The sequence below is a fragment of the Actinomycetota bacterium genome (genome assembly GCA_030650795.1).
Classification (GTDB): domain Bacteria; phylum Actinomycetota; class Actinomycetes; order S36-B12; family S36-B12; genus UBA11398.
Genome location: JAUSDJ010000002.1, coordinates 1 through 114,678 on the forward strand (window position 1 = coordinate 1; position 114,678 = coordinate 114,678).

At 58.9% G+C, this 114,678-nt stretch carries 110 protein-coding genes and 1 riboswitch (1 of these 111 only partly in view); of the genes, 53 read left to right on the forward strand and 57 right to left on the reverse strand.

All coding sequences use genetic code 11. The annotated features are described in order from the left end of the window. Positions 1-225: amidohydrolase (locus Q7L55_00015; protein ID MDO8730952.1), on the forward strand; the 225-nt coding region annotated here is incomplete at its 5' end. Between the two features lie 108 nt (positions 226-333). Here the strand turns inward: Q7L55_00015 and Q7L55_00020 are convergent. After that, positions 334-969 carry a peroxiredoxin gene (locus Q7L55_00020; protein MDO8730953.1) on the reverse strand — a complete coding sequence of 212 codons (636 nt, stop codon included), beginning with the start codon at positions 967-969 and terminating at the stop codon, positions 334-336. 98 nt (positions 970-1,067) lie between these two features. Beyond that, positions 1,068-1,169: riboswitch (SAM riboswitch) on the reverse strand. Positions 1,170-1,320: 151 nt separating this feature from the next. Between Q7L55_00020 and Q7L55_00025 the strand changes: the two genes are divergently transcribed. After that, entirely contained in the window at positions 1,321-2,892 is a 1,572-nt protein-coding gene (locus tag Q7L55_00025) for an MFS transporter (protein ID MDO8730954.1), read from the forward strand. Here the strand turns inward: Q7L55_00025 and Q7L55_00030 are convergent. Genes Q7L55_00030 through Q7L55_00040 form a run of 3 tightly spaced genes read right to left on the reverse strand, consistent with a single transcriptional unit; the run spans position 2,889 to position 6,900 of the window. Beyond that, complete coding sequence (locus tag Q7L55_00030) at positions 2,889-3,986, reverse strand: DUF3048 domain-containing protein (protein ID MDO8730955.1); 1,098 nt, start codon at positions 3,984-3,986, stop codon at positions 2,889-2,891. The genes Q7L55_00025 and Q7L55_00030 overlap by 4 nt on opposite strands. A gap of 59 nt (positions 3,987-4,045) precedes the next feature. Then, a complete protein-coding gene (locus tag Q7L55_00035; GenBank protein MDO8730956.1) occupies positions 4,046-4,396 on the reverse strand; it encodes a hypothetical protein in 351 nt (116 codons plus the stop codon). Between the two features lie 56 nt (positions 4,397-4,452). After that, the gene (locus Q7L55_00040; protein MDO8730957.1) at positions 4,453-6,900 is read right to left on the reverse strand and encodes an MMPL family transporter; all 2,448 of its coding nucleotides are present in this window, start codon (positions 6,898-6,900) and stop codon (positions 4,453-4,455) included. A gap of 152 nt (positions 6,901-7,052) precedes the next feature. Here Q7L55_00040 and Q7L55_00045 point away from each other — a divergent pair, with 152 nt between their 5' ends. Beyond that, positions 7,053-8,063, forward strand: a complete 1,011-nt coding sequence (locus Q7L55_00045) for a TIGR03619 family F420-dependent LLM class oxidoreductase (GenBank protein MDO8730958.1) — start codon at positions 7,053-7,055, stop codon at positions 8,061-8,063. After that, positions 8,041-8,832, forward strand: a complete 792-nt coding sequence (locus Q7L55_00050; protein ID MDO8730959.1) for an SDR family oxidoreductase — start codon at positions 8,041-8,043, stop codon at positions 8,830-8,832. The genes Q7L55_00045 and Q7L55_00050 overlap by 23 nt, the downstream gene beginning before the upstream one ends. 19 nt (positions 8,833-8,851) lie before the next feature. Here Q7L55_00050 and Q7L55_00055 read toward each other — a convergent pair whose 3' ends face one another. From Q7L55_00055 to Q7L55_00065, 3 genes are read right to left on the reverse strand one after another with little or no spacing between them, the layout of a single operon-like run. After that, positions 8,852-9,427, reverse strand: coding sequence for a PaaI family thioesterase (locus Q7L55_00055; GenBank protein MDO8730960.1), 576 nt, complete (start codon positions 9,425-9,427; stop codon positions 8,852-8,854). After that, positions 9,427-10,239, reverse strand: coding sequence for a TIM barrel protein (locus Q7L55_00060; protein ID MDO8730961.1), 813 nt, complete (start codon positions 10,237-10,239; stop codon positions 9,427-9,429). The genes Q7L55_00055 and Q7L55_00060 overlap by 1 nt, the downstream gene beginning before the upstream one ends. 10 nt (positions 10,240-10,249) lie before the next feature. Beyond that, the gene (locus tag Q7L55_00065) at positions 10,250-10,783 is read right to left on the reverse strand and encodes a hypothetical protein (GenBank protein ID MDO8730962.1); all 534 of its coding nucleotides are present in this window, start codon (positions 10,781-10,783) and stop codon (positions 10,250-10,252) included. A gap of 113 nt (positions 10,784-10,896) precedes the next feature. Here Q7L55_00065 and miaB point away from each other — a divergent pair, with 113 nt between their 5' ends. Genes miaB through miaA form a run of 3 tightly spaced genes read left to right on the forward strand, consistent with a single transcriptional unit; the run spans position 10,897 to position 13,974 of the window. Continuing rightward, entirely contained in the window at positions 10,897-12,351 is a 1,455-nt protein-coding gene (gene miaB, locus Q7L55_00070) for a tRNA (N6-isopentenyl adenosine(37)-C2)-methylthiotransferase MiaB (GenBank protein ID MDO8730963.1), read from the forward strand. Continuing rightward, entirely contained in the window at positions 12,348-13,043 is a 696-nt protein-coding gene (locus tag Q7L55_00075; GenBank protein ID MDO8730964.1) for a hypothetical protein, read from the forward strand. The genes miaB and Q7L55_00075 overlap by 4 nt, the downstream gene beginning before the upstream one ends. 13 nt (positions 13,044-13,056) lie before the next feature. Continuing rightward, positions 13,057-13,974 (forward strand): tRNA (adenosine(37)-N6)-dimethylallyltransferase MiaA, encoded by a 918-nt coding sequence (gene miaA / locus Q7L55_00080; GenBank protein ID MDO8730965.1) that lies wholly within the window; start codon positions 13,057-13,059, stop codon positions 13,972-13,974. On the opposite strand, the gene Q7L55_00085 is transcribed toward miaA, so the two are convergent. Continuing rightward, positions 13,911-14,720, reverse strand: a complete 810-nt coding sequence (locus Q7L55_00085) for a PIG-L family deacetylase (GenBank protein MDO8730966.1) — start codon at positions 14,718-14,720, stop codon at positions 13,911-13,913. The two genes, miaA and Q7L55_00085, sit on opposite strands and share 64 nt — an antisense overlap. A gap of 30 nt (positions 14,721-14,750) precedes the next feature. On the opposite strand from Q7L55_00085, the gene Q7L55_00090 reads away from it, so the two are divergent. Genes Q7L55_00090 through Q7L55_00110 form a run of 5 tightly spaced genes read left to right on the forward strand, consistent with a single transcriptional unit; the run spans position 14,751 to position 21,915 of the window. Next, the gene (locus tag Q7L55_00090; GenBank protein MDO8730967.1) at positions 14,751-15,872 is read left to right on the forward strand and encodes a glycosyltransferase family 4 protein; all 1,122 of its coding nucleotides are present in this window, start codon (positions 14,751-14,753) and stop codon (positions 15,870-15,872) included. A gap of 4 nt (positions 15,873-15,876) precedes the next feature. After that, a complete protein-coding gene (dapF, locus tag Q7L55_00095) occupies positions 15,877-16,734 on the forward strand; it encodes a diaminopimelate epimerase (GenBank protein ID MDO8730968.1) in 858 nt (285 codons plus the stop codon). Between the two features lie 6 nt (positions 16,735-16,740). Continuing rightward, complete coding sequence (hflX, locus tag Q7L55_00100; protein ID MDO8730969.1) at positions 16,741-18,162, forward strand: GTPase HflX; 1,422 nt, start codon at positions 16,741-16,743, stop codon at positions 18,160-18,162. Beyond that, positions 18,155-20,125 carry an ATP-dependent DNA helicase gene (locus Q7L55_00105; protein ID MDO8730970.1) on the forward strand — a complete coding sequence of 657 codons (1,971 nt, stop codon included), beginning with the start codon at positions 18,155-18,157 and terminating at the stop codon, positions 20,123-20,125. Before hflX ends, Q7L55_00105 begins: the two co-directional genes overlap by 8 nt. Positions 20,126-20,151: 26 nt before the next feature. Then, complete coding sequence (locus Q7L55_00110; protein ID MDO8730971.1) at positions 20,152-21,915, forward strand: MFS transporter; 1,764 nt, start codon at positions 20,152-20,154, stop codon at positions 21,913-21,915. 160 nt (positions 21,916-22,075) lie between these two features. Here Q7L55_00110 and Q7L55_00115 read toward each other — a convergent pair whose 3' ends face one another. Next, complete coding sequence (locus Q7L55_00115; protein MDO8730972.1) at positions 22,076-23,047, reverse strand: HD domain-containing phosphohydrolase; 972 nt, start codon at positions 23,045-23,047, stop codon at positions 22,076-22,078. 171 nt (positions 23,048-23,218) lie between these two features. Between Q7L55_00115 and Q7L55_00120 the strand changes: the two genes are divergently transcribed. From Q7L55_00120 to Q7L55_00135, 4 genes are read left to right on the forward strand one after another with little or no spacing between them, the layout of a single operon-like run. After that, positions 23,219-24,319 carry an acyl-CoA dehydrogenase family protein gene (locus tag Q7L55_00120; GenBank protein ID MDO8730973.1) on the forward strand — a complete coding sequence of 367 codons (1,101 nt, stop codon included), beginning with the start codon at positions 23,219-23,221 and terminating at the stop codon, positions 24,317-24,319. An 11-nt stretch (positions 24,320-24,330) separates the two neighbouring features. Then, entirely contained in the window at positions 24,331-25,569 is a 1,239-nt protein-coding gene (locus Q7L55_00125; GenBank protein ID MDO8730974.1) for an acyl-CoA dehydrogenase family protein, read from the forward strand. A gap of 39 nt (positions 25,570-25,608) precedes the next feature. Next, a complete protein-coding gene (locus Q7L55_00130; GenBank protein MDO8730975.1) occupies positions 25,609-26,523 on the forward strand; it encodes an SDR family oxidoreductase in 915 nt (304 codons plus the stop codon). A gap of 5 nt (positions 26,524-26,528) precedes the next feature. Beyond that, complete coding sequence (locus Q7L55_00135) at positions 26,529-27,311, forward strand: thioesterase family protein (protein ID MDO8730976.1); 783 nt, start codon at positions 26,529-26,531, stop codon at positions 27,309-27,311. Here Q7L55_00135 and Q7L55_00140 read toward each other — a convergent pair. Continuing rightward, on the reverse strand, positions 27,298-27,696 hold the full coding sequence (locus tag Q7L55_00140; protein MDO8730977.1) for a type II toxin-antitoxin system VapC family toxin: 399 nt from the start codon (positions 27,694-27,696) through the stop codon (positions 27,298-27,300). The two genes, Q7L55_00135 and Q7L55_00140, sit on opposite strands and share 14 nt — an antisense overlap. Continuing rightward, positions 27,693-27,977 carry a type II toxin-antitoxin system prevent-host-death family antitoxin gene (locus Q7L55_00145; protein ID MDO8730978.1) on the reverse strand — a complete coding sequence of 95 codons (285 nt, stop codon included), beginning with the start codon at positions 27,975-27,977 and terminating at the stop codon, positions 27,693-27,695. The genes Q7L55_00140 and Q7L55_00145 overlap by 4 nt, the downstream gene beginning before the upstream one ends. 106 nt (positions 27,978-28,083) lie before the next feature. Here Q7L55_00145 and Q7L55_00150 point away from each other — a divergent pair, with 106 nt between their 5' ends. Together Q7L55_00150 and Q7L55_00155 are read left to right on the forward strand one after the other, a co-directional pair. Continuing rightward, positions 28,084-28,350, forward strand: a complete 267-nt coding sequence (locus tag Q7L55_00150) for a type II toxin-antitoxin system Phd/YefM family antitoxin (GenBank protein MDO8730979.1) — start codon at positions 28,084-28,086, stop codon at positions 28,348-28,350. Beyond that, complete coding sequence (locus tag Q7L55_00155; protein MDO8730980.1) at positions 28,347-28,613, forward strand: type II toxin-antitoxin system RelE/ParE family toxin; 267 nt, start codon at positions 28,347-28,349, stop codon at positions 28,611-28,613. The genes Q7L55_00150 and Q7L55_00155 overlap by 4 nt, the downstream gene beginning before the upstream one ends. A gap of 43 nt (positions 28,614-28,656) precedes the next feature. On the opposite strand, the gene lexA is transcribed toward Q7L55_00155, so the two are convergent. Beyond that, positions 28,657-29,385: a transcriptional repressor LexA gene (gene lexA / locus Q7L55_00160; GenBank protein MDO8730981.1), complete on the reverse strand. Its 729-nt coding sequence runs from the start codon at positions 29,383-29,385 to the stop codon at positions 28,657-28,659. A 226-nt stretch (positions 29,386-29,611) separates the two neighbouring features. Between lexA and Q7L55_00165 the strand changes: the two genes are divergently transcribed. Beyond that, positions 29,612-30,061, forward strand: coding sequence for a LysM peptidoglycan-binding domain-containing protein (locus Q7L55_00165; GenBank protein MDO8730982.1), 450 nt, complete (start codon positions 29,612-29,614; stop codon positions 30,059-30,061). A gap of 63 nt (positions 30,062-30,124) precedes the next feature. Here Q7L55_00165 and Q7L55_00170 read toward each other — a convergent pair whose 3' ends face one another. Continuing rightward, complete coding sequence (locus Q7L55_00170) at positions 30,125-30,511, reverse strand: hypothetical protein (protein MDO8730983.1); 387 nt, start codon at positions 30,509-30,511, stop codon at positions 30,125-30,127. Positions 30,512-30,617: 106 nt separating this feature from the next. Then, a complete protein-coding gene (locus Q7L55_00175) occupies positions 30,618-30,941 on the reverse strand; it encodes a hypothetical protein (protein MDO8730984.1) in 324 nt (107 codons plus the stop codon). Between the two features lie 355 nt (positions 30,942-31,296). Between Q7L55_00175 and nrdR the strand changes: the two genes are divergently transcribed. The 5 genes from nrdR to Q7L55_00200 all read left to right on the forward strand — a co-directional run bounded on the left by nrdR (position 31,297) and on the right by Q7L55_00200 (position 40,924). After that, on the forward strand, positions 31,297-31,785 hold the full coding sequence (gene nrdR, locus Q7L55_00180) for a transcriptional regulator NrdR (GenBank protein MDO8730985.1): 489 nt from the start codon (positions 31,297-31,299) through the stop codon (positions 31,783-31,785). 52 nt (positions 31,786-31,837) lie between these two features. Beyond that, positions 31,838-34,705, forward strand: a complete 2,868-nt coding sequence (locus Q7L55_00185) for a vitamin B12-dependent ribonucleotide reductase (protein ID MDO8730986.1) — start codon at positions 31,838-31,840, stop codon at positions 34,703-34,705. Positions 34,706-34,953: 248 nt separating this feature from the next. Beyond that, positions 34,954-36,414, forward strand: a complete 1,461-nt coding sequence (locus tag Q7L55_00190) for a class I SAM-dependent DNA methyltransferase (GenBank protein MDO8730987.1) — start codon at positions 34,954-34,956, stop codon at positions 36,412-36,414. Next, on the forward strand, positions 36,411-37,556 hold the full coding sequence (locus tag Q7L55_00195; GenBank protein MDO8730988.1) for a restriction endonuclease subunit S: 1,146 nt from the start codon (positions 36,411-36,413) through the stop codon (positions 37,554-37,556). The genes Q7L55_00190 and Q7L55_00195 overlap by 4 nt, the downstream gene beginning before the upstream one ends. Further along, positions 37,553-40,924: a DEAD/DEAH box helicase family protein gene (locus Q7L55_00200; GenBank protein ID MDO8730989.1), complete on the forward strand. Its 3,372-nt coding sequence runs from the start codon at positions 37,553-37,555 to the stop codon at positions 40,922-40,924. The genes Q7L55_00195 and Q7L55_00200 overlap by 4 nt, the downstream gene beginning before the upstream one ends. A 278-nt stretch (positions 40,925-41,202) precedes the next feature. Here the strand turns inward: Q7L55_00200 and Q7L55_00205 are convergent, their stop codons facing one another. Further along, complete coding sequence (locus tag Q7L55_00205) at positions 41,203-42,048, reverse strand: hypothetical protein (protein MDO8730990.1); 846 nt, start codon at positions 42,046-42,048, stop codon at positions 41,203-41,205. 118 nt (positions 42,049-42,166) lie between these two features. On the opposite strand from Q7L55_00205, the gene Q7L55_00210 reads away from it, so the two are divergent. After that, positions 42,167-42,442 (forward strand): hypothetical protein, encoded by a 276-nt coding sequence (locus Q7L55_00210; protein MDO8730991.1) that lies wholly within the window; start codon positions 42,167-42,169, stop codon positions 42,440-42,442. 135 nt (positions 42,443-42,577) lie between these two features. Here Q7L55_00210 and Q7L55_00215 read toward each other — a convergent pair whose 3' ends face one another. Then, positions 42,578-45,694, reverse strand: coding sequence for a hypothetical protein (locus Q7L55_00215; GenBank protein ID MDO8730992.1), 3,117 nt, complete (start codon positions 45,692-45,694; stop codon positions 42,578-42,580). An 855-nt stretch (positions 45,695-46,549) separates the two neighbouring features. Between Q7L55_00215 and Q7L55_00220 the strand changes: the two genes are divergently transcribed. Further along, complete coding sequence (locus Q7L55_00220) at positions 46,550-47,038, forward strand: hypothetical protein (protein ID MDO8730993.1); 489 nt, start codon at positions 46,550-46,552, stop codon at positions 47,036-47,038. A gap of 118 nt (positions 47,039-47,156) precedes the next feature. Beyond that, on the forward strand, positions 47,157-49,058 hold the full coding sequence (locus Q7L55_00225) for a hypothetical protein (GenBank protein ID MDO8730994.1): 1,902 nt from the start codon (positions 47,157-47,159) through the stop codon (positions 49,056-49,058). A gap of 23 nt (positions 49,059-49,081) precedes the next feature. On the opposite strand, the gene Q7L55_00230 is transcribed toward Q7L55_00225, so the two are convergent. Further along, positions 49,082-49,615 carry an N-acetyltransferase family protein gene (locus Q7L55_00230; GenBank protein ID MDO8730995.1) on the reverse strand — a complete coding sequence of 178 codons (534 nt, stop codon included), beginning with the start codon at positions 49,613-49,615 and terminating at the stop codon, positions 49,082-49,084. A gap of 170 nt (positions 49,616-49,785) precedes the next feature. Here Q7L55_00230 and Q7L55_00235 point away from each other — a divergent pair, with 170 nt between their 5' ends. After that, positions 49,786-50,634, forward strand: a complete 849-nt coding sequence (locus Q7L55_00235; protein ID MDO8730996.1) for a bifunctional 5,10-methylenetetrahydrofolate dehydrogenase/5,10-methenyltetrahydrofolate cyclohydrolase — start codon at positions 49,786-49,788, stop codon at positions 50,632-50,634. 39 nt (positions 50,635-50,673) lie between these two features. On the opposite strand, the gene Q7L55_00240 is transcribed toward Q7L55_00235, so the two are convergent. Continuing rightward, a complete protein-coding gene (locus Q7L55_00240) occupies positions 50,674-51,417 on the reverse strand; it encodes an RsiV family protein (protein ID MDO8730997.1) in 744 nt (247 codons plus the stop codon). Positions 51,418-51,486: 69 nt separating this feature from the next. Next, on the reverse strand, positions 51,487-53,547 hold the full coding sequence (locus Q7L55_00245; protein MDO8730998.1) for a hypothetical protein: 2,061 nt from the start codon (positions 53,545-53,547) through the stop codon (positions 51,487-51,489). Between the two features lie 6 nt (positions 53,548-53,553). Between Q7L55_00245 and Q7L55_00250 the strand changes: the two genes are divergently transcribed. Beyond that, on the forward strand, positions 53,554-55,764 hold the full coding sequence (locus Q7L55_00250; protein ID MDO8730999.1) for a pentapeptide repeat-containing protein: 2,211 nt from the start codon (positions 53,554-53,556) through the stop codon (positions 55,762-55,764). A 21-nt stretch (positions 55,765-55,785) separates the two neighbouring features. Continuing rightward, positions 55,786-57,228 carry a guanine deaminase gene (locus Q7L55_00255; GenBank protein ID MDO8731000.1) on the forward strand — a complete coding sequence of 481 codons (1,443 nt, stop codon included), beginning with the start codon at positions 55,786-55,788 and terminating at the stop codon, positions 57,226-57,228. Between the two features lie 11 nt (positions 57,229-57,239). On the opposite strand, the gene Q7L55_00260 is transcribed toward Q7L55_00255, so the two are convergent. Beyond that, the gene (locus tag Q7L55_00260; GenBank protein MDO8731001.1) at positions 57,240-57,863 is read right to left on the reverse strand and encodes a hypothetical protein; all 624 of its coding nucleotides are present in this window, start codon (positions 57,861-57,863) and stop codon (positions 57,240-57,242) included. Between the two features lie 44 nt (positions 57,864-57,907). After that, the gene (locus Q7L55_00265) at positions 57,908-58,237 is read right to left on the reverse strand and encodes a hypothetical protein (protein MDO8731002.1); all 330 of its coding nucleotides are present in this window, start codon (positions 58,235-58,237) and stop codon (positions 57,908-57,910) included. Positions 58,238-58,357: 120 nt separating this feature from the next. Here Q7L55_00265 and Q7L55_00270 point away from each other — a divergent pair, with 120 nt between their 5' ends. The 3 genes from Q7L55_00270 to Q7L55_00280 all read left to right on the forward strand — a co-directional run bounded on the left by Q7L55_00270 (position 58,358) and on the right by Q7L55_00280 (position 61,335). Then, positions 58,358-59,002 carry a DUF4190 domain-containing protein gene (locus Q7L55_00270; GenBank protein MDO8731003.1) on the forward strand — a complete coding sequence of 215 codons (645 nt, stop codon included), beginning with the start codon at positions 58,358-58,360 and terminating at the stop codon, positions 59,000-59,002. 216 nt (positions 59,003-59,218) lie between these two features. After that, positions 59,219-59,983 (forward strand): SDR family NAD(P)-dependent oxidoreductase, encoded by a 765-nt coding sequence (locus Q7L55_00275; GenBank protein ID MDO8731004.1) that lies wholly within the window; start codon positions 59,219-59,221, stop codon positions 59,981-59,983. Between the two features lie 50 nt (positions 59,984-60,033). Next, on the forward strand, positions 60,034-61,335 hold the full coding sequence (locus tag Q7L55_00280; GenBank protein MDO8731005.1) for an acyl-CoA dehydrogenase family protein: 1,302 nt from the start codon (positions 60,034-60,036) through the stop codon (positions 61,333-61,335). Positions 61,336-61,365: 30 nt separating this feature from the next. Here the strand turns inward: Q7L55_00280 and Q7L55_00285 are convergent, their stop codons facing one another. Further along, a complete protein-coding gene (locus Q7L55_00285) occupies positions 61,366-62,187 on the reverse strand; it encodes a slipin family protein (protein MDO8731006.1) in 822 nt (273 codons plus the stop codon). 315 nt (positions 62,188-62,502) lie between these two features. Here Q7L55_00285 and Q7L55_00290 point away from each other — a divergent pair, with 315 nt between their 5' ends. Continuing rightward, on the forward strand, positions 62,503-63,453 hold the full coding sequence (locus Q7L55_00290) for a fatty acid desaturase (GenBank protein MDO8731007.1): 951 nt from the start codon (positions 62,503-62,505) through the stop codon (positions 63,451-63,453). A 58-nt stretch (positions 63,454-63,511) separates the two neighbouring features. On the opposite strand, the gene Q7L55_00295 is transcribed toward Q7L55_00290, so the two are convergent. The 5 genes from Q7L55_00295 to Q7L55_00315 form a co-directional block, all read right to left on the reverse strand. After that, complete coding sequence (locus Q7L55_00295; GenBank protein MDO8731008.1) at positions 63,512-63,931, reverse strand: hypothetical protein; 420 nt, start codon at positions 63,929-63,931, stop codon at positions 63,512-63,514. Positions 63,932-64,148: 217 nt separating this feature from the next. Beyond that, the gene (locus Q7L55_00300) at positions 64,149-64,571 is read right to left on the reverse strand and encodes a hypothetical protein (GenBank protein MDO8731009.1); all 423 of its coding nucleotides are present in this window, start codon (positions 64,569-64,571) and stop codon (positions 64,149-64,151) included. Further along, the gene (locus Q7L55_00305) at positions 64,564-64,929 is read right to left on the reverse strand and encodes a hypothetical protein (protein MDO8731010.1); all 366 of its coding nucleotides are present in this window, start codon (positions 64,927-64,929) and stop codon (positions 64,564-64,566) included. Before Q7L55_00305 ends, Q7L55_00300 begins: the two co-directional genes overlap by 8 nt. Positions 64,930-65,077: 148 nt before the next feature. Continuing rightward, on the reverse strand, positions 65,078-65,284 hold the full coding sequence (locus Q7L55_00310; protein MDO8731011.1) for a DUF2277 domain-containing protein: 207 nt from the start codon (positions 65,282-65,284) through the stop codon (positions 65,078-65,080). 72 nt (positions 65,285-65,356) lie between these two features. Beyond that, positions 65,357-66,571 (reverse strand): CoA transferase, encoded by a 1,215-nt coding sequence (locus Q7L55_00315; GenBank protein MDO8731012.1) that lies wholly within the window; start codon positions 66,569-66,571, stop codon positions 65,357-65,359. 208 nt (positions 66,572-66,779) lie between these two features. Between Q7L55_00315 and Q7L55_00320 the strand changes: the two genes are divergently transcribed. Further along, positions 66,780-68,042 carry an MFS transporter gene (locus Q7L55_00320; GenBank protein MDO8731013.1) on the forward strand — a complete coding sequence of 421 codons (1,263 nt, stop codon included), beginning with the start codon at positions 66,780-66,782 and terminating at the stop codon, positions 68,040-68,042. Between the two features lie 53 nt (positions 68,043-68,095). Here Q7L55_00320 and Q7L55_00325 read toward each other — a convergent pair whose 3' ends face one another. The 4 genes from Q7L55_00325 to Q7L55_00340 form a co-directional block, all read right to left on the reverse strand. Then, positions 68,096-69,079, reverse strand: a complete 984-nt coding sequence (locus Q7L55_00325) for an aldo/keto reductase (GenBank protein MDO8731014.1) — start codon at positions 69,077-69,079, stop codon at positions 68,096-68,098. 26 nt (positions 69,080-69,105) lie between these two features. Next, complete coding sequence (locus Q7L55_00330; GenBank protein ID MDO8731015.1) at positions 69,106-70,140, reverse strand: aldo/keto reductase; 1,035 nt, start codon at positions 70,138-70,140, stop codon at positions 69,106-69,108. An 81-nt stretch (positions 70,141-70,221) separates the two neighbouring features. Next, positions 70,222-71,145: a zinc-binding alcohol dehydrogenase family protein gene (locus tag Q7L55_00335; GenBank protein MDO8731016.1), complete on the reverse strand. Its 924-nt coding sequence runs from the start codon at positions 71,143-71,145 to the stop codon at positions 70,222-70,224. 13 nt (positions 71,146-71,158) lie between these two features. After that, entirely contained in the window at positions 71,159-72,130 is a 972-nt protein-coding gene (locus Q7L55_00340; protein MDO8731017.1) for an aldo/keto reductase, read from the reverse strand. Between the two features lie 91 nt (positions 72,131-72,221). Here Q7L55_00340 and Q7L55_00345 point away from each other — a divergent pair, with 91 nt between their 5' ends. Beyond that, complete coding sequence (locus Q7L55_00345) at positions 72,222-72,818, forward strand: TetR/AcrR family transcriptional regulator (protein MDO8731018.1); 597 nt, start codon at positions 72,222-72,224, stop codon at positions 72,816-72,818. Here Q7L55_00345 and Q7L55_00350 read toward each other — a convergent pair. The 3 genes from Q7L55_00350 to Q7L55_00360 form a co-directional block, all read right to left on the reverse strand. Beyond that, on the reverse strand, positions 72,815-73,276 hold the full coding sequence (locus Q7L55_00350) for an SRPBCC family protein (GenBank protein MDO8731019.1): 462 nt from the start codon (positions 73,274-73,276) through the stop codon (positions 72,815-72,817). The two genes, Q7L55_00345 and Q7L55_00350, sit on opposite strands and share 4 nt — an antisense overlap. A 303-nt stretch (positions 73,277-73,579) precedes the next feature. Next, entirely contained in the window at positions 73,580-74,560 is a 981-nt protein-coding gene (locus Q7L55_00355; GenBank protein MDO8731020.1) for an aldo/keto reductase, read from the reverse strand. 158 nt (positions 74,561-74,718) lie between these two features. After that, positions 74,719-75,462 (reverse strand): lysophospholipid acyltransferase family protein, encoded by a 744-nt coding sequence (locus Q7L55_00360; protein MDO8731021.1) that lies wholly within the window; start codon positions 75,460-75,462, stop codon positions 74,719-74,721. Positions 75,463-75,670: 208 nt separating this feature from the next. On the opposite strand from Q7L55_00360, the gene Q7L55_00365 reads away from it, so the two are divergent. After that, positions 75,671-76,597, forward strand: coding sequence for an alpha/beta hydrolase (locus Q7L55_00365; GenBank protein ID MDO8731022.1), 927 nt, complete (start codon positions 75,671-75,673; stop codon positions 76,595-76,597). Here the strand turns inward: Q7L55_00365 and Q7L55_00370 are convergent. Together Q7L55_00370 and Q7L55_00375 are read right to left on the reverse strand one after the other, a co-directional pair. Further along, a complete protein-coding gene (locus Q7L55_00370; protein ID MDO8731023.1) occupies positions 76,594-77,256 on the reverse strand; it encodes a maleylpyruvate isomerase N-terminal domain-containing protein in 663 nt (220 codons plus the stop codon). The two genes, Q7L55_00365 and Q7L55_00370, sit on opposite strands and share 4 nt — an antisense overlap. Positions 77,257-77,270: 14 nt before the next feature. Beyond that, positions 77,271-79,445, reverse strand: coding sequence for a glutamine synthetase III (locus tag Q7L55_00375; protein ID MDO8731024.1), 2,175 nt, complete (start codon positions 79,443-79,445; stop codon positions 77,271-77,273). Between the two features lie 330 nt (positions 79,446-79,775). Here Q7L55_00375 and Q7L55_00380 point away from each other — a divergent pair, with 330 nt between their 5' ends. Beyond that, positions 79,776-80,537, forward strand: a complete 762-nt coding sequence (locus Q7L55_00380) for a crotonase/enoyl-CoA hydratase family protein (GenBank protein ID MDO8731025.1) — start codon at positions 79,776-79,778, stop codon at positions 80,535-80,537. A gap of 68 nt (positions 80,538-80,605) precedes the next feature. Here Q7L55_00380 and Q7L55_00385 read toward each other — a convergent pair whose 3' ends face one another. The 5 genes from Q7L55_00385 to Q7L55_00405 all read right to left on the reverse strand — a co-directional run bounded on the left by Q7L55_00385 (position 80,606) and on the right by Q7L55_00405 (position 85,346). Then, complete coding sequence (locus Q7L55_00385; GenBank protein MDO8731026.1) at positions 80,606-82,681, reverse strand: hypothetical protein; 2,076 nt, start codon at positions 82,679-82,681, stop codon at positions 80,606-80,608. A 71-nt stretch (positions 82,682-82,752) separates the two neighbouring features. Beyond that, positions 82,753-83,553, reverse strand: a complete 801-nt coding sequence (locus Q7L55_00390) for a hypothetical protein (GenBank protein MDO8731027.1) — start codon at positions 83,551-83,553, stop codon at positions 82,753-82,755. Continuing rightward, positions 83,553-83,825, reverse strand: a complete 273-nt coding sequence (locus tag Q7L55_00395) for a DUF4031 domain-containing protein (protein ID MDO8731028.1) — start codon at positions 83,823-83,825, stop codon at positions 83,553-83,555. Before Q7L55_00395 ends, Q7L55_00390 begins: the two co-directional genes overlap by 1 nt. A 36-nt stretch (positions 83,826-83,861) precedes the next feature. Then, on the reverse strand, positions 83,862-84,599 hold the full coding sequence (locus tag Q7L55_00400) for a hypothetical protein (GenBank protein ID MDO8731029.1): 738 nt from the start codon (positions 84,597-84,599) through the stop codon (positions 83,862-83,864). Between the two features lie 39 nt (positions 84,600-84,638). After that, complete coding sequence (locus Q7L55_00405) at positions 84,639-85,346, reverse strand: PadR family transcriptional regulator (protein ID MDO8731030.1); 708 nt, start codon at positions 85,344-85,346, stop codon at positions 84,639-84,641. Positions 85,347-85,501: 155 nt separating this feature from the next. Here Q7L55_00405 and Q7L55_00410 point away from each other — a divergent pair, with 155 nt between their 5' ends. Next, the gene (locus Q7L55_00410; protein MDO8731031.1) at positions 85,502-85,918 is read left to right on the forward strand and encodes a VOC family protein; all 417 of its coding nucleotides are present in this window, start codon (positions 85,502-85,504) and stop codon (positions 85,916-85,918) included. A 31-nt stretch (positions 85,919-85,949) separates the two neighbouring features. Here the strand turns inward: Q7L55_00410 and Q7L55_00415 are convergent, their stop codons facing one another. Together Q7L55_00415 and Q7L55_00420 are read right to left on the reverse strand one after the other, a co-directional pair. Beyond that, positions 85,950-86,669 (reverse strand): gamma-glutamyl-gamma-aminobutyrate hydrolase family protein, encoded by a 720-nt coding sequence (locus tag Q7L55_00415; GenBank protein MDO8731032.1) that lies wholly within the window; start codon positions 86,667-86,669, stop codon positions 85,950-85,952. Between the two features lie 53 nt (positions 86,670-86,722). Then, on the reverse strand, positions 86,723-87,382 hold the full coding sequence (locus Q7L55_00420) for an SDR family NAD(P)-dependent oxidoreductase (protein ID MDO8731033.1): 660 nt from the start codon (positions 87,380-87,382) through the stop codon (positions 86,723-86,725). A 133-nt stretch (positions 87,383-87,515) separates the two neighbouring features. Between Q7L55_00420 and Q7L55_00425 the strand changes: the two genes are divergently transcribed. Both Q7L55_00425 and Q7L55_00430 read left to right on the forward strand, forming a co-directional pair. Further along, on the forward strand, positions 87,516-87,743 hold the full coding sequence (locus Q7L55_00425) for a PLD nuclease N-terminal domain-containing protein (GenBank protein MDO8731034.1): 228 nt from the start codon (positions 87,516-87,518) through the stop codon (positions 87,741-87,743). 225 nt (positions 87,744-87,968) lie between these two features. Next, positions 87,969-89,342 carry a DEAD/DEAH box helicase gene (locus tag Q7L55_00430; GenBank protein ID MDO8731035.1) on the forward strand — a complete coding sequence of 458 codons (1,374 nt, stop codon included), beginning with the start codon at positions 87,969-87,971 and terminating at the stop codon, positions 89,340-89,342. A 56-nt stretch (positions 89,343-89,398) separates the two neighbouring features. On the opposite strand, the gene Q7L55_00435 is transcribed toward Q7L55_00430, so the two are convergent. Then, positions 89,399-90,481, reverse strand: a complete 1,083-nt coding sequence (locus tag Q7L55_00435; GenBank protein MDO8731036.1) for an ABC transporter substrate-binding protein — start codon at positions 90,479-90,481, stop codon at positions 89,399-89,401. Between the two features lie 68 nt (positions 90,482-90,549). Here Q7L55_00435 and Q7L55_00440 point away from each other — a divergent pair, with 68 nt between their 5' ends. The 3 genes from Q7L55_00440 to Q7L55_00450 are packed head-to-tail and all read left to right on the forward strand — an operon-like array spanning position 90,550 to position 92,625. Continuing rightward, on the forward strand, positions 90,550-91,263 hold the full coding sequence (locus tag Q7L55_00440) for an SDR family oxidoreductase (GenBank protein ID MDO8731037.1): 714 nt from the start codon (positions 90,550-90,552) through the stop codon (positions 91,261-91,263). Positions 91,264-91,312: 49 nt separating this feature from the next. Beyond that, on the forward strand, positions 91,313-91,648 hold the full coding sequence (locus Q7L55_00445; GenBank protein MDO8731038.1) for a heavy metal-binding domain-containing protein: 336 nt from the start codon (positions 91,313-91,315) through the stop codon (positions 91,646-91,648). Between the two features lie 11 nt (positions 91,649-91,659). Beyond that, on the forward strand, positions 91,660-92,625 hold the full coding sequence (locus tag Q7L55_00450) for a CoA ester lyase (protein MDO8731039.1): 966 nt from the start codon (positions 91,660-91,662) through the stop codon (positions 92,623-92,625). Here Q7L55_00450 and Q7L55_00455 read toward each other — a convergent pair. The 4 genes from Q7L55_00455 to Q7L55_00470 all read right to left on the reverse strand — a co-directional run bounded on the left by Q7L55_00455 (position 92,622) and on the right by Q7L55_00470 (position 96,315). Further along, positions 92,622-93,641, reverse strand: coding sequence for a M15 family metallopeptidase (locus Q7L55_00455; protein MDO8731040.1), 1,020 nt, complete (start codon positions 93,639-93,641; stop codon positions 92,622-92,624). The genes Q7L55_00450 and Q7L55_00455 overlap by 4 nt on opposite strands. A gap of 199 nt (positions 93,642-93,840) precedes the next feature. After that, positions 93,841-94,494 (reverse strand): NAD(P)H-binding protein, encoded by a 654-nt coding sequence (locus tag Q7L55_00460; protein ID MDO8731041.1) that lies wholly within the window; start codon positions 94,492-94,494, stop codon positions 93,841-93,843. A gap of 76 nt (positions 94,495-94,570) precedes the next feature. Further along, on the reverse strand, positions 94,571-95,398 hold the full coding sequence (locus tag Q7L55_00465; GenBank protein MDO8731042.1) for an enoyl-CoA hydratase/isomerase family protein: 828 nt from the start codon (positions 95,396-95,398) through the stop codon (positions 94,571-94,573). Positions 95,399-95,532: 134 nt separating this feature from the next. Continuing rightward, positions 95,533-96,315 carry a thioesterase family protein gene (locus Q7L55_00470; GenBank protein ID MDO8731043.1) on the reverse strand — a complete coding sequence of 261 codons (783 nt, stop codon included), beginning with the start codon at positions 96,313-96,315 and terminating at the stop codon, positions 95,533-95,535. A 147-nt stretch (positions 96,316-96,462) separates the two neighbouring features. On the opposite strand from Q7L55_00470, the gene Q7L55_00475 reads away from it, so the two are divergent. The 4 genes from Q7L55_00475 to Q7L55_00490 all read left to right on the forward strand — a co-directional run bounded on the left by Q7L55_00475 (position 96,463) and on the right by Q7L55_00490 (position 100,740). Next, positions 96,463-97,062 (forward strand): HD domain-containing protein, encoded by a 600-nt coding sequence (locus Q7L55_00475; GenBank protein MDO8731044.1) that lies wholly within the window; start codon positions 96,463-96,465, stop codon positions 97,060-97,062. A 99-nt stretch (positions 97,063-97,161) separates the two neighbouring features. Next, positions 97,162-98,406: an acyl-CoA dehydrogenase family protein gene (locus Q7L55_00480; protein MDO8731045.1), complete on the forward strand. Its 1,245-nt coding sequence runs from the start codon at positions 97,162-97,164 to the stop codon at positions 98,404-98,406. Positions 98,407-98,478: 72 nt separating this feature from the next. Beyond that, positions 98,479-99,108, forward strand: a complete 630-nt coding sequence (locus Q7L55_00485; protein ID MDO8731046.1) for a DUF1345 domain-containing protein — start codon at positions 98,479-98,481, stop codon at positions 99,106-99,108. A 165-nt stretch (positions 99,109-99,273) separates the two neighbouring features. After that, positions 99,274-100,740 (forward strand): Ig-like domain-containing protein, encoded by a 1,467-nt coding sequence (locus tag Q7L55_00490; GenBank protein MDO8731047.1) that lies wholly within the window; start codon positions 99,274-99,276, stop codon positions 100,738-100,740. A 65-nt stretch (positions 100,741-100,805) separates the two neighbouring features. Here Q7L55_00490 and Q7L55_00495 read toward each other — a convergent pair whose 3' ends face one another. From Q7L55_00495 to Q7L55_00525, 7 genes are all read right to left on the reverse strand, one after another. After that, positions 100,806-101,240, reverse strand: a complete 435-nt coding sequence (locus tag Q7L55_00495; protein ID MDO8731048.1) for a hypothetical protein — start codon at positions 101,238-101,240, stop codon at positions 100,806-100,808. 152 nt (positions 101,241-101,392) lie between these two features. Next, positions 101,393-102,541, reverse strand: coding sequence for a hypothetical protein (locus Q7L55_00500; protein MDO8731049.1), 1,149 nt, complete (start codon positions 102,539-102,541; stop codon positions 101,393-101,395). Between the two features lie 217 nt (positions 102,542-102,758). Then, positions 102,759-103,355: a hypothetical protein gene (locus tag Q7L55_00505; protein ID MDO8731050.1), complete on the reverse strand. Its 597-nt coding sequence runs from the start codon at positions 103,353-103,355 to the stop codon at positions 102,759-102,761. After that, positions 103,352-103,915 (reverse strand): hypothetical protein, encoded by a 564-nt coding sequence (locus tag Q7L55_00510; protein MDO8731051.1) that lies wholly within the window; start codon positions 103,913-103,915, stop codon positions 103,352-103,354. The genes Q7L55_00505 and Q7L55_00510 overlap by 4 nt, the downstream gene beginning before the upstream one ends. Next, a complete protein-coding gene (locus Q7L55_00515) occupies positions 103,908-105,119 on the reverse strand; it encodes an ABC transporter permease (protein ID MDO8731052.1) in 1,212 nt (403 codons plus the stop codon). The genes Q7L55_00510 and Q7L55_00515 overlap by 8 nt, the downstream gene beginning before the upstream one ends. After that, positions 105,116-105,826 carry an ABC transporter ATP-binding protein gene (locus tag Q7L55_00520; protein MDO8731053.1) on the reverse strand — a complete coding sequence of 237 codons (711 nt, stop codon included), beginning with the start codon at positions 105,824-105,826 and terminating at the stop codon, positions 105,116-105,118. The genes Q7L55_00515 and Q7L55_00520 overlap by 4 nt, the downstream gene beginning before the upstream one ends. Then, entirely contained in the window at positions 105,823-107,523 is a 1,701-nt protein-coding gene (locus tag Q7L55_00525; protein ID MDO8731054.1) for an HlyD family efflux transporter periplasmic adaptor subunit, read from the reverse strand. The genes Q7L55_00520 and Q7L55_00525 overlap by 4 nt, the downstream gene beginning before the upstream one ends. 146 nt (positions 107,524-107,669) lie before the next feature. Between Q7L55_00525 and Q7L55_00530 the strand changes: the two genes are divergently transcribed. The 4 genes from Q7L55_00530 to Q7L55_00545 are packed head-to-tail and all read left to right on the forward strand — an operon-like array spanning position 107,670 to position 111,480. Continuing rightward, positions 107,670-108,584: an ABC transporter ATP-binding protein gene (locus tag Q7L55_00530; protein ID MDO8731055.1), complete on the forward strand. Its 915-nt coding sequence runs from the start codon at positions 107,670-107,672 to the stop codon at positions 108,582-108,584. Further along, positions 108,581-109,414, forward strand: a complete 834-nt coding sequence (locus Q7L55_00535) for an ABC transporter permease (GenBank protein MDO8731056.1) — start codon at positions 108,581-108,583, stop codon at positions 109,412-109,414. The genes Q7L55_00530 and Q7L55_00535 overlap by 4 nt, the downstream gene beginning before the upstream one ends. A gap of 32 nt (positions 109,415-109,446) precedes the next feature. Beyond that, positions 109,447-110,481, forward strand: coding sequence for an aldo/keto reductase (locus tag Q7L55_00540; GenBank protein MDO8731057.1), 1,035 nt, complete (start codon positions 109,447-109,449; stop codon positions 110,479-110,481). Positions 110,482-110,529: 48 nt separating this feature from the next. Continuing rightward, entirely contained in the window at positions 110,530-111,480 is a 951-nt protein-coding gene (locus Q7L55_00545; protein MDO8731058.1) for an alpha/beta hydrolase, read from the forward strand. Here the strand turns inward: Q7L55_00545 and Q7L55_00550 are convergent. After that, positions 111,477-113,621, reverse strand: coding sequence for an ATP-binding domain-containing protein (locus tag Q7L55_00550; GenBank protein ID MDO8731059.1), 2,145 nt, complete (start codon positions 113,619-113,621; stop codon positions 111,477-111,479). The two genes, Q7L55_00545 and Q7L55_00550, sit on opposite strands and share 4 nt — an antisense overlap. Before the next feature lie 152 nt (positions 113,622-113,773). Here Q7L55_00550 and Q7L55_00555 point away from each other — a divergent pair, with 152 nt between their 5' ends. After that, positions 113,774-114,184, forward strand: coding sequence for a DUF3293 domain-containing protein (locus Q7L55_00555; protein ID MDO8731060.1), 411 nt, complete (start codon positions 113,774-113,776; stop codon positions 114,182-114,184). On the opposite strand, the gene Q7L55_00560 is transcribed toward Q7L55_00555, so the two are convergent. Further along, positions 114,181-114,678: the end of an AI-2E family transporter gene (locus tag Q7L55_00560; GenBank protein MDO8731061.1), read on the reverse strand. The gene runs 591 nt beyond the window's last position; only the last 498 of its 1,089 coding nucleotides appear in the window; its start codon lies beyond the right edge, outside the window; it ends in the stop codon at positions 114,181-114,183. The genes Q7L55_00555 and Q7L55_00560 overlap by 4 nt on opposite strands.

Below are 114,678 nucleotides of genomic sequence, written 5' to 3' on the forward strand. Positions count from 1 at the left end.
CAGCACGACTACCGCTCATCGACAACTGCACTGACGGCTCAGGGCTACCAGAACGGCCTGTTCGGCAGCGATTACCCGCACTGGGAGGGCACCTTCGGCCACACCCAGAAGACCCTGCACGAACTGTGCGACGACATCGACCCAGTGGCCAGCCACCGGATCCGCATCGGTGCCTTCGCCGAGCTCTTCCCTCACGTTCCTGCGCCACCAGCTGACGAAGCATAGGCAGGTCGCCAGGATGCATCCGTAGTGATTGAACGTGGCAGATCGATTGCTGCGGATAAAAAGAGGGCGCTGGCCGGCAGAAATGCCGACCAGCGCCTTCTGATTGGTTCAGACCGTTGGCTGTGGAATCCAGCGCAGGTACGGCTTGACGACCTCAACCGAATCGCCGTACTTGGCGATGGCGTCCTCGGTGGAAACAGTCGGAGGCACGATGACCCTGCCGCCTGGAACCCAGTTCACCGGAGTGGCAACTGCGGCCTTGTCGGTGAGCTGCAGGGCGTCAATGACGCGCACGATCTCATCGAAGTTGCGGCCAACTGACTTCGGGTAGGTCAGGGTCAGGCGCACCTTGTCGTTGGTGTCGATGATGAAGACCGAACGCACCGTTGAGGTGTCGCCCTCACCTGGGTGAATCATGTCGTAGGCGATCGAGACGGTCTTGTCCGGATCAGCAATGATCGGGAAGTTCAACGCAGTTCCGCCAACCTCGCCGATGTCGCCAGCCCAGCCATTATGTGACTCGATCGGGTCAACGGAGATGGCGATTGCCTTCACGTTGCGCTTGTCGAACTCGCCCTTGAGCGCCGCAGTGACGCCAAGCTCGGTGGTGCAGACCGGGGTGAAGTCTGCCGGGTGGCTGAACAGCACTGCCCAACTGCCGGACTTCCAGTCGTGGAAGGTCAGGGTGCCGTCAGTTGTCTCAGCAGTGAAGTCTGGTGCGACATCGCCTAGTCGAAGTGTCATGTCTTAGTGCTCCTTGTTTGATGAGAAATATTGGTCAGAACAGCTACGGATTGAGAGTGGAAATTCCCTATCCCCATTCAGCTACGACAGGTGTCTCCTCCACATCGTTTCTGGCTTTAGCACCGGCGATACGGATGCAAATGCACCGACGGTTGCTGCGACTTCATTGAGCCAGATCTCTCAGTCGCTCTGGATGTTGGCAGGACACTAGTCGGTAGGGAAAGTGGAGATCAAATCGGGAGTCTGTAATTGCAAAGGATCCGCATCTACCCCCCTATTGATATGAAGCGGTCACCAAATGCCCTTGTCCCGTTCTTGAGGTGGTCAAGGCGGCTAATAGGCTCGCGGTTCATGAGTTCCACTGCGAACCGCCCGGACAGCCCACCGCGAGGGACATTCATTCTGCTCGCACTTGTCACCGGTGCGATCGTTGCGAACATCAACTTGGCGGTTGCCAACGTCGCTTTGCCGACGATTGGTGCTGATCTGGGCGCGAGCCAGAACCAGCTCGATGCGATAGCCGAGGCTTTTGCACTCGGCCTGGCCTCAACGGTGCTGTATCTCGGCGCAATCGGTGACCGCTACGGACGCAAGATGCTCTTCGTCCTTGGTGCGGTTCTCACGGTGCCCACCGCCTGCATGGCGGCCTGGGCGCCAAGCGCAGACTTCCTGGTGTTCGCACGCCTGTGCTCGGGCTTCGCGGCAGCACTGCTATTCCCAACTACTCTCTCGCTGATCTCCTCGCTGTTCAAGAACAAGGCTCGCGTGCGCGCGATCGCCATGTGGTCAGGCATCGGCGCTGGCATGGCGGCACTTGGTCCGCTGCTGGGCGGCTGGTTGATGGAGTACTTCTGGTGGGGATCGGTCTTCCTTATCTCGGTTCCGTTGGCAGTGATCGCACTCATCCTCGGCGTGATCGTCATTCCCAACCACATCGAGCGCGACACTGGTCCAGTTGACCATCTCGGTGGCGTCTTGTCGGTGGTGAGCGTCGGCGGTCTGGTGGTGATCATCCAGACCTTCCACCAGGGGGTGGACAGCCGATGGCTGAGCATCCTGGCTGTCACTGTGGTGGCATTCGTCGGCTTCCTGCTTCGTCAAAGCAGAGCGCCGCGGCCGCTGGTTTCTCTTCCGCTGGCCAAGCAACGCACCTTCTGGGTGGCCTTCGTCGGTGGCTCGATTGCCTTTGGTTCGCTCATCGGGGCGATGTTCATCGGCCAGCAGTTCACGCAGAACGTGCTGGGCTACGACACTCTCTCGGCCGCTGCTGTCGTCTTGCCTTCAGCAATCTGCTCGGCACTGTTTGGTCAATTGGCGGGGCAGCTCATCATCAAGCGAGGTTCCCGCTCGAGTCTGAGTCTTGGACTGCTGGCCGTCGCCATCGCTTTCGTCCTCATGCTGGTCACTTGGAAGCCTGGCACCTCAATTGGCTGGGTGCTTGCGGCATATGCCTTTGTCGGAACCGGTGTTGGACTCGCTGCAACCCCGGCCTCACGTGCACTGATGTCGTCGGTGCCAGCAAGTCATGCCGGCATGGGCTCGGCATTTCTTGATCTCACTCGTGATCTGGGTGGAGCAATCCTGCAGGCAATGCTGGGCGGGATTCTGGCAGCCGCCTATGCAAAGCAGATGACGGCTGACATCGCAGGACTGCCCGCCGAACAGGCCTCGCAGGTGACCAATGAGATCGCCGATCAACTGACGTCATCCTTCGCTGGCGCGGCCCAGGTTGCCAGTCAGTACTCACCGCCGGTGAGTCAGCAGATCATCGATGCCGCAGCAACCGCATTCACGGACGGCAAGTCGGCATCCATCCTGCTGGCCCTGGCACTGACTCTCCTGGGCCTTGCCCTCGTGCTCTTGCGATTCCCGTCCAAGAGCGTTGAAGAGGCGTACTACGCAAAGGTGGCTGTCGAGGTTTAGGTCACGAGGATGGAATCGCCTGAACTTGCCCGGGCGCTGGGTTGCGCGCTTGGCCCGTTCTTCGTGGCCGTCGGCGCTGGGCTCGGCAGCGGAAACACAGTTGCCGGATGAGTCTTGTCGAGCAACACGATCCACTGCTGTCCTGGCTTGAATGGCATGGGAGAACCGTCGGCCATGGTGAAGGTCGTGCCAACCTCAGCCGAAGGCCGAGACCAGGTCACGTCGTAGGACATGCCGTCGCGCAAGACCACCGCCGTGCCGGCCCCGATGGTGGCAGCGTGTGGAGTGTTGCCACCACCCTTGTCGAAGTACTTCGACGGCGTCTGCTTGACATTCTGAATCACCACAGTTGCGGCGTTCTGCCCCGCGTTATTCTCCTCGGCTTCAGCGGGGTAGCCGTTGAGCTTCACCTTGTAGAGCGCAGTGAGCGGATCGTAGGTGAATTCAGCTGACGCCTCGCTCCATTTCATCTTGGCGCGAGTGTTGACGGAGCCACCTGCGGGGACGTCGTTGGAGAACACAAAGCCCATATCGCGATCAGAGCTTGCTTCAGTCGCCAACTTCAGCGTGTCAACACCATTGAGGAAATAGTTGTACGGAGCGCGACGGTCGTGGTCGCGCGAATAGTTGACGGCATCCTTGTTCGGGGAGACGTCGATCAGGGGCGCCCCTTGAATCGCCGGCCACATCTTGCGTTGCACTCCCGAGAATGCGAAAGCAGGGCTGCCGTATTGCGCAGTCAGGTCGATGTCGGTGATTCGAGCTGATCGAACTGGCCCGATGCGCTTTGGCACGATGCTTGAGAACACTGCAGCAATTCGCGTGATCCCGTATTCGACCTCTTCGATGTAGACGACGTCGGCATCCTTCAGGCCGGCATGCGGCTGAGCGTTATGAGTGTTGTCGAGCTTGACGATCAGCACTGGTTTCGGCTCTGGCTGTGGAAGTCCGGTGAGCGGCGAAGTGCGCGTCAAGGCGGGGGCTTCAATCAACGGAGCAGAGTTGGGAGCTGAGCCTGAGGAGCCTGTAGTGGCACTACACGCGGCCAAAGCGCAGATAGCAGCAGCCGAACCCAGTATTCGCAAAGCTCGCATTCCTGCACGGTAGTTCACGCACTTTGCGAATCGCGGTAGCGACGGCAGTGACGCATCTCTTAACCCGCACCTAACCCATGGATGATTTCGCGCAGACCTTCGTGGCGGAATCTTGGACACATGAACTCACGAGGAGCAAGCAACAGCGCCCGCCGACCCACATCGGTGAAGCAACGATTCATTTCTGGAGGCCTGGCTGCCGGAATGTTCTTCGGGGTCGGGGGCCTCATTGCCACCAAAACTCTTGATGCGGCAACGAACGCATCGCTGGCAGCCGCTGCGGCAACGTCTGCTACATCGTCTGCGGCGAAGGCATCGACTGCTATTTCGTCTACAGCCAAGGTCAGTGCGGTCTCGTACACGACCAAGAAGAAGACGACTGCCGCAAAGGCCACGACTAGGACGGCCACGGTCGTTCATGCAACGACATCAGCCAGCAAGGGCTGAGTCGAAGCATGAGAGATGCCTAGGCGCGAACGGCAGACTCCTCGATGTCGGCGATCTCGTCGGCACCGGAATCGGCCTCGGAGTCCACGCTGAAGTGCGGCAGGATCTTGTCCAACCACCTTGGCAGCCACCAGGTCCGTGGGCCGATGACCGACATGAGTGCCGGCACCAGAACAAGGCGCACGACGAAGGCGTCGAGCAGCACCGCTGATGACAGGGCTACCGCAAACAACTTCGTCGTCGGGTCGTTGCCAAGCGCGAAGGCAGCGAACACGCTGGTCATGATCAGCGCCGCGATGGCCACCACACGACCCGAGCCAGCAAGGCCGCGCCTGATCGCGCGATGGTGATCCTTGCCATGGACCCATTCCTCGTGCATGCGACTGACGAGGAAGACCTGATAGTCACACGACAGGCCGAACAGGATCGCGAAGACCATGATCGGCAGGAACGGGAAGATCGGTCCGGTGTTCTGCAAGCCCAGCGGGCCAGCAAGCCATCCCCATTGGAAGACCGCAACAGTGACGCCGAGGGCAGCCCCAAGAGACAGCAGGCTGAACAGCACGCCCATGAGCGGCACCAGGATCGAGCGGAACAAGAAGAGCAGCGCGATGAATCCCAGACTGACCACGATGAGCAGGAAGAGCGGCAAGGCATCGGTCAACACCTTGGTGAAGTCCGCCGTCACGGCCTGGAAGCCTCCGACATAGGCCGTGGCGCCAGTTCCATCCAGCGACTGCGGGATCACCGAATCCCTGAGGTGGAAGAGCAGGTGTGTCGTTGCAGCATCTTGGGGAGCAGTTTTCGGGAATACCTGGACGACGCCGACTTCTGCGTCGGGAGCCGCCGGTGCGGCGACTGCGAGAGCCACGCCCGGGTCGGCGTTCAGGGCCGTCGCGAGCGAGCCCATAGCTGCCTGGCCGCCCTCGGAAGGCAACTTGACTGCGATAAACATCGGACCATTGACGCCCGGGCCGAATCCTTCTGCGGTGAGGTCGTAGGCGATGCGCGCGACGCTTCCCTGCGGCGCTCCGGAGTCGTCAGGGAAGCCCTGGCGAAGTTGAGTCACGGGAACTGCGATGAGAATCATGATCACGAGTGCACCCAAGGCCATCGGCCATGGGTGGTTCTGCAGCCACTCCCCGTATCGAGCGAATGCGCTCGGGTTGTGCGCATCGGGGGCATGTCCGCGACGAACAAGGCGGCGCCACAGCCATCCGATGATCGTGACAGGCAGGACGAAGACCCATCCGATCCAGCGCAGGACGAGGCTGATGCCATGCAGGATGCCCTGTGCCTTCTGCCGCGGAATCGCCTCAGCGTTGGTAACCCAGGCCATGCGCCCGACAAACGACCAGGTGCCGAGCAGTGCCAGCAATGAGGGCAGCAGCAGCAGGGCACCGAGCGCCACCATCACAACTGTGCCGGCGGCCGCGAGCGCCACGCCATTGAAGAAGGAGATGCCCATGATGAACAGACCGAGCAGGGCGATGATGACCGTAAGGGCGGCAAAAATTACTGCCCTGCCTGATGTGCGAACCGATTCGAGCGCGGCTTCGCGCGGTTCGCGTCCGTGGATCAACGCTTCTCGGTACCTGTTGATGATGAAAAGCGAGTAGTCGATGCCGACGCCCAGGCCGATCATCGACGACAGGAACGGTGCGAAAGCTGCGACCGAGAAGAAGTTCGCGATGATCGGCACGACGATCGCGGTGCTAACGCCAACAGAAATGGCCGCTGTCCACACGGGCAGGAAGGCACCCAGGATCGAGGCGAAGGCGAACAGCAGGATGGTCAAGGCCACGAGGATGCCGATGCCCTCAGATGATGGCGGATCACCCTGGACAAAGGTGAACACCCCATTGGCGCCGACAGTCAAGCCATCCTCGCCGTTGACGGCCTTCACCACTTTGAGCGTGTTGGCGATCTGCTCTGTCGGCAGGTCGCTTATGCCGGCGCCCGTGAACCGAACTGTCGCGTAGGCGATGGTGCCGTCGGGACTGACGCCAGCCTGGCCGAAGTGTGCCATCGGCCCGAGTGCCTGGGCCGGCATGTTTGCGAGCGCTGCGGCCTGCTCTTGTGACGCAGCCGCCGGCGCTTGCTGCGGGAGGCAGTCAGGTCCCAAGGGCGCGGCGATCGGTGAGATCACGCACGCAACTCCTGGCATCGTGGAGATCTCCTTCAGCGCGGTTCCCACCTGCTGGGCAGCGGCTCCCTGTGTCGCCTTGCCAGAGTCTGTGCCCCACACCACCTGTCCATCCAGACCAGAGCCGGTTCCAGCGCCGCCGCCTGAGATGTCCTTGAGCAGATCCTGCGCCGTGGTCGACTCGGAGGCGGGAAGGCCGAAGTCGTCGTTGAAGTCACCTTTGAACTGTGAGAGGAGGACAAGCAGGATGCCGATGATCGCGAACCAGGAGACCAAGCCCATGATCGGATGGCGCACGGCCCACTGAGAGATACGGGTCATCGGTAGGACTCCTCAAGAGGTGACGTCAGTTTCGATGCGGGACGATACCAGCGCAACATTGCCGCAAAATAAACGTTCTGCGACCAATGCAAGCCTTGGCCGGATGACGATTCACCCTCCAGCAGAATGCCCGCCCATAGACTCTGCTTCCTATGAAATTCGTGACTGATTACCCCGTCCGCTCTGACTTCGACGGCGAATGGATCAAGCCTTCGACCATCACTTCGGTCTGCAAGCACATCGAAGCCGCTGGCTTCAATGGTCTGGGCATTACTGATCACCCTGCGCCTTCATTGAAATGGCTGCAGCGCGGAGGTCACGAAGCCTTCGATCCCTTCGCGATGCTCTCCTTCCTTGCAGCTGTCACGACCGAAGTGAAACTTCTGACGCATCTGCTCGTGCTGCCATACCGCAACCCCTTGCTACAGCTCTCCGGGATGACATCCGTCGATGTGCTCTCCGGCGGGCGCGCAATCTTTGTGCTTGGCACCGGCTACCTGCGTTCGGAGTTCTCTGCTGTCGGCGTCGAGTTTGACGAGCGCAATGACCTGTTCGACGAGTCGATCGCCGTGATCAAGCAGGCCAGCACTGGTGAAGAGATCAGCTTCGAAGGCAAGCACTTCACCGCGCTGAGCCAGACCGTGCAGCCAGCATTCATTCAGAAGCCGCACCCACCGTTGTGGCTTGGCGGCAACAGCGGCCGTGTGCTTGATCGCATCGCCGAATGGGGCGAGGGCTGGTCGGTGATGATGGGGCCAGCTGAACTCTCTAATACAGCTCGCACGAAACCAATCAGCACCATCGAAGATCTCGCGGCGGTTCTCAAGGATCTGCAAGGCAGAGTCGAAGCCCGCGGACGTTCGATGGCAGACATCTCAATCCAGGCATCGACGCCGACCATTCGATTCAGTTCCGGCTCAAGTGCTGAGGAGCAGATCGACGAGATTGGCCGACTCACCGAGCTTGGCGTTTCGTGGGTGCAGGTTGATCCATGGACGGATTCAATTCCTGAGTCCCTTGATCGTTTGCAGCAATTCAGCGAGGCAGTGATTGCTCGCACGACCTTGGCTGGCAAGTTGACGAACGGGCCGGTCCTTTGTGAGACCACGCACGGTGAACACCACACAGAGAGTTGGAACCATGGATCTTCTGGTACGGGATAAGGGATATCTGCTGGTCGGCGGCACTGCCGGCATGGGCCTTGCTGGCGCCCGCGCACTTGCTGCTGATGGTGCGTCCATCGTTGTGGTTGGGCGCGATCGAGAGCGAGCCGATCGCGCAGCTGCCGAGCTCATCGAGGCCGGAGCAAGCAAAGCCCAAGGTCTGGCCTTCGACGTGTCCAAGGAAGGCGACGCGGCGCGCGCGGTTGCAAGCGCCGTGGAGTTCCTTGGGCGACTCGACGGCATCGGCGTCACCACTGGGACCAAGGGCTTCATGCCGCTGGAGTCAGCGGATGAGGAATGGACGGCCGCATTCCGCGACGTGCTGCTCGGTGTCGCGCGCAGTGTCGAAGCTGCATTGCCGCACCTGATCGAAACGCGCGGGACAGTGGTCACGACTGCGGCATATTCGGTGCGATCGCCTGAACTTGCGCGGCTGCCGTACGCCTCCCTCAAGGGCTCCGTGGCTCTGTTTACCAAGGGCATTGCCAAGGCCTATGGAGCGAAGGGCGTCCGGGCCAACTGCATCTGCCCCGGAGCGATCGAGACTGACGGCCTTCATGCCATGCGGCAGCGCATTTCCGACGAGCGCGGTTGGCCATACGAGTCCACTATTGAGCGGATCATGGTCGAGGAATGGGGCATGCATGTCGCCCTCGGTCGCCCCGGCAAGCCGGAGGAGGTTGGGGAGTTGATTGCCTTCCTGCTGTCTCCGCGGGCCGGGTACCTCACTGGCGCGCTGGTGAACATCGACGGCGGCACCGACTTCTGAGCCTGCTGGTCGTCCATTCCTAGGCCTTGGCCTCTACTAGCAGTGATTCCGCCTCAGCGAGCAGCTGATCTCCGTCGTACAGCTGGGCGGTGAGCAGGTGCTTGCGACCGTCGGCAGCCTTTCGCTGTACTTGAACGATGAGGTCGGTGTCGATTGGTGTTCCGCTTCGGAAGTCGAGCTTGAGATTTGCGGTGTAAGCGCGGACGCCGTTGGACGAACCAAGATTTGCGATGGCAGTGTCGAATAACAGTGCGACGGCTCCGCCGTTGGCGATGCCAAAGGCGTTTCGATAGAAGAGTCCAAAGCGGACTCGGCCTCGCAGGAAGTCCGGGCCTCGTTCGATGATGTGGAATTCAGGCGTGAGTGTGTGTGCGGGATTGAATTCGGCGAAGTCCTGATAGTCGCTCTCACCTGAGAGATTGCAGCGGTATGGAGCCAGTGCGCTGGTGAGCACTTCCAGTGCCACTGCGGTGCTCTCGACGACTTCCGCGGGTGCACTGGTGGCGGTGTAGACATCCTGCAATCCACGCATGGACTGGCCCAAGTGCAGTAGCGAAGCCTCTCGCTCAGTGACGCTGCCGTCTGGTTCACTCATCAAGCACCTACGTCAATCAAGAGTTCTGAGAGTGCGTGAGCGCCGCGAAGGGCAGCCTCGTAGTAGCCCTCTTCGGCGATACGCGGCCCATTCAGTTCAAGATCGAAGGCACCTTGGTAGCCAGCTTCGACCATCCAACTGAGAATCTGCTTGAGGTGCAGGTCACCGTCGCCAGGCACTGCTCGATCCGGAGTGTGGTGACTGCCGTAGACGTAGTCGCACACCTGCACGAGTGCCGTCGAATCCACGCTGGATTGGATGGTCTCCTTCAAATGGGCTTCGCCCATGCATCCGTACAGGTCATTGCACACCGAGATCCCGGCCAGCTGCGCCAGCTCGACGGTGTCGCGAAGGTTCAGGCACATATTGATGTTGATGCGCAGCGGGATTGTCGGCTCGATGGCCAGGGCGATGCCAAGCTCCTTGGCGCGGGCGGCCGCGGGCGCAATGGCCTCAGTGAAGGCTCGTGCCGCTTCGCTCCATTCCAGCGAGCCGGCAGGTCCGGTGATGCCGTAGAGGGTCTTGGCTCCGATAGCTGCAGCTCGCTCGAGGGTGATTGCCTGCTTCTCCTGAGTTTGGGCCCAGGTCGATCGGTCATCAAGGGTGAACCATCCGGAGTTGACCACTGTGGCGACTTCAAGGCCGGAGTCCAGGATGACTGTGGTGCCACGATCCCAGCCGATGGCTTCCATCTTGGAAGGATCGATCGAGATTCGCGAATAGCCACTTGCCAATGCGAATTCGACGTCCTGCTCCAAAGCAGACCCGGGCAGGCACATGGTGTTGAGCGCGATCCGCGGGTGAATGGCCATAGGGCTATCTCTACATCACAACGATGGTCTTTGAGTCTCCCTTGTCGAATGGGACGCCATCAAGGTTCACATCTCCACTGACCTTGTATTCGATCCGCTGATTGCGCATGGACGAGCTGAAGATCGAATTGCCGTTGAAGAGTGCGGAGTCCAGCACGTCCCACATCACGTTGTTGTTCCCGGTGGACTCTGCGCCTGAAATCGGCTGAAACTGGATGACGAAGTGGATGGTCTTTGATTCGTCGGTGGCAATTGCGAATTCTGTTTCATCCTTGAATTTGCCAAGTTCGACCTTGTTCGAACGCTGGTTCCAGCGCTGCTCGTTCTGCTTGGTGGTCGAGTTGTAGTAATTCTCGCGCTCATCCCAGGTGTAGATGCGTTCGAACACCACCTCGACGTCCTTGACCTGCTGATCGCTCTTGGCCTTCAGGATGATGTCGCCTTCGAGAGTGCCTGAACTGCCCACAATCTGTCCTAGAACATCCAGATCGAAAGAAATCGTTCCGACGCCCATGCTCTTCTTGATCTTGTCAAACAAGCCCACGATTGCTCCCAGATTCTCCAGTCCGCTGCCGACGAATGGACCCTACTGTGCGCTGGCCGATGTGGGCGAGGAGTGGATTCGCTCACGCTCCTCATTCCTTAGGATGGTGCCTCGTGACCACCACTGATCTGGAAGCCGCGCGCACCTATGAGGTGCGCACCTATGGCTGCCAGATGAACGTGCATGACTCTGAGCGGCTCTCGGGTCTGCTCGAGAATGCCGGTTACGTGAAGGCCGATGAGGGCTCGACTCCTGATGTCTTGGTCTTCAACACCTGCGCGGTGCGTGAGAACGCCGACAACAAGCTCTACGGGAATCTCTCGCATTTGGTACCCGTCAAGGAGAAGAACCCGGGCATGCAGATTGCTGTCGGCGGATGTCTGGCCCAGAAGGATCAGGGCGAGATTGTCCGCAAGGCACCTTGGGTTGACGTGGTCTTCGGCACCCACAACCTTGGCTCGCTGCCGGTGCTGCTTGAGCGCGCTCGCATCGAGCAGGAGTCGCAGGTCGAACTCGCTGAGGCCTTGGTCGAATTTCCTTCGAATCTGCCAACTCGTCGCGAGTCGGCCTATGCAGCTTGGGTCTCGGTCAGCGTTGGATGCAACAACACCTGCACCTTCTGCATCGTGCCTTCACTTCGTGGCACTGAGAAGGATCGCCGCCCCGGCGAGATCCTTGCCGAGGTGCAGGCTCTGGTTGATCAAGGAGTCATTGAGATCACCCTGCTCGGTCAGAACGTCAATGCCTACGGCGTTGAGTTCGGTGATCAGCTGGCCTTTGGAAAACTGCTGCGTTCATGCGGTTCGATCGAAGGCCTTGAGCGGGTGCGCTTCACATCCCCGCACCCACGCGATTTCACTGACGATGTGATTGAGGCGATGGCCACCACTGCAAATGTTATGCCGCAACTGCACATGCCACTGCAGTCTGGTTCGAACCAAATCCTGAAGTCGATGCGTCGTTCGTACCGCCAAGAGAAGTACCTCGGGATCATCCAGAAGGTCCGTGCAGCGATGCCTGAAGCTGCAATCAGCACCGACATCATCATCGGCTTCCCAGGCGAGACCGAAGAGGATTTCGAGCAGACCCTATACGTGGTTGAGCAGGCGCGCTTCGCAAACGCCTTCACTTTTCTGTATTCACAACGCGCAGGCACGCCAGCCGCCACGATGCCGAACCAGGTCTCACGTGAAGTTATGCAAGAGCGCTACCAGCGATTGGTTGCCCTCCAGAACGAGATCTCATGGCAGGAGAACAAGAGGCAGCTTGGTCGTGAGGTTGAAGTACTTATTGCCCTGGGGGAGGGCCGTAAGGACGCCGCCACCGAACGCATCTCCGGCCGCGCTGCTGACAACCGTCTTGTCCACGTCGCCTTGGATCCAAGTCTTCACTTCCCGCGACCCGGAGACGTCGTGACCGCAGTCGTCACTCACGCTGCCACGCATCACTTGATTGCTGATCGGATGCTCGCCGTTCGTCGCACAGTTGCGGGCGATGCCGGTGAGTTGCCGATTGCTTCTCCCGGTGTTGCGCTTGGCATGCCGTCGATACGAGTGGGTAGCGCGTGATCATTGGGGCTGTCTTCATCCCTTCGGCGCCCTTGCTTCTTGCGGATGTCGATGTCGAAGGGCTGCTTGACGACGTGCGCGCGGCGTCCATCGAATTGCTTTCTGAGTTCTTGCCAGATGCCCAGCAGATCATTGCGATCGGTTCTGCGGATCAGACAATGTGGTTTGACGATGGTGGCGTGGGCACCAGCAAGGGCCTTGGTGGCGTTGCCGATTATGCGATTGGCACCGGTTCTGCGCAGTTGCCGCTGCCATTGACAATTGCGGCCTTCGCTCTCAGCGCTGCGGGCGCAGATCAACCAACTTTGGCCTTGAGCGTGGGCAAACAGACGACGAGTGCAGACCGGGCTCTGATTGCCAAAGAAGTCACTGATCGGGCGGCCGAAGTACCGACATTGCTACTCGTGGTTGGCGATGGCTCGGCCACGCGCACAGAGAAGGCGCCCGGATACATCCAGCCCGATGCGCTGAACTTCGATGCGGTTACTTCCGCAGCAATTGCCGCTGCTGATTTCCAGACCTTGGTTGAGATTGCGCAGGAACAGGCCGACCGACTCTGGTGTCAGGGCCTGCCCGCTTGGCAGGTGGCCGCTTTTGCCGGACAACACATGAAGCAAGGCGAGCTGGTGCTTGAAACGGCCCCGTTTGGGGTGAACTACCTCGTTGCCTCCTGGCGACCGTGGCAACGATGAAGACTCTGCGTTCATGACGGTTCTGGTCATTGTCGGACCCACTGCCGTTGGCAAGAGTTCGCTCGCCGTGGCAGTAGCACAGCGGATGATCGGCGCGGGCACGCCAACGGAGATCATCAGTGCCGATTCGATGCAGGCCTATATCGGGATGGATATCGGTACCGCTACGCCTGACCAAACCGATCGCGGCGGCATTGAGCATCACTTGCTCGATGTGTGGCCTATTGAGCATCCGCTCACAGTCGTCGACTTTCAGCAGGCGGCGAGGACGGCTATCGAAGAGGTGAGTGCTCGAGGCTCGCTGCCAATTGTCGTGGGCGGTTCAGGGCTGTATATCTCGGCGATTCTCGATGACCTGCAGTTTCCAGCAACCGATGCTGATGTGCGAGCAAAGTTCGAGGAACAGTTGCAGTTGCTCGGACCACAGGCCATGCATGACCTCCTTGCCGAGCGCGATCCGGAAGCCGCTTCCGTAATTCTGCCGACCAATGGGCGGAGAATTGTGCGGGCACTTGAAGTCATCGAGCTCACTGGTGAGCCCTTCATCGCACAACTGCCAGACCCCGTCGAGCTGTATCCGTGTGTTCGCATTGGCCTGCGCATTGATCGCGCCGAGCTCGATGAGCGCATTGCTCTACGCGTGCACCAGATGTTCGATGCCGGTTTCGTCGAAGAAGTGCGGGCTCTGCCTGGGCTTGCCAACACGTTGACTGCCTCCCGAGCTCTTGGCTATACGCAGGCGCTGGAGTACATAGCGGGGGAGTGCTCTCTCGAAGAGGCGATCGAGACGACCATCGCGATCACGCGCAAGTTCGCTCGTCGCCAGCAGCGTTGGTTTGCGCGCGATACGCGGATCACCTGGCTTGATTACAAGGATCCCTTGCTTGCCGATCGTGTCGTCGAACTCTTGGGTGCTGAAACCAAGCAGTAGTACTCCGTACCGAGCAAGTGCGTGCCAATTGCTCCTGGGAGCCGAGTGAGCACTGCAAGGGTGCGGATCTGAGCGTCGGCCTGGTGCTGCGAGGCATGGGCACGCAATGCGGTGCGCTTCGCAGGCCAGTACTTGCGGGCATCGATGCGATGAGTGATTTCGCTGCTTGGCGTCCAAGCTGAATCGAAGGAGTTCACATCGAAGCCCTTCGGGGTCAGCCGCATTCGTCCGGCTAGTCGAACTGCCTTGGCAATCGGCTCGCGCGGAAGCGTCGCCTCGAACAGCGTTGGCGCCTTCTTGGCGAGCACGCTTGCTGCCCGTACCGAGCGATGTACTTGCACATGATCGGGGTGGCCGTATCCGCCTGCGGGGTCGTATCCGACCAGCACATCTGCCTGCTCCTCGTCGAGCACCGCGGCAATGCGCTTGGCCACAGTGAAGCGATCCACATGAGCAAAGCCGCTATCGATCTCGCCATTGAGCCCGGAGTCTGCGTAGTTCAAGGAGACCAGGCGATGAATGCCGATGGCTTGCGCAGCGGCTTCCAACTCAGCTGATCGAACTGCCGCCAAATCGCTGCTGACACCCGATGTCGACAGCCCCGCCGCGCCATTGGTTGCCACGATGAGTACGACTCGCTGACCCTCGGCGACAGCCCGCGCCATGGTGCCTGCAGTGAGCAGCGCCTCGTCATCTGGATGCGCGTGCACAAAGACCAAAGTCCTCGTGGGCGGGGGGATGGTCATGGTGCTCCTATCTTGTCGTACGGTCACCAAGTGCGAATTGCCCACGTCAGCGACTGCTACCTGCCCCGTACAGGTGGTATTGAAACGCAGGTGCGTGCGCTGGCAATGCAGCAGGAGATGCGCGGCCAGCAGGTTGAAATCATCACCGCGACTCCTGGGCACCTCATCCGATCCGGTACCGAGCAGATAGATGGCATCAAGGTCCATCGCGTCACCGCACGCATTCCCTTCGGTCTTCCCATCCACCCGCGCACGCGCGCAAATGTGATGAAGGCCTTGAAAGATTCACCCGTCGATCTCGTGCATGTCCACGTCGGCGTTGTCTCGCCCTTTGCATGGGGAGCAGTGCGGGCGGCCCATCAACTCGGGCTTCCGGTAGTGGTCACGGTGCACGGAGTGTGGGGTCCGCTGGCGGCACCGGGCTATCGCCTGAGCGACTCCCTGGCGCACTGGTCGAAATGGGGCGCGCACATCTCAGCGGTCAGCAATGTCGCCGCTCGCCGCATCGAGGCCGCCGTTCCCGCACTCGGCCCGGTCGCCGTGCTGCCCAACGGCATTGACCCCCAGCAATGGCAGTTGCCAGTCAGATCGCGGGAACCTCGCACTTTGAATCTCGTGACGGTCATGCGCCTGGCACCACGCAAGCGGACTCTGCCGCTATTGAAGATTCTGAAGAGCGTGCGTTCACAGGTCGGTGCTCAGGCTCACCTGCATCTGCGCGTCGTCGGGGATGGGCCTGAGCGCACTCGGGCAGAGGCCTTCGTCGATCAGCATGATCTTGGCGACCTCGTCACCTTCACTGGTCGACTCGATCACGCTGGCCTCCGCGAAATTTTCGGATTGAGCGATGTCTATGTGCAGCCGTCAGTGCGTGAATCCTTCGGCATCGCGGCACTTGAAGCTCGGTGCGCTGGGTTGCCGGTTGTCGCACGTTCGCAAACGGGCACCACAGAGTTCATTCGTGACGATCTCGAGGGCTTGCTCGTTGACTCCGATAGTGCGATGGCCAACGCAATTGCCACCCTTGCTACGAATCCACGACTGGTCGAGAAGTTGTCGACTTTCAATCGCACGCATACACCAGACCAGGCTTGGCCAAGCGTGCTGGCTCGCGTCGACGCGGAGTACGCAATAGCCGTCGCACTAGGCTAGATGGATGGCTGCGCTAAACGAGATCGCCTTTACCAAAGGCCACGGCACGGCTAATGATTTTGTGATTTTCGCCGATTTGGACGGTCGCCGGGAGCTCTCAGCAGACGATGTTCGCTTCCTGTGCAACCGCCACGAGGGCATCGGCGCTGATGGAGTGCTGCGCATCGTGCGCACCCATCTCGTGCCTGAGTTTGCCAATCTCGCGCACTCTGCAGAATTCTTCATGGACTACCGAAACGCCGATGGATCCATTGCCGAAATGTGCGGCAATGGCATTCGCGTCTTTGTGCGCTACCTCGACGCCGTCGGCTTGATCACTGACCCTGATGTCGTCATTGCCACCCGAGCAGGCCTGCGCGAGTGTCGAATGAACTTCGATCTCTCGGTGACCGTTGATATGGGGCCGGCCGTTGGTTTGGATGTCGGCACCATTCCGCTGGTAGCGATCAAGGACGAGCTCTGGCCTGCCATCGGTGTGCACATGCCCAACCCCCATGCGGTCACCTTCGTTGACGATCTCGACGAGGTCGGATCTCTTGAATTTGCCCCAACGGTGCTGCCGCCAGGATTGTTTCCTGACGGTGTCAACGTCGAATATGTGGTCGGGCGAGGAGATAACCACCTGGCAATGCGGGTTCATGAGCGCGGTTCGGGAGAGACCCTGAGCTGCGGCACTGGCGCCTGCGCGGTGGCTTGGGCCGGTGCCCAGCGCTATCCCAATATTGATTTGGGTGCTCCTGAAGGTGTCCGGATCGACGTGCCCGGCGGCACCGTCACCGTGCATCAGCTTGAAAACGGGGACCTGACGCTCACAGGCCCAGCAGTGTTGGTAGCACGAGGGACCATTCTGCTGCCATCATGAGAACATATGATTGAGCCAGATTTCGCATCGCTTCTCCATGAGCCAGACGACCTGAGTCTGAGCGCTGATGGCGGCCTCGAGCTTGAAGAGCGCAATGCGCTGCGCCGAGTCGCTGGGCTCGGCACCGAACTCGAGGACATCTCCGAAGTCGAATATCGCCAGGTTCGCCTTGAGCGAGTTCTGCTTGCCGGAGTCTGGACAGAAGGCAATCAAGCCCAAGCCGATCGCAGCATGAAAGAACTCGCGCAGCTTGCTGAGACGGCCGGTTCGGAAGTACTTGAAGGTGTCATCCAAAGGCGTGACTCACCTGACCCAGCCACCTACCTTGGCTCGGGCAAGGCCATTGAACTTCGCCAGCTGGTCGTGGCCCTGGGAGCAGACACCGTGATCTGCGATGGTGAACTCAGCCCCAGCCAACTGCGCAAGCTTGAAGAAGTGGTGAAGGTCAAGGTGGTCGATCGCACTTGGCTGATCCTGGACATCTTCGCCCAGCACGCACGTAGCCGAGAAGGCAAGGCGCAGGTCAGCCTGGCGCAAATGCAATACCTGCTTCCTCGCCTTCGTGGTTGGGGTGAATCTCTCTCGCGTCAGGCCGGTGGTCGAGCCGGCGGCGCTACTGGCGGCGTGGGTACTCGAGGCCCCGGTGAAACCAAGATCGAGACTGACCGCCGTCGCATTCACGCGCAGATGACCAAGCTGCGACGTGAGTTGAAGGAGATGGAGAAAGCGCGCACGACTCAGCGCTCCATGCGCCGCCGTGCTGCAGTGCCCGCCGTTGCCATTGTTGGCTATACCAACGCCGGCAAGTCGAGTCTGCTCAACCGCATCACCGGCGCTGGCGTGCTCGTTGAGAACGCACTGTTCGCAACTTTGGATCCAACGATCCGCAAGACCAAGACTCCAGCCGGCAAAGAGTTCACTCTCACTGACACCGTCGGCTTCGTTCGCCACCTGCCGCATCAACTCGTTGAGGCATTTCGATCCAGCCTTGAAGAAGTCAAGGGTGCTGACCTCATCTTGCACATCGTCGACGGCAGCGACGAAGCACCCGAAGAACAGATCGCCGCGGTGCGCGAGGTGCTCAATGACATTGAGGCCTCAGGCATTCCTGAACTCATCGTGATCAACAAGGCCGATCAAGCCGAACAGGATCAACTCGTTCGCCTGTTGCGTCGCGAGCCGCACGCAGTAGTGGTTTCCGCATTGACCGGCCAAGGCATCGAAGAGCTGCTGCTCGCGATTGAAGAAGACCTGCCGCAGTTGATGCAGGAGATTGATCTTGTCGTTCCCTACTCGCGCGGTGATCTCATCTCGCGGGTGCATGAACTCGGCGATGTCATTGATCTTGACCACCTGGCCGAAGGCACGCACGTGCATGCCCGGGTTCCGAAGTACCTCGCGAACGTGCTCCAGGCAGCGCGTGTCTGAACTTGATGATGCTCTCGACGCTGTAGTTGAGTCGATCGGCGGCGAAAGTCGCGAGGGCCAGCACGCAATGGCGCATGCTGTCGCTGACTCCATCGATGGTGGTGGCCACGCGATCATTCAGGCTGGTACCGGCACCGGAAAATCCCTGGGCTATCTCGTACCCGCTGCCTTGCATGCCGTTGCCACCAATGATGCGGTCATTATCGCCACGGCAACTCTTGCACTCCAACGGCAACTCATTGAGAACGACCTCCCGCGCCTGGCTACTGCACTCGAGGGTCAATTGCATAGACCCGTGAAGTACGCGGTCTTGAAAGGTCGCAACAACTACATCTGCCTGCAAAAACTCCACGGTTCAGTCCCTGAAGATGAATCCGAAGCGCTCTTCGATACGCCGCGAAGTGCGCTGGGTCAGCAAGCCGTGGCTGTGCGCGCATGGGCGGAGAACACCGAGACCGGCGATCGAGATGAATACGCCGATGAGATCGATGTCCGCGTCTGGCGCAGTCTGTCGGTGGGTCGACGTGAATGCGTCGGTGAGACCAAATGTGTGTACGGCGAGCAGTGCTTCACTGCAAGGCGTCGAGTCATAGCCAACGAAGCCGACATCGTCATCACCAATCACGCGATGCTTGCCGTTGACGCCCTCGAAGGCATTCCGGTGTTGCCCGAGCACTCAGCAGTGATCATCGACGAGGGTCACGAACTTGTAGACCGAGCGACCAGCGCACTGACAGGCGAGTTGAGCATCGCCTTGGCCGAGCGCACGATCAGCAGATCGAGCCGATTCGTTGACGAGCCGACCCTGGAGCAATTGCAGGATGCCCTCGATGCCCTCGATGAGGCCTTGCGTGAGGCTGCACTGGGCCTGCCGGGCCCGACTCGGTTGCAACCCTTGCCCGCTGAACTCACTCTTGCGCTCACCCTGCTGCGCGATGCCAGTCACAAAGTGATGACAGTGTTGAATGCGAACAAGGAGACCGCCGACCCCGATGCCCTTGCTCGTTTGCAGCAGACCAAGGCCGCGGTTGAAGAACTCAATGACACTTCAGGCGGCATGCTGATCGCTGACGATCGCGAAGTCGTCTGGATTGATCCTGGCGAGAACCGCGCACCCATTTTGCGCAGGGCCCCACTATCCGTGGGCGGACTGCTCAGAGAGTCTCTGTTCAGCCGTTCGCCTGTTGTTCTCACCAGTGCGACGCTGACCGTTGGCGGCGGATTCGATTCGCTCATCGCGAGTCTGGGTTTGAGCAATGAGCCGGTCACGACGATGGATGTCGGCTCGCCCTTTGATCACGCCAAGCAGGGCATCCTCTATGTCGCTAGTGAATTGCCGGCACCTAATCGCGATGGCGTTCCGATGGAAGCCCTCGACACCCTGGCTGAATTGATTGAAGCTGCTGGCGGCCGCACTCTTGCCTTGTTCTCCAGTTGGCGCGGGGTTGAGCGGGCAGCTGAGTATCTGCAGGTACGGCTCGACACAAAGAAGTACCCACTGCTCGTGCATAAGCGTGGCGATGCGGTCGGACCATTGGTGAAGAGCTTCTCTGACCGGCCATCCAGCACCTTGCTTGGCACCGTCTCGCTTTGGCAGGGAGTCGATGTGCCAGGGGAGTCGTGCATCTGCGTGGTCATCGACCGCATTCCGTTCCCGCGGCCAGATGATCCTTTGGTCGCAGCGAGGCAGCAGGCCATTGACGAGGCTGGCGGTTCTGGATTTCGCAGTATCGCTGTGCCCAAGGCCGGCTTGCTCTTGGCCCAGGGCGCTGGCCGCCTGATCCGAGGCCTCAATGACCGCGGGGTGGTTGCCGTGCTCGATTCCCGCCTGGCAACGGCCGGTTACTCCCGTGCACTGCGTGCCAGTTTGCCGCCGTTCTGGTTCACCACCGACCGATCAACGGTCATCGGAGCCCTGAAAAGGCTCGACGAGGGCTTCAAGCAAACGCAGGATGACAAGTAGTTGAACTCTGGCGCATATACTTGCGAGTGAACAAGCGTTCACTTTTCAAGGAGCGACTGAATTTGAAGTCTCGTAGGTATTCACCGAACGCCATCATTGCCGTGCTCGCAGTCAGCGGCGCGGTTGTGTCGATCATGCAGACGGTGTTCATCCCGCTGCTCTCGGAGATCCCGGCACTGCTCAATTGCACTGCCGAACAAGCGTCGTGGTTGATCACTGCAACGTTGATCTCAAGTTCTGTGGCAATCCCTTCGGTGGCAAAGCTGGCCGATATGTACGGCAAGCGCCGCATGATGATCGTCAGTCTTGGGGTGCTGATTGTTGGCTCCTTGATCGGAACCTTTGGCACGACATTTCCGCAGATGCTCGTGGCAAGAATCTTCCAGGGTTTCGCAATGGCTTTGATTCCCATTGGCATGAGCATCATGCGCGATCAGATTCCGCCGCAGAAGTTGCCAGGCGCAATCGCACTGATGAGCGGAACGATGGGCATCGGCGCTGGGATCGGTTTGCCGCTGGGTGGCTTCATCTTCCAGACCTTGGGCTGGCATGCGATCTTCGGTGTTTCAGCACTGACCGGCACCCTCAGCTTGGTAGCGATTCTGTTCGTCGTTCCCGAATCCCCAATTCGCAGTGGTGGCAGGTTCGACTACGTCGGGGCCGGACTTATCTCACTTTGGCTGACAGCATTGCTGCTTGCGATCACCAAGGGTGAGCACTGGGGTTGGACGAGTCCGTCGATTCTCGGACTCTTCGCAGCATCCGCTGCATTGTTTGCGCTCTGGATTCCATTGGAACTGCGCGTCAGTCAGCCAGTGATTGATCTGCGCACCACCATGCACAAGCCCGTGATGCTGACCAACATCGCGACCCTTGTCGTTGGCATTGCGATGTACGCCAACATCTTGACGAGCACTCAGATGCTCGAGATGCCTACCAGCACTGGCTACGGCTTTGGACTCACCGTGTTTCAGTCGGGACTCGTACTACTGCCTTCGGCTGCAGCAATGGTGGCGATGGCGCCCGTGGCTGCACGCATCGTCACGCAGTTTGGCCCCAAGCGCGCGCTGCTCACCGGCTGTCTGGCGCTGTCGGCTGGCTATCTATTCCGCTATTTCTACTTCTCGTCGATTGTGGAGGTTGGCATCGGCGCGATCATCGTCTCGGGCGCCACCATGATCGCCTTCTCAGCAGCCCCCAACATCATCATGCGCGTTGTGCCGATCTCAGAGACCTCGGCCGCCAACGGCCTCAACAACGTCATGCGCACGATGGGCACCTCGGTATCCAGCGCGGCGGTTGCCGCGCTTCTCACTGGCGTCACGCTGGAGGTAGCTGGCGGCGCGCTTCTTCCGCAATTGCAGGCCTTCCAACTCATCTATATCGGCGCAGCCGTGGCGGCATTGATCGCTGCATTCATCGGTTGGTTCCTGCCGCGCAATCTTGATCTCGCCCATGTCGCGGTTTCCTCCGGAGCAGCAGCCATGGCCCACCAAAATGCCGAGCTCATGCACGAGCGTCCGCACGAGTTCGTTTTGCGCGGAAGTGTCACCGATGCCGATGGCACGGCGATCAACAACGCGCAACTCGTGTTCTCCACCACTGAGGGTCAGCAAATCGACTGGGAGCGTACCGATGCCAAGGGCAATTACTCAGTGACCCTCCCAGAGCCAGGGGTGTACCGGATCGTGGTGCACGCGCAGGGGTGGCAGGATCTTGAAGAGATCGCCGACATTGACGATCAGAACCCACCTCGCCAGGTCATCATGACGAGTGGCGTTCGCGTTTAGCTGGCGCGACTAGCACCCCGATTGCAGTAGGCGAGTCGGTAGGTTCTCTTGTGCTTGTGCCACGTACGTCTGCGGGCAGCGCTATCGGGGTGGTAGTCGCGGGGACGCCGAAGCCGATGATGTGGGCCCCGCTTCTCAACCTAAGATTGCTCCTCGGAGTTCACAGAACTCCGTCGGGGAAGTGAAAGTCGCTTTCACTGATCACCTTTAGGCAAGCCGATACTGCTGCCTCTTCATAGAGAACTCCCTTGCCGGCATTCAATTCGGCCAATGTGGGCTCGATTCCCAAAGCTGCTCGGTAGGGCCGATGCGACATCATCGATTCTGCAGTATCGGCCACCGCAATGATGCGACTGCCAAGAAGGGTATCTTTTGATCTCAAGCCGCGCGGATAGCCCGATCCATCGAGTCGTTCGTGATGTTCAAGTGTCATCTGGGCGATTGGCCATCGCATTTCGATGGGTTCCAGTAGGTCGTAGCCTGCTTGGCTGTGGCCCTTCACCAATTCCATTGCCGCCCGATTCAATCGGCCGGCAAAGTACAGGATCTCCACCGGCACGCCCTGCTTGCCGATGTCATGAAGGGTGGCGGCCACCACAACGCCAGTCGCCTCATTGCGCGCCAGACCCATCTCATGCACCATCGCCGTGGTCAGGGCGGCGACGCGAAATTGGTGTCGGTCGGTGAATGGGTCGCGCATGCGGATCATGGTTGACACCATGTTCAGTACGGCATCAAGTTGCCTGGTCAATATTCGCTGCTGCAATTCGATTTCGTCAAGGGCCTGCACTTGCACAACTCGAATTGCCATGCCTGCAATCAACAACTCACGATCGATCATTTGCACCTCAAGGCGGCGGCCTCGCGCAGAAGTGTGGATCATGTCCATCTTGAAGAGACATTGCTCAGCAAATGACTGCAGCACCGTCGGCAGGAACGCAGGATCGATGATCTCGTCGAGAGTCAAGTTCAAGAAGTCTTCACGGCTATAGCCGTAGTAGTTCAGGGCCGTGTCATTGACCATGGCAATTCGAAGCGAACTGGGATCGTAGGCGAAGGAAGGCCCTCGGCTGAACTCGAATAGGAGTGCGAGGCCGGCATCGCTCAGTTGCACATGCTCTAACTTTTCCATGAGCACCTCAATGTGAGGGAGGTCTAGCCCTCACAAACTAAGTGGAACCTTCTTTTCCGGATATGTCTAGCAAATGCCGCAACTTGATCTCGGTACACAATTACCCTCTTTCGCCCCCGGCCTGATCGCTGTTCTGGCACGATTCAGGAAATCCCCTGAAAGCGAGGTCGCATGTCGAGCATGTCCGAGGAGCGCGAGGCTCTCCGCAGCGCAGTTGCCGATTATCTGGACGCCAATTACCCCATCGACAAGGTGCAGCGCATCGCCGATGGCAAAGAGGCCGTGCCGGCTGATGCCTGGCTGAAGCTCTCGCAGGGCCTTGGCCTTGCTGGTCTGGTGATCCCCGAAGAATTTGGCGGTCAAGGCGCCGGATACGCCGAACTCGGAGCAGTGCTCCAGGAATTTGGTCGCACCCTGGCTCCGCTGCCGATGCTCTCCAGCGCGGCCCTTGGCACCCTGCCCTTCCTGCTTGCCACCGATGACACCGTGCGCCGTCCGTACCTGGAGGCTTTGGCCTCCGGTGAGGCAACCGCAGCACTTGCGTTGACTGAAGCCGCCGGCGAATGGCCGGTCACCGCACACGAGACCACCGCTTTACAGGCTGGCGAGAATTGGCATGTCAGTGGTAGCAAGAGTTTTGTTCTCGACAATGGCGGCGCGACCTTCTACGTCGTCTCAGCGCAAACCGAGAACGGCGTCGGCATCTTCGTCATCGATGGCGCTGACGTGACCCGCGAGGCGCTCAACGCTATTGATCTGACCCGCGCTCAGTCCTCCATCAGTTTCGAAAAGGCACCGGCGATCGCATTGGCCGTTGACGCTGGTGACACCATCAAGCAGCTGCAAGAACTTGCAGCAATCTTGATTTCGAGCGAACAACTCGGTGGCGCAACAGCGGTCATGAACATGTTCGTTGAGTACGCCAAGATCCGCGTGCAGTTCGGCCGCATCATTGGTTCCTTCCAGGCCATCAAGCACATGTGTGCCAACACCCTGGTGGAGGTCGAGAAGGCCCGCGGAGCTGCAGAAGATGCGGCCGACAAGGCAGCTGCAGGTCAAGACGATCTGGCTCTTTCAGCCAGTCTGGCCAAGGTCTCCTGCTCTGAGGCCTTCACCAATGCCACGCTCACCAACATTCGTGTGCACGGTGGCATTGGCTACACCTGGGAGCACCCCGCACATCTCTACTTCCGTCGTTCGCGCAGTTCTTCAGCGCTGTTCGGCACTCCCGCGCAGCACCGCGAGGCGCTGCTCGTTGGCTTGGGTTACTAGGAGGAATGACCATGACGACTTCAACTGACACCTCAACTGACCTGGAAGCCTTCCGCGCCGAGGTGCGAGCCTGGTTCAAGGCCAATGGCAAGCGCATTGACGACCACTCCGCAGTCGAAGAAGCCGATGGCGAGACTGTCGACTATCTGGCGCGCGCTCGCGGCTTCATGAACAAGCTCTACGACGCCGGCTTCTCGGGTTTGTCATGGCCAAAGGAGTACGGCGGCCAGAGCCTGACGATGAACCACCAGCGGGTATTCAACGAAGAGGCCAACGGCTATGACCTGCAGAGCTCGCCATTCATGGTGACCTTGGGCATGTGTGCACCGACCTTGCTGCAGTACGGCACCGAAGAGCAGCGCGAGGAGCACATTCCCAAGATGCTGCGCGGCGACGAAGTGTGGTGCCAGCTGTTCTCCGAGCCAGGTGCTGGCTCCGATGTTGCCGGCCTGACCACCAAGGCCGTGCGCGATGGCGATGAGTGGGTCATCAATGGTCAGAAGGTGTGGACCTCCGGCGCCCACTTCTCCAAGTTCGGCCTGATCGTGACTCGCACCAATGTCGATGTGCCAAAGCACAAGGGCATCACGATGTTCATTGTCGACATGAGCTCGCCTGGTGTGACTGTGCGACCACTGCGTCAGATGAGTGGTGGCAGCGGTTTCAACGAGGTCTTCTTCGACAACGTTCGGGTGCCTGCCTCCAACTTGGTCGGTGAGGTCGATCACGGCTGGATGGCAGCCATCGGCACGCTCATGAACGAGCGCGTCTCGATCGGTGCTGGCGGCGGCGGCCTTGGCCGTGGCTCGGGCACCCCGCAATTCGACAACCTCTCTGAGCTCGCCACGCATGTTGGCAAGAAGAACGACGGCGCAACCCGTCAGGAGCTTGCCAGCATCTATGTCGAAGAGCGTCTGATCCAGATCCTTGGTGACCGCATGCGTGCGGGCATGAAGGCTGGCAAGGCTCCCGGACCGGAAGGTTCGATCGCCAAGCTGAGTGGCTCTGAGTTGGGCAAGCGCAGCGCCGATATGGCCATGACCCTGCTTGCCGAATCAGGACAGGCCTGGACCGACGGCGACGAGATCGCCGCACGTTGGGCCGGCAGCCTGCTCGGTTCACCTGGTGGCGCGATCGCCGGTGGAACGCCAGAGATCATGCGCAACATCCTCGGTGAGCGTTCGCTGGGTCTTCCCAAGGAGCCGCAGGTTGATCGCGACATGCCGTTCAAGGATGTCAAGACCAACTAGCACCAACGAGCAAGTAGACCATCTCAAAGGAGTTTCAGCATGGGTGCACTAGACGGACGCGTAGCGATCATCACCGGCGCTGGTCGTGGAGTGGGGCGCGAGCACGCGCTGTTCTTCGCCAAGGAAGGTGCCAGCGTTGTGGTCAATGACCTCGGCGCCGCAAATGATGGCTCAGGTAGTGACGTTGGCCCGGCGCAGCAGGTAGCCGACGAGATCATCGCTGCTGGTGGTCAAGCCGTTGCCAACACTGACGATGTCGCCAGCACCGAAGGTGCGCAGAACATGGTCGATCAGGCAGTTGCCGAATTTGGTGACCTCAACATCCTGGTCAACAACGCTGGCATCCTTCGCGACCGCATGCTCGTCAACATGAGCGATGCGGATTGGGACGACATCATCCGCGTCACTCTTCGCGGTCACTTCGCACCAACCCGTGCGGCTGCGCAGTACTGGCGAGTCACCAGCAAGGAGCGCGGCCTCACGCCGGCGAACATCGTCAACACCAGCTCGACCTCGGGCCTGTTCGGCAATGTCGGCCAGACCAATTACGGCGCTGCCAAGAGTGGCCTGGGCTCCTTCACCCACATTGCCCAAATGGAACTTGAGCGCTACGGCGTCATCGCCAATGCCATCGCCCCGTCGGCCCGCACGAGACTGACCTTGAGCGTGCCCGGAGCCCAGGAGCGTGAAGATGAGCGCCTGAAGACCGCTGACCTCAGCCAGTGGGATCCACGCGGCCCCGAGAACATCTCCCCATTTGTGGGCTGGCTCTCTACCGCTGACTGCCCGAGCAGGGGCCGCACCTATTTCGTGCAGGGTGGCGCCGTCTACCTCTTCCAGCCCTGGGCGATCGTGGACTCGATCGAGAAGGAAGGCCTCTGGACTATCGACGAGCTCAACGAGAAGGCCGCGAAGTTCGCGACCTACGAGTTCAACCTCAACCTGCCCTACTAAGCGGCATGAGCGGAGTTCCCGATCTTCAGCAGATTCTTGCTGTGCGACCGACCTCGACTGATCAATTCATTGCCGACTACCAGGCTCCCAGTGCGCGTTCGCTCAACGGCGGACAGATGGCCGGCCAAGCGCTGAACTCGGCCTTTGCAACAGTTGACGAGCGCCTGGATGCCAACGCCGTGCACGTCTTCTTTCTCAACGCCGGTGATCCGCTGAAGCCGGTGGAGTTCGAGGTGCAACGCGAGCGCGACAGCCGGGCGTTCTCAACTCGGCAGGTGCTCGCTCATCAAGGTGACCGCCTCATTGCCCGAGTCGGCATCTCCTTCCATGCCCCTGAGGGCGGCGAAAACGTGCAGATTCCCACTTCGCCCGCAGTTGCCGAACCGGAGGATTGCGAACTTGCCCCCTCACGCTGCCCGGGCTTTGAGGTCAGGGTTCCGAAACAGGCTGCCGACTATCTGTACGAGCCGCGCCTGTGGGCAAGACCAGTGCACGAGCTCGGCAATAACAGGCGCCTGAATTCCTGCGCACTGATCTATCTGTCTGACCTTCACAGCGGTATCCCGCAGCTGACCGATCTCACGGACGAAGATTTTCACACCAGCTTGGACCATGCGATCTGGTTGCATCGCACGCCCAAGATGGACGACTGGATCCTGATGGATCACCAAGGCGAATCACTGGCTGACGGACGTGGTTGGTATCGCGGGCGCTTCTACGGGCACGATGGTCAACTCGTAGCCAGCATGGGCCAGGAAATGCTGCTGAGGCCTGCTACCCGAGATTGATGCTCATGCCGAGTTCTTCAGCGACTGCAGCTTGACGACGATCAAAGGTCACAAACTTCGTGCATCCGGCGAGCATCGCTGTTGCAAGATGCAAGCTGTCCAATGATCGAATACCTGAAGACTCTGCAATTGCGGCTGCGCGATCGCATACGGCAGAGTCGACGGCAGCAACATCAAATTGAATGAGATCAACGATGAACTGTTCGCGAGCCATCGAGCTTTCAACAGCGCTGGGAATGCGTGCAATCGCTCGACGGACTTCAACGCGCGTGATCATCGAAGTAACGCGGAGCGACTCCGCATTAATCAGCGCGATTGCTTGCTCGCTGTCGGGCTCAACGATGTAGCGCTTGACCAAGGCACTGCTATCGAAATAGGTCGTCACCGATCTTCACGGTCTTCCTGAATGATTTGAAGTGAGGTTTCACCTGCAGGCAAAGTTGCAGTTGGGAAGTACTCGGCTAGTGGCCCGCGAGACTGTGCTGAAGTGATCCACCCCTCGCGAATCCCGCGTGCGAGTCCTTCGGGAAGTTCCAGATCTTGGGTCGGGGGAGTCAACACAGCGGCTGTCCGGCCACGATCAGTAACTCGAATCGTCTCGCCTCGTGAAGCGCGCTTCACGTAGTGGGAAAGGTGCGCCTTGAGTTCCCTAATTCCGACATCCATGTGTCTACATTAAGTAGTCATAACTTTCTCGTCAATCACGACTGAGTGCTGCAACGGCGTTGATCGCGTATTTGTACGTTTCAGCGATTTCAGTTAGCATCGATTCATGAGCGAGATGACGGTGTCTGACGCGCGTTCGCGATTGGCGGACGTTGTCGACCAGGCGCGCGTGGAGCATGAGCCGGTATTTCTAACGCGGCGTGGCCGACGTGTTGCCGCAGTGATCGATGCCGATCAACTCGAGGGTCTGATCGAGGCGGCCGAGGATCTGGATGATTTGCGCGCCGTGGCTGAGGCACGGGCAGATATGGCCGCGACCGGGCAGGGCCCCATTCCGTGGGAGCAGGTCAAGGCAGACCTTGGCCTGACGTGACCTACCGGATCCAGATCACGCCGGCGGCCGCGCGCCAACTGCGCCGACTAGATCCGCAGGCCCGTCGTCGTATCCAGGCGGCCATCGAGCTCTTGGCGACCGAACCGCGACCGGCCGGTGCAACGAGATTGGTGGGTGGCGCAGGCGAGTGGCGTGTGCGCACCGGCGACTACCGGGTTGTGTACGAGATCCAGGACGCGGTCCTGATGGTTCTAGTAATAGCTGTCGGTCACAGGCGGGATGTCTATCGCAACATTCTGTAGCGATAGATCGCGTGCGTGAGGAGTGAGTTCCGAAACGGCTCTGCTAGAGCTTGCGCAGCACCGTGACGACCTTGCCCATGATCTTGGCGTGATCGCCAAGGATCGGGGCGTAGGCAGGGTTGTGCGGCATCAGCCACACATGTCCATCGCTGCGCTTTAAAGTCTTCACAGTCGCTTCGTCATCAAGAAGAGCTGCAACGATCTCGCCGTTCTCTGCCGTGTTCTGCGTGCGGACGACAACCCAATCGCCATCGCAAATGGCTGCATCGATCATCGAATCGCCACTGACCTTCAGCATGAACAGTTCGCCTTCGCCTACGAGATCGCGGGGGAGCGGGAAGACAGCCTCAATCTCTTGCTCGGCCAGGATCGGGCCACCGGCAGCAATACGACCAACCAGTGGCACCAGGGCAGCGCCAGCGCGAACGGACTCAGAAGCATCGAACTCTTCGGTCGATTCAACAACTCGCAGCCGAGCAGGCGATGAGAAGGATTCGCCAATGGCGGGCAATTCAGTGTTCGGGTCAGCAACCACCATGGCTCGAGGCCGGTTGGGGTCGCGACGCAGGTAGCCCAGCTTCTCCAGGCTCTTGAGCTGGTAGGCAACCGAACTGGGAGATGTCAGGCCAACGCTCTCGCCGATCTCGCGCACGCTTGGCGGATAGCCGCGATCGTCGACTGAATCGCGGATCATTGTCAGGATCTGACGCTGCCGAGTGGTCAGGCCAGCTTCATCAGCCGGGCCATCTGGCAGTTCCACAAGCTCGCTCATGCGTCCTCCATCTGCGTAATCCCTATCCGAACTGTCCGAACCGTTCCGAAACCCGCGCGTGTCAGACCTTCGCGACAGAGTTCACGTTAGCCGGACGACACACCAAAATCAAACACATGTTCGAAAGAACTGGACGTGTCGCCGGGAAACATGCTACAAATCGCACAAGCGTTCGATCGAACACCTGTTCGACTGGATGTTCTTCCCCGAAGAGAAAGGCACGACCATGGCGATCGCAATCCCGTTAGCCCCAGCCCGCCGCCCCGTTCGCACCACAAGTGCCGTCCGGTCGGTTCGCACCGCAGTTCGCACCTCACCCCGTGTGCCAACTGTTCGCGCCTCACCCCGTGTGCCAACTGTTCGCGCCTCGCGCCCTTCGAAGCAGGCTTCTCAGCTGACCCGCCGCGGTCGCCTGGTCGTGCTCTTCGGGGGAGTCATCGCACTGTTCAGTGCCATGCTCATGTTCGGTCAGATCGCCAGCGCGACGATCACGAATCAAGGTCCGGCCACAGCAGTAGTTGTGGTGCAGCCTGGTGAAACCCTTTGGTCGATCGCGCAGTCTGTTGCGCCAAGTGCTGATCCCCGCGAGACCGTGAGCCGCATTCGAGACCTCAATGGCATGACCTCAGCTGTGGTCATCAAGGGTCAGTCGCTGATCGTTCCGGTCATCAACTAGTTCATTCTTAACGAGGCAACCGACAACTCAATAGAGAGCGCCAGCCGTCTGCAGCCCTTGCATTCACTTCGCAAGCAATTGCGAAATGCGTTGCGGTGAAAGGCCTATCAAGGCTCCCGCATCTCTGGTGCTGAACCCTTGCTCATGAAGTAACTCGACTGCAGATTTGGTCTTGCTCGTTGCCTGCAGCTGGGCATCTTGCGCAGTGCGACTAGCTGTCTTCGCCTGGTCGATCGATGCTTGAAGCTGAGGATCGATTTTGAATGAGACAGTGACATCGAAGGAATCCGGTTGCACCTGAAGACCGAGGGCAATGGCATCACGGGCCATGTATTCGATGCGATCAATTCGTTTAGCCTGCGTGTGAATCGTTGAATTGAGAACACCGTGGATCGTTATCGCCCAGTAGCCCTGGATATGAACTGCGTTGGCATTGAAACTCCGCCTCATGGATTCAGATCCCTTAGTTGGCGTCGCTTACAGATTGTGTCTAGGGTACTCGACACCTTGAGGAAAGACCACTAGGCATTTCTGTGGATGGGATCTACCAAGCCGCTCATTGCTCGTCAGCCCAATACGGCGCTCGACGTTGAGCCCATGCGCGATTTTGTGCGATTTCGGTTGCAGTCATTGATGCCGCCAGGGCCTGGTATCCCACCATCTCCGCCTTTTCGCGGACTGCGGCCATGCCAGTAGTCCAGATCGCATGCAGGAGAGCCGATTCGCTTAGCTTCCCAGTACGCAGGCCATCAGGGCTCAGTTCTTCCAGGGCAAGCCGAAGTTCCTCGGAGGTCTGCAGTTCCTGCAGGTCGTCGACATCGCGGTTCGTGAGGGGAAATGAAGGTCGGCGCACGATGCGCCCGTGAATTTGAGAAGCCATGAAACATATTGTGCATGAGAAATTGATGCAGTCAGCTTTTCGCCAAGCCGTCGTCTTTAGTTCGCGGAGACAATCGAAACTCGCCAAGAAATAGCCGGCGCGCCGCGCTTGCTCTGCTTGCATTCGCCCTGTGATGGGTCTAACGTCGTACCCCTAGATGTAGTGGTTGCAGCAGTGTGATTCCTCCACAGGTTGTGCCACTTCATCAACAGGCTGTCCACAAGATTTCCCAAGGAAATCCCCAAGATGGCAGCACTGGCGTTACAGATGTGACGAGAGTGAAAGAACGAAACGCAAGTGACGGCAGCAAGGCCAGCAGGCAAGAACGAGCAAGACGAGAGCGGGGGTGAACCAGATGCGTTGTCCTTTCTGCAAGGAAGACGACTCACGGGTCGTGGATTCCCGCGCGGCTGAAGATGGCCTGGCCATCCGTCGCCGTCGCGAATGCGCCAACTGCGGTCGCCGGTTCACCACTGCCGAGACTGCACTGCTTCTGATCGCCAAGCGCTCTGGAGCCCTTGAATCCTTTAGCCGCGAGAAGGTTGTCAACGGTGTTCGCAAGGCCTGCCAAGGCCGACCGGTCAGCGACGATGATCTGGCCCGGCTAGCCCACCGAGTCGAGGACACCCTGCGCGCAGCTGGCGCGGCCCAAGTCCCGGCCCAAGAGGTTGGCCTCGCCATCCTCGGCCCGCTTCGCGAACTCGACGAAGTGGCCTACCTGCGCTTTGCCTCCGTCTATCGATCCTTCGACACCCTTGAGGACTTCGAAGCCGAGATCGCCCTACTGCGTGCAGAAGGCGAACCCCTCGGCAAGGAGCCCAGCACCACCAGCACCAAGCAGTAATCCAAGCAAAGGCTTCCCGGTCCTTATCCGCATTTATCGAAAGGCACCATTCATGTCGGTCACCACGAACCTCGCAGCAACAGACGGCTTCGTTCACAACACCCTGAACAAGCCGGGCCTGGTGATGGAGCGTCTCTATACGACTCCTGGCCTGCATCCATATGACGGTGTGACCTGGGAGCGACGCGATGTCGTGCAGACCAACTGGAAGACCGGCGAGAGCGTCTTCGAGCAGCGCGGGGTTGAGTTCCCTGACTCCTGGAGCGTCAACGCCTCCACCATCGTGACCACCAAGTACTTCCGCGGCGCCGTAGGCACCGAGCAGCGCGAGTGGAGCCTGAAGCAGCTGATCGACCGGGTCGTGCTGACCTACACCAAGGCGGGCAAGGAGAACGGCTACTTCCGCACCGACGCCGATGCCGAGATCTTCGAACTCGAGCTCACCCACATGCTGCTGCACCAGGTGTTCAGCTTCAACTCACCAGTGTGGTTCAACGTGGGCACCACCAGCCCGCAGCAGGTCAGCGCCTGCTTCATCCTCAGTGTCGACGACACCATGGATTCGATCCTGAACTGGTACCGCGAAGAAGGCATGATCTTCAAGGGCGGCTCCGGCGCCGGCTTGAACCTGAGCCGCATTCGCTCTGCCAAGGAGCTGCTGAAGTCTTCCGGTGGCACTGCCTCTGGCCCGGTCAGTTTCATGCGCGGTGCCGACGCATCCGCCGGCACCATCAAATCCGGTGGTGCAACAAGGCGAGCAGCCAAGATGGTCGTGCTCGATGTCGATCACCCTGACATCGAGGAGTTCATTGAGACCAAGGTGCGCGAAGAGGACAAGATCCGCGTGCTCCGCGATGCTGGCTACGACATGGACCTTGGTGGCAAGGACATCGTCAGCGTGCAGTACCAGAACGCCAACAACTCCGTGCGCGTCAGCGATGTCTTCATGCGTGCCGTGGAGAACAACGAGGACTTCGGCCTGACCTCACGCACCAGCGGCGAGGTCATCGACACCGTCAACGCCAAGGATCTGTTCCGCAAGATAAGCGAAGCCGCCTGGGCCTGCGCTGATCCAGGCATCCAGTACGACGACACCATCAACGATTGGCACACCAACCCCGAGACCGGCCGCATCAACGCGTCCAACCCCTGCTCGGAGTACATGAGCCTGGACAACTCCTCCTGCAACCTGGCGAGCTTGAACCTGCTCACCTTCTTGAAGGATGACGACACCTTCGACGGCGTGAAGTTCGCCAAGGCCGTGGAATTCATCATCACCGCCATGGACATCTCGATCTGCTTCGCGGACTTCCCGACCGACCCGATCGCTGACACCACCAAGCGCTACCGCCAGCTCGGCATCGGCTACGCCAACCTCGGCGCCCTGCTGATGGCAACCGGCCTGCCCTACGACTCAGACGGTGGCCGCGCATTCGCCGCTGCCATCACCAGCCTGATGACTGGCACCGCCTACAAGCGCAGCGCCGAACTAGCCGGCATCGTTGGCCCGTACGACGGTTACAGCCGCAACATCGACGGTCACAAGAAGGTCATGCGCAAGCACGCCGCAGCCAACGACACCGTGCGCAACATCACCAGCCTTGATGGCGATGTTGCCAAGCTGGCCAACCAGGCCTGGGCTGACTGCTTGAAGATCGGCGAGGTCAATGGCTGGCGCAACGCGCAGGCATCCGTGCTCGCCCCAACCGGCACCATCGGCTTCATGATGGATTGCGACACCACCGGCATCGAGCCTGACTTCTCACTGGTCAAGTTCAAGAAGCTCGTCGGCGGCGGCTCAATGCAGATCGTCAACCAGACGATCCCGCGTGCCCTGAAGAAGCTCGGCTACGCCGAGGAGACCATCGAGGCCATCGTTGAATACATCGGCGAGAACGGTCACGTCATCGATGCCCCAGGCTTGAAGACTGCCGACTACGCGATCTTCGACACCGCTATGGGTGTTCGCTGCATCACGCCCCTTGGCCACGTGCGCATGATGGCTGCAGTGCAGCCCTTCATCTCCGGCGCGATCTCCAAGACGGTGAACATGCCTGAGAGCGCAAGCATCGAAGAGGTCGAGGACATCTACTTCCAGGGATGGAAGCTGGGCATCAAGGCGCTGGCGATCTACCGCGACAACTGCAAGGTCGGCCAGCCGCTCAGCGATGCCAAGGCCAAGAAGGTCGACGAGATCATCGAGTTGACTGCCGAGGCAATTGCAGAGCTCACCAGCAAGCCAACTAGAAAGCGCCTGCCGAAGTCACGCCCAAGTCGCACCACCAGCTTCAGTGTTGCCGGTGCCGAGGGCTACATGACCGCGGGCAGCTACGACGATGGTCAGCTCGGTGAGGTCTTCCTCAAGCTCGGCAAGCAGGGCTCAACCCTGGCCGGTGTGATGGATGCCTTCTCGATCGCGATCAGCATCGCCCTGCAATATGGCGTGCCGCTGGAAGCCTTCGTGAGCAAGTTCGTCAACATGCGCTTCGAGCCTGCAGGCATGACCGATGACCCGGATATCCGAATCAGTCAATCGATCATGGACTACATCTTCCGCAGGCTTGCGCTGGACTACCTGCCACTGGAACAGCGCGAGGCACTCAGCATCTTCACCGCTGATGAGCGCACCGCAACTGTCAACTCAAGCTACGGAGCACCAGCGCCGGCAGCCGACCTCGATGACATCATCGAAGAGGCAAGCGATGTTGCAAATGCCGAAGCGGCAGCAACCGCATCGGCACAAACAATCCACATCACCCGACCAGCAACCAGCACTGCACGATCAAGTGCGGAACTGCTCGAGGAGATCACCGGCATCGCCAGTGATGCACCGCTGTGCATGACCTGCGGAATCAAGATGCGGACAGCGGGGAGTTGCTATGTGTGTGAAGGATGCGGGAGCACGAGCGGCTGCAGCTAGTTCATATTCAAGATGAGGGCGATTCCGAGTTGGAATCTCCTTCATCTACCTCTTCTGGGCCTCCAGTGGAGTGAGATTGCGGGAAGCAGCCCGAACGGAGGTGTGCCAATATCGGAGTAGAGATCCGGTGGAGGATTCGATTGCCTCACAGAATTTGCCCTGGTCTTGCAGTTCCAATCGCCCATCTCACGCGCCAGCGGAGGCTTTGGGTGCGCGAAGTGACAGTCCTCGTCGATACAGTCTCACCCGTGATCACGGGTGAATTGAAGAGCAGGATTGATCGGGTCTGGGACGCGTTCTGGTCTGGTGGGATCTCAAATCCGCTAGAGGTCATTGAGCAGATCACTTACCTCCTGTTCATGCGCCGGCTGGATGATCTGCAGACTCTTGAAGAGTCCAAGGCCAAGCACACGGGATCCAAGATCGAGAACCCCGTTTTTCGCCCAAAGCAGGCGCATCTGCGTTGGAGTCGGTTGAAGAACGCTGATCCCGAAACGATGTATCGGATCGTAAACGATGAGGTCTTTCCGTTCTTGCGCACACTAGGTGGAGATGGTTCGACTTACGGCGAGCAGATGAAGGACGCCCGATTCACGATCCCAACACCGGCGCTCTTGTCGAAAGTGGTCGACATGCTCGACCACATCCCTATGAAGGATCGCGATACCAACGGCGACCTCTACGAGTATCTACTTTCGAAGATCGCCAGCGCCGGCGTGAACGGACAGTTCCGCACGCCCCGGCACATCATCAAGCTAATGGTGGATATGACGGCGCCAGACCCGACCGACGAGATCTGTGACCCAGCCTGTGGCACAGCCGGATTCCTCGTAGCAGCCGCTGAATATGTCCGCGAAACCCATCCTGCTGCCCTCACGAGTGCGAAGCAACGGCAGCATTTCCATCACAGCATGTTCCATGGGTACGACTTTGATTCCACGATGCTGCGAATCGGGAGCATGAACATGCTCTTGCATGGCATCGAGCAGCCGGACATCCGCTACCGCGATTCGCTTTCCGAAGACGCTACCGAAGAGGAAGAGCGATATTCCCTCGTCCTTGCAAATCCGCCCTTCGCGGGTTCACTTGATTACGAAGCGACGTCAAAGGACCTCCAGCGCATAGTCAAGACCAAGAAGACGGAACTACTGTTTCTCGCGCTCTTCCTGAAGTTGCTAAAGCCGGGTGGGCGCGCGGCCGTAATCGTGCCAGAAGGAGTGCTATTCGGATCGTCGAATGCCCATAGGGAACTCCGCCGTACGCTCATTGAAGACCAAAAACTCGATGCAGTCGTGAAGCTTCCCTCTGGTGTATTTCGTCCGTACGCAGGAGTCTCCACTGCGATTTTGTTGTTCACAAAAACGAATTCCGGCGGTACAGACGACGTTTGGTTTTTTGATGCAAAGGCTGATGGGTATTCCCTCGACGACAAGCGCAATCCAACAGATGCCAATGATCTGCCATCAATTCTCAGGCGCTGGCAATTGCGAGGAACGACTGAAAAGGAGCGGGCACGAACTGAGCAAAGTTTCACGGTGCCTAAAGAGGAGATCTCAGCGCAGGGTTACGACTTAACTCACAATCGCTACAAGGAGGTCGTTGCTGAAGACAACACGCACCGCGCGCCTTTAGAGATTATCGTTGACATCGAGGAACTAGGGGCTCAGATAGCAGGGGATTTAGCCTTACTGAAAGACCTGCTTAAATGATCACTGCCGCTCTCGGAGATGTCGCGGAATTTGTCAACGGGTTTGCCTTCAAACCTGACGATTGGCACGAAGATGGAACGGCCATAGTTCGAATCCAAAATCTCACAGACGTGACGAAGCCGTTCAATCGCACAAGACGCCAGTTACCGGAACGATTCAAAGTTCAGCGGGGTGATTTGCTGGTCTCCTGGTCAGCAACGCTCGGGGTCTTTATCTGGGATTCGACAGATCCGGCATTCGTCAATCAGCACATCTTCAAGGTAGTTCCTCAGGCAAGTCGAATTGACTCGGGATTCCTGCGTCACATGTTGGCGAGCGCTATTCGTTCCATGGAGCGTCACTTGCACGGGGCGACTATGAAACACATCAATCGTGCCGAATTCTTGGCAACCGAGATACCGCTCCCAGCGCTAGCGAACCAGCGCCGTATCGCAGCGATTCTTGATCAAGGCGAACGGATTCAGGTAAAAACTTTGAGAGCAATCCATCTGCTTGAGGACCTGAGCCAATCAATCTTCAATGACATGTTTGGACAATGGCTCGGCACATCAACCAAGCTTCCTTCGCGTCCTCTGGCCGAATGGATTGATCCGATGCGTCCAATCACGTACGGCATCCTGAAACCAGGAATAGACGTAGCTGATGGAATCCCGTACGTGCGCGTTACTGACATTCAGCGAGGAAAGATAGAAGTTTCAAGCCTTCGACGAACAACTGAAGCAATCGCTAGCGAATATCAACGGTCGCGTTTGCTCCCGGGAGACTTGCTCATATCAATTCGAGGCCACGTTGGTCGACTTGCATTTGTGCCGCTGGAGCTCGAAGGCGCAAACATCACACAGGATTCCGCCCGTCTTGCGGTAGTTGACAGCGACACAGCTGTATTTTTGCGCGCAGCCATAGAGTCACCTGGCGCCCAATCCTGGATGGCACGCCGTACCAAGGGTGCTGCTGTGCGGGGTATCAACCTTGGTGATCTTCGGGAACTTCCGATTCCTTTGCCTTCGACGAGCGACATTTCGAGATTCGCCGAGATTCATCGACAGCTAGAACTCACGTCCGAACTGGCAAATGCATTAGTGGTGCCAACCTTCGAGCTCTTCACGTCACTCCAGAACCGAGCTTTCGAGGGCGCCTTGTGACTGGCAATTTCGACTTCGTCCAATCGACGTTACCTGCTCTTCACGTCGATTGCGTTCGGGCAGAGTCCTATGGTTCAAGTGACCCGCGATCCGCTTGCTTTTATAGTCGACGCGCTGTAGAGGAACTTGTCGCCTATTTGTACGACCTGCTATCGCTTCCGTTGCCCTACAAAGATGACCTGGCCGCGCGGATTAATGATGCAGCCTTCTCCTCAAAGGTTGGCGCGGGCATAGCGCAGAAATTGAACCTCATTCGCAAACTAGGCAATGCTGCAGTCCACGACAACAAGCCAATCCCGCCCCAGACCGCGTTCTCAGCGCTGCGCGAGGTACATCACGTGATGGTCTGGGCTGCTTTCCACTATTCACCAAACCCACAAGCCGTTCCATTGAATGCGGCGTTTGACCCCGCACTCGCAGCCAAGGCCGCGCCCCTCTCGCGATCTGAACTCATGCAACTTGCCGCGAAGATCAAGGCCAACGACGAGGCCCATGCAAAAGCCCTCGCCAAGAAGGACGATCTTGCGGCAGCCAAGGACGCCGAAATTATCGAGCTACGGGCGCTCGTCTCAGCCGCACAGGCGGCGAACAAAGCCGTTGACAACCATGATTACTCCGAGTCGGAGACTCGAGATCTATTTATTGATGTGCTCCTGGCAGAGGCCGGATGGGCGCTGACCGATCAACGTGATCGTGAGTATGAAGTCGCGGGCATGCCGAATGCTGACGGCAAAGGATTTGTTGACTACGTGCTCTGGGGTGCCGACGGACTTCCACTCGCTGTTGTAGAGGCCAAGCGAACGACGAAGAGCGCCCAAGTCGGTCAGCAACAAGCCAAGCTCTACGCCGACTGCCTGGAGCAGCAGTTCGGACGCCGACCGGTGATCTTCTATACCAGTGGGTATCAGCATTGGCTGTGGGATGACGCCGCTGGATATCCACCAAGAGCCGTGCAGGGATTCTTCACAGCAGACGAGCTCGAACTCGTGATCCAAAGACGCAGCACCCGTCAGCCGCTCTCGAGCGCACAGGTCAATGCACAGATTGTCGAACGGCCATATCAAGTCCGTGCGATTCGCGCGGTTGACGATGCCTTCGACAGCAAGCAGCGCGATGCACTGCTAGTAATGGCCACAGGTTCTGGGAAGACCCGGACGGTCATTGCCCTGAGTGAACAGCTGATGAAAGCCAACTGGGCCCGACGGATCCTGTTCCTCGCCGACCGAACGGCATTGGTCAATCAAGCCGCAAATGCTTTCAAGGCCCACCTACCTGCAGCAACGACCGTCAATCTTGTGACAGAAAAGATCACCGACGGACGCGTATACGTCTCCACCTATCCGACAATGATGAATCTGATCAACGAGGTTGATGAGACTGGGCGTCGCTTCGGGCCGGGCTACTTCGACCTCATTGTGATCGACGAAGCACATCGCTCCGTTTACGCGAAGTACGGCGCAATCTTCGACTATTTCGACGCGATGCTTGTGGGGCTGACGGCAACACCTAAAGACGAAGTCGATCACAACACCTATCGACTGTTCCACCTAGAGGATGGCGTGCCCACCGATGCCTATGGACTGGACGAGGCTGTCGAAGCTGGCTACCTCGTACCGCCAAGAGCCGTCTCACTAGGCACAAGGTTTCTTCGGCAAGGAATCAAATATGCGGACCTCAGCGAAGAAGAGAAAGACGACTGGGACGCAGTCGATTGGGGTGAGGACGGCGTTATCCCGGATGAGGTCGGGGCCGAGGAGCTCAATCGCTTCTTATTCAACGAAGACACGGTGGACAAGGCACTTGGTGCACTAATGGCCGACGGATACAAAGTTGCCGGTGGCGATCGCATCGGCAAGACCATCATCTTCGCGAAGAACACGGCCCACGCAGAGTTCATTTCTCAACGCTTTGATATCGGCTGGCCGGAGTTTGCTGGCCACTACGCGCGAGTGATCACGCACGCAACTCCCTACGCACAGAGCCTGATCGATGACTTCTCACAAGCCGACAAGTCGCCACACATCGCTATCAGTGTTGACATGCTCGACACTGGTATTGATGTTCCTGAAGTCGTGAATCTGGTGTTCTTCAAAGCCGTGCGTTCGAAGTCGAAGTTTTGGCAGATGATCGGCCGCGGCACGAGGTTGCGTCCGGCCCTGTTCGGTCCGAGCCAGGATAAGCGCGACTTCTTAGTCTTCGATTTCTGCGGCAATCTTGAGTACTTCAGTCAGGATCTTCCAGGGTCTGAGGGTTCTCTGCAGAAGTCCCTGACACAACGACTTTTTGAGGCCCGCCTCGGATTGCTGTCCGGTCTTGATGCAACACATGTGGATGCTGAGCTTCGGGCGACGACAGCCAAGTCGCTCCACAACATCGTGGCTGGCATGAATCTGGACAACGTGCTTGTCCGCCCACATCGCAGAGCCATCGAGCGATTCGCGTCTTGGGAGAACTGGTCATCCCTGACGCCAGAGGATCTCGAAATAGCAGCATCCGTCGCGGGTCTTCCAACATCACTGCGTGACGATGATGAAGATGCGAAGCGGTTTGACCTGTTGATTCTGCGCAGGCAGCTCGCGCAGCTTCAGGACGACGCACTGACGAAAGAGCGACTACGAGAAACAGTCCAGAACATCGCTGCTGCACTGTTGGGCAAGACATCGATCCCGTCAGTGTTCGAGCAAGCGGTTTTACTTGAACAGGTCGCGGGTGATGAGTGGTGGATCGACGTGACCCTTCCGATGTTGGAAGTGGCCCGCTTGAGGATCCGCGGGTTGGTGAAGTTCGCAGATAAGGCTCAGCGCAATGCCGTGTACACCGACTTTGAAGATGAGTTGGGAGAGGCCACCGAGGTTCAACTCCCAGGGCTGACTCCTGGCCTGAACATCGAACGCTTCCGAGCGAAGGCTGCTGCATACCTTCGCGAGCATCAGGACAATATCGCGCTCCAGCGGCTTCGCAGGAACCGCCAACTGACAGCAGAGGATCTATCCGCGCTGGAAGAGATGTTGGTGACTGCTGGCGTGGCCCAACCAGCAGAAGTGACGTGGGCGTCCCAGCAGGAAGGAGGCCTTGGACTCTTCATTCGATCACTGGTAGGACTGGATCGCCAGGCGGCAACAGAAGCCTTTGCCAAATATCTCGACGGATCGCTCTACACCGCCACCCAGATTCATTTCATCAATCTCATCGTCGAGGAACTGACCAACAACGGCGTGATGAGTGTGGATCGGCTGTTCGAATCCCCGTTCACCGATCATGCTCCAACTGGACCCGACTACGTATTTCCTAGCAGTGACGTCAGTGCGATCCTTGGCACCTTGCAGGAGATCACCCAACATGCGATCGCGGGCCCGCAAGCGTCTTGAGCACTATCGGACTACTGATCCGATAGCGCGCACCGCTGCTCCACACCGGCGCCGCTTATCTCACCGCAGCGGACCTCGACCTCACATGATAGTGCGACAGTTCGGCGGTGCGGTCCTGAAGGCTCGCTCCCAGGAGCACCAAGCAGGGAATCCCAAAATTGCCGACGCTCCTGATAGTCACGGCGGTCGGGGGTCTGATTTGCGTAACGCCTCAGCGTGTCCTCGGCCTCGAGAAGTGCGATCAGCTCGGCACCCTCCAACGTCGGAACCTAAGCGGCCTAATTCAGATTGTGGCCGACAGTGCGCGCTCCGAGCTTGTTCTTCCAGAGCGATTCGATGCGCTCAATCGTCTCATCGGACATCGCGGGATCTACGGTCTGCAGAACTGAAACTGTGTAGGGGCCTGTTGCCCCCCTGAGGCCGAGGTTTCCGCCGGACCGGCCACCCCGGTAGGCCTGCCAACGACCGAGTAGACCGTCCCCGCCCTTGGCGGAGCCGACGTAGTGCATTCCCTTCGCGTCTGTCAACAGGTAGATTCCTGAAGTCGAACGAAGCGTCTGCCTCCAGCCGATTGGCAGGTTGTCTAGCTCGTCGACTGGATGTTGGAACGCGAGCCAGCCGGGAAATGGTGCCTCCTGCTGGGTGGCAATCTCCAGCACCGGCTTGGCATTGCGATGTGCCCACTGCCACCAGCCCGGGGCTTTCCCTCCACGGAACCATTGGACGACGAGCCGGTCCGCGTAAACGTCGAAATTCGGCACTCGAGTGAGTTCGCGCAGCACCACCCGGGGGTCCGCCGGCGTGCCTGTCATGGGGTCGGGGGTCCCGGCCACCACCTTGGTCCAGCTGCCACCAACCGCGTAGAGGCCCACGAACACCGTCTCGCCTGTGCGACTCACGACGAACGAGGCAACGTAATCCACTGCGTTGAAGAAGTCGTCCAATTGTCGGCTCTGCCAGGCCTCGAACAGCTCGCGCCGGTAGCGCCAGACGTCGTGGACGTCGATGCGATTGCGCGTCTCGATATGACGCAAGAGCTTCACTCTCGAGACATCCGTTTCGATCCCCCCTGCCCGGAGGATGTCGTTGAAGGTAATTGCCCGGAATCCGTCGGTGCTGGTCACCCGACCCCCACAATGCGGTTCACAAACGCTCCCTTCGGCGCGGGCACGACTTGCCGCTTCATCTAACCGCATGCTTGAAAGGTAAGTCGGAGCCCCTGGAGGCGACCTCGCAACTGCAGTGGCTGTGCGGACGCTTGCAGATCGGCCACGCGCGCAACGCGACGACATGTCGCCCGTTTGTCAGCTTCGACTTTCTGTGTGGTTCACCGTCAGCTCCAGTGGTGCAACAGCGATGCGTCCAACGCCCCAGCAGCATTGGACGTGGAGTACGAACCGTCGAGCACGTCGGGAGCAGGGCATGGACTTCCCCTCGGACGAGCAACTCGAAGAGTTCGATGCGTCGCACGCGCAGACCCTGCGTTCCTACGCTCGGTGGTTGACGACCTCAGCCTGAACTCGCCTTCGGACTACTGATCCGATTGGATATCGGAGCAAGCACCGAAGACGCGGTCCTCTCTGAATGCCGCTCCGGACATCACACATAGGTGAGGACTTTCGACGCGCGATTCCCAAATGGCAAAGTGACCTCTCAGAGCTCCAATAGCCAAGAGTCGAGATCTCCAAGAGGAATGATCGGCGTGTTGGAATCGACAATGCGCGGGGCGATCAATTCGTCACTGGTCACAACTACTGGCACCACACGCCAACCTGAGGAAGATCCTGCAATGCCAAGATGTGAGAGCGTCGAGCTGAGGTGTGATCGCAACCACTTGGCTCGCGATTCGATACGCGGCACGGCCGCATCGTCACCTACCAGCAGGCTGTCCACCTCATGCGCGAGTTCAGCAGGAGTACGGCCGGTATTCAGTCCTTTCGCTTCGCAGACAAGAACTATTTTGCGATCCGCCAGAGCGGCGAGAACGTCGATATCCCCAAGCTCTTGGCCGTTTGGTCCAACCAACAAACGTCCATCCACTCTTCGGACTCGAACTCGGGCCTCAGCACCTGTTGACACAGTTATGAGAGTGGCGATCCTGCCTTCCAAGTCTCTCGATTCAGTATTCGCTAACCTCCCCATGAGCTGCTGCATCTCGGGAGAAGTGGCTTGGTAGCGTCCGGTGACAATCAGTTGATATAAGAAGCCTGCAGAGTCATAAATGCTACGAAGGCCCCACAGGAGCACCTCGCGCCCGTCAGGATCGCAAAGTTGCGCTATTGGTCGACGAGCCAGGGAACGATCGCGGTTATACCTCCAAGGGCCATTAGCGCGCGCGGTGTCAGGCATCGTTTGCACCTGGAGTGTCAGTCGATCAAAAAATGCATCGGACGTAAGCGAAGACCACCCGAGCCGACTGCTCAACTCCATGCGGACTTCACTCTCAAGCCTTCGCGAGACGCCGGAGTCCGCGCCTTCTATTCCGATGTCCAGCAATACGCCGAGTCCACCTGCCAGTTCGCTCGCGCTGAAGCAGAACTCTGCCGCATATGCGTTGTCAAGCTCATCCATCTGTGATGGCCTGGGGGTATTGCCGAGTGCATCTCCAAAGTTATCTTCGTACATAAGCTCCTGGGCCAGGGCGTGAGCGCGCTCATCATGACTCCTGGCGAAACGGTCATTTCGGCCTACTCCCAGGCGACCCGACGGGAGGACAGAGATGTCCACTTGCGAAAGACCCGAATGAATCGCGTCGGAAAGACTTCCACGAGAAAATATCTCCCGGGCGATGGCCATGAGCCGATCAAAATCATCTGTCGACGCAATTCGCGTCCCCGCACTAGGGCGCGCAGTAATTCTCTCGACGAGGAACCGGCCACAGACGCCGGCCGTGGCGTACTCCCGCATATCTACGACTAGCTCCTCAACGCGACCTGAGTCGGCACCAAAGCAGGCCACGGATGAAGGCAGCAGTCGCCAATCACCGAGTCGCCCAAAGATGAGAGCCTCGTTGTTCTTGAGGAGCTTTTCCACAAGATCCATCGCATCAAACTGGTCGAGTTCCTCAGCGAGCCGATCACTGTAAAACATGACTACTTGATTGAGAACTGTAGTTCGTTCAGACGGCGGAATAGGGCCAGGCGGGTACCTTTCGGCAAGCCACGGAACAAGACTCTCAAGCTGTTGGTCGGTTGCGGCCGGAGCCACACGCCGCGGGCGCATCAGATCCTCAGGCGGATGGGGACCTTCCTTCAAAGACCATGCATGAAGCATCCTCTTAGGGCCAACGGGAGCAATTCGCTCAAGAACTGCTTGACGTACTTGCTCGGCAAGTTCCGCAGCGAGCAGCCCCAGGAGAGATTCAACCATTTGCCGATCTGCTTCATTGCCGCCTCGAAGCAGGAGGAATTTGCCCAGGGGGCTGAACGAGGCGTGAAATTTGCCTGAGTCGGCCCCCTCGATACTCATCCAGTTCACAGGATCGCCGGGAGGTTCCTCTTCGCTGTCGAGCGTCAGCCATTCGTCGGGATCCCCGAGACTGACTGCTATCTCTACTGCGTGCGCTTCGTTGTCCAGGAACGCCAACAGCGCGGGCTCTACGAGACTGATCTGCCAGAGCCAATACGCAAGCGCTTCTTTGATGTGGAATTCAATCGTCCAAACTTCCTGTGGAGTATCCGTGTCAATGGGAAACCAAACATTGAGCGACGAGAGCTCCAAAACGAGGGCCACGCGACCCGCGCCGGCATCAGTGACATAAATCGGCCAGTCGCCCGGGTGCAACTTCGCAATGGATACGTACGTCGACCTCGAAGGATCTTCAACTAGGTGACGATCTCTCGCGTTTCCAAGTCTGGCTCGCAGAGGCAGTGCATAGTCCCCTTGTACAAAGACAGCAGTCGGCGCACTACCGTCCCCCAAGTAGAACGTGTCATCAAAATCGGAAAACATCCCGAATCGCGCTAGTGCACTGAATGAAATAACGTGAGCAGTCTCGCTGAGCCTTTGGTCGGCCTGAGCAAAATGCCAGAAGCGTCTCGGGTCATGCTGGAGCAGGCATGAAAGCACATCGAGTTCTTCGAGAGTCAGTACCAGTTGGGCTTCCAATTGCCCACCGTCCGCCAGACCGAAGAATCCATAGCGGTTCATCCATTCCACCGCCAGGATCGTCATGGGTACGCGTGAACTCTGGCGTTGCGTCAGCCAGGCTTCGATCGAAGACTCGAGGACCGAGCAATCAATATTCGCTTCGGGATCGAAGAGGCTGTCAGTTTCTAGCCTTGGAGTTACGACGACTAAATCTGTAAGAAGATGGTCATCCAGCATGAATTGTGACGCAGTAACACAACCCTCAACAACAACCGCACCATCGCCGACCTGTCGTGCGCCCATGGAGTGCAGGCATCGGCGCGCGTTCCTCTCGGACTCATAGTGCATTCGCTCCTGAAGAAGATCAAGGCAGCCTTCCGAGGCCGCGAGCAAGACCATGTGGTGAATGAGAGACTCCGCCATGCTTCCTGGGCTTAGGAGGAAGAGGCCATCTTCACGAGCAACAAATGGGAATCTGAGCGGCAGACACAATTTGCTGTGATCGTCCAACTGTTCAAAGTCGACTGCTTGCGCCGACAGGAAGCGCACAGCAGGAATTGCATCGCTCCCAAGAAGTTGGCCCAAGTCCTGCAAACTAAATGTGATCGCATCCCGCAACTTGCGACGACCAGCCAGCCCAGGAACGGAAAGAGTTGGTCCTGGCCCTGAGGGTGGCGACATTCCCCTTCTTAAGCCTGCTCGTGTGCACGCTTCGTTGCTAAGAGTCAACATGGCGTTCGTCAGAATTCTTGCTTTGACATGGAATTCTGTGGGAAATCCGGCGAAGTCTGGATTGAAGACCGCGTCGATCATTATCTGCGTGCTGTGTGCCACCGCGCTTGAAGCGCTCTGCAGTACAAGATGTCCGCCCCCATGAAAGCCCAGCTCTTGAACGAAGAGAACCTCAGCTGGGTCCGCGGCGGCGGCGAATTGATGCGATTCGGAATGACTGCGTACGGCTGCTCTAATTCGGCTCGACGAACTTTCGCCCTGCCCATCCGTCCAAGGCATGTCGAAACCGTCTGAGGCAACCAAATCCAAGAGCGGAAGCCAGTGGGCGTTCTGCGGCAATAGCTGCAAACTCGCTCCTGCAACTACCAAGTCAATCCCGTTCCCACCGACTCCAGATGACATATGCGGCAACCGACCTCCTCACGGGCAATTCCAACACATACGTGTGACGACTCAGTTCAATAAGGTCGTGGGCCTCGCAAAGATTTCCAATCGAAGACGCTCCAATCGGACGCCTGATCCGATGGCGCACTTATTGCCATCAGGCGATAGACCGCATTCGCACCAAATAATCACCGCATCTCACCGATTCGCAACCAGAGCGGTACTCCTCGAACAAAATCTGAAGTCAAAGTACAGACCACTGTCATAATGCAGTTTGTGTCAGAGGAGAGCAGTCAAGTCGAAATCCCCGCCGACGCGAGTGCATGGTCCATATACAACGTCGTTGCCGCCAGACGGCTTCAATGGGACCACTTGCTCTGGCAAGTGCCTGCTCTCAGCATCGCAGCGCAAGCTTTCCTAATGACTATCGCCCTGTCTTCTTCTTACGACGTTTGGCCGCGGCGAGCCGCGGCTCTCCTCGCAGTTCTTATGAGCCTTATGGGCCTCAATTTGCTAGCTCGTCAACGCTTATCCGAAGTGACTGATGCTCATTTCCTGGCTGCATTTGAGAAGAAATTTGCCCCGTGGTTGCCTCAAATAGTCATAGCCGGAGAAGAAAAGTACCCGATTGATGCTGTGCATGGACTTGAATTTAAGCAAAGGCGTGATCGAGTCCGCAGTCAGCGCAAGGATTGGCGAGGAATGGCTTGGGCTGCATATTTTCCTTCAGGCAAAGTTTGGTTCGTCGGTCTTGCTCTGTTCGGCGCTGTCGCGCTCGGTTGCTTCGTTGGTAGCTTCCTTGGTTGGGCGTGGATCTTCCCGCCTTCACAAGGGGCAGAGGCATTTGAATGCGCAGGGAGCCTCACGGCGGGCGCGAACATCGAACTTGCTTTCCGATGCTTTCCATAATTGTGATCGGATAGTCGCTTCGAGTATTGGTGTGAACGTATAGTTGAGGACAAGTCTTGAGTCTTGGATCTATCGATTCCCTGCGAAAACTCGGAGGCACTTCGCGATACCGTTCGCCGTGGCCAAATCTCAGCACTTCACCCTCAAGCAACGCATCCGCTACCGCTTCGACAACACGCTGTCGCGTGGCATCTGGGCTGTCCTTTTGTGGATGGGGCTGATCGCATCCGGCTTCTTCATCCTCATGGCCTTGCTGCTGACAGTGCTGCACCTCGGGCCTGATGATGAAAGCACGACTCTTCCGGAGGCCTTCTGGTTCGCCCTGACCCGTTCATTGGATCCGGGCACGATGTCTGGTGACACCGGCATCCGATTCCGAATAGTCATGGTCATCGTCACGCTGATTGGCATCTTCATCGCGGCCACAATTATCGGTTTGGTCTCGTCGGCGATCGACTCTCGGGTTGAGACTCTGCGCCGCGGACGCTCACTGGTGGTTGAGACTGGTCACACGCTGATCATTGGGCTTTCTGACAAGTTGAATCCGATTGTGTCCGAGCTGGTTGAGGCGAACGCCAGCGAGCGTGGCAAGGCGATCGTGGTGCTGACGACAGAAGACACCGTGCAGGTCACTGAGGACATCAAGGCTTCTGTTACGGATTTGAAGACTTCTCGGTTGGTCGTTCGGTCAGGTGTTACGACACGTATTACTGATCTTCAGCAGGGCAATCCTGGGGCTGCGAAATCCGTGATCGTGCTGCGCGCGGCTGATGGCACCGATGCTCAGGTCGTGAAGACGGTGTTGGCACTGTCGCGCTGCGTACCTGACTTTGCTGCGCTGACTGTTGTTGCTGAGCTGGAGGATGCCGATACGGCTGAGGCACTTTCTCTTGCTGTTGGCTCTTCGTTGATCACGGTAACTCCGCGCGACATCATCGCTCGAATTGGGGCTCAAGTTTCTCGCGCATCTGGTCTTGGGGCGATCTATCAGGAGTTCTTGGATTTCGAGGGCGACGAGCTCTACAGCATTCCTGTTTCTGGTCAGTGGCTTGGTCGCCGCTTCGGTGAGGTGCTCCTTGGCTCCTCGCGAGGCACGATCATTGGCCTGCGGACTGCTGCGGGTATTACGACCTTGAATCCTTCGCCCTTAACGGTGTTGGCTGCTGGTGACTTTGTGATTGGCATTGCTGAGGACGACTCGGTCTTTTCCTTGGATCTTGCGCCGATTGACTGGCTGCAGACTGAGGTGCGCGAGATGGCCCCGATGTCGAAGTCAGTGGAGCGGACTTTGCTGGTGGGCTGGAGTGATCTGGCACCGTTGATCGCACAAGAGATCGAGGGGCATGTTGCCTTCAGTTCTGAGCTGCATGTGCTGGTCGATCAGACCTTGGTTCCTGCGGAACTGGTTCGTGCTTCGATGCTGCTTTCGCAGCAGTCGTTGATTATTCACGATGGCGATCCGATAGCTGGGTCTGTCGTTGAGCGTGTTCTTGCACAGGGACCGTTTGATCACATCATGTTGCTGTCAGAGCGTGGCGCCTTCTCTGCTGATGAGGCTGATGCGCGCACGTTGCTGGCCTTGATGCACGTCCGGCGTTTCTCCGCTGGGGCTGGTGCGTCACAGAACATCGTGGCTGAGCTGATGGATCCCAATGATGTTGAGTTGGGTGGCGACAGCGACAACAACGATTTCATCGTCAGCCAACGCCTGATCGGCTTGCTGATGGCTCAGCTTTCGGAGAGTCCGCATCTGCGTGATGTGTTCTCCGATTTGTTTGACTCAGATGGTTCTGTGGTGGTGATGCATCCCGTTGAGCGATACCTGCCATTTGGTTCCTACTCGTTCGCCGACGTCATCAAGACGGCTCGCGAGTGGGGAGTGGTGCCGATTGGCTATCGCGCGGCATCGGCTCTTGGTGATCCCTTGGCAGTTGGCAATGGCATTCGCCTGAACCCGCCGAAGGACGCCGTGGTCTCCTACGCGCCTGGCGATGTTCTGGTGCTGATCGCCGAGGCGTAGTTCGCTCGCTCGTCAGTTGTTGTCTACCTGAGTTCTGTTGGCGGATGTGTTCCGGTTGTCAGCGGCTTCTGCATGCGAAGCACGTCGTGCCAGGCACCAAGTTTCCAACCGATGTCCTTGAACGTGCCGATTTCCTGGAACCCGAATGCCTGATGAAGCCTTCGGCTTGGCTCGTTGGGCGTGGTGATGCTCGCGATCGCTTGACGGAATCCGCGTTGAGTGAGTCGGTCCAGTAGCGCGGTGTAGAGGCGTCTGCCCCCACCTTTTCCGCGGAAGTCCTTGTCGAGATAGACGCTGGTTTCGCAACTCCACTGATAGGCGGCGCGGCTGGCATAGGCAGTTGCGTACGCGTATCCGATCACCTGTCCGTCTTGTTCTAGTACGAGCCAGGCGTAAGTCTTGTTGGCAGCACGAATTCGCTCGGCTATCTCCTCGGTTGTCGGAGGTTCGATCTCGAATGTGATCGGTGTCGTGCGCACGTAGTGCTCATAGATTCCTGCACAGGCCGCGCTATCGGCCTCTGTCGCAGGCCTGAGGTCAGCCACTGACTCGGTCATGGGACAAGCCTAGGAGTGATCTTCTGAGCCGTTTGCGGTTTGCCTGGGGTGCTTGAAGGCCAATCTTCTCTACGATGGTGGGACACGACTGGCGAAGGTAGAGAACTACCGAGGAGTGAAGTCGAGAGCGTCGTCCGCCTGGGCGTTCTCCGCATTGAGCGGAGGATGAAATGGCAGCACAACTGATGGATGGCGTGGCACTGGCAGCAGAAACCTTGGAGCGTGTCACTGAGGAAGTCGCGGACTTCCTGGGTACGACGGGACGTCGACCATGTCTTGCCACAGTGCTCGTCGGTGATGATCCCTCTTCGCATGTCTACGTGCGGATGAAGGTCAATCGTTCGCACCAGGTTGGCATCGAATCAAGGCGGATCGATCTTTCTGAGTCAACGAGTACAGCGGAGCTCGTTGCAGTCCTGGATGCGCTGTCGGCGGATGCATCCATCGATGGAATATTGCTGCAGCACCCAGTGCCGTCGCAGATCGACGAGCGGGTCGCCTTCGAGGCCATCCATCCGAGCAAGGACGTCGACGGAGTCACGCGCACGTCCTTCGCTCAGATGTCGTTTGGGGAGCGTGGGTTCAAGTCCGCGACTCCCGGTGGAATCATGCGGCTTCTTGACGCATACGGCGTTGAACTCCCAGGCGCTGAAGCGGTTGTCGTCGGTCGAAGCCCGATCCTGGGTCGACCTGTGGGCATGATGCTGCTGGCTCGCGATGCCACGGTGACCTTCTGCCACTCGCGCACCGAGGATCTCGCTGATGCCGTCAGGCGGGCTGATGTAGTGATCGCTGCGGTAGGCCGTGCCGAACTCATCCGCGGGGATTGGATCAAGCCAGGAGCGGTGGTGATCGATGCGGGCTACAACGCAGGCAACGTCGGCGATGTTGAATTCGCCTCTGCGCGGGAGCGGGCACGGCTCATCACACCCGTTCCTGGCGGAGTCGGGCCAATGACGATTGCTGTGCTGCTGGAACAGACATTGGAGGCAGCGCGAAGCCGAGCAGGAGCTCGGTAGCCGCGCCGGAGTCGTCCCCGACACGCAGTCTGCGAATGCCTATTGGAATGCGCTCCACGGCACGTCAACACTGACGACACCGAATGAGCCTGGTGCCACGTCGTACTTGGCGAAGTAGATGTGGAGGCCATCAGCGCTTGGGAGCCATTCGTAGACGTCTTTCATCTTCACAAATGGCTTCCAGTTCGGGTCGTTGGTGATGCCGCCCTTGGCCAGCTGCGCCGTGATGCCTGCCTTGACTGCCGTGAGGAATGAGGCTTCCTGGCTTGTGGTCACGAATTCCTTGAGTTGCTTCTTGGCGCCGGTGCTCGCATCGAAGACCCAGGTGTCGACCCAGGAGTAGCCGGTGTTCGAACCTTGGGGCAGCAGTGATGACGGCGCCGTGATGCAGACATTGCCCGCCTTGCAGGCTGGAGCCTGCAAGGTCTGGACGAAGTAGCCGCAGTCCTTCAGGCCCATCGAGCACATGTAGTTCTTGGCATGCATCGAATCGAGCATCGTGCGGTTCACGTCCTGCGCGATCACCTTGTTGATCTTCGCCGCTGCCTTCGGGTCGATCCCGCTCACCTTGCCGGTCTGGTAGGTGAACTTGGTGAAGCCAGTGACCTTCTTCTTGTGCTTCACCACTGTGAGTGTGGCGGGGCTGGCAGCCGGCGCGCTCGCTGAACTGCTCGGGCCTGGGGAGGTCGTGGGTGCTGGCGTTTCGGCAGTTGCTGAAGTCGCTGTGATGGCGAGCAGGAGCGCAGTTGATGCTGCAGAGGCAAGGAATTGGGCGCGGCGCATGCGGCAACTGTATGTCGGGGTTCTTAGCCTGCAGTGCTTGGTCGCGCGCGTGTTTGCGTGCGCCCTTGGCTACTTCGCAGGCGGTGTTACCGGCGGGTTGCGCAGGCCCAGGAGGACTGTGCTGCCCACTGCGACGCATCGATTGACGCTTTCGCAGCCAAAGCCCTTGACTCCTGGCTGGTCTCGGATGTCGCCGATCTTGTCGTAGGAGTAGCTCGCGAAATTGTCCACGGTTGACGTCACGATCGTCTGCTTGCCCTGCAGGCCGCCGATCATGCAGAAGCCGTTCACCGGGCAGGTGGCCGAGTTGTAGACCGGAAGCGATCCGACCGGGGTGTCAACCGGCAGAGTCATCTGCGTCCAGTTGTTCAAGTCGCCGGGTGTGGTCACCAGGACCGCGCCTGCGGCCCCTGCGGCGACACACTGCGCGCCGTCTGGGCTGCAGGCTATGGCATTGATGACCTGATCGGAGTCGGCGTTGGTGTAGTGCCACTGCCAATGCGGCAATCCTTGGGCGTCCTTGGTCATGGTGCCCATCAGGATGTTGTACTTGTCGGGCTCAAAGCAGGTCACCGGATCGGTCTTGCCGGCAAGGCAGGTGATGCTTGTTGGACGAACCTTCGGCATCTGATTGGAGCTCCACTCCGTGATGCCGCCGTCGAAGGTTGTGAAGACGACGGATTCCTTTGGCGAGACGCAGAGGGTGTCGGTGACGCAGCTGACGGCGTCGGCACCGGCCGCAGACTGCACAGGTCCGAATCGTGGACGGAACACGGTCATGTCGTCCGTTGCGAGAGTCTCGGTCTGTCCGAAGATCTGGCACGACAGGGAGGACTGGCAGCGAATCTCCTTCGTATTTAGCGCACCGCGATCTGCGATCGGCAGCGACCACAGGGTGCCGCCGGTGATCGAACGCCCGAGGTTCATCTCGCCGCCAGCGATGCAGGTCGGACTCAGGGTTGTGGTGCATACGGCCAGGTCGAACTTCGCCACTTCATTCACGCGATCGAAGTCAGCGCCGGAGTCGATGCTGGAGTACCAGGCTGCCATCTTCCCGACGCCGACGCAGAAGCTCGTGACGCAGGCCAGCGTGGCAATGCTCGGCTGCACGGGCCGCATGAGCCAGTAGTTGTTTGGCTGGCCAAGAGCAGTGGTCTGCAGCACATTGCCATCGCCATTGATGCCGACGCAGTAGTTCACTGCCGGGCAGGACACCGAGACGACCTTGGCCACAGGTGGCAGCGGGCTCCTGCGGAACTTCAGCGCAGTGCTCCACGTGGGGGAGTCATTGATCGTCAGGATCGTGTAGTCGCCCTGGCCGCCTGTGGCCACGCATCGGGAGGGGTTGTCGCAGGCCAAGGCTGCGAAATTCTGGTTGATGCCAATGGGAGTGGTCAGCAAGGTCACCGTGTTGCCATTGAGCATGGCACTGGACGGCAATTCATCGCCGCCAACTGCAACGCAGGCACTTGTGCTGGCGCAGGCCACCTTGCTGAAACCAGCGGTGCTTGCCGTGGCCGGGAGCGCAAGGCCAGCCCACGTACGGCCATCATCGGTTGATCGCCACACGCCACCGGCGTTGCCAACGACGTAGCAGTTGCGGTTGTCTGCTGTTGCCGCTTTGTCTGGTGAACAGGCGATTGCGGATCCGAACATCGTCTTGCGAGCGCCGACCGGTGGCAGTTGCGTCACTGCTGCCCACGTCACGCCGGCGTCAGTGCTGCGGTAGACCCATGAGCCGTAGGAGATCGTCGGACTCAGTGGCGCTGAAACGGCAAGACAACTGGTGTTCGAGCAGCTGACACCAACCAGATCAACAGGGTTGGCCGGATGTTCAGGATCCTTCTTCAAGTCAACAAAGGTCCACGCCAGTGGCACGGTCGCAGTGCCGGGGGAGCGCAGCACTGCTCCTCCTTGCCCAACAGCCACACACGTGCTGGGCTGCGAGCAGGCGACAGCCTTGAGCTCTGGACCGTAGTTCGTCCAACTCCAACCACTAGTGACCGGCACCGGCTTTGCGTTGAGTGCTTCGGCTGTGCCGATGAACGGAAGGAGTGCGATAACCAAGGCAATGCTGGCCAGCGCGGTGATTTTGCGAAGTGCGCTCTTGCGCTCGAGGATCGGTAACATGTCGAAGTGACCCGCTCCCTCGTAGGACGCGCAGTGCGGCCGCGCCGTTGGATTGTCGGGAGCATAGCGCTCATTTCGCTCGCATCTTCCTTTGTGCCAGCGCTACCAGCGGCGACTGCGCAAGCGACAGATCCACTTGTGCGCGTTGGCAACATCAACGTCACGCGAGGTGACGATGGAGCAGTCGTCACGGCTCGAGTGAACTGGAATGCAGATGGCGTCAGTCGATTCGGCATGACCAGAGGCGACTTGCGCCTGCTTGCTGTCAGCGAGCACGGCCATCTGCCGACTCTGCTCGGCAAGCAGAGTTTGGATATCTCCACCGCGCAGACGACGCCAGTGACGATCAAGGTCGGCAGGGAGCTCGTGGCAGCAATGCACAGAGGCAATCGGGTGGTGCTGACCGCGAGCCAGCATGCGCAGGGATCCACAGATGTTCGTTCCCCACGTACTTATGTGACCGTCGCCGAAGTGCAGCCCTTCGGATCGCCCCAGCCGAACATTGGCAGGCAGGACTGCTCCGCCATCCCCGTCGTTCCCGGGGCCATGCTGAAGAACTGCGATCTGGTGGGCGCCTACTTCGACAAGGCACTGGTGTCGATTCACGACGCTGAAAGCCATGACTGCACGGGCGTTGGCGAAGCCACCTGCATGATTCGAGCCGACCTCACTGGCGCGACCGGTGTCGGCGCGGATTTCAGCGGGGTCAGCATCGCCGGCGGCCGAATCAACGGCATGGATCTCAGCAAGGCCAAGCTCGACAATCTCTCGCTGGCAGGCACTGATGCTGTCGAAGTCGTGGCCGTGGGCGCGACCAGCGACGCCAAGGGTGAAGACTCGGGCGCCAACTTCTATCGCACCAGATTCACCGGCTCGGATCTGCGCAACACCGTGTTCCTTGGCATCTCCATCGAACGAGCGCGCCTGGATGGCACTGCTCTGCAAGGGGCCACCTGGCAGAGCATCGGCAGAGGCGCAAGCTTTCACCAGGCCAATCTGACCGGCGCCAAGTTCGGGGAGTCGAAGCTGGACTTCGCTGACTTCCAGGACGCGACCCTGACAGGCGCAAGCTTGCGCGACGATCAACTTCAGTGGACTGTCCTTTGCCGAACGGTGATGCCTTCCGGTTCGCAACTTGCTGCCTCTCGCGACTGCCGCACTGCAGTTGAGAGCAATCATCTGCCATTTCCCAGACCTGATCAGGGGCAGAGCGATCCGTACGTCACGATCGATCAGGACAGTCTCGTTGTCGATGACGACAGCAACACGGTGGCTGCGCGTATCAGCTGGGACAGTCAATACGCCGATGCCGGGATGGACACTGGAGATCTGCGTCTGATTGCCGTCGATGGCACCAGCGGTGTGGCCACCGTGCTTGACAAGCAGACGTTCAACGGGATTGGCAAGACCACCCAGTACACCGTCACGATCAAGGACGCCAGGCTCCGCGCGGCCATGACCAAGGGCAACCGTGTCGTGCTGACCGCGACCCAACATGAGCCGCCCTCCCCGACAGCTGCCAAATCACGACGCAGCTTTGTCACCGTCGACGTACTGCAAAAAGGCCCAGGCCTGGGACAGGTGGGCAAATACGACTGCTCGCGCGTTGCCTTGACCGCTGACTCTGTCGACGCCCTGGACTACTGCGATCTATCTGGCGCGATGCTGGACCTTGCTGCGCTGAACGGACGCTTCATGCGCATGGTTGACCTCTCCGGCGCGACCATGCGCCGCAGTTCAATCGCAGCGCTGACCTGGGACGGTGCACATCTGGGCAGCCTGGATGCAGCTGGCGCGTACTTCGCCAACATCGGGATGTTCAACGCGTGGGCACCGAAGCTGGACCTGAGCGGCGGCTTTCTCAATGGCAGCAAAATGTGGGCTCGCAATCTCGACGGTGCCGACTTCAGCAACGCGAAGATCAGTGACAGCCCATTTACTGCAGCGTCTTTGCGGGGAGCGGTCTTCACCAAGGCCACGTTCATCCACCAGGACATGGCCTACGCCGATCTACTGAATGCGAAATTGGATTTCGTCGATGCCACTCAACTCAATCCTTCACTTTTCCTGGCCAACCTGGTTGGTGCGGACATGACCAAGTCAATCTGGATCGGAGACGAGAGCGGCCAGAATCCGTGGCAGTGGGCGACTCTGTGCAGCACGACGCTGCCAGATGCCAAGTACGGCACCAGCGGCGACCGCGATTGCCCGCGTTAATGCCATAGGAGGCGTGCAGACATGACAGTCGTTCATCGCGGTCACATCTTTCACATCGCCGGTCCGGCTTTGGTGACGAATGCAGCGGTGCACCTTGAGCATTTCTCCGATGGTGCGCTGGTCGTTGACGAGCATGGGGTGATCGCCTGGTGCGGCTCGTTCTCGGTGTTGCCCGCTGAGTTTGCAGGGGCTGCGGTCGAGCATCACCGAGACTGCTTCCTGCTGCCGGGTTTCATCGACACGCACATGCACTTTCCGCAGGTGTGGAGCGCGGATTCCTACGGTGGCGGGCAATTGCTCGAGTGGCTCAATGAGTGCATCTTCCCTGCAGAGTCTCGGCTGGAGGATCCGCAGTTCGCGCATCGTGCAGCTGTTGAGTGGTGCGATCGGATGATCACCGCTGGCACCACGATGGGGTTGATCTTCGGCTCGGCATTTCCGCATGCGCAGGATTCGCTGTTCTCGGTGGCTCGGGAACGTGGATTGCGCCTGGTGAGTGGCCGCGGAATTCAGACTGTGGGGCCTTCATCGGCCGCAAAGCTGATGGTCAGTGAGCAGGAAGCCATCTCGCTGACTCGTGCTGAGATTGAGAAATGGCATCCGCTGGATGACGAAGAGCGCAAGCACGCGCTGCAGTTCGTCGCGGTGGTACCGCGATTCAGTTTGTCGGTGACGCGCGAGACTCTGCTCAATCTGGGGGAGCTGTATGAGGAGTACCGCGATCGCGGCGTCTACTTCACCTCGCACCTCAATGAGAATGCTCGGCCGGGCGATGGTGAGGTCGACGCGGTCAAGTCCTTCTATGAAGTCGACAGCTACCTCGATACCTATGACGGCAAGTGGCTGCCTGGCTCGCGGGTGGGTGGCAAGAGCTTTCTTGGCCGGCGCAGCGTGCTGGCGCATGCCGTGCACTGTCAGGACTCTGAACTCAGCCGCATGGCTGAGACGGGCACGTCAATCTCGCACTGTCCGGTGTCGCAACTGTTCCTGGGTTCAGGAACGATGCCGTGGACGCGGACTGTTGCCTCGGGAGTGAACATTGCGATGGGAAGTGACATCGGCGGCGGCGACGAATGGTTCATGCCGCAGATCCTGAATGCGGCCTTCAAGCAGCACATTTCAGAGCGGTCCATCGTCGGCGTCGATCCGGCACCCGCAATGGACGAATCAGTCTCTCTCCACCCGGCCGAGCTGCTGTTCGCCGGCACTCTTGCCGGTGCTCGAGCACTCGACATGGAAGATCGCATCGGCAACTTCGATGTCGGCAAGGAAGCCGACTTCGTCGTGCTGGATCCGTCGGCCTGGGACATGTTCGACCAGACTTTGAAAAACCGTTCGCGTCAGCCCGATGAGACGCGAGACCGAGATGCTCTGTTGTTCACGCTCTTGATGCTGGCTCGTGAGCAGTCACTGACGCAGACCTACGTGCGCGGTCGCAAGTTAGAGACCTCGACTGGTCGTTGATCGGCTTGGTGCTAGCAGAAGTACATGTCCTGATTGCCGAGCAGGCCTTTGCCCAGGGTCTTGCTGAGCGGGCCAACTGTTGCCACGGTCGGTGACGCCCAGGCGATCGGGAATGCAGTTGGCTTGTTGTCCATGCCGGCCATCTTGCGCTTGATCACCGTGACGCGAATGATGGCGTGGCTGTCCTGAGTTCCAGCCCAGCAGGCAGTCGCCAACTTGCGATGAGTGGCTTGCCGCACGCTGATGTTCGTGCTCACTGCTGTTCGGCCGCCGAGCACGATGTTGGTCACGCCATCGGTCAGCCCTTCCCACGGCGCACTCACGGTGAATGAAGAGCCAGAGGTGTAGGCAGTTGGCAGGGCGAGAGTGGCGATGCCGGCCTTCACCAAGGTCTTTGGGCCATTCCAATCATCGGGCTTGCTCGGGGTGATGGTGCTGGCTGGCTCATTGCTCAATCCGCGTTGAACGCCGATCGTGCAACCTTCGCAACCCTTCACGACCAAAGTGACAGTCGTTGTGGGTTGTGCTGTCGGTGAACTGCTTGGTGAACTCGTCGCTGCTTGACTGATGTTGATGCCAAGGATGGCGGTCACGGCAATCGTTGCGGTCAGTATGAATCCGGAGCGAGCGCGCATAAGTGAATCCCGATCGTTTGCTTGAGGGTGGATGTTGGGCCTGCTTAGGCGTTGTCGAGGAAGAAGGCGGCAACGACTGGAACAAGGGCAAGCAGTGGGAATAGTGCGATGGCGATAAGCAATTTGCCACCCCAGGACTTGTGACGGGTCAGCGCCCAGACGACCCAGGCGACGGGAATCACCAGGAGGGCGAGAGCCTCGAAGCCCCACATGCCGTAGAAGATGAACCAGCCCCAGAGCTCGAGATCTGGTCCGGAATCGAACAAGAAGACCGTTGCGATGGCGGGCCAAGCACCCAACACAAAAGCCACGGGCCAGATGGCAGAGATGAGTATCGGCGCGAGCGGTCCGCGCGCAGGAGCTATCTCGGTCATGCCCGAACCCTAGTGAATCTTCGGCTTGAAACTTGACTGTCGCGAGACTGTGGCGAGTGATTGCCTAACCTGCCATGCTGTGCCCTCAGTCGAAATCAGACCATTGAAAGGAACCAACGCATGAGCGATCAAACGCCACCGCCATCGGAGGAGCCGGAGTCTGTTCCGACCCCTGAGCCCGTGGTCTACACCCCAGCATCTGATCAGCCTGTTGCCTACACGCCGGCACCACCTGTTGCCGTGCCTACTACTGGAAATTCCAACGGCATGGGTGTTACTGCACTGATCTTCGGAATCGCGCAGTTCTTCTGCATCCCGTTCATCGGTGGCATCCTTGCCATCGTCTTTGGTCGCATCGGTATCAACAAGGCCAAGCGCGGTGAAGCCACCAATGGTGGTATGGCCAAGGCTGGCTTCTGGCTTGGCATCGTCGGCTTGGTGCTCTCGGTCATCGGTGGCGTCGTCGCCACCATTGCGATCGTCGTCGCTATCTCTGTGTTGAACACCAACACCAGCGCCGACGTCAACTCCAAGACAGGTATGGCAGATGGCGAGTACGCGATCCAGCATGTGGACGCGAACTACTCGCTCAATGACCGCTGCGGTTTCACTGGTGATGCCATAGATGTGAGCGGCGCAGTAATCAAGGAAGGCGTGACGGTCTCGGGTTCGGGCCTGACTCAGTGCTCGGCTTTCCCGATGGGCGTTATCGGAGTTCGCTTCGATGTGGTCAACGGCGTGGCTGACATCCTCGAAGTCGCGTAAAGGGACAGCGGGGGTGGTCGGGCCGATTGGCCCGACCACCCTTGTCGCATTTATGGGGGAGTAGCGGGTTTTGATCCCGCAATCTTTTGGGATCTCAATAGAATATTCTGCCAAAGAATACCATTCTGCATTGCAAGAATGCTATTCTTTGGTTATGGGACAGGTTGATGTAGCGCAGGCATTTGATCTGGCGACTACTGAGCGCTGGGAGCATCGATGAGCTATCTGGATCAACTCTTTGATCTGACGGGCAAAGTTGTCGTCATCACCGGCGGCAGTCGCGGCCTTGGTCGCGAGATGAGTTTCGGTTGCGCGCAAGCCGGCGCCAATGTCGTCATCGCCTCGCGCAATCTGGAAACCTGCGAGGCCGTTGCCAAAGAGGTCACCGAACTCACTGGATGCGAGGCAATGGCCTATGGCTTGCACGTAGGTCGTTGGGATCAGCACGAAGCCTTCACTGATGCCGTCTATTCGCGTTTTGGCAAAGTTGACTGCCTGATCAATAACGCCGGCATGTCACCGATCTACGACAAGAACTCCGACGTATCCGAGGCGATGTTCGACAGCGTGGTGAATCTGAACTTCAAGGGACCGTTCCGACTCACCGCGTTGATGGGGGAGCGGATGGCCGCGGCCGGTTCCGGTTCGATCATCAACGTGTCATCCACGGGTTCGCTTCGACCAGGCCCACACATCATCCCGTACGCAGGGGCGAAGGCAGCCTTGAACGCGATGACAGAGGGCTTCGCCAAGACCTTCGGGCCCTACGTCCGCGTGAACACCTTGATGCCGGGGCCTTTTCTCTCAGATGTGTCCAAGGCCTGGGATGTCCCACAGACAACCGCGGGCCTGCAGAACACGCAGGCACTGCAACGCATCGGTAATCCAGTCGAGGTCGTCGGCTTGGCGATCTATCTGGCGTCCGATGCCTCAAGTTTCACCACAAGCGCCACCATCCGCTGCGACGGCGGACTTTACTGAATCACTGATCTACCCACCACAGCTTTCGATCTCAACCTTAGGAGCGCACGATGGCAATTGATTTCCGCGTAGAGCCCGAGTTCCAGGAGCTCCTGGATTGGACTCGCGAATTCGTCAAGACCAAGATCAAGCCCATTGATCTGGTCTGGCCGCACGATGTCTACAAGGACATGACCCCTGAGCAGGCGGCAATCATCAACCCGCTCAAGGAAGAAGTGCGTGCCAAGAAGCTGTGGGCCTGCCACCTCGGGCCAGAGCTCGGTGGTCAGGGATACGGACAGCTCAAGCTCGCGTTGATGAACGAGATCCTGGGCACCACCCGTTGGGGACCTCGTGTCTTTGGCACGCAGGCACCAGACACCGGCAACGCCGAGATCATCGCCCACTTCGGTACCGCTTGGCAGAAGGAGGCCTACCTCGAGCCACTGCTAGAGGGCGGCATCGTCTCGTGCTACTCGATGACTGAGCCTCAGGGTGGTGCCGACCCAGGCGTGTTCACCACGAATGCGCATAAGGAAGGCGATGAGTGGGTCATCAATGGCCGCAAGATCTGGTCGTCCAATGCACGTTGGGCAACCTTCTTCATCGTCATGGTCGTCACCGATCCCAATGCGCCACTCACCTCGCGCTTCTCGATGTTCCTGCTGCCTCGCGATACACCGGGCATCACCATCGAGCACAACTTCAGTGTTGCCGGCGAAGGTCCAGATGATGCTTCTGAGGCTCTGGTCAGCTACGAGAACGTGCGCGTCAACGACGACGCAATGCTCGGTGGCGTTGGCGAGGCCTTCAAGGTCGCGCAGATTCGCTTGGGCGGCGGCCGCGTGCACCACGCGATGCGCACGATCGGCAACTGCCAGGAGTTCCTGGACATGATGGCTGAGCGCGCGCTTTCGCGTTCAACCAAGGGCACTCTGCTTTCTGAGAAAGAGTCCGTGCAAGCGATGCTGGCCGATTCGTACATCGATCTGCAGCAACTGCGACTGTTCGTGCTCTACACCGCGTGGCAGATCGACGAGTATCAGGATTACTACCGCGTTCGCAAGGACATCGCCGCGATCAAGGTGCAGTGCGCTCGGGTCTACGAGCGCATCGCCACTCGTGCCCTGCATCTGCACGGTGCCATCGGTTCGTCCACGGCGCTGCCGTTTGCTGGTGCGCTGCTTGGTGCGCAGATCATGGCGCTGGTCGATGGCCCAACCGAGGTGCACTTGGCAACTGTGGCAAAGCAGTTGCTGCGCAATTACAAGCCGACCGCGAGCATGTGGCCGACCTACCTCATCCCGAACATCACGGCCGATGCCGAACTGCAGTTGCTCGGCAAGGAACTCACCGCTCGCGTTCCGGAGTAACGCTCTTGTCGGGTGTTCGTTGCCCGATTGCTAGTCCGAGTTTGGAATTGCTCGTGGAGCCGGGGGTGCTGATTTAGCGCCCTCGGCTTCACGCGAAATGAAGGCAGTGAGCTCAGCGATTGTGGTCATGATGGGGGAGGGGAACACCACGGTGGTGTTCTTGTCCACGCCGATTTCAACAAGGCTCTGAAGGTTGCGCAGCTGGAGTGCCAAGGGGTGCTGCATCATCATGTCGGAGGCCTCACCCAGTGCTGCTGCCGCAAGCGCCTCGCCTTGTGCGGCGATGATCTTGGCGCGCTTCTCACGTTCGGCCTCGGCCTCGCGGGCCATGGCGCGTTTCATGCCCTCGGGCAGTTGAATGTCCTTTAGCTCCACCAGCGTCACTTCCACGCCCCAGGCAACGGTGGTGATGTCGAGGATCTCGCGGATGTCGACATTGATCTTGTCGGTCTCTGAGAGTGTCTGATCCAGGGTGTGTTGACCGACCACCTTGCGCAATGTGGTCTGGGCGATCTGGTTGATTGCTGAGGCAACATTCTCGATCGCGACAACCGATCGCTCGGCATCAACAACCTTGAAGTACGCGACAGCTGACACATCGACACTGACATTGTCACGGGTGATGATCCCCTGCGACTGGATAGGCATGGTGACCACTCGCATCGAGATTCGGTGCATGTCATCGATGACCGGGATGATCAGCCGCAATCCCGGTTGCCGAATCCCGATCACCTTGCCAAGGCGGAACAGCACCCCTTGCTCATATTGCTGGACGACTTTGATCGACATCGCCAGCAGAATCAGTAGGACGACGGCAACTGCGATCAAAATGATGAGTGCAACCCACGACATGGCCTTAACTCCTGAACCCCTCAATGATGCAAGGCGTCTACTGGCGTCTTGCTCTTTGACGGTAGACCTGTGATCGGATCGGCGCTAGCGGAATCGCCCATAGCTCGGGTCAGGTAAATCTTCGATTAGGGCAGGCTTTGCGTGCGCGAGAAGCGGTCAGAGTTCCTCCGTGGGCGAAATTGGCTCCGCAATCTGTGTGCGACACTTGAAGAGTTCGAAGAAGGACTTGCCGATAGGTGAAGCGGAAAACGAACGCTCCTCTATCTGTAGGCAGACTATGAATACCTTTTCGAATACTCCTGTTCGTTGTTTCGCGTGACTACGACTGTCGCAATAAAGCCAGTACCATTAGCGTCTCCCGACGAACAAAAAAATCGCCCAGGATGGGTCGCGAACACGATCCTGGCGATCTTTGTTGCCGTTCCATTGGCCGCACTCCTAGGTGCCTTGCCGCTGGCGATCGTCATCGGCTGGGTATCAGTCGTCGACATCATCATGTTGGTATCGCTGTATTACATCGGCGTGCATGGCATCACCATCGGCTATCACCGCCTGTTCACCCACAATGCATTTCGGACCGGATCTTTCATGCGCGCATTTCTTGCCGTCGCGGGAAGTGTTGCTGTTGAAGGCCGTGTCGTGGACTGGGTCGCTGACCATCGCAAGCACCACCAGTTCTCCGATAAGGCGGGCGATCCGCATTCACCTTGGGCATATGGCACCGGAGTGCGCCAGCTCATTCGCGGCTTCCTGCACGCCCATGTCGGATGGCTGTTCACCTACTCCGGGACCGACGCGCGCAAATACGCACCTGACCTTGTTGAAGACCGCGCGCTGGTGCGCATCAGTCAACTCTGGCCGCTGATTGCCGTCATCACTTTTGTATTGCCTGTCGCCATTGGCTTTGCCCTTGACGGTTGGTGGGGCGCACTACGCGCGTTCTTCTGGGCCGGGCTCGTGCGAGTAGCCCTCGTGCATCACATGACTTGGTCGATCAACTCGATCACGCACATCCTTGGCAAGAAGCCATTCGCCAGCCGGGACAAGTCAGGCAACATCGGCTGGATCGCGGTTGTCGGCTGCGGCGAGAACTATCACAATTACCACCACGCCGACCCGAGCAGTGCTCGCCACGGTGTGCTGCGCGGTCAACTCGACAGCAGTGCGCGCATCATCAAGATGCTCGAAGGTGTGGGGCTGGTGACTGACGCGAAGTGGCCAAGCAAGGCACGCATAGCGAAACTTCGCGTGAAGAACTCAGCCTGATCTAGGTATGCGGTTACCGGCCTTATTTGAGGCCTTCTGATCGTTCGTGGATTGAGCGTTATTGATCGACGTCCATATCGAGGGTGAGATGACGCATGTAGCCACGGGCATGGCGGCGGGCATCCTCTGGGCGCATCTTCCAGGTTGCCGCCCAATCGCCACCGGGTTGGCCAGTGGCATTGACGACATAGGCCGCAATTCCTGCTTCAGCTGTCTTGGGCCAACCATCGTTCACCAGAATCTGCTCCATCCCGTCAAGGATGCGTCCCAAGCGGCGAACGGTCGTATCCACCTCGAAGCGCTTGATCACCTGGGCGTAGGTCATTGGTCGATCGCCACCAGAGAAGGCATCTGTCTTCACATAGTCCAAGAACGGGCCCTTCAACTGAAGCGCTAATTCGTGCTCATTTGCTGTGTGGGTGAGCTTGGGATTCATTGTGCAGATCTGACAAGTGCCGCCTGTAGCGATTGGGTCCATACCTGCGAATGTAACGCCAAGGCTAATTCGGCGGTAGGTGCGTAGGTAATTGCATGCTCGTGACTCGATTTTGACGGCGGTTTGCCCGAGGCCTGAAGTATCAAGAAAAGTGTTGAAGTGAGTGCCAGTCTCCACATAAATATGAGGGCTTTTCCCTTTTTCGGCCGTCTCTCAGTACGCATTCTTGTGCCATTGGAGCAGTTTGCGAGCTAAATGACTACGAGTAAGTAGCTGGCCGAGTGTGACGAAGCCACCACAAGCCGACGAACGGCAACACCAGCGGAATGAAGCCGTAGCCACTGCCGAAGCTGGACCACACGGTGGCCTTGGGAAAATCTGAAGGCACGAGCAGGCTGATCAATCCGATGGTCAGCACGCCGGCTAGCTCGATGCCGATGGCGATCGTTGCCACGGTGCGGGAAGTCTGATCTGCGCGGGCCAGGGCGATCGTTGCCACGACGTAGATCAGCGCAGCGAACGCCGATAGCGTGAATGCCACTGGCGCTGAGGCAAACTCCGTAGCGATCTGCACCGCAGCTCTGGAGCTTGCGGCAAGGGCGAAGAGCGCGTAGACCACGATCAGGATTCGGCCGAATCCCTTGTTGACTGCAGGTTGCTTGCCGGGCGCTTGATCAGCCAAGGGGCCCTGCCCACACCTGTTGGACGCGCAGGACGAGCACAGGCATCACGAGGTACACGGTGCACATGATCCCTGCTCCGATACGCGGCGTGTCACCGCGAGCCCACCACAGGGCGACAGGTGGGATCACCAGCATGCCCAGCAGGTAACCAATGAACTCGGCCTGCGGAACAGGGTGCCCGCTGGAGAGCATCTGCGAGATGCCGCCGATGGTGAAGATCAACTGCAACAGTTCGGCAAGGAGCATGGCGCCAAGAAGCACGCGTGTGAAGTTCGTCTTCATGATGGCGTGCACGATCGTCCAAGCAGCAAGGGTCAGATAGACCCCGATGAGGATGTTCGCGTAGAGGCCGGTCACACCGTCGATCCTTGCCTAGGTATTGCTATGCCTTCGTCCTGCCTCGCCGGTAGCGCCGGTCTAGGGATGCTTCAAAGTGAAATTTCAATAGGCGTGGTGTTGTCAGTTGCATCGATGCATGTGCCGAATCGGCACGAAGGTTGTGGATCTAGCCCTTGACTACCAACTGGTCGAGCAGATGTGCAGTGGCGTGGGCAACGGCGGCAACAGCTTCGTCGAAGGCCTCGCGGTTGTGCGCCGCCGGTTGCCGGAAGCCGCTGATCTTGCGCACGTATTGCAGTGCAGCAGCTTCGACGTCAGTTGGACCGACATCCTCGGTGAATGGTGGGCGGAGGGTCTTGATGCTTCGACACATGGAAGAAGGCTAAGCCCGACTTGCGTCGGACCTAGCCTTCTTGCGGTGCTGAATTGCTTGTGCGCTGAATATTTAGGCGACGATGCGTGCAGCACGCAGTTCCGCGATGCGTGCCGCATCCAAGCCGACGATGTCACGCAGGATGTCATCGGTGTCAGCACCGAAGTCTGGAGCGGCTGCTCCTGGTCCGGCGTTCTCATCGAACATCACTGGCGGCATGACCACAGCTGGCGTGCCCGGCTCGTTGGTGGGGATCCGCACCATGCCGTTGGCCTGAGCCTGTGGGTCCTCGTACATCTCCGCTGCGTTCTGCACTGGAGCCCACACGCCCTTGGACGGCAGCAAGATGACCTTCCACTCGGCAAGGGTCTTGGTCGCGAAGATCTCGTCCATGGCCGCCATGAGTGCGGGCGAGTTCGCCATTCTGTTGGCCGTGGAGTCAAAGCGCGGGTCGGTGATGAACTCCTCGTGGCCTACGAGCCGGGCCAGATCCTCGAACTCGTCCTGGTGATCGCCGAGGAAGGACATGTAGATGAATCGTCCGTCACCGGTCTTGTAGTTGGTGCCTGACCACAGGCTGAGGCTGCGGTCGACGAAGGACCCGAACATGCTCGCGCCCTCGGTGAAGCCAGAGCTGATGATTGCTGGGGCGTTGAACCAGGCCGCAGTGCCCATGAGCGATGAATCGACCACTGGGGCCTCACCTGTGCGCTCGCGCTTGAGCAGGGCAGCACAGATGCCACCTGCAAGGACTAGCCCGGACATGCCGTCGCCGTGACCGACCATGCTTGGGGGATTCTGCGTGTTCGTGACCTGCATCGCTGCGGCGCTGAGCGAACCGCGCGACCACCAGCTGGCAGCGTCGTAGCCACCGCGCATGTTCTCTGGACCAAGAGGGCCTGCGCCTGTTCCCTTTGCGTAGATGAGCTTGGGGTTGATCTTCTTGAGGTCATCGACATCAAAGCCGAGCTTCTTGCGGGTCTTGGGCAGGAAACTGGTCAAGAACACATCGGAGTTCTTCACCAATTCGTAGAGAGTCTCGCGTCCTTCATCGGTTGCCAGGTTGAGCGCGAGGGAGCGCTTGCCGCGGTTGTAGTGCTTGAACATCCACGCCGCTCCACCTGGCTCGAGAGATCCGCCTGCGAACAGGCGCATCGGGTCCGGGGAGTTGGGGTTCTCAATGTGGATGACATCGGCACCCCATTCGGCCAGCACCCGTGCCGCTGATGGGCAAAAGGCCCACATGGTCAGATCAAGAACGCGAAAACCATCAAGCATGCCGCTCATCGATACTCCGTTTCAATTGCCCGTGGCGTGGTGGACTCGGGCGCTTCCGTGAATGTTTTGACAACCTAAGCAGGGTTACTGGCAACGTCAACGGGAATCTCGAAACTGCCTCGTTTCTGCGTTCTGGTGCGCACACATCGGTCATACTTCTGCTACTCCGCATAGCCACGTGGCGTGCGAGCCATCTGCTGGGGAGTAGGCGCACTTCGTGACGACTGACGGCAGAACCGTTCATGGTTGGAAGCGCAATAACTATGCCGCCACCTTGGCCGTGGCCCTGGTGGCCACCACCTTCTCCTTCACCGCTCCCTTTCTTCCCCTGTACCTCCAGCAACTGTCAGGTCTCACGGGACCAGAGGCGGCGATGTGGGCAGGCATCGCCACTGGGCTCGGTGGTTTCTTCATGTTTGTCGCAGGGCCGATCTGGGGAGCACTCGGGGATCGTTATGGCCGCAAGGCAATGCTCGTGCGCGCCTGTTTCGGTGGTGCTGTCGGACTGCTGCTGATTGGGCTTGCCACTTCGGTGTGGCAGATCGTGATGATCCGCGCATTCATTGGCTTCATGGCTGGTGCTGGACCTGCGGGCATGGCCTTGGTATCTGCCTCTACGCCGCCCGATCAGATATCGCGGTATCTGGGTCGCTTCCAAGGTGGGGTGATGGCCGGCACCGGCGCTGGACCAGTGATTGCTTCTGTGCTGATCGCGATCTGGAGTTACAAGACCACCTTCATCATCGGTGGCGTGCTGATGTTCTCCGGAACTGTCGTGGCAATGCTCATGATCAAGGAACCCGCGCGTGCGCCCATCGTCGCATCGCTCGATGGGGTACCGAAGGCATCCGGCTTCAAGTCGATCATGGCCTCACCAATTGCGCGTTCGGCTTTGATCTTGGTGCTGCTTCTGGGTCTAGCCGCTCCGATGATTCAACCGATCCTTCCCACGTTTGTGGTGTCGATGCTTCCGGCGGATGCAAATAACACCGCGATCATCGGCTGGCTGTTCTTTGCCATTGCGGTGAGCATGGCGATTGGCGCGGTCTACTCCGGTCGGATCCTGTCGCGCATTGCGCATACTCGAGTACTTCTGTGGTCCACGATCGGGATTGCCGCATTCCTGATTCCGATGATTTTCGTGCAGAACATCGCAGTATTTGCGCTTCTGCTCATTGGGATGTCGCTGTTTGCCGGAATGCTCGCCACAGGGAGCGCCTCTTTGCTGCCAACTTTGGTGTCTGCTGCTGCACTCAGCGCGATCTTCGGGCTGTACCAAAGCGTGCAGGCACTTTCAGGCCAGATCGCCCCGGCTTTCGGAGGCGTCATCGCAGCACACCTCGGCTACTCGTGGGTATTCGCAATCGCGGCCGCGACACTGCTGTTTCTTGGTCTGCCGATGTACCACTACTTCAAGAAGGTCGTGCGCACGCATGGCAACGACCCTTTGATCGTCGAAAGCCCGGTACAGGCCCACTGATCTGTGGATCGGATGCACCGGGCTCTCAAGTTCGCGTGGAGTTACGGTTTTCGCTACTCCCAAACGGGCGTGCGACCTCCGGCATAGCGTTCGCCGAATGAACCGTTCGGCAGAATCTCAAGAATTGCGGTGAGATCTGCAGCGCTGAGGTCAACATTGGCAGCACCGACATTCTCCTCAAGGCGCTTTGGACTCTTGGTGCCAGGGATCGGCACGATGTCCTGGCCCTGAGCAAGCAGCCATGCGATGGCCAGTTGCGCAACAGTGCAGCCCTTGCTGGCTGCGAGCTTCTTCAACTGATCAACGGCATTCATGTTGGCGTCGAAGTCCTCACCCTTCCAACGTGGGTCGTGCCGACGCATGTCGTCTTCGGCGTACTGATCGGCTGGCTTGACGCCTGCTGTCAGGAACCCTCGTCCCAGTGGGGAATAGGGCACGAAGCCGATGCCAAGTTCTCGAGTCATCGGCAGCACTGCTGCTTCGACATCGCGTTCGAAGACCGAGTATTCGGTCTGAAGCACCGAAACTGGCTGCACCGCATGCGCACGCTTGATGGTCTGCGGTCCGGCTTCGCTGAGGCCGAAGTAGCGGACCTTGCCGGCGTCGATGAGCTCTTTCACCGCACCAGCCACGTCCTCAATAGGCACCTCCGGATCGACGCGGTGTTGATACAGCACGTCGATGTAGTCGGTGTTGAGATAGCGCAGGCTGTTCTCGGCGACCTGCCGGATGTTCTCCGGGCGGCTGTTGACTCCACGCATCTGGCCATCAACGAAGTTGAAGCCGAATTTCGTGCAGAGCACCACCTGATCGCGGAATCCGGCCACGGCTTTTCCGAGCAGGATTTCGTTGGATCCGGTACCGCGGCCATAGAGTTCAGCGGTGTCGTAGAAATCGACGCCGAGTTCGAAGGCACGATGAATCGTTGCGATGCTTTCGGTTTCATCGCTAGGGCCATAGGCCATGGTCATGCCCATGGTGCCCAGCCCGATCGCATTGGCCTTGAGCCCTTGGGTGCCAAGGATGCGTTGCTCCATGTGTGCTGCTCCTGTTCGTTATCTGTCTAGGCCAGGCTGCGGCGGCGGCCGGCTGGGGTCATTGCCGGCAGCGCCCAGCCTGAGTACATCCCGTCCAGGATTTCCCCTGGCGCCACGATCTGGTCAATGCGATCGAGCACCTCCTGGCTCAACTGGATCTCGTCTGCACCGAGCTGAGTGACCAGCTGTTCCATCGTGCGTGGACCGATGATTGCTGAGGTCACGCCCGGATGCTCAAGCACGAAAGCAATCGCAAGTTGCGGCAAGGTGATGCCTACTTCAGCTGCAAGCTTGCCGAGGGCGTCAGCTGCGATGAGCTTGGCTCGGTTTTCCGGAAGTGCTGGATCCAGGTCTCCGGTCGATTTGCGAATGCCGGCACTGGTTGAGTCGGTGGAGCCTTCGAGGCGGTAGCGACCGCTGAGCCAGCCACTAGCGAGCGGGCTCCAGGTCAATGTGCCCATGCCGTACTTCTGGGCGGTGGGCAGGACGTCCTTCTCAATGGCGCGAACGAAGATCGAGTATGGGGGCTGCTCGGCGACCACGCGATTGAGGTTCTTGCGATCTGCCAACCACTGGCCCTCGACGATCTCGGTTGCGGGGTAGGTCGAGGTGCCGATGTAGCGGATCTTGCCTTGGTGCACGAGGTCATCCAGAGCGCGAAGAGTCTCTTCAAAATCGGTGCCTGGCTCGGGGCGGTGCACCTGGTAGAGATCGATCCAGTCGGTCTGCAGGCGCTTGAGGGATGCCTCGACCTCCTTGATGATCCAGCGTCGCGAGTTGCCGCGCTGCAAGAGATCGGTGCGGTGCATCGGATTGTGGAATTTGGTGGCCAGCACCACGTCATCGCGCTTGCCGATCAGTGCCTTGCCGACAATGGTTTCTGATTCGCCGAAGGAGTACATGTCAGCGGTGTCGATGAAGTTGATGCCACCGTCCAGTGCCTTGTGGATGATCGAGACGCAAGTGTCGTGATCGGGCTCGCCCCAACGGCCGAACATCATTGTGCCCAGGCAAAGCGGTGAGACATAGACGCCGGTGGCGCCAAGTGCACGTGTAGTCATGTGGTGGTACCTCTCATAGTTGGTGAATCGTGCGAAACATTGAAGTGCGAGCGTTGATGACGAACAGCTAGTGGACTGGCGTTAGATGGCAACAATCAGTTTGACTCCAGGGCCGTCGACCTGACGTTGCCACTCGAGTTCGATGTCATCGAAGGAGACGACTTCGTGCTCGATGACGAACTCACCCGATGCTGTGAGCCTTGCCATTGTGGTGAAGGCCTTTGTCTTGACCTCACTTGGCGTAGTCATGTTCGAGTAGCCGTGGAAGGTCTTTCCGATGAGTGATCGGGAGGGCAATGGAGCAAGACCGCCAGCCATTCCGCCGACCGTCACGGTGCGAGCGCCATCCTTGGCGCTTCGCAGCGCAGCTGCGAATGGGGCACCGTAGATCGCGTCAAAGATGACGTCCGAACCACCGTTGGTGGCGTCCTTGATCGCGGCGGCATCGTTCTCGCCGTCAAGCACGACGTATGCGTCGGCGCCACGAGTCAGCAGTCGCTTGAGCAAGGCTTCATTTCTTCCGACTGCCACGATGCGCCCAGCACCGAGATAGCTGGCTGCTTTGACCGCAGCTTGTCCGACGGCGCCGGTTGCGCCGAGCACCACCACGGTCTCACCCTTTTGCAATGCGACTGTCGTCTCCATTGGCACCCAGCCAGCTAGGCCGGCAATGCCCAGCGGAACCGCTGAAGTTGGATCCAGATCCGCCGGCAGCGCGATGAGATCTGCCTCCTTCGCGATGGTCCATTCAGCCAAGGTTCCATTGGGCTGCACGGCGCGCTCGATGTAGTAGGCCCGATCGTTCAGCGAGACCGCGCCTTCAAGGCCGAGCACCCGCGGATGCGGTCCGCGGTCATTGGCCGCTATGGAGAGCAGAGTGTCGACCGGATTGAGTCCGGCGGCAACGACTGTGACCAGGATTTCACCGGGCTCTACAGGTGTGGGAGTCGGGAGTTCGACTACAGATGGAGTCGCGCCCAGCTCGCCAAGTTGGAAGGCTTTCATGGCTGTCCTTTAGCTATTGGAAACCAACGACGGGATGCGGCTTGTATGGAGCCTCGAGGGACGCGATGTCCTCCGGGCTCAACTTCACCTTGAGTGACTCCACGGCATCGGTGAGGTGATGCTCTTTGGTGACACCGACGATTGGTGCGACGACTCCTGGCTTGGACAGCACCCACGCAAGTGCGACTTGCGCCCGCGGAACACCATGCCTTTCGGCGACTTCGGCAACACGCTCGACGATGACCTGATCTTCATCGAGATACAGACTCTTGCCGAACTCGTCGGTCTCGCTTCTGGCGCTGGTAGTCGACCAGTCTCGCGTCAAGCGGCCGCGCGCTAGCGGGCTCCACGGGATCACGCCGACTCCTTGATCAGCACACAGCGGGAGCATCTCGCGCTCCTCTTCACGCTGCAGCAGGTTGTAGTGATTTTGCATTGACGTGAAGCGAGTCAGGTGATGCACATCTGCGAGGTACTGCGCCTTGGAGAACTGCCAGGCCCACATTGATGATGCGCCGATGTAGAGGGCCTTGCCGGACTTCACGACATCGTGCAGCGCCTCCATCGTCTCTTCGATCGGCGTTCGGTGATCGAAGCGGTGGATTTGGTAGAGATCGACGTAGTCGGTGCCAAGGCGCTTCAAGCTCGCATCGATCTCGGTCATGATCGACTTGCGCGAAAGGCCTTGGGCGTTCGCGCCCTTGCGCATTGGCCCGTTGACCTTGGTCGCGATGACGACTTCTTCGCGTGGGATGTAATCGGCCAGGGCGCGGCCCAGGATTTCCTCGCTGGTGCCGTCTGAGTAGACGTTGGCCGTGTCAAAGAAATTGATGCCGAGCTCGAGGGCCTGCTTGATGAGCGGGCGGCTGGCTTCCTCGTTCAGACTCCACTGGTGTGTGCCTCGATCTGGGACACCGAAACTCATGGCGCCAAGAGCGATGCGGGAGACGGACAGACCGGAGCGACCAAGTTTGGCGAATTGCACGGTAGGCAGGACCCTTCATTTGTGGTGACTCGAAAGTAGTCGCTGTCAACATCACGAGTCAACCTTGATTGCTCGCCGGTACAGTGAGCGCGTGTCCAGCGCCGCTACGCCCTATCACCACGGTGATCTGCGCAGCGCGCTGCTCGATGCCGCAGAGGAGTCGCTGCGTGAGGGCGGGGCTGCCGACATCTCCCTTCGCGGTCTGGCGCGCGAACTCGGCGTCAGCCACGCTGCACCACGTCGGCATTTTGCCGACAAGCAGGAGTTGCTCGATGCGGTAGCCGAGGTCGGCTGGAGTCGAGTCGACCAGGAATTGCGGCTGGCCGACGAGACAGTGGCCGGCGAGGATCTTCAGGCCCACTTGATCGCGCGCGGCATCCGCTATGCGCGCTTCGCCATCGCAAATCCAGCGCTCATTGAATTGATGTTCGCCTACAAGACTTCTGGACGTCGACCACCCACGCCTAAGGGAATGATCGGGCCGAGCTCGATTGACCTGCTCATCGATGCGCGACGCAAAGGCGATCTCGCGGTTTCTTCGGGTCAATTGGCGCGTTCGGTGTGGGCGCAGTTGCAGGGCATCGCCGCCTTGGCGATCGGTGGCTTCATTCCTGATGTCGATCTCGATGATGCAGTCGCTGAGGGCATCGAGCGACTGATGGTCAATACCGCAAGCAAGCTCAGTTAACTTGCGAACAAGGCCTGCAGCTGAGTCAAACTTTCCTGCATCTGATCCTGGTTAGAACGTGGGAAGAAGGCCATCATCCTTGGGTCTGTCACATCGGCCCAGTCATAGTTCAAGCCGACTTCGCAAGAGTTGTCGTCGATCGCGGTGACGTCGTATCCCCACCAATGACCAGCTGCTGGGCGGCCGCCGGAAGAGGGAAGCCATGAGATCTCCTCATTGGGTTTCAGCGCCCGAACATGATTGCGGACGACATAGTCGCCTACTCGTTCGTTGTACATGTTCATCTCGAAGGTCTGGCCCTCAGCTGTCAGTGGGGCGGTGTCGATTGAGTCGCGGACGGCGCCCGAACCATCGAAATCTCGGTGGCGGGTGGGGTCTGCCAGGACGGCGAACACCAGTTCGGCGCTCGCTGGGATCACGCATGAGACGCGATAGTGGACGACAGTCTCTTCAGTCATGCTGATCCAATCGTGGTGTGGGGTGACGTGGTGTGACGTTAAGGTAGCGCAAATCCATTGTGCACAACTTAATTTTCAGACAATACGCTTTGGGCGAAAACAGACAAGAGGAATTCCGTTGTGCACGATGGAATGTGCAAATGCAAACTTGTCGCAAGTTCTAAGTAGGTCCTCGCGTTTAGACTTTGCTCGGCGAACTGAACCACAGATATCGGTATCGCTCTATCCAGACAAGGCGATCGTTGGCGCCGCAACGGCTTGAGTTTGCAACTTGAAAGCAGTTGCGGCACCAGTTATGCAGAGCTACCAGGCGTAAGCCTCCGGCGCGGTTCCACCTGGTCCCGGAAAGAGCAGGTCGAGCTCCTTCATCGCATCGGCATCGAGCTTGATGTCGAGTGCGCGAAGCGAGCCATCGAGTTGCGCAAGAGTGCGTGGCCCGATGATCGGTGCCGTCACTGCTGGGTTATGGAGCAACCAGGCAAGCGCGGTGTCAGCTGGGTCCTCGTCACGCTTGGCGCAGAAATCCTCCCAAGCCTGAATCTGCGGACGCAGTGCTTCGAGTCGTTCGTTGGTGCGCTGCACCTTGCTGCGGCCCACGTCGCCGGATTCGAGCTTCTTGATGATGCCGCCGAGCAATCCACCCTGCAGTGGTGACCAGGGGATGACGCCGAGCCCATAGAACTGCGAGGCCGGGAGCACCTCGAGTTCAACCGTGCGCTCGAGCAGGTTGTAGATCGATTGCTCGCTGGCCAGACCAAGGAAGTTGCGACGACGAGCAGCCTCTTGTGCTTGGGCGATGTGCCAGCCAGCAAAGTTCGATGAGCCGACGTAGATGATCTTGCCTTGATTGCGCAGCACCTCCATCGCTTCCCAAATTTCATCCCATGGAGTGCGGCGATCAACGTGATGCATTTGGTAAATGTCGATGTAGTCAGTTTGCATGCGCTTCAACGAGGCATCGCACGCGCGCCGGATGTTCAATGCCGAGAGCTTGCCGTCATTGGGCCAGTCGCTGAACGAAGCGTAGAGCTTGGTTGCGATGACGGTCTTCTCGCGACGTCCGCCACCGGTGGCGAACCAGTTGCCGAGGATCGTTTCGGTTCCGCCCATGTTGCCCGGACCGCCATAGGCATTGGCCGTGTCGAAGAAGTTGATGCCGAGCGAGTGGGCGTGATCCATGATTTCGAAGGAGTCCGGCTCGCTGGTCTCAGGACCGAAGTTCATGGTGCCAAGGCAGAGCTTGCTGACGCTCAGACCTGTGTGGCCCAGATGGGTGTACTTCATTGCGCTCCTCGATTTTCTGGTGGTGAATTGCATGGGATGCGATAAGAGTTCGTCATGTTGACACTATCAACATGCTCAGGCCGAGAGGCTCGAGTTCGAATAATGAGTGCGGTGGGCTACAACAGTTCGGTCGCAAGAACGATGTGGGTAACGCAAGCTCAAAGAGATGTGGCGATTGCCGAGCGTGCCTTGTCTCGCAGACCAATCGCTGCGCGGCGGTTCAAGCCTTGAGTGTCGATGGGCTCGTGGATAACCAGTCGTACCAATCCGCTGTGAATCGCATTGCTGCCGGGAGCCCATACTTCCCGGGTTCCAATGACCGTGATCGGCAGAATTGGCACACCGTGCTCGATGGCAAGAACAAAGGCGCCGATGTGAAACTGATTCAAGCCGCCGTCGTGTGAAGTCTGTCCTTCCGGGTACACCAACACGCTGGCTCCGTCCGTCAGCGCGAGGCTCACCCCGCGCATGATCATCCCGCTGTCAGGGTTTTCTCGGTCGACCTCGATAATGCCAATTCTTCGCAGGGCACCGCTCATCCCCGGAAGGTCGAACAGCTCTCGCATCGCTAGGAAGCGGAGGGGGAGCCTCAGCCCGGCAAGATGCGCCATTGGGTCCAGGTTCGATTGATGATTCGACACGACCACATAACGATGTCCGGCCACGACATGCTCTTGACCATCCACTTGGAGTCTTACTCCCGCCGGGACCAACCAGGCGCGTGCCCAAGTGCGCAAGATCGGCTCGAGCAAGTGCGATTTGCGAGTGCCGGCTCGAACTCCCAAGGTGGCGATGATGGCGCCGGCGGTAGCCACCGCACCCGATGCAAACATCGGGACGGTTCGTAGAGTCCAATGCTCACGAATCTCCGACCCCCGAGCAGACAAGCTCCGCCTACTCATCGGGGCCCTCCTCCCAAGTGGATTACATCCATGCCGACCGCCGTCTGCGCCCGCTCACCTTCCCATGAGACGCTCTTTACGGAGATCACAAATATCCGCATATTGCGGTGATTGGCGTGCTCGTGAATGTCAGGTGTGTCAAGGCATTTCTGGATACTCTCCACGAATCGATCCAATCCGGTGAACCAGTGCACGCATGGAGTGTCAGATGGCTGTATCCAGCACGGCGTACAACGAGAAGCATCTGTTGAGGGAAACCTCAGAACTGCTCGGTGCACCGTGGACCGAGCCGATCCTGACGCGTGAGTTCTGGGAGATGCCCGATGGGTCGAGCATCTCCTCATTGCGCTGGCTGGAGGCAGAGCCAGAGCTCGTGATGCTGCACGGCGGCGGACAGAACGCACACACCTGGGATGCCGTCGGTTTGCTGATGAATCGCCCCTTCGTTGCCGTCGATCTGCCAGGACACGGCCACTCGTCTTGGCGCGAGGACAAGGAGTACTGGCCCTTCACGGGCGCGGAGAGTATCGCCATCGTCCTTGATCGCATGGGCCTGAAAGATGTTGCACTCGTTGGAATGTCGATGGGTGGCTTGACTGCAATCCATCTGGCCGCGATCCGTCCTGAGATGTTTTCGCGTGTGGCGATTGTTGATGTCACACCAAGTCAGATGGAACAGATGAAGAAGATGACTCTTGAAGAGCGTGGGACCACTGCGCTTACTCAAGGCCCTGATCGATATGAGTCATCGCAAGCGATGATTGATGCGACGACAGTCCTGGCACCAAATCGTCCGGCTCTTCTCATCGAGCGGGGGGTCGTGCACAACTCACAGCAATTCGCGGACGGCCAGTGGGGTTGGCGTTATGACTCGATGAAACGTCCCGAAGGCGAAGACCCAAGCGAGTTCCTGAACGACGATTTCTTGGCGCTTTGGGAAGACGTCAACAAGATCGAAGTCCCCATCATGTTGGTGCGCGGTGGCGCTTCGGCGTTTGTCACCGACGAGCATGTTGCTGATTTCAGGAGTCGCGCAAAGGACTTCCGTTTTGAGATCGTCGATGGCGCGGGCCACTCCGTGCAAAGCGATCGACCGGCTGAACTTGCTGCACTCCTGACGGAGTACATCTCCTAGAAGGCAGAGAGTCGTTGGATTGGGCGCTCTTCGCGTGCGAGTGCGCGAATGACATCCGTCAGGCTGTTCCTGCGTGCAGAGATGCAGGCGAGCGTTGCGACCACGGTGTCTGAGGCAGTCATCGGAAATTTGGGGGAGACCTTGCCGATGCTGACGGCGAGGTCATCAGCATGAACGACCATTTCCACCATGCGGGTGATGAGGTATTCGGTCAGCAACATTCGTGCGCCAAGGGCAATCACTTCGTGATCCTCAGCGAGCTCGGGGAGAGTCGTGGACAGTTCGCTCAATGCAGAGTCGTACCTCTTGAGCAGATCCTTAGCGCCAGTGCCTGCTGATTCCACTCCGCGTTTGCGAATGTCGATGGCCACCTGCGAGTTGATTTCCTGAGCACTGGCTGGCATGGCGGAGTAGTACTCCACGGCAGATTTCAGCGGCAGTTCGCTGGGCACTTTGGCGGCGAGGATGGTGGGAATGTTGAGCACCGGACGTGCGAGATGTCCGGCCAAGCCGGCAACGGTCCATTCTTCCAGCTCGCTGGGGTACTCCCAGTACTTGGCAACTTCGCTCGTTGCCAGGAAGGTTCTGATGATGCCGGCCACCTCTAGATACTGGCTGACCACTGACACTGGATCCTCCGCACTCTGGGCTGTGAACATGTGCTCACCTCGATTTACAGGATGTGCAGCATCTCCTGGTAGGTAGGAAGCGGCCACAGATCGTCCGCGACCATGCCTTCAAGGGAGTCCGCGGCGGTGCGCACCGTGGCGATTGCTGGCAGGAGAGTCTCCAGTGCGTATTTCGCCTCGGCCTCGATGTCGTGACCATGGTCGGCATGAAGCACGGCGTTGAGTTCAGCAAGTGCTGAGCGCAGTGCGTTGAGCACCGAGGAGACCGGAACCAGAGTCGAGGTGTCAGTCTCGACCCCAGCGGCCAGAAGTGCGCCGACGTTGAGCGCCAACTCTGTCTGGTACCGCATCGCAGCAGGAAGCACCATCGTGTTGCCCATCTCGAGGGTGAGCTTGGCCTCCACGCTGATGCTCAGGACGTACTGCTCCAGAGCGATCTCGAAGCGGCTGTGCATCTCGCGCTCGTTGAACACCTTGTAGTGCTCGAAGAGCTCGACTGCTGCAGGCGTGATGAGCTCAGGGACGGCGTCAACAGTGGTGCGCAGGTTTGGCAGGCCGCGCTCGGCCGCCTCGATCTGCCAGTCGTCGGCGTAGCCATTGCCGTTGAAGACCACCGATCCGTGCTCGCTCATGATCTTCTGCAGCACACTCTGGATGGCGTCGTTGAACTCCACGCCCGAGGCCAGTGATGCCTCGATGTCCGTTGCGATGAAGTCCAAAGCCTCAGCCAGGATCGCGTTGATGGTCGTCATCGGACCAGCAACTGACTGCAATGAGCCAGGTGCGCGGAACTCGAAGCGGTTGCCGGTGAAGGCAAAAGGGCTGGTGCGGTTGCGGTCACCTGGATCGGTTGGCAGCACCGGCAAGGTGTCAACGCCGATGCGAATCTGGCCCTTGCTCTTGGAGGAGGTTGCGCCGCCTTCAGCGATCTGCTTGTACACATCAGCGAGCTGATCGCCAAGGAAGATCGAGATGATCGCGGGCGGAGCCTCGTTCGCACCAAGACGGTGGTCATTGCTGGCGGATGCCACAGAAGCACGAAGCAAGCCACCGAATTTGTGCACCGCACGAATGACTGCGCCGCAGAACACCAGGAATTGCGCGTTGTCATGCGGGGTGTCGCCTGGCAGCAGCAGGTTGCCCTGGCGGCTGTTGCCCAGGGAGAAGTTGATGTGCTTGCCTGATCCGTTGACGCCCGCGAAGGGCTTCTCGTGGAACAGGCATGCCATGCCGTGCTTCTCGGCGACCGACTTGAAGGTGGTCATCAACTGCTGCTGATGGTCAGCTGCGAGGTTTGAGCGCTCGAACATCGGCGCGATTTCAAACTGTCCGGGGGCAACCTCGTTGTGGCGGGTCTTGGCCGGGATGCCCAGTTTGAACAGTTCACGCTCGGTGTCCATCATGAAGCCGAGCACACGCTCAGGGATGGCACCGAAGTAGTGGTCATCGAACTCCTGACCCTTGGGAGGCTTGCAGCCGAACAGGGTGCGACCTGCATTGAGCAGATCGGGGCGAGCCAGGAAGAAGTGACGATCCACCAGGAAGTACTCCTGCTCGGCGCCGCAATAGGACACCACCCGATCAGGATCCTGGCCAAAGAGCCTCAGCACCCGATCGGCCTGCTCAGACATGGCCTGCTGGGCGCGCAGTAGAGGGGTCTTGTGATCCAGGGCCTCGCCGGTCATCGAGACGAAGACCGTCGGAATGCACAGGGTGTTGCCGTTGGGGTTTTCCAGGATGTAAGCCGGGCTGGTGACGTCCCAGCCGGTGTAGCCGCGAGCCTCGAAGGTGTTGCGCAGGCCGCCGTTGGGAAAGCTGGACGCATCAGGCTCGCCCTGCACCAGGGTCTTGCCAGCAAACTCGGCAAGGGCCGTGCCATCGCCGACAGGCTCGAAGAAGCTGTCGTGCTTCTCAGCTGTGAAGCCGGTGAGGGGGTAGAAGACGTGTGCGTAGTGGGTGGCGCCCTTCTCCAGTGCCCAGTCCTTCATCGCTGAGGCGACCGCGTCAGCGACTGTGGGATCCAAAGGTGCGCTGTTTTCAATGGTGTCCGTGACGGACTTGAACACGATCTTGGGCAGTCGCTTCTGCATGACCGACTTGCTGAAGACGTTCATCCCGAAGATCTCGCCAGGTGCTTCAAGCTCGCTAAAGCTCACTGCAGGAGGCACATAGGCTTCGACGTCCTTGATGGCTTGCAGACGAACGGCATTACCACTCATGAATGTTCCCTTTCAGGCACGGCGCACCGCTGGTAGCGCGGGGCTTGGTTATTAGAGGTCGTGGAACTGGATTGGATGGAGCCTAGGAGATGTAATCGCAGGGTTTGTTACGTGCTGGTGACATTCATGATTCAGCCCGAATGGGCGGACATGAGGCCCTTCCTGTGAGGGACTCACTGGCGTTGCCCCGATGCTGGTTCCGATCGCGGCTCTGGGGCAGGTTCGGTGCCTTCGCGCTCTAGGCGCGGAAATTATGGGAAAGACCGGGCGCTGAGAACACAATCCAAGTACCTTGCTCGCCGATCATCGAATCAATTCATGGAGGCAGCAATGAGCGAGGTACTACTCACCGAGAAGCGTGGCGCGGTGTTCATCATGACGATGAACCGGCCCGAGGCACGCAATGCGCTCAGCCGCGAATTGATGTACGAAATGGCCGAGGCCCTCTACGAATTCGATACCTCGAACGAACTCTCAGTCGCTGTGCTCACTGGAGCTGGTGGCAACTTCTGCTCTGGCATGGATCTTCGCGAATTCGCAGCCGGATCGACCTTCGACAAGGTCAGCGAGCACCCGGGTCTGAACCAGCAGCCCCCTGCCAAGCCGATCATTGCGGCGGTCGAGGGCTATGCCCTGGCCGGCGGATGCGAGCAGGCGCTGTGCACGGACATCATCGTTGCCTCCCGCGAGGCCAAGTTCGGCATTCCCGAGGTCAAGCGAGGCCTGGTCGCAGCTGGCGGCGGCCTCTACCGGCTCCCGCGCGTGATGAGCTACCCCGCAGCTTCGCTGCTCGCGCTCACAGGCGACATCATCGATGCCGAGCAGGCCAATGCCTGGGGCTTGGTGTCGGTGCTCGCCGAGCCGGGCAAGGCACTGGACTCTGCCGTCGAGATCGCCGAGCGGATTGCGCAGAACGGTCCGCTGGCCTTGAAGGCCACCAAGGCAATCTTGGCCAAGGCCGCCAGCTGGACCGACCCGGAGTTCATGGCCTGGCAGCAGACGGTCACCGGCCCGGTCTTTGCATCCAACGATGCCAAGGAGGGCGCAACTGCCTTCGGCGAGAAGCGCGCACCGAAGTGGACCTCCACCTGATCGATCCGATTAGACGAACAATTGGGAACCGGGCTTGAAGCCCGGACCCCAATTGTTTTTCGAGCTACTTAGCTGACGACCACGCGTGCGGCCGCGAGGTTGGGAATGCGACGCGAGGTCGCATTGACGTCTCCTTCACGATGCGATTCGACAAGGGCACTGACGAAGTAGGTGCCTGGCTTGTCGAATGCATGTGAAGTCGACTTCTGCACGGATGCTTGTGAGCCGTCGAGAGTCTCGCGCACCGGAAAAGAACCGCGTCCATCGAAGTCCCATTGTATGCCGATGATCGTTCCGGCATTCGGTGGAGTGTGCACATCAACGGTGCAGTTCACCGCTTCGCCGACGCGCACATTCGTCACCGCTGAGCCATTGACGGTAACTGTCGCGACTGGCTGAATGCCGCCGCGCTCCTCCGCGGTCGCTGGCAGGATGATCGCTCCATCGCGGTATTCGAACGCAGTGTCAGCCGGCTCGATGCCATCTTCAACCCAGTGCTTCAGGTCGACAAGTGATTGCTCGATGATCGGGTGGTAATCGATCAACCAGGTGTTGTTTGCTCGGCCAGGACCGGGAGCAGTCATTGCCGGCGGCACGTGTTCGGCGTTCTCTGACCAGCGCAGTTTGAATTTGGAGTCGGCAATCTCCTTGCCGTACTCCCGCTCAATGTTGGCCTTGAAGCCGATGCCTTGCGGCGGCCAGAGCGATGAGTCGTGTGTGTGGTGCACCCACAGCAGCTTGCCTTCTATTCGGCCGGTGTGCTTGACGCCCATGAATGGCGACATCGTTGGCAGTTCGTACTGGTCGTAGATCGGTCGCCCGTCAACAGTGAGGAACTGGTACTCGGCATCAGTTGGAACATGGTGCCGGTAGTAGTAGCAGTAGGCCAGGAAAGCGCGATTGTCGATGCGGACTCGATCACCTGGCTCGACTCCGCGGAAACGCTTGTTGCTGGCCTCGCCGTCGCTGTCGGCCAGCAACACGTCGCCGGCTCCATTCATCACATACAGCCGACGACCGGCTGCGGCTCCGCTCAGGAGTTCGATGCCAGCACCCATGAGGTAGCCATCTGGGGCCTCATCGAGTTGCAGTGCCATGGGAATGTGCTCCATGTTGTTCATGCTGGCGAACAGTGCAGCCAGTGAGCGAAGTTGAGCCAACTCAGGGATCTGCAAAGTGGGATCCTCGGCGAGTTCCTTCGCGTAGAGCACGCGCTTCACGGTTGTCTCCAGGACAACGAGGTCATCGGCGACCAACTCAGGTCGATCAAAGCCCACATGTCCGGGCTTGGTCCAGAAGTTCTCCCAGTAGGCGGGGTAGTCCTGCTGCAGACGATTGGCCATCGACGCCCAGAGCCAGATCTGTCCCATCGGCTGCAGGATGAAGGACTCATCGCCGCGCGGGAAGCCGATGCGGTAGAGGTTGGCAAGCTCCTCCTTCTCATCCACCGTCAATCCGGCGAAGGGATCACCGCTGCCGCCGGGCCACATGGCATCGATTACGCCCAGCAGCTTGCTGCCCAGCATCCGCTGCACATTGAACATGCAAGAGAAGTTCGGCGTCGCACCCCGCAGCAACTCGTGGTCGCCGTAGTCGCCGTCCTGTGCATCGCCCATGAAGGGCAGTGCGGCGTCCCACACGTCAGGGGCATACGCAAGACACAACGGTGATCTGCGAGCACCACCACTGCCGCCGTAGACATAGGAGTACTTCGGCTCTGATCCGTAGATCTGTGCGGCAACGAACTTTGAGAAGCGTGCGGATTCCGCGGCTGCGCGCCAGCCATACAGCGTGGGGTCAACGCCTGCCTTGGGGTCCATGACATCGCCGATGTGGCCCATATTGGACTCGATGGCGTAGCCGCCAAGCCGAAAGATCATCTGCAGTCCGCCGGTCACCTGGCCTAGCGGACCGGTGTTCACATTCTCGTGACCCGCATTGGCGCCTTCAAGTGGCTGATACAGCCGTCCCTGATAGAGGTCGGCCGGCGGGAAGGCGATCGCAAAGCGGGTGCTGGTGCCCTCGAAGTAGCCGTGCACGAAGCGATGGGGGGTAGGCAGTTCGCGCTCGTCATCGATATCGATGATGGGCGTACCGAAGAACGGATCGGTGACGCGATAGGAATCGACTTCAATTGATGACATGGCTGCACCTTCTGCGGAATTTTCGACGCTCGGCTCTCGGGCTGGCGCTGACCGTAGTGGCGCAGGTCACATCACGCTAGGAGTTTGTCCGAGTTGGCAGTCGGTGACTGCTCTGGTGCTTCCTTCATCGCCCAAGCCTGGGTTGGCATAGCCGCTTGCATGCCGCGCAGCCCAGCCAGCAGCGCTTCCCCCTCTGCCTCTGTCAGGACAGCGAAGGCCTTGTTCACAACGCGATTGGTGAGCTCTTCGGCCTGGATCCGAAGATGTCGATCCGCATCAGTTGGCTCAGGTCCGTCGTCCAATGTCCATCCGTGGAATCTCCAGCTGGCCTCTGGCCCGAGGGCTGCGGAGACTCGTGGCTCGAGTCCTACAGCAATAACTGCCGCGACATGTGCCGAGCCGCGGTGTTCGCGAAGGATCGTCACCAGTTGTGCAGCCCGACCCGGAAGATCGTCAGCCAGCGGTAGCGAGAGTTGGCCGGCAAACAGTGGCAAGCCTGCGGGATCAGCGGATCTGACAATCAGTTCAGCGGCTTCGCAAAACTGCGCGATGCCTTGGACCGATGCAAAGTTCTCGCGACCGAATTGCGCGGTGCATTCGCGGTAAATGGGAGCGGCATCCTTGGCGGAAAGGGTTGTGCGTGCGGAGTTCCAGAACTTGTCGATCAGCTTCGGATTGAAGAATCCGAAGGCACTGACCACCACCGGCCACTCGACATCGCCCAGCGGTGCACCACGGCCCAAGAAGTAGAAGCGCATACCGTCGAGCCCAAGTTCCTTGCCACGGGCCAAGGTGCTTGCGGTGAAGAAGTAGGTGCCACCGAGCTGTCCGATGATGGGGGAGGCGGCATTAACGAGGGCTTCAGTTTGCATCAAATCAGGCTAGTGGGGGATGGGCGTCGGCGCAGCCCGGACGTACGCAGTGCAAGGATAATTTCCTTGCTGCTGACTTCGAGTGCGCCTTGCTCGATCGCCTGTGCACGCAGATCGTGCGGAAGGTCGTAGTGATCGCCCTGGAATCCGCGCTCGGGAATGCCGAGTCTGGCCGCGAATGCGTGCAACTCGTTCAACGAGGTATCGCTGATCAGGTGGCACCACATGCGTTCACGCCAGTGCCAATGCGCCTGATCAACCAAAAGTGCCATAGACCGCAAGGATATTGCCAGCGGGTAGCCGCCGCCTCAACTCGCCGGCACAGCTTCTTCGATTGCCCGCAGGCCTGTGATGAATGCCAGCTGGCCTTCATCGTCGAGCACTGAGAATGGAGTGCTCACGAGCTGGTTGGTGAGTTGATGAGCTTGATACATGAGATCCAGATCCTTCGGCGTCGGCACGGGCAAATCCGCTTGCGCCCAGCCATGAATCTTGTAGTTCTCGGCGCTGTTGATCACATCGGCCACTCGCGGATCAAGGCCAACCGCGACGAGCGCGAGCAAGTGGGCCGAGCCGCGATGTTCGCGCAGGATGGTCAGGTATTGCATTGCGCGCGCAGGCAGATCCTCCGCGAAGGGTTCACAACTCACAGCTGCGTACAGCGGAAGGCTGAATGGATCAATGGCCTTCGTGATCTGTTCAGCCGCTGCGCAGAATGAGTCAAGGCTTTCGATCTGAGTCAGATGCAGCCGTCCGAACTCACGGGAGCATTCAAGGAACGCTCGTCCGCCTTCCCGTGGAGGCAGCACTTCTTGAGCCGAGTTCCAGAATTTGTTGACCATCGTTGGGGAGAAGTAGCCAAAGGCGCTGACGACTACTGGCCATTCGACATCTCCCAGCACACCGCCGCGCCCGATGAAATAGAACTGCAAGCCGTTGAGTCCGAGCTCGCGTCCGCGCCCGAGGGTTTCGGGAGTGAAATAGAAAGCCCCGCCGATGCGATTGATGATCGGCGAGGCTTCCTGAATCAAGGTTTCGGTCAGCATCCAATCAGGCTAGCTGCCTTGCCTTGCTCTTGTTCAGACTTAATCTGCGAGCAGGCGATAGATCTTCTTGCGCGCCTCGACGAGGATTTCTGCCGTTGCAGCGATCTGTGCGGGGTCGTTGAGCTGACTGACTTGCTGCACAGCGCCGCCCAGCTGGCGACCCTCATTCCACAATGCGCTGGCACCGTCGTTATCGGCTTCGGAGGGGTTGGTCCAGGGCTCACCCCAGGATTCGCCTTCTGCCGCAACAAGTGCTCGCCCAGCATCAGTTAGCGTGAATACTCGCTTGCCATCTTGATTTGATGGAGCAACAAGCCCGTCTTGGGCAAGTCGCTTGAGTACCGGGTAGATGGAGCCTGGAGATGGCTGCCACTGTCCGTCGCTGCGGTCAGCGAGCTCGGTGAGAATCTCGTATCCGTGACGGGGCTGCTCGGCCAGCAGGAGCAGGATGGCTGCTCGCACATCGCCGCGCTCGCGACGACGTCCGCGCGAGGGACCCCAAGGTCCGCGGCCACGTGGGTTCCAAGGGTCTTGGCGATCTGATCCACGGCGATGACCGCCGTGACGATGGCCGCGTTGCGGCCCACCCCGATCTTGGGCCGGTTCGGCCGCTGGGGTTTGTGCAGACGAATTGTCGTCAGCTTGCGCGTTCATCAGCGCCCACATGGCGCGAGCCTTACGGCTGTGCTGGCCGGCTCCACGACGGGAGTTCCAAGGGCCAAATTCGAGGGGATAAGCCTCAGTCATAATGTCCAACTTTCTCTCTCGCGACTGTTCGCGATGTAGTAACGATATATCGCGACTACATCGATGTCAACTAACGGGAGGAATTCGTCCAATGTTGGCTTTTCGTGCGAGCGACTGTCCGAAAGAATGAGGGCACCCAACTCGCTGGAGGCACCATGGCCGTCACCCTGAATCCATATTTGAACTGGCGAGGAAATGCTCGTGCGGCGATGGAGTTCTATCACTCAATCTTCGGCGGAGAGTTGACGATGAGCACTTACAGCGAGGCTGGCATGGAGGTCGACCCTTCAGAGGTCAATCAGCTCATGCACTCCCAACTCATCAGCGACAGCGGACTGGTGCTCATGGGTTCCGATGCGCCAATGCACATCGAGGGGACCCATGGCAGTGCATTTTCGGTTTCCTTGAGTGGGCCGGACGAAGATATTCTGCGCACCTACTGGGATGGGCTCGCAGTGGGGGCAAGCATTGAGCAGCCGTTGACCACTGCTCCATGGGGTGACACCTTTGGGATGCTCGTCGACCAGTTCGGCATCAACTGGATGGTCAACATCCTCGCCGAGCACGGCTGATCTTCAAGTCCGGTCGATGCCTATATACCTGCTATCCGTCTGCTATCCCGCTGTAGCGCAAAGCTGATTCGACGAAGGCCCTGATCAAGGGCGCGTCCACGAGACGGCGCTCAGGGTGCTCGGGGTGCCACTGCACACCGATGCAGAATTCGGCTGAGGTGTCTTCGCACACCTCGACTGTGCCGTCCTGCGACCATCCGGTGATGGTCAGATCGCCGGGGGAATCCACGGCTTGATGATTCGATGAGTTCACGATCAGTGGACCTACACCCAAGAGTCGAGCAGTGTGAGAGCCCTCGGCGAAACTGGCCTGATGATCAACGAAATGCTCAGTTCCCTCGCGGTGTTTCACATCCGTGAGCGCAGGGAGGTGCTGAATCAGCGATCCGCCGTGCGCGACTGCCATCAACTGCACCCCGCGGCAGATGCCTAGCACTGGCATCCCGAGTTCGCGAGCCCGCCGATAGAGCGAGAGTTCACTCTCGTCCCTTGAGATGCGAGGAACGTCGGTCGTCGGATCAACTTCAGCTCCGTAGAGGAGCGGACTGACATCAGCCCCACCAGCTAGCGCCAGGCCATCGCAGCGATCGACAACGGTCGGAGAATTTTCAGGAGGAAGAATCACCACTTCAGCCCCTGCTTCGTGCAGGACATCCACGTACCAGTCGTGGATGAGTACCGCCTTGGATTCCCAATCACCCCAAATAGCGGGTTCGAGATAGCTCGTCAGCCCAATTACAGGTCGCACCATTGGGCGAGTCTGCCATTGGATGTCTCTGCCCTTGACCCCTTGATGCGGGTGAGCTAGGCCTCCGGCGAAAATACCAATTCGCTGATGGATGGGTCGCTGTACGCCTGCCAATACAGAGGCGTGATTGCAGAGATCTCAGCACCAGGCTGATTGCCGATCCAGGCGTTGATTGCAATATGCACAACGTGCACTCCCTTGTCCTTGCCCGCGGCATTCAAACTGAGCGCCCAATTGCGAAGCGAGGCTGCCGCGAGCGCGATATTTCCGAAGACCGCATTCGGGAACACTGACGAACCTCCGGTCGTCATGATGATGGTGCCGCTGCCACGTTCGAGCATCTGCGGCAGTACTGCTTGCACTGCTGCAATCGCACCGTGCACATAGAATTCGAGTTGGGCTTGTGCGCCCTCGACCGTCACCTCGGTGGGAGATTGCCGTGGAAGAGTCGGGTCGGCGGGCGAGAACTCAAGGACATCGATGGCGCCCATTGACGATTCCACGGCGTTTAGAGCCGCAGTGATCGATGCTCGATCGAGTACATCAGCTGCGAATCCACGCGCCAGGATGCCTTCTGCCTGGAGTTCTGCAGTCAAGGTGTCGAGCTTGCCTTGGGTTCGGGCCAGGAGCGCGACCTGGAAGCCCTCTTGGCCGAATCGGCGCGCAATGGCGGCGCCCATCCCTGGTCCGGCTCCGACAATGGCGATCACGGGCATGATTTCCTCCTGGTTTGGCAGACGGATTTCAGATGAAGATAGCGGCTAGGAATCAATGCGGACGGCTATTCGTTCATGCGCGAAGATGGTCGAGCAGTCTGCGATTGTGCAACTTCATGGGAAGGCTTGGATGATGGCAAAGAAGAAGTGGGCTGACTTCACGCGCACTCAGCAGCGTGTGATCCTGGCAGCCTCAGCAGTAGAACTCGTACTGACATCGATTGCTCTTGTCGATCTTGCGTCGAGAAGATCGTCTGAAGTGCGCGGATCAAAAGCACTGTGGTTGTTGGGCGTTTTCGTCCAACCTGTTGGGCCAATTGCATACCTCAGCCTTGGGCGACTCGCGAAAGACGAACGCTGACCGTTGAGTTTGCCTGTGATGCACGACACCTCGTACGACGAGTCAGTGCGGCGAGCCAATTGGACTCTGGGCAAGGCGCGTGTCACCATGGACGCGCAACAGACAGATGGGTGCACTTCGGCAACAGGCCGAAACAGACACATCGAGATTCCTTGAATTTCGCGGCAGCCCATGATCTGCATGCTTGATCCAGCGGCGCGTATGCCCGCTAGAGGAGTTTCAACGATGTCCCGCCCCACCCAAGCTTCACGTCCCACGTCCCAGCGACCATCAAACAGTCGCCCTAACCCCCGTCGTCGCCCAGCAACGCGCCCAAATGGTGCATCAAGTAGCGGCAACAACCCCGGCAAGCCAATCGTCATCACCAAGCCCTTGCTGGTCGAGATCGCGGCCGACAATCCATTCGTTGCACTTGGCGTTCCGGAAATCCTGGCGCAGGTACTCGCCGGCCAGGGGATCTTTGAGCCCTTCCCAATTCAGCAGGCAACGATGGTCGATGCGCTCGCCAGCCGCGATGTGCTTGGTCAGGGTCGCACTGGTTCAGGCAAGACTCTTGCCTTTGCCCTGCCACTCGTTGCAACTCTGGCTGCCAACCCGAAGCCACGTGCAGCTGGTCGTCCGCGTGCCCTCGTGCTCGTGCCCACTCGGGAACTGGCAACTCAGGTCGCCGCAGTTATTGAGCCGCTCGCAGCAGCCGTTGATCTGCGCGTCACCACTGTGTTCGGTGGAGTCAGCCACGGACCCCAGCGCTCAGCGTTTTCGCAGGGTGTTGAAATTGTCGTCGCTTGCCCAGGCCGATTGCTCGATCACATGCAGGCCAAGGATGTGACTTTGGATCGTGTTGAGATCACCGTGCTCGACGAGGCCGATCACATGGCCGATCAGGGCTTCCTGCCGATCGTCCGCAAGATTCTTGACGCCACTGATGGCAATGGTCAGCGTCTGCTATTCAGCGCGACTCTTGCAGGTGGAGTCGACAGCCTGGTGAAGCGCTATCTCGACAATCCGGTGTCACATGCCGCAGAGGTTGAAGCCCCGGTTCTGCTGGATCACCACGTGGTCGTCGTCTCTGAAGCCGACCGTCCCGGAACGATTCATGAGCTCGCTCAGCGTGGCCGTGTCGTGATGTTCACTCGCACGAAGAGCCGCGCAAAGCAACTCACGCGAAAGTTGGAGACGGGCGGCATCAACGCTGTCGAGATGCACGGCAATCTCTCGCAGAATGCCCGGGAGCGAAATCTGCTGGCATTCAGTTCTGGCACGGCGAAGGTGCTTGTCGCAACTGACATTGCTGCTCGGGGCATTCACGTTGATGACGTGCCCTTGGTCGTGCACGCAGATCCGCCAATTGAACACAAGGCGTACACCCACCGCTCTGGTCGTACCGCTCGCGCTGGTGCTGCCGGTGAAGTCATCACGGTGGCCACACCGGATCAAGTTGCTGAAGTGCGAATGCTGCTGAAGAAGGCAGGCGTCACTGCAAGCTGGACCGGAATCAAGGTTCCGGCGAACTCCTCGCAGCCCCGACCAGTATCTTCAAATCGAGGTGGCAGCAACAACTACGGAAATCGTCGCCCGCAGGGATCTCGCAGCCGCTAATAGCACCTGAAGAACTACCAAAGTCCCCATCGAAGCAATTCGGTGGGGACTTTGGCTTAGCCCATGTATCGAGTGGTGCTTTCGAGATCCATCTCTCGCAGGAGCAGGTAGTCGGGGCCCTTGAGTGCGGTGCGCTCATGGGGGCCAAAGCCCATCACCGTTCCCTTGGCGCCGAGCACTGAAGGAATGTGGTGAATCTTTTCGAGCCCCTCCTTGAAACCTTCGGCTGTGTAGACCGGGGCGTAGTGCAATCCGAGAACGGCGAGTGTTGCCATGTCGTAGCCGACGCCGAAGATCGGATTGAAGCCGTCCATGTCCCAACGCGATTTGAACTCGCGCATCATGTGCTGCATCACTGGGTTCTCCTCGTCGACCATGTCGACGTAGGTCCATCCCTTGAGCACAACGCGTTCTTCGGGCGTCTTGCTGTACCAATGCAATCCTGCAGTGCAGGTGAAGCGCGGCACCGTGAAGTTTGCGTCAGCGATTGCCTGAGAGAGCTCGCTGAGGATTCCGCCAAAGCCGAGATAGACCAAGGCTTGCGGGTTTGAAGCCTTCGCCTTGGCCACCTGGGATGTCAGATCAGTGGCGATTGGCGAGACGACCTGATCGCTGATCACGGAGATTCCGCTCATCTCGCACTGATCGACAAAGTATTCGAAGAATTCAAGGCCGATGGGACCGCGATCCCTGATGACGGCAACTTCAGTTAGCCCCTTGCGAGCGATCGCCCGGGCGCAGATTGGCCCGTCTTCATATAGCGCGCCCAACTGGTAGTGGAATCCATACTCACCCCTCGACAAAACGGTGCCTGGGAAGTTGATTGTGGCAACTTTGTATTCTTCGAAAAGTGGCTTTACTGCAATGCAGTTATCTGTGATGCCCGGTCCCATGATCCCGAGGACTCCAGCATTCTTGAGTTCCATCCAAGCATCTTCGACAGCCTTCGCCGTGCCCGACGGAAGCCCATAGCCGTTGGCGACAACCAACTCGACCGGCCGATCAATCAATCCACTCTCGTAGGCCTCTTCAAAGCGAAGTCGGATCGCTCTACCAAGACTGAGGTCAAATGCATCGCCCTCCATCAGTCCTTCGTTCAAGAAGCCGATCTTGAAGGGTTCAATGGGTCCGTGTGCCATGGAATGCCTCTCGTGAAGGGTCAAGGAAAGCTGACCCGCTAGGGCCGCTGGCCAGTATGGTCACAGCTATGCCAAGGGTTCAAGGACTTATCGCAATAGTTACCGGTGGAGCGATGGGAATTGGCGAGGCTCATTGCCGCTTGCTGACCGATGAGGGCGCAAAGGTGGTGATTTGTGATGTCTCCGATGACATTGGCAATGCCCTCGCAGATGAGATAGGCGCGACCTACCTTCATCTTGATGTCTCTGACGAGGACAACTGGACAGCCGTCGTCGACGAAGTGATGAGCACCTTGGGCAACATCGACATCCTCGTCAACAATGCTGGCATCGCCGCGTCCACTCCGATCGCGACGGCGGCAACTGCCGACTGGGATCGCGTGATCGCGGTCAATCTCACTGGGACCTTCTTTGGCATGCGCGCTGTGGCCGCGTCGATGAAAGCAGCGGGTGGGGGAGTCATCGTGAACACCTCATCGGTTGCTGGACTTGTGGGAACTGCGGGCATCAGCGCCTATGTTGCAAGCAAGTGGGGGGTTCGTGGACTCACCAAATCAGCAGCTTTGGATTTGGGGCCCGACAACATCCGAGTGTTCTCCATCCATCCTGGTGCCATCGATACTCCGATGAATACGGCCGGTGACAGGCCAGTGCACGCCCAGATCATTAATCGATGGGGGCAGCCTGAAGAGATGGCCAAGGGGATGCTGTACCTCGTTGCAGATGCAACGTACTCAACTGGAACTGAATTGGTCATGGATGGCGGCTTCACTGTCCGCTGATCAGGCATCGCGCGTGGACAACTGAATGCGAAAGTGATGGGCTTGGCCTATGACTGATGAAGCGATGATGTCCACAACATTCGAGATTCCCGGGTATCAGGTTGATGAGCACTTAGGTATGTGCTGGGGCGTGCTGGTGCGAAGCGTTGGCTTTGCGAAAGGATTCGCTGGTGCTTTCCGTTCCCTGGCTGCTGGCGAGGTGCCGCAATACACACAGGTGGTGAACGCTGCACGGGAGCAGGCAGTCGAAAGACTGATGGCCCACGCAAAAGAACTTGGTGCAAATGCAGTGCTGGGTGTTCGCTTCGACTCCTCGGATGTCGGAAACGGACTCAGCGAGATCCTCGCCTACGGAACCGGCGTGAAGGTTTCCAAGCGCAACTAGACTTTCGGACCATGTCATCCAGTGATCGCCGCTCGCGAAGTCGACGTTCAGTTCTTGCAGTTCCAGGCTCGAGCACCAAGATGTTGGAAAAGGCCAAGGGGCTTTCCGTTGACGCGCTTTTCATGGATCTTGAGGATGCAGTCGCGCCGCTAGCCAAGCAGGATGCTCGCGAGAACATCGTTGCTGCCCTCAATGGCGGCGGTTATGGCGACAAGATCCTGAGTGTTCGCGTCAACGACTGGACAAGTCAGTGGACCTACGCCGATGTCATTGCCGTCATCGACGGCGCAGGCGCTCACATTGATTGCATCATGCTGCCCAAGGCGCAGACTCCAGAGCAGGTCATTGCCCTTGATCTGCTCATTACCCAGCTTGAAAAGGCAAATGAGCTCCAGCCCGGCGCAATCGGCATTGAGGTGCAGATCGAGAATGCGCTCGGGCTGGTGAACGTCAATGCCATCGCTGCTTCCAGTCCGCGGCTTGAGACGATCATCTTTGGGCCTGCCGATTTCATGGCCAGTATCAACATGAAATCACTCGTGGTGGGGGAGCAGCCGCCGGGCTACGACGTCGGTGATGCCTATCACCACATCCTGATGAGCATCCTGATGGCCGCGCGCGCGAACGACAAACTCGCTATCGATGGTCCGTATCTCGCCATCAGGGATCCCGAAGGCTTGCGTCGGGTCGCTTCGCGTTCGGCGGCTCTCGGGCTCGATGGCAAGTGGGTACTGCATCCGGATCAAGTCGATGTCGTCAACGAGCTGTTCTCGCCCCTGCAAAGTGATTATGACCATGCGGAACTGATCCTGGATGCCTACGACTATTACACGTCGGCTGCAGGTGGTTCACGAGGTGCCGTGATGCTCGGCAACGAGATGATCGACGAGGCTTCGCGGAAGATGGCATTGGTCATCTCGGCCAAGGGCCGGGCGGCTGGTCTGGTTCGCAGCACAGCCTTTGAAGTGCCGCTTTAGCCACGGTAGTCGAAGTGCTGATAGTCCTTGAACCGCGCGCCCCACTTCCAATGGTTGGCTCGCAGGATCTTGGTGATGGGAGATCCGCCTCGAATGACCAGGGGTGAACTCGCTCGAGTGTCAAACCACCAGCGATTCGGCAGCACACCACCCCGGGCCAGATAGGGGTTCTCCCATGGATTGATGTCCAAGGCCCGGCCAGTGGCATGCGGACTCCATAGGTGGCTGCGTTCCTTGCCCACTTGATACCGGCAATTGAACATGGAGGTATTGCCAGCAGCCATCGATCCGTAATCACTTGCCCCGATGCCCTTCGGGTTCTTGCCATATACATCCACCGGATGCATAGAGCGAAAGCGGTAGCCGATGTTGTACATGGTGGTGAATGCCTTACGGATAGACGAGACGACTGCTTCATTGGCGATGAGGATTCCTCGATGCCGGTACCCATCTACTCCCCAGTAATTTACTTGGATCTCGCGCAGGGAGGAAAGCGCTATGCAACCGCGATGCCACGACTTGCCCGTCATTGACGCTCGGCGCTCTTGGCTCAGCATTGCAACGCTCGAGTTTGCACCTTCGCCAACGGCCGCTGGGTCCAAATTGATGCGGTACGCCAGTAGTTGCAATGGAGCATTGGCCGGAGCTTTGATTGGAGCGCGTGCCGGAGCAACCGCAACCTCAACCTGCGTGGTGGAAGTGCCATAGGCAACCGTGATGGCCACGCTTTGCCAAGCCAGAATCTGGAAACGCGCGATGTTGTCTGCCCCAACCACTGCATCAACTGTTGACACGACTCCGGTGCTCGCATTTGTCCATGAGGCTGAGGACGGGTCGCCAGCACCCATGGGCAGGCTTGGATCGGCAAAAGCCTCCAACTCAAATGGTCGTTCGGAAGTAGCGGTACCCACCATGCGCGCTGTGAGCGAGTGCGCCGTTGCCGAAACTAGGTTGTCGGCGCTGGCTGCTTGAAGTGGGGAAAGTGCGCAGGCGAGGGCAACGGTGGAGATGGTCAAAGCAATGCATGCCTGCCTCAACGTAGTGTCGCCCCCAATGCCTCCTGATCGCCGAAACCTGTGATCGAGAAGAAATCGAACTTGGTGAACCACACGCGCGAGGGCTAGGCGCCTAAATGCATCATCGCTCGATCTGTTCGCTGGTTCCTAACAATGTGAATCATGTTGCTGCCCTTGAGCATACGCGCATTGCAGATGGTCAGTACGCGACAGTGAACCTCGTGCGGTGGTGGACGGGCTTCTCGATCTCATCTACGAATGCAATGGCGTAGTCGTCACCGCTAATTGCCGATTGGCCATCGACATCGGTAAGGAGGACATCGCCGCCGAGACGGTAATTGCCGGTGCGCACACCGGGAACGTGAGAGCCAAAGGAGAGTGCTGGACTCACGAAGAACCAATCAACATCGGCTGGTGTTGTACGCAAGGCCTCGAGGAAGGCTGCATGAGTATTGATCTCCGGCATCGCCTCAGCTGGAAGCGCTGATGCGTAGGCAATGCGAACCTGCTCGCCACCCGCAGAGACATACAAGCTGCCCGCCCCTGCAACGATGCCAATGCGTACGCCATTGGTCTGTGCAACTTCCACCAGTGTGGGGAGGGCATCAATGATCGAATCGCCGTCTGCAGACATTGCATGAATCGCGCTCACAAGCACATCAGCATCCTTGGTGAGTTCGTGCAGCAGGGCAGCGTCGTAGAACGAGCCGGCAACATACGCGACGCCCTCGATCGCCGGCGCATCTGCAATATTTCGCGCAACAGCAGTCACTTCATGCCCGCGACTTGCTGCCTCGGCCACAATGCGGCTGCCGGCATACCCTGTCGCGCCATAGACCACGAGCTTGCTCATGCATTACTCCTTGTCGCCGAACGATGTTCACTGTGACAACCTCGCGCGGCCACCTGGATATTCCCCAAACAGTTGCCTAGTGCGCAGCAGCTCCAGGACGGAAGGAAAGCAGGGTTGCCTCTTCGCGGAATGAAGCAAGCATCGAAGTCTCCATGCCCATATTGATCTGGCTCTTGATGTGGCCAACGCGGTAGCTGAGATCTTCACCGGGTACGCCCATCGATGGGCCAACGGTCGGAGCGCTCATCTTTGCCAGTCGCTGTGCCCAGTCTGCGGCCGTACTGAGCAACTCGTCTGCGGGAACACAAAGGTTGATGAGTCCCCACTCCTCGGCTTGCTTGGCCGGGATGGGATCACCAAACAGTGCGATCTGCTTTGCCCGTGGCAGGCCAACCATGCGCGGAAGCAGCCATGCGCCGCCACCCTCGATGGGCAGGCCACGACGGACGAAGACCTCCCAGAAGGCGGCCTCTTCGGAGGCAATGATCAGATCGCAGCCGAGCGCGAGCTGGCAGCCACCACCAGCAGCCACACCGTTCACGGCGCTGATGAATGGAGTCTCGCTTCGCCAGATCGCTTCGAACAGACGAGCCCAGCCGTAGAGGATGCCGTCATCGCGGGCCGTCAGTGGCGCTGGGCGCCGACGATCTGCTGGAATCTCCGTGGGTCCACCCGGTTGGGTGAGGTCTGCGCCTGAGGAGAAGACCGAGCCGTTGCCCGTGATGATGGCGCACTTCACGCCGTTGTCCTCGCTGGCCTCGTGAATGGCTGCGAGCAGGGCCCTGCGCAGTGGCAGGTCCATTGCATTGCGCTTCTGAGGTCGGTTCAATCGCAACCATGCGACTTCGTCGACAACCTCGTACTGAAGTCCTGCGGTGTCCCATTCTTCAACCAGCGCAACCATGTCAGCCCTTTCGATGTGCTCCTGTCACAGCCAATTGCACCCACCGTGCTTTGAGCTCACGGTGAAAGCGACTGACTGCGGATTCAGACGGACTGTATTGCATGGGTGGAGTCGAAATTGGGCGATTGGACTGTTCAGCCTCGGGGCCCGCGCAGAACTCCTGTTGTGGAGAAGGTGCCGATGAGTGCACCCGATTCGTCCTCGAGATTGCCTTCGCCGTGCACGCGTCCCTGACCGGCGTATCGGGCACGCGAGCGAACGAGCAGCCCCAAGGAGAGATCGACTGGTCGAAGCAATGCCACGTTTTGAGTGAGCACATTGCCTGCGACTCGTCCGGCTTGGGCGGGCACTTGGTTGAAACTCATCAAGGCGGCCATGACAGCGGGCTCGGTCACCAAGGCAGTGAGCGCTCGCGCCGTGGACGCATCCAAGTCTGGCTCGTCCGTTGCGTACAGAACAGCCAATTGGGTCGGATCGGAATCCGGCCATCGGGTAGCCCCTCCGGGCCAGATGCCAGAACCCGTGCTTGGCCAATCCTTTGAAACAGGAATTGAAGCCCAGGGATTGTCATGGCTCAAGAAATCGGGCTCGTCGATCGTGAGCATCACCTCGGCCCTTGTGACGATGAGATCGTCCTGTCGAAAAGTCAGACTCAGAAAGGAGAAGGAGCGACCGCTCTGCAAAGTGTCAACAGTGACCTGGCACGGCTGCCCGCTGACTCCACCGTTGGCAAAAGCCGTCTGCAGCGAGATCACCCTCTTGCCTGGAGCGACGAGCTCAGCAATCAGCACCTGTTGGAACATCAGGTAAGCCCCGTAGATGCCGCCGTGAGGCGTCACCAAGGTGTTGACATCAAAGCCGGCGTCAGTCGCACGAATATCGCGAAGGGGGGCGAGGTCATTGAGGGTCAGGCTCACAGCGGGCACGTTCCTTCGGATGCAGTCATCAATGGGGATTGCACGTTACTTTATGGCTCGGGCTGAGCGCCCCGTGCCTGCAGATGACGGGCGAAATGATTCGAAACCCCCATCAATGTGACATTGTGTAGGGAACAAAGGAGTGTGATGGCACGCCCGCACCTCGTTCTATCGGACCGCTATTTCGAAGCCATCCGGTATACCTCGCATGCCCATGCAAACCAGACCCGCAAGGGCGGGAACATTGCCTACATGTCGCATCTGCTCGGCGTATCCAGTCTCATCATCGAGGCCGGTGGCGATGAGGATCAAGCAATCGCAGGGCTGCTTCACGACGTAGTTGAGGATCAAGGAGGGCTTTGGCGTCTTGCCGAAGTGCGCACGGTGTTTGGCGATCGAGTTGCGGACATTGTGTTGGGCTGCAGCGATTCATTGGACGATGACGACGATGGCTACTGGCCGATCTATTGGGAGCGCAAGCAGCGCTACCTGGATCGCTTGGAGACAGAACCAGTTGATCTCGTGATGGTCTCGATTGCCGACAAGGTCCACAACTCCCGAGCGCTCGTGACCGACTTGCAGGCCTACGGCATTGAGGTCTTCAACAAATTCCATGGTTCTCCGCGCGAAATCATTCATTACTACCGTGAGTGCTTCCGGATCGGTGTCAAAGCTGGGGTGAGTCACGTATTGACGGTTCCACTGGCCACGGCCATTCGCGATATCGAATTTCTCGTCTACGGCTAAAACGCTCTGTGTTGACTGCAGTCCTCGCAAATTCCTGCGCTAGATCGGCTTGATACCTAGTATCGGTCAAACTTCTAGCACAGCGATTTGAGGAATGCCATGGCCCAGCGTTCAGAATCCGTCGAGGACTTTCGCCAGCGTGCACGTGTCTGGCTCGACAAGAACATGCCGAAGGCGGGCACGATGCCCAAGCGCGATGGCATTGATACCGAAGAGCAGAACTGGCTGGATGCCCGCGACCTGCAGAAGTTGCTGTTCTCAGGCGGCTTCTCTGGAATCTGCTTTCCGACCGAATACGGCGGCCAGGGCCTCACACGGGAGTATCAGGCAGCGTTCAACGAAGAATCGGCGCCATATGAGATGCCGGTAGCGCTCAATGTTCCCTCCCTTGGAATCTGCTCAGCGATGTTGCTCGACATGGGCACTGAGGAGCAGAAGCAGAAGTACGTGCGCGGGGCTATCTCCGGTGAGCTGGTCTTGTGTCAGTTCCTGTCTGAGCCCAGTGGTGGATCTGACCTTGCCGGCCTTCTGACCCGCGCTCAGCGCGATGGCGACACATACATCATCAACGGACAGAAGTGCTGGAGTACCTTCGCCTTCGCGGCTGACTATGCAACCTGTCTGGTCCGCACTGACTGGGACGCACCCAAGCACCGGGGCTTGTCCATGATCATCGTGCCTGTGCACGATCCAGCCACGCATATGAATCGAGTGCAGATGGTCAATGGGTCAACGGAATTCTGCGAGGAGTTCTTCACCGATCTCGTTGTTCCAGCTGAGAATCTGGTTGGAACCGAAAACGATGGTTGGACTGTTGGCCAGCGTCAGCTGTTCTACGAGCGTCAGGCAGTCGGCGGCGGTTCGCCCTACGCAAGTGGCATGGTTCGCGCCCGCGGCACCGCTCACAATTCACACACGCCAGTGTCGATGGCTCGCAAAGTTGGCAAAGAGAAGGACCCGGCAGTGCGCGAGCTCATCGGAGGGATGCACGCGCAGGAAGTTGCAAATGCGCAGCTGATCCGTCGAGTGACCAAAGGTATGGCTTCGGCCGACTATCCAGCGCATTCAAGTTCGATGATGCGATTGGGATCGGCCGAGACCAATCAGTTGCGAACAGACGTGATGCTGGAGCTCGCTGGAGATATTTCGGTGGTTGGTCAAATCGGTGACCGCAGCGTGCTGCAGCAAGTCGGCGTAGCGGCCCTCATGCGCCAGTCAGCGAGCATTGCTGGCGGCTCAACGGAGATGAGCCGCAACATGATTTCAGAGCGAGTGCTAATGATGCCTCGGGAGTATGCAGCTGATCGTGATGTGCCGTTCAGGGATGTTCGCCGCGGTCGATGAAGAAGTAGAGCTTGGGCAATGTCCGGTAGGTAGTTACACGCACGCAGCATCGCGGTGGAGCACAATGTTTGTATGCATCGAAGAGTCCGACTCCATTTGCTGATCTCTGCTCTGCTTGGCCTTGCCGTCGCCGCGGTCGCGTTGCTAATCGCGCACTGGACCTACGCTCCGTCGCTTGCCTGGGATGCGGCAGCCATTTCGTATCTCGCATTGACTTGGCGGGAGGTGTGGCGATTGTCGCCTGAACAAACGCGTGAGATTGCAGCGGGCGAGGATCCCTCGCGGGCACTCGATGACTTCATAGTGATCGCAGCGGCGTTGGTTTCACTCCTCACCGTTGTCTTGGTGCTGAGTCACATCGGGTCGACCCCTCAGGATGCTTCGCTCATGCGCACCGTGCTGGGCATCGCATCCGTTGTACTCGCCTGGTCAGTCGTGCACACCGTCTACACAATCCGGTACGCGAAGTTGTATTACGCCGAACCTGTTGGAGGCATCAACTTCAACAATGAAGACTTGCCCGCCTACACGGATTTTGCATACCTTTCCTTTGGAGTAGGTATGGCCTTTCAGGTTGCCGATACCAACGTGGAGACGGCTGGGTTTCGAAAGATGATTCTTGGCCATGCTCTCTTGTCGTTTCTTTTTGCGACCACAATTCTTGCTGTAACCATCAACCTTGTCGCAGGTCTGAATAACTGAAAACCCATTGATTTCACGGTCCTAAGTCGCAGAAACATCTCAATTGTCTGTGAATCTCGTACGAAACTGATGTGCCTTGCCTTTTATGTTGATGGACGTCGCAGAGGTGGCCATAATCTCAAGGAGTAGCTCGAGAATCTCGAGCACACGAATCGAGGCATCGTTATGAAACGAATAATCATCGCAGTTGCTGCACTTGCAGTAGTTGCCTCCGGTATTGGAATGGCTTCATCGGCTTCTGCAGATTCAATAGTCAATCTCACCGTCAAGAATGGTGTCGTCGGCGTAGCCCAAACCGTTGATGCCTTAGTCTCTGCCTCTGTTGGAGTTGGAGCGCCCTCGGGCACCGTCACCTTCTATGACAATGGCGCCGTGATCGGCACAGACACTGTCGGTGGCAATCAGGGTTCCAATGCACAGATCATCTGGACGCCGAATAATTCTGGTCCTGAAACCATCATGGCTTCCTTCAGCGGTGGTGGTTCTGACACAAGTACCGTTTCGGTGAATTCGGTCGATACGACAACGTCGATTACCGCGCCTGGTACGGCTGCTGGCGGATCGCAGGTTGCATTGCAGGCGCAGGTTCGAGCCAAGCAGGGTTCGTACGTTCCGACCGGCACCGTGACTTTCTCGACATCCTCGACCACGATCGGATCTTCAAGTCTGAACGCGCAAGGTCTGGCCACCATCAACTTCACGGTGCCGACAGGCGTTAATTCAGTGAATGTCTACGCGGCATACGGTGGTAACGCCAACGCGAACGCATCTGGACGCAGTTCAGCTGCGAACATCAAGATCTCTGATGTCGGATCGACGGTAGCGCTGAGCGTTCCGCAGACCAACTACCAGTACACCTCAGTACCACTGAGCGCAAAGATCACACCTACGTCAGGTACTGGCTCGGTGACTTTCACAGTTGACGGCAAGACGATCGGTACGGCAACTGTGGCGTCGGGCGCTGCTTCGGTCACTTGGGTGCCGACGACTCTGGGCAATCCGACCGTCAAGGCCGCCTACACAGGTGGCAATGGAGTGGCTGCGTCTTCAGATAGCAAGAACGTTGCGGTTGTGCAGGCCCTCAAGGCTGATGCGATCATTGTTGATCCTGCAGGACCTCCCGGACCCATCCTGAACGGTGCGGTCTTCGTGCTTCCAAATGGTTCATCAATCGCAGCAACCATCACGGCTTCCTCTGGTCTGCCAGTAAAGGTTGCAGTCACCGGGCCGTGTACCTGGAACGGCACCACGTTCAGCGTGCAAGGTGTTGGTGGCAACTGCTCAGTAGTGACCAGCACCACTGGTGGCAATGGCTACTCGCCAGCAACGCTGTCCTTCGCCATCTCCACGGCCCAAGGCCAGCAGACGGCAACTCTTGCTGCTCCGAGGTCCGGTACGTACAAGAAGGGTCGCTTCCTGCTCATGGCCAAAGCGGGCACGGTCACGAATCTGAACAAGGCCCTGACCTGGAGGGTGACTTCGGGTGCATCGCATTGCAAGCTCTACCGCAGTGCAGGTGCGGTCAAGTTGAAGTTGGCCAGTCGTGGACATTGCTGGGTGCAGGCAACTGCGCCAGGAGTGCCCGGACAGTGGTCATCGTTCTTGACCAAGCGCAGTTACAACGTGAGGTAAGTCAGTTAGGGCAGTAGACAAGAAGGGGTGCGAGGCAATTGCCTCGCACCTCTTCTTGGTATCAACTACTGCGCCGCGACCACAAAGGTGATGGTTGCGAGATCCACCGTGCCGTCCTTTGCAATGACCTCACTGGTGCCTGCAGCCAGCGCTTGGCCGCCAGCAACGGTCGTGGACTCGCCGTCGCCTTGCGCCGCTGTAGCGGTGAACACCGCAGAGTCACTTGATGCGAAGGTGGCTCCTTCTTGGAAGCCTTCAAAGATCACCGCCTGTCCAACAACCAAGGATTGGGTGGATCCGTCATCGTCCGGAGTGATGCGCACAGGTGACCAGGTGCTCGGATCGCCACCAACGAGTACATCGGACGACTCGCTCACCGTCGGCGTTGTTGAAACAGAAGGCGTGACTTCGCTTGATTCGTAAGACGAGCACGCTGTCAGCGAGGCGGCCAGAACAAGGCCGAGGGCGAATGTGGGAAAGGCAGCCTTTGAGAAGCGCATGATCGTTTCCTTTGCCAGATATGGACGTGAGGGCGTGGACAGGTTAACTCGGCAAGAGCTAGAAATGCTGAACAGCTGGTGAAGAGTCAGCATGGGGTAAGAACCAGGAGAATCAAGGCCTCACGTTATTTTGACCTGAGTGGTGGGAGACTTCAATTTGATGCGCGTTTGGAACGTGATGGGAACGAGGTTCGCAGTTGTCGGAATTGTCGCCGAGTCCTCGAGGAGAAACTCGGTGAGGCCTGCGGTTGGGAATGTCCTAGGACTCCGAGCATTGCTGCCCTAGCGGCGTCGATCGGTAGACCTGCCGCTGATGGCGTGTCGGGTTCCGCGCTCGATATCAAGCGGTCGGCTATTAGGTCGAGATCACCGATAACATGGACGCCGCTCTCGCGAATGGCACTGACGTACGAGCGTGCGAGTTCGGACGAACGGTCCAAGGCCCATTGCGGGGTAGCTATGCGAGGCTCGTCAGCGTCGGGACGACGTGACTCAATCATTGACTTGATAAGGCCATCATGGACAGCATCTCCATACGACTTCCATCCCGATCTACCACCCACGGCGACATTCAAGACGCGCAGGAATTCGGCCTCCGCAAGCGTCATCGAACGATTTGGCGTTTCAAGACGATTGTTGAGCAAAGTGCCCTCAGGTATTTGGATGAGGGATTCAAAATCTCGATAGATGTTGTCAGGGTGAGCATCATCGACCACGACGACGCTCATGTGCGCACCTCCAACGAGAGCGGCCCAGCGGCGTACTATTCGATCGTGCCGGTGGCGAATCCAAAAGGTTTGAGGTTTCGGATCCACCTCGGATGAAGCGAAGATCTCCCGCAACCAAGGCTCGTATGGTGTTGCGTACCCAGACTTGAGCGCTTGTTGCCAAGCTGACGGGAGAATTCGTCCTAAGTTTCTGAGGGTCACAACGACGTGCAGTCGCTGTGCCCCGATGCTCTGAACTATTCTTGCGGCCGCTTCATCTGATGCCTCGGCAAAGAATTCACTTGAGCACACCGTGATGCCTTCATAGGCATGAGCGTCATCAACGAAGTGCTTCCACAGCAATGGATCTGGGGCCGGGGCGCCACGGACTTGCCAACCCATTGGCTGATCGATTGCTGAGGAGGCTTCGAGTCGGTGGGCCATCCGTGTTCCTGGATAGCGCACCTGCCAGATGCCAAGTGTTGACCGACAGTTTGCCAGCGCAGTTTGGATCGCAGTGGTGCCAGTCTTGTGAACTCCGATGTGTAGCACGAAGTTCGACGTACCTAAGGGCTGGTCGTCCGAGGCGGGCACGTCTGGACTTTAGCCGCTCGCGGCAATAGCGGGCATGTCCAAAACATGTGGGACGTCGAAATTTGCAACGGCATGGTCGTCGGAACTACCGCAATCTCTAGGAGAATCACTGTTCATTCTCAAGATCTCGGCGGTCCAGAACTGCACATCATCGTCCACTGAGAATTAGCGTCCAAGCGACTACCTGTGGAGCGCCGTCGCCATGAGCCGGGTTGCCCTAATCCGCGGCTGGTGCTGGCTGGCGCGTTGGCATCAATGGAGCGCATATCTTCATTGCAGCCGACAACTTTGGATCACTCCCATCAAGATTGGGTCGAGCGCCGGCTGTCGGTGGCAGGGTCACGCCATGGTCAGTGAGACATGATCGATAGGCCTGGAAGGCAGTCGATCCGGGTCCGTTGGCACCAGCTTGGAATCCACCGCCGAAATTACCGCCGCAGGCTTGCATTGCAGCCTGGAAGGACTGTTGATCCACGCCAGCTGGCAGCCCTCGGCCGCCAGCGAAGCCTTGACCGGCTTGTGGCGCGCCAGTCGGAACGGCTGTTGGGCGCACTGCATCAGGTGCTCGGCTGGGCAATGTAATGCCCTTCTTCGCAAGGCAGGCTCGCAGCTCCTCCCGAACGGCGCTGCTTTGTGGTGCTGAGTTGTTCGGATCGCCATTCGCACTCGACTGTGGGTTGGGTGCCTGTGAACTTGTGACGGCGGGCGCTTCAGCGCTCGATGTTGAACTGTCGGATCCAGATCCGCAGGCAACCAACGACGCTGCCAGTCCAAGAGCGCCCAAAGGCAGGATGATGGCTTTGCTCAGGTTCATTGAATTGCTCCATTTCCGGATGAGGCAAGGCCGCTGGGGAGCGCGCCCTGGGTGATCGTGGTGGCCGCGACGGTTCCATCCGTGCCGGCTTCGCCGCGGACAATCACTGTTTGACCTGGCTTGAGTTCGCTTGCCTTCACTGTCGTTTGAATTGTGACTGTGGTCGTCGGTGAGACCTCGACCTTGACGATGGTGCCCTGGGCTGTTGTGACATACACGTGCGTGCCATCGACCAGAGTGATCGACCCAGCCGTGATGGAGCCAGTGGCACCCGTCGAATTTGTACCGGCAGCCCCACCGAATCCACCGGCAGCGGCGAATCGCCCGCCTGCCAGTCCAGCTGGGAAGCCGCCGCCGGGAAATGCCGAGGTGCTTGCACCAGGACCGAAGTGCTGTTGCGCGAACGAACCAGCGAAGAATGCAATGACGATGCTGATTGCACCCAGCAGGAACTTGGTGCCGCGCGGAATTGGCCCTCGTTCCTTCTGAGCGATCAATTCGCGAAGATCGGCTTCTTCGATGCTCTCCAGTGGCTCCACAGCTGCCAGTTCCTCATTCATGGCGGAGCGCTTCGATAGGTCGCATGCGTGCGGCTCGATTGGCCGGGTAGCTTCCGAAGAACAGCCCGATGGCAACGGACACGATGAAGGCTCCTAACACTGAGATGGGCATGATCACTGGCTGCACACCTGCGATCTGGAAATGAGCGACGACGAGTGCAACGACGACCCCGGCAGCGCCGCCAATGACTGACAGCAGCGTCGCCTCGACGAGGAACTGCGACAAGATCGCAAAGCGATTCGCACCTATGGCCTTGCGGATGCCAATCTCGCGAGTTCTTTCTGTCACCGAGACGAGCATGATGTTGGTGATGCCAATGCCTCCGACAAGAAGACTGATCGCGGCGACTGCTCCAAGCAGAACGGTGAATACCTGGTTGCTGCTGCTTGAAGTGGTGAGCAGACTCGCTTGATTGATGACTTGATAGTCACGGTTGGTTGACGTTGTTCCGTGTCTGGAATCAAGGATGGACGAGATCTCCGACTGTGCGGTCTCGGAGGCATCTGAAGAAACGGCCTCGGCAGTGATCGAATCCAGACTTCCGTATCCGCTGAGTTGTCGCTGCACAGTGGTCAGCGGCGCGATCGCCACGTCATCGGGATCTTGAAAACCCGAACCGCCCTTCTTTTCGAGCACGCCAACCACAGTGAACGGAACGCCGGCACAGGCCAGCGTTGTTCCAACTGGATCAACGTTGCCGTAGACCTGATCGACCACGCTCTGCCCGATCACAATCACGCGACTACCCGCAGTGACGTCCTCGTTGCTGAAGTAATTGCCGTTGGTCACTTTGCTGTTGGAAGTCTCGAAATAGGAAGGCCAAGTGCCGGTGATCGAAGTGCTGTGACTCGTGCCCGCATATGCGCAACTGACGCTGCCCGCGCTCTTCACAGGCGATGCGCTTTTCACGCTTGGTGCATTGGCCGGGTCAGTGAGGGCTATTGCGTCAGCCACCGTCAGATCCTTTTGGATACTGACGCGGGAGCCTCCCGGGGTGCGGAAGCTTCCATGGATGACCGATATTGAATTGGTCCCGAGCTTCTCGATGCTGGCGGCAACGGCTTTGGAAGATCCATTGCCAACAGCGAGCAGCACGATGACTGCCGCCACACCAATGAGAATTCCCAGCACAGTGAGGCTGGAGCGCAATTTGTTCTGCAGCACGCCAGTGAGACCCTGATTGAAGGATTCACGAATCATCATTTCTTGACTCGTTCATCACTGGAGATTCGACCATCGACCAAATGGACTACTCGTTCGGCCCGCGCCGCAACATTTTCCTCATGCGTGATCAAGACGATCGTGTTGCCTCGTGCATGGGTGATATCGAGCAGATCCAAGACTTCTGCTGTCGAATGGGAGTCGAGATTGCCTGTTGGCTCGTCGGCCAACAGCAAGGAAGGATCGGTGACAAGTGCGCGAGCGATGGCGACTCGTTGCTGCTGGCCACCTGAGAGCTGAGTCGGGCCATGATCCGCGCGATCACCCAGACCCACCGAATCCAGGGCCGCGAGGGCTCGACGGCTTCGTTCCTTTCGCCCAATGCCTCGATAGGCCAAGGGAAGCTCGACATTTGCCAGGGCCGTCGTGCGTGGAATGAGGTTGAAGGACTGGAAGACGAAACCAATCTTTCGATTGCGGACGACCGAGAGAGAGTCGTCGCTGAGCCTGTCGATGTTGATGCCGTCGAGTTCATAGCAGCCGCTGGTCGCAATGTCCAAGGCTCCAATAATGTTCATCAGCGTCGATTTACCCGAGCCCGAGCTGCCCATGATCGCCACAAACTCCCCCGGGTGAATGGTCAGATCGATGCCGTCGAGGGCTCGCACTTGCGCCTCACCAAGCCCGTAATGCTTGGTGACCTGCTGCAATTCGATAACCGGATGCCGTTCAACTGGGGAATAGGTCATTGCGGTGGACCTCCGACCGCAAGGCCGCCACCGGTCAAGGTTCCAGCTGTTGTGCGACCACCGGGAATTCCTCCGGTGGGGAATCCTGTTGAACTTGTCGCGGCTGTTGGCAGCACGATGACATCGCCGGCAGTCAGCCCACTGGTGATCTCCGTCGTGCTGTCACCCTTGACTCCAGTGACCACCTGCACGACGGTTTCCTGATCGCCCCTCTTGACCGTCACCGTGCTCGAACCTCCGAGAGTGGTGATTGCGGTGCTGGGGACTACGAGAACATTGCTGGCTTCAGAAGTGGCCACCGAAACGCTTGCCGTCATCCCCGCCAGAACCCCTTTGGGGGCTTTGTCGATTGAGATGATCACGGGGTAGGTGGTCAGGCCATTGCTCGTTGAGCTGACGGGGCTGACCGAGATCACCTTGCCTGTCGCTGACGCAGTCGGCAGCGCTGTGAACGTGATGGTGGCCGACATTCCCGCAGTGACCTTCGCGGCATCGGCTTCGTTGAAGTTGGATGTCACATCAAGCTCGCCCTTGCCAACAAGAGTGATGACCGAACTGCTGCCCGTAGTGCCGCTTGAACTGGCCGAGCTCTGTCCGACTGTTGCATTGACTGCGCCGATGGTCCCTGCAACAGGAGCCCGAAGCGTGGTCTGTGCGTATGCGCGCTGGACATTTGACAACTGCTCGCGAGAGGCCGCAGCTGATGCTGCAGCAACGCTTGCAACTCCCAATTCCTTGGGAGCTTTTGAAGAGGCCTGGGTACTCGCTAATGATTGCTCAGCCTTGCGTTCGGTTTGCAGGTCTTGGGCGATACCCTTCTGCTGATTCAGAACTGCAGTGTTGTACGCCTGCTGTGCTGACACAGCCGCCTTGGTGAGAGTGTCCTTGACCTGCAATAGAGCGACGTTTGCCTTGAACAGATTGGTGATCGCGGTATTGATCGCCGCCTGATCCGAAAGCACTCCCTTGTCGCGCGCGTTTGTGGCATTGGTGACGGCATCGGAGGTGATGGCCTGGCTGATGGCAGCGTTGTAGCCGTTCATGTTGAGTGCGGCCTGGGATTGAGCTTTTTGTTGGTCCAATTGAGCGCTGGTGATTGCGGCCTCGGCATTTCGAAGGCTGGCCCAAGCTTGACTGTTCGCGCAGTCAGATGAATTGGGTTGGCTCGCAGGGTTGAAACACGCAGCGGAAGCACCGGCATTGGCCTGATCCAAATCAAGCTGAGCCTTGTCCACGTTCTGTTGGTAGGAAGTTGCGTTGGCCAAGGAATTGGCCTTTGCATCAGTGACCGCTTGCTGGGCTGCCTCGAGAGTGAGATTGCTCTGACTCAATGAAGTCAAAGCCTGCGCGTAACTGCTCTTGGCGCTCGCCAGCTGTTGCGATGCGGCTGAGCTGTCGATTCGTACGAGCGCCTGACCGGCCTTGACCTTGTCTCCTGTTTCAACATCGACAGCAGTGACAGTGCCATTGGTGGTGAAACTCAATTCGTAGTTGCCAGATGACTCCACGGTGCCTGAAGCGGTCACGGTGGCTGTGACGGTGCCTGTTGCCACGGTGGCCGTGCGGCTGGTGGTTGCTGTGGATTTCGGAGCGAAGATGAAGTACCAACCCCCGGCAAGAACGAGTACGAGAAGTGCCACCAGTCCGAAGTTCAACCAGTGCGAACCGCCGAAAGGCCTGCTGAGGCGTCGAGTCATGAAAGGAGTCTTGCGGGCAAAGTTCAGCGTTCGAGGAGCCTTCGGTTTGGGGTCTGTAAGCGTTCAATCAATTTGCGGCCGAATGACAGAAATACGTAAGCAACAGGTGGTCTATCGTCATCGTGATTGGCTCGATGGGGGGCGAAGTGATTGAAGTCAGAAATCTGACCAAGCGCTACGGCAAGGTCACGGCAGTGGATGACGTGAGTTTCAAAGTCAACCCTGGAGTGGTCACTGGTTTTCTCGGACCAAACGGTGCGGGCAAGTCCACGACCATGCGCATGATTCTGGGTCTGGACAAGCCCGATGGCGGTGATGTGCTGGTGCATGGAGCGCCATACCGATCTGCTCGTACTCCGGTGGCTGAGATTGGTGCGCTCCTTGAGGCCAAGGGTTTCGACAAAGCCCGCTCGGCGCGCAATCATCTGCGCACCCTCGCCTCGACCTCGGGTATCAGAATGAAGCGCGTCGATGAAGTGCTTGCGCTTGTTGGGCTTTCCGAAGTCGCAGGATCAAAGGCAGGTGGATTCTCACTTGGCATGGGTCAGCGCTTGGGCATTGCTGTTGCCCTGCTCGGAGATCCGCGCATAGTCATGCTCGACGAACCTGTAAATGGCCTAGACCCGGACGGCGTGCTGTGGATGCGCAATCTCCTGCGTCAATTGGCAGATGAAGGCCGCACCGTGTTCTTGTCCTCCCACCTGATGACCGAGATGGAACTCATCGCCGATCAGTTGATCATCATCGGACGAGGACGGATCTTGGCGGACACGACGATGACGGAGTTCATCGCTGCGTCGTCCGCCAATCGCGTGCGGGTCGTGTCGCCGGGTGCTGCCGAACTGAGGAGTCGACTTGAAGGCCGAGCGGCCGCCAGCGAAATGCTCGATTCAGGCGCACTGGTGATCTCTGGTCTCAGCTCGGTTGAAATTGGCGAGGAGGCATTCGCGGCAGGGATCATGTTGCATGAACTCACTCCGTTGAGCGCCTCTCTCGAGGAGGCGTTCATGGAACTGACCCGGGACTCCTTGCAATTTCACACAGATGGGGCAGCGGCATGAGCACTGATACTTCTCCAAAGTATGAAGTCGATGCTCGGCTGTTGAAATTGACCTTCCCTCGGGTGTTGAAGTCCGAGATTCTCAAGCTTCGGACCTTGCGTTCCACTTGGATCATGCTGCTGGCAATGCTGACCCTGTTCATTGCCTTCGGCGCCCTCGCCGCACTCTCCACTACTGGTCAGCTTGAAAGTAGCAACGGTCGACGACCGCAGGCTTTCGCTCTTGACCCAGTCACGACAGTGCTGGCTGGGGCGGGCTTCGCCGTGCTGCTGATGTCTGTATTCGGAGTCCTTTCGGGCGCGCGTGAATACGGCAGCGGAATGATCCGGGCCACCTTGTCCTTTGTGCCCAAGCGTTTGTACGTGCTGTGGGCAAAAACCATTGCTCTCCTGATCTTCGTGATCCCGGTGACATTGATTGCCGCTTTTGGAGCCTTCGTGTTGGGCATGGCTGTGCTCAACGGCGCGGGCTCGGAAACTGTTGCATTCACTGATCCGGACGCGCAGCGGGTGTTGTTCGGCACGGCAGCAAATATCACCGGTCTGGCCATCATTGGGCTGGCGCTGGGAATGGCGATGCGTTCGATGCCAGGCGCGATCGCCACTGTGATCGGCGGGGTCTTGATCCTGCCCGCATTGCTGACCGCATTGCTGCCGGAGTCTTGGCGATCCGTGCTGAAGTTCCTTCCATCGAATGCAGCGGCGGCGTTCACGGAGGTGAATGTTCGCTCCGACATGCTGCCCTTGAGCCCAGGGATCGCAGTCTTCATTGCTTGGGTGGCCTTGAGCTTGGGCATCGCCGGTTTCCTGCTTGTTCGCAGGGACGCCTAATCTGACACTTCTCACCGTCTTGGAGATCACTCATGCGCTATCGGAAATTGGGCACGACCGGCCTCGAAGTCAGCAGCCAGTGCCTTGGCACGATGATGTACGGGAGCAACAGCAACACCGATCACGAGGATTGCATCGGACAGATTCATCACGCGATTGATTCCGGCATCAACTTCCTGGATTCGGCGGATGTCTATTCCGATGGTGAGAGCGAGACGATCGTCGGCAAGGCGCTGGTTGGACGTAGAGACGACGTCATCGTGGCGACCAAGTGCTTCAACCCCATGGGAGAAGGCCTCAACCGTCGCGGCAGCTCGCGACGCTGGGTTATCCAGGCCTGCGAAGACAGCCTGCGCCGACTCAACACCGACTACATCGATCTCTATCAGGTTCATCGCCTCGATTGGGACACTGATATCGAAGAGATCATGGACGGCCTCTCGCACCTCGTTCAGCAGGGCAAGGTGCGTTACCTCGGCTCCTCGACCTACCCAGCCGAATGGATTGTCGAGGCCCAGTGGGCATCTCGACGTCGCAATCTGCAGCGCTTTGTGTGTGAGCAGCCTCAGTACTCGATCTTCTCGCGCGGCATCGAAACGTCCGTGCTGCCTACCGCGGCACGTCACAACATGGCAGTCATTCCGTGGAGTCCCTTGGCTGGCGGATGGCTCACCGGCAAGTATCGGCGCGAAATCGGGATACCTGCAGATTCTCGCTACGGCGGCACCGGCCGTTTCGCACAGATGGCTCGGCTTGGGGAGGATCCCGAGATGCTGGAGGCGCGATACGACCTGATTGAGGAACTCGACGCAGTTGCCACGCAGGCTGGCCTGACAATGACCCAGATGGCCTATGGCTTCGTCGACGCGCACCCGGCGATCACCTCAACGATCATTGGGCCTCGTACTCGGCCGCAGTTGGACGACGCAATTGCATCCGCGGATGTCAGTTTGGATGCTGCAATTCTGGATGCGATCGACAGGATCGTTCCGGTTGGTGTCGATGCACCTGGCATGACGAACTTTGCTCCGAACCCGGCATTCAAGCGAGGCAACCGCCGACGCTGAGGCATGTGGGTCGCCGGTGTAGCTGCGCTTATGGCCTAACATCGTCACGTGAGGATCACCGAGCTTTCCAAGTCGCTCAGATCAGTATTCGATCTGCGCGGTGGCTCGAATCTGCCCGTCGGTGATTGGCAAGGTCGACGTGAAAACGCCGAGAAGATGTTCGGTTCGGTCGCTGACGGCATGAAAGTTCCTGATTCGATTGCCATGACCGATATCACGGTCACCGGCCGACATGGGCAACGCATTCCGGCCCGCGTCTACCGCAAGAAGGGCTCAACAAGTCGCGCACTTGTCGTGTTCGTCCACGGGGGCGGCATGATCATGGGCTCCATCGACGCCAGTAATTCCACCGTCGCTCGCTATGTGGAACTCACCGGAATTCCTGCTCTTTCGGTCGGATACCGGCTCGCACCAGAGCACACCTACCCCGCACAGCGCGATGACATTGCTGAGGCCATTGCCTGGGCACATTCGCACGCTGGCGAGTTGAATCTGGATCGCAGCCGAATCGGCATCCTTGGGCAGAGCTCTGGCGGGGCCATTGCTGCTGGAGTGGTGCTGCGCCTTCGCGATATGGGCGAGCATCCTGTTGCTTGTCAGCTGTTGATCTACCCGATGCTCGATGATCGCACCGACAAGGCGGGTCCGATTGCTGCTCGCTTCCTGACCTGGAGCGTTGCCGACAACATCACCAGTTGGAATTGCCTGCTGAACGGCAAGGCCGGAACTGCGGATATCTCGCCATACGCTGCACCTGCGCGGGCCAAGGACCTTGTTGGTCTACCGCCTACCTACATCGAAGTTGGCACCCTGGATCTCTTCCGTGAAGAGGACGAGTTGTACGCCAAGTCGCTTGAGGCCGCTGGCGTCAGTGTTGAATTTCATTTGCGCCGCGGCGCACCTCATGGTTTTGAGGCATCAATGACAGAGCTGGCGGACAAGGCATTCGTGCAACGCGGCGAGTTCCTGCTGAAGCACCTTGGCGAGCCGCAGTCCTAAAGCCAGTTCACCAAGTGCATGACCTGCGTGGCACGGGTTGCAGCGACGTAGAGGTCGGCCCCACGCTTGGTTTGGGTGCCCATCGACTTGGGATCAACGACGAACACCACGTCGAACTCAAGACCCTTGGTATCGCGCGCCGAAAGAATCGCAATAGGAGCATCAAGAGCAGTGTCGCCAATGCCGAACTCGCTGCTCGTTGCCAGCAGTTGAGCAGCGAGTTCTTCGATCTGGTCATCAGGGACGATGACTGCCGCACGCCCGGGAATATTCGCAACAGTCTTGGTGACCAGCTCTGCCAATTGGTCAGGCGTGATGTCGTGAATCTCGACCTCAGCACCCTCGCGTACGGGGTGCAACTCGGGTGCGTTGCCGCCCGCGGCTGTCAAGAGCTCAGTTGCCTTGTCAGCGATCTGCTCAGTGATGCGATAGGTGACGGTAAGCACATGCAAGTCAATCTTGCCGCGGACGTCGCCCAGGGCTTCTTCCCAATCGCGTGCACCAGCAGGGTGGCTGGTTTGCTGCACGTCGCCGACGATGGTCATGGACTTGCGCGTTGCTCGACGCGAAAGCACGCGCCAGGCCATCCGTGAGAGTTCCTGAGCCTCGTCTACCACGATGTGCCCGTAGACCCAGGTGCGATCAGCAGATGCAAGCTCAGCAACTGATCGTCGTTGGCTTGCGCTGTACATGCGACCGACCAAGCCGGCGGCATCAATCCAGCCGCCCATGTCTGTGTTGCTGATGGCTTGCTCGGCGTGAGCAAGTTCATGGCGACGCTCGGCGGATTCTCGAGCGTTGTTGCGCGACTCATCTGGATCCCAGGGACCAAGCAATTCCGCGGCTTCATCGATGAGCGGCACATCGTCAATCGTCCAAGCAGCATCTGGATCTTTAAGGATCAACCGGGTTTCCACAGCTGTCAGAACAGACGCCGTTGCGGCATGTAGGCGTTCGACGTCGGTCAGTATGCGCCGCACGAGCACTTCGGGAGTGATCGGCATCCACATCAGGTTGAGTTCTCGTCGAATGTTGCGATCTTCGACCAGTTCACTGACCTGATCTCGCCGAACCTCAGGATCGCTTGCATCCTCGCCGAGTTGTCGGGCGCGATACGCACCCAGATGGTTAAGGGCGCGAATGAGGAAAGTCTCTCGACCACTGTGGAAACTGGCGTTGCGCGCAACTGCGCGTTCGGCATCTTGGAGTTGCCTCGCGGTGATCATGACGGTCGAGCGGTCTTCCATCGTGATCGTGAAATCCTGCTTTGGGATGCGTCGGCGCTGACGCACGGCGTTGGCGATCACTTGCGCCATGCGGGCATCACCCTTGACCGCCGCCACATCATCAACGTCGTGCTTGCGAGCATCGATGCCGGGATACAACTGTCCTGGAGTCAGCAGCACAACATCTGTCTCACCAAGGCTCGGCAGCACCTGATCGATGTAGTGCAAGAAAGTGGGGGAGGGGCCAACGACGAGCACGCCATCGCGAGCCAGTTTGTCGCGGAAGGTGTACAGCAACCAAGCCGCGCGGTGGAGTGCTACGACGGTCTTGCCAGTGCCGGGACCACCTTGGACAACGGTGAGCTGATTGAGCGGGCTGCGGATGATGGAGTCCTGATCGGCCGCAATCGTGGCGATGATGTCGCCCATGCGACCTTCGCGCGGAGCGTCAAGTGCCGCGGCCGCGGCGCGCGATTCGGTCAAGGTTGGATCGTTGAGCACCTCGTCCTCAACATGAGTCACCGTTCGATCGCGAGTGACGATGCGTCGTCGAAGCTGCACTCCGAGCGGATTGGCGAAAGTTGCTTGATAGAAGGGTGCTGCGTTGGGTGCACGCCAGTCAATGAGTTCTGGCTCGCCGTCCTCATCGCGCAGGCCGATACGGCCAATGTGATAGTTGCCGGAGTCGCCGTCGATACGTCCAAAGCACAGTCGAGTGTCCGAGGTTCGAGCCGCGCGCAGTTGGGAGGTGAGGTTGTCGAGCATCGCTTCGCGCTCCAGATCGTCCTGCCCGGTGCCAGTACTCAGGGCATTGGAAGTGGAGTTGATGCGATCTTCGAGATGGCTCACATAGCTGGCGAGCAGCAAGTAACAGTGGTCGACATGCGACTGCTCGAGCCGTAGCGCGTCGTCCACTTCACCTCCTGTAGCGCTGACCGGTCACACCTGGGTGATGCCTATGTTTGGGGCCAACAGTCTGCCAGAGACAGAATGCAGAATTGCGAACGGGAGGCAATCTCAGCGTTACAGGAATCTGTGAACCGCAGGCAATTGGAAGAAGGGGTCAGATGGTGCTCGCTCGGGAAGATCTGTTTGCCGAATACGAGGCGGCGATTGTGAGTGCCTGCGACCCGAACGCATCAAACGAACTTGCTTGGAGTGACCCGGCATTGTTTTGCGCGTTGCGCGGCCAAGCTGGCTTGGTGCTAACGGCTTGGAACCCTGGATTTGCCCGGCCAACACTTGCCATCAACGAGGCCAAGAATCAACAGATGCTCGCCGCAATCCAGGCGAAAGGCTTTGAAATCTGGCCTGCTGAATGCGCATCACCGGATGGTCAGTTCAGAGAGCCGGGATTTCTCGTGTGGGCAATGCCTGTGGAGTTGGGCGCACGTCTTGCTGCCGAATTCGAGCAGCTTGCCATCTATGCGTACTCAGATGACGGTGAGCGCTCCATAGTGGCTTGTGGGCCCGCCTAACTCGATCCTTCGAATTTCGGTGTCGACTTGTACGGATGGTCGGGATCTCGTCCGGTGACGTAGCGGGCCACTCCGTAGATCGCCCCGGCGATCGGCACCGCGATGAGTGCTCCGACGATGCCCAGCGCAATGCTGCCGGCGGCGATCGCGATGACGATTGCCAGAGGATGCAGATTGACGGCCTTGCCCATGACAAGAGGCTGCATGACATCGCCATCGAAGCTGCCCACGACGATGGTCAGCAGCACGACCAGGGCAGCAGTCACCGGACCATTTTCAGCTAAGGCAACGATCGCGGCGAAGAAGGTTGCGATGGGTGCACCAATGACTGGAATGAAGGCGCCGAGGAAGACCACAGCTGCCAAGGCCGCCGCGAGCGGCACCTGGAGAATCAGTAGCCCGACATAGACGAGTAATCCATCCATGAGGGCAATCACGACGATGCCCCGCGTGTATCCGGCAATGGATTCCCAGGCGATGCGACCAGAAATGTC

Excerpts from the sequence above, each read along its gene's own strand:
- Q7L55_00020 (MDO8730953.1), bottom strand. The coding sequence starts at position 969 with ATGACACTTCGACTAGGCGATGTCGCACCAGACTTCACTGCTGAGACA.
- Q7L55_00025 (MDO8730954.1), top strand. The coding sequence starts at position 1,321 with ATGAGTTCCACTGCGAACCGCCCGGACAGCCCACCGCGAGGGACATTC.
- Q7L55_00030 (MDO8730955.1), bottom strand. The coding sequence starts at position 3,986 with ATGCGAGCTTTGCGAATACTGGGTTCGGCTGCTGCTATCTGCGCTTTG.
- Q7L55_00040 (MDO8730957.1), bottom strand. The coding sequence starts at position 6,900 with ATGACCCGTATCTCTCAGTGGGCCGTGCGCCATCCGATCATGGGCTTG.
- Q7L55_00045 (MDO8730958.1), top strand. The coding sequence starts at position 7,053 with ATGAAATTCGTGACTGATTACCCCGTCCGCTCTGACTTCGACGGCGAA.
- Q7L55_00050 (MDO8730959.1), top strand. The coding sequence starts at position 8,041 with ATGGATCTTCTGGTACGGGATAAGGGATATCTGCTGGTCGGCGGCACT.
- Q7L55_00055 (MDO8730960.1), bottom strand. The coding sequence starts at position 9,427 with ATGAGTGAACCAGACGGCAGCGTCACTGAGCGAGAGGCTTCGCTACTG.
- Q7L55_00060 (MDO8730961.1), bottom strand. The coding sequence starts at position 10,239 with ATGGCCATTCACCCGCGGATCGCGCTCAACACCATGTGCCTGCCCGGG.
- miaA (MDO8730965.1), top strand. The coding sequence starts at position 13,057 with ATGACGGTTCTGGTCATTGTCGGACCCACTGCCGTTGGCAAGAGTTCG.
- Q7L55_00085 (MDO8730966.1), bottom strand. The coding sequence starts at position 14,720 with ATGACCATCCCCCCGCCCACGAGGACTTTGGTCTTTGTGCACGCGCAT.
- dapF (MDO8730968.1), top strand. The coding sequence starts at position 15,877 with ATGGCTGCGCTAAACGAGATCGCCTTTACCAAAGGCCACGGCACGGCT.
- hflX (MDO8730969.1), top strand. The coding sequence starts at position 16,741 with ATGATTGAGCCAGATTTCGCATCGCTTCTCCATGAGCCAGACGACCTG.
- Q7L55_00115 (MDO8730972.1), bottom strand. The coding sequence starts at position 23,047 with ATGGAAAAGTTAGAGCATGTGCAACTGAGCGATGCCGGCCTCGCACTC.
- Q7L55_00120 (MDO8730973.1), top strand. The coding sequence starts at position 23,219 with ATGTCGAGCATGTCCGAGGAGCGCGAGGCTCTCCGCAGCGCAGTTGCC.
- Q7L55_00125 (MDO8730974.1), top strand. The coding sequence starts at position 24,331 with ATGACGACTTCAACTGACACCTCAACTGACCTGGAAGCCTTCCGCGCC.
- Q7L55_00130 (MDO8730975.1), top strand. The coding sequence starts at position 25,609 with ATGGGTGCACTAGACGGACGCGTAGCGATCATCACCGGCGCTGGTCGT.
- Q7L55_00135 (MDO8730976.1), top strand. The coding sequence starts at position 26,529 with ATGAGCGGAGTTCCCGATCTTCAGCAGATTCTTGCTGTGCGACCGACC.
- Q7L55_00145 (MDO8730978.1), bottom strand. The coding sequence starts at position 27,977 with ATGGATGTCGGAATTAGGGAACTCAAGGCGCACCTTTCCCACTACGTG.
- Q7L55_00150 (MDO8730979.1), top strand. The coding sequence starts at position 28,084 with ATGAGCGAGATGACGGTGTCTGACGCGCGTTCGCGATTGGCGGACGTT.
- lexA (MDO8730981.1), bottom strand. The coding sequence starts at position 29,385 with ATGAGCGAGCTTGTGGAACTGCCAGATGGCCCGGCTGATGAAGCTGGC.
- Q7L55_00165 (MDO8730982.1), top strand. The coding sequence starts at position 29,612 with ATGGCGATCGCAATCCCGTTAGCCCCAGCCCGCCGCCCCGTTCGCACC.
- Q7L55_00170 (MDO8730983.1), bottom strand. The coding sequence starts at position 30,511 with ATGAGGCGGAGTTTCAATGCCAACGCAGTTCATATCCAGGGCTACTGG.
- Q7L55_00175 (MDO8730984.1), bottom strand. The coding sequence starts at position 30,941 with ATGGCTTCTCAAATTCACGGGCGCATCGTGCGCCGACCTTCATTTCCC.
- nrdR (MDO8730985.1), top strand. The coding sequence starts at position 31,297 with ATGCGTTGTCCTTTCTGCAAGGAAGACGACTCACGGGTCGTGGATTCC.
- Q7L55_00185 (MDO8730986.1), top strand. The coding sequence starts at position 31,838 with ATGTCGGTCACCACGAACCTCGCAGCAACAGACGGCTTCGTTCACAAC.
- Q7L55_00195 (MDO8730988.1), top strand. The coding sequence starts at position 36,411 with ATGATCACTGCCGCTCTCGGAGATGTCGCGGAATTTGTCAACGGGTTT.
- Q7L55_00215 (MDO8730992.1), bottom strand. The coding sequence starts at position 45,694 with ATGTCGCCACCCTCAGGGCCAGGACCAACTCTTTCCGTTCCTGGGCTG.
- Q7L55_00220 (MDO8730993.1), top strand. The coding sequence starts at position 46,550 with ATGACTATCGCCCTGTCTTCTTCTTACGACGTTTGGCCGCGGCGAGCC.
- Q7L55_00230 (MDO8730995.1), bottom strand. The coding sequence starts at position 49,615 with ATGACCGAGTCAGTGGCTGACCTCAGGCCTGCGACAGAGGCCGATAGC.
- Q7L55_00235 (MDO8730996.1), top strand. The coding sequence starts at position 49,786 with ATGGCAGCACAACTGATGGATGGCGTGGCACTGGCAGCAGAAACCTTG.
- Q7L55_00240 (MDO8730997.1), bottom strand. The coding sequence starts at position 51,417 with ATGCGCCGCGCCCAATTCCTTGCCTCTGCAGCATCAACTGCGCTCCTG.
- Q7L55_00245 (MDO8730998.1), bottom strand. The coding sequence starts at position 53,547 with ATGTTACCGATCCTCGAGCGCAAGAGCGCACTTCGCAAAATCACCGCG.
- Q7L55_00255 (MDO8731000.1), top strand. The coding sequence starts at position 55,786 with ATGACAGTCGTTCATCGCGGTCACATCTTTCACATCGCCGGTCCGGCT.
- Q7L55_00260 (MDO8731001.1), bottom strand. The coding sequence starts at position 57,863 with ATGCGCGCTCGCTCCGGATTCATACTGACCGCAACGATTGCCGTGACC.
- Q7L55_00265 (MDO8731002.1), bottom strand. The coding sequence starts at position 58,237 with ATGACCGAGATAGCTCCTGCGCGCGGACCGCTCGCGCCGATACTCATC.
- Q7L55_00270 (MDO8731003.1), top strand. The coding sequence starts at position 58,358 with ATGAGCGATCAAACGCCACCGCCATCGGAGGAGCCGGAGTCTGTTCCG.
- Q7L55_00275 (MDO8731004.1), top strand. The coding sequence starts at position 59,219 with ATGAGCTATCTGGATCAACTCTTTGATCTGACGGGCAAAGTTGTCGTC.
- Q7L55_00280 (MDO8731005.1), top strand. The coding sequence starts at position 60,034 with ATGGCAATTGATTTCCGCGTAGAGCCCGAGTTCCAGGAGCTCCTGGAT.
- Q7L55_00285 (MDO8731006.1), bottom strand. The coding sequence starts at position 62,187 with ATGTCGTGGGTTGCACTCATCATTTTGATCGCAGTTGCCGTCGTCCTA.
- Q7L55_00295 (MDO8731008.1), bottom strand. The coding sequence starts at position 63,931 with ATGGACCCAATCGCTACAGGCGGCACTTGTCAGATCTGCACAATGAAT.
- Q7L55_00310 (MDO8731011.1), bottom strand. The coding sequence starts at position 65,284 with ATGTGTCGAAGCATCAAGACCCTCCGCCCACCATTCACCGAGGATGTC.
- Q7L55_00315 (MDO8731012.1), bottom strand. The coding sequence starts at position 66,571 with ATGAGCGGCATGCTTGATGGTTTTCGCGTTCTTGATCTGACCATGTGG.
- Q7L55_00325 (MDO8731014.1), bottom strand. The coding sequence starts at position 69,079 with ATGGAGCAACGCATCCTTGGCACCCAAGGGCTCAAGGCCAATGCGATC.
- Q7L55_00330 (MDO8731015.1), bottom strand. The coding sequence starts at position 70,140 with ATGACTACACGTGCACTTGGCGCCACCGGCGTCTATGTCTCACCGCTT.
- Q7L55_00335 (MDO8731016.1), bottom strand. The coding sequence starts at position 71,145 with ATGAAAGCCTTCCAACTTGGCGAGCTGGGCGCGACTCCATCTGTAGTC.
- Q7L55_00350 (MDO8731019.1), bottom strand. The coding sequence starts at position 73,276 with ATGACTGAAGAGACTGTCGTCCACTATCGCGTCTCATGCGTGATCCCA.
- Q7L55_00355 (MDO8731020.1), bottom strand. The coding sequence starts at position 74,560 with ATGAAGTACACCCATCTGGGCCACACAGGTCTGAGCGTCAGCAAGCTC.
- Q7L55_00360 (MDO8731021.1), bottom strand. The coding sequence starts at position 75,462 with ATGAGTAGGCGGAGCTTGTCTGCTCGGGGGTCGGAGATTCGTGAGCAT.
- Q7L55_00365 (MDO8731022.1), top strand. The coding sequence starts at position 75,671 with ATGGCTGTATCCAGCACGGCGTACAACGAGAAGCATCTGTTGAGGGAA.
- Q7L55_00370 (MDO8731023.1), bottom strand. The coding sequence starts at position 77,256 with ATGTTCACAGCCCAGAGTGCGGAGGATCCAGTGTCAGTGGTCAGCCAG.
- Q7L55_00375 (MDO8731024.1), bottom strand. The coding sequence starts at position 79,445 with ATGAGTGGTAATGCCGTTCGTCTGCAAGCCATCAAGGACGTCGAAGCC.
- Q7L55_00380 (MDO8731025.1), top strand. The coding sequence starts at position 79,776 with ATGAGCGAGGTACTACTCACCGAGAAGCGTGGCGCGGTGTTCATCATG.
- Q7L55_00385 (MDO8731026.1), bottom strand. The coding sequence starts at position 82,681 with ATGTCATCAATTGAAGTCGATTCCTATCGCGTCACCGATCCGTTCTTC.
- Q7L55_00390 (MDO8731027.1), bottom strand. The coding sequence starts at position 83,553 with ATGCAAACTGAAGCCCTCGTTAATGCCGCCTCCCCCATCATCGGACAG.
- Q7L55_00395 (MDO8731028.1), bottom strand. The coding sequence starts at position 83,825 with ATGGCACTTTTGGTTGATCAGGCGCATTGGCACTGGCGTGAACGCATG.
- Q7L55_00400 (MDO8731029.1), bottom strand. The coding sequence starts at position 84,599 with ATGCTGACCGAAACCTTGATTCAGGAAGCCTCGCCGATCATCAATCGC.
- Q7L55_00405 (MDO8731030.1), bottom strand. The coding sequence starts at position 85,346 with ATGACTGAGGCTTATCCCCTCGAATTTGGCCCTTGGAACTCCCGTCGT.
- Q7L55_00410 (MDO8731031.1), top strand. The coding sequence starts at position 85,502 with ATGGCCGTCACCCTGAATCCATATTTGAACTGGCGAGGAAATGCTCGT.
- Q7L55_00415 (MDO8731032.1), bottom strand. The coding sequence starts at position 86,669 with ATGGTGCGACCTGTAATTGGGCTGACGAGCTATCTCGAACCCGCTATT.
- Q7L55_00420 (MDO8731033.1), bottom strand. The coding sequence starts at position 87,382 with ATGCCCGTGATCGCCATTGTCGGAGCCGGACCAGGGATGGGCGCCGCC.
- Q7L55_00425 (MDO8731034.1), top strand. The coding sequence starts at position 87,516 with ATGGCAAAGAAGAAGTGGGCTGACTTCACGCGCACTCAGCAGCGTGTG.
- Q7L55_00430 (MDO8731035.1), top strand. The coding sequence starts at position 87,969 with ATGTCCCGCCCCACCCAAGCTTCACGTCCCACGTCCCAGCGACCATCA.
- Q7L55_00435 (MDO8731036.1), bottom strand. The coding sequence starts at position 90,481 with ATGGCACACGGACCCATTGAACCCTTCAAGATCGGCTTCTTGAACGAA.
- Q7L55_00440 (MDO8731037.1), top strand. The coding sequence starts at position 90,550 with ATGCCAAGGGTTCAAGGACTTATCGCAATAGTTACCGGTGGAGCGATG.
- Q7L55_00445 (MDO8731038.1), top strand. The coding sequence starts at position 91,313 with ATGACTGATGAAGCGATGATGTCCACAACATTCGAGATTCCCGGGTAT.
- Q7L55_00450 (MDO8731039.1), top strand. The coding sequence starts at position 91,660 with ATGTCATCCAGTGATCGCCGCTCGCGAAGTCGACGTTCAGTTCTTGCA.
- Q7L55_00460 (MDO8731041.1), bottom strand. The coding sequence starts at position 94,494 with ATGAGCAAGCTCGTGGTCTATGGCGCGACAGGGTATGCCGGCAGCCGC.
- Q7L55_00465 (MDO8731042.1), bottom strand. The coding sequence starts at position 95,398 with ATGGTTGCGCTGGTTGAAGAATGGGACACCGCAGGACTTCAGTACGAG.
- Q7L55_00475 (MDO8731044.1), top strand. The coding sequence starts at position 96,463 with ATGGCACGCCCGCACCTCGTTCTATCGGACCGCTATTTCGAAGCCATC.
- Q7L55_00480 (MDO8731045.1), top strand. The coding sequence starts at position 97,162 with ATGGCCCAGCGTTCAGAATCCGTCGAGGACTTTCGCCAGCGTGCACGT.
- Q7L55_00485 (MDO8731046.1), top strand. The coding sequence starts at position 98,479 with ATGCATCGAAGAGTCCGACTCCATTTGCTGATCTCTGCTCTGCTTGGC.
- Q7L55_00490 (MDO8731047.1), top strand. The coding sequence starts at position 99,274 with ATGAAACGAATAATCATCGCAGTTGCTGCACTTGCAGTAGTTGCCTCC.
- Q7L55_00495 (MDO8731048.1), bottom strand. The coding sequence starts at position 101,240 with ATGCGCTTCTCAAAGGCTGCCTTTCCCACATTCGCCCTCGGCCTTGTT.
- Q7L55_00505 (MDO8731050.1), bottom strand. The coding sequence starts at position 103,355 with ATGAACCTGAGCAAAGCCATCATCCTGCCTTTGGGCGCTCTTGGACTG.
- Q7L55_00510 (MDO8731051.1), bottom strand. The coding sequence starts at position 103,915 with ATGAATGAGGAACTGGCAGCTGTGGAGCCACTGGAGAGCATCGAAGAA.
- Q7L55_00515 (MDO8731052.1), bottom strand. The coding sequence starts at position 105,119 with ATGATGATTCGTGAATCCTTCAATCAGGGTCTCACTGGCGTGCTGCAG.
- Q7L55_00520 (MDO8731053.1), bottom strand. The coding sequence starts at position 105,826 with ATGACCTATTCCCCAGTTGAACGGCATCCGGTTATCGAATTGCAGCAG.
- Q7L55_00525 (MDO8731054.1), bottom strand. The coding sequence starts at position 107,523 with ATGACTCGACGCCTCAGCAGGCCTTTCGGCGGTTCGCACTGGTTGAAC.
- Q7L55_00535 (MDO8731056.1), top strand. The coding sequence starts at position 108,581 with ATGAGCACTGATACTTCTCCAAAGTATGAAGTCGATGCTCGGCTGTTG.
- Q7L55_00540 (MDO8731057.1), top strand. The coding sequence starts at position 109,447 with ATGCGCTATCGGAAATTGGGCACGACCGGCCTCGAAGTCAGCAGCCAG.
- Q7L55_00555 (MDO8731060.1), top strand. The coding sequence starts at position 113,774 with ATGGTGCTCGCTCGGGAAGATCTGTTTGCCGAATACGAGGCGGCGATT.